111 protein-coding genes and 1 riboswitch (2 of these 112 cut by a window edge) are annotated in these 112,329 nt (G+C 65.6%); of the genes, 53 read left to right on the forward strand and 58 right to left on the reverse strand.

The window, feature by feature from the left end; all coding sequences use genetic code 11:
* On the reverse strand, positions 1–1,378 hold the 5' portion of the coding sequence (locus tag BRO63_RS30665) for a lytic transglycosylase domain-containing protein (protein WP_088143346.1). The gene continues 773 nt to the left of window position 1, outside the view; the window shows 1,378 of its 2,151 coding nt (coding positions 1–1,378); it begins with the start codon at positions 1,376–1,378; its stop codon lies off the left edge, out of view.
* A gap of 106 nt (positions 1,379–1,484) precedes the next feature.
* On the opposite strand from BRO63_RS30665, the gene BRO63_RS30670 reads away from it, so the two are divergent.
* The 11 genes from BRO63_RS30670 (at position 1,485) to BRO63_RS30720 (ending at position 12,571) form a co-directional block, all read left to right on the forward strand.
* Positions 1,485–2,159, forward strand: coding sequence for a 5-formyltetrahydrofolate cyclo-ligase (locus BRO63_RS30670; protein WP_088143347.1), 675 nt, complete (start codon positions 1,485–1,487; stop codon positions 2,157–2,159).
* Positions 2,160–2,584: 425 nt separating this feature from the next.
* The gene (locus tag BRO63_RS30675) at positions 2,585–4,018 is read left to right on the forward strand and encodes a circularly permuted type 2 ATP-grasp protein (RefSeq protein WP_088143348.1); all 1,434 of its coding nucleotides are present in this window, start codon (positions 2,585–2,587) and stop codon (positions 4,016–4,018) included.
* A 2-nt stretch (positions 4,019–4,020) separates the two neighbouring features.
* Positions 4,021–4,992 (forward strand): alpha-E domain-containing protein, encoded by a 972-nt coding sequence (locus BRO63_RS30680; protein ID WP_088143349.1) that lies wholly within the window; start codon positions 4,021–4,023, stop codon positions 4,990–4,992.
* 13 nt (positions 4,993–5,005) lie between these two features.
* On the forward strand, positions 5,006–5,809 hold the full coding sequence (locus BRO63_RS30685; protein WP_088143350.1) for a transglutaminase family protein: 804 nt from the start codon (positions 5,006–5,008) through the stop codon (positions 5,807–5,809).
* 55 nt (positions 5,810–5,864) lie between these two features.
* A complete protein-coding gene (locus tag BRO63_RS30690; RefSeq protein ID WP_088143351.1) occupies positions 5,865–6,728 on the forward strand; it encodes a proteasome-type protease in 864 nt (287 codons plus the stop codon).
* Positions 6,729–6,946: 218 nt separating this feature from the next.
* A complete protein-coding gene (locus BRO63_RS30695) occupies positions 6,947–7,945 on the forward strand; it encodes a tripartite tricarboxylate transporter substrate-binding protein (protein ID WP_088143352.1) in 999 nt (332 codons plus the stop codon).
* A gap of 57 nt (positions 7,946–8,002) precedes the next feature.
* Complete coding sequence (locus BRO63_RS30700; RefSeq protein WP_088143353.1) at positions 8,003–8,770, forward strand: IclR family transcriptional regulator; 768 nt, start codon at positions 8,003–8,005, stop codon at positions 8,768–8,770.
* 303 nt (positions 8,771–9,073) lie between these two features.
* Positions 9,074–9,526 (forward strand): MaoC family dehydratase, encoded by a 453-nt coding sequence (locus BRO63_RS30705; RefSeq protein WP_088143354.1) that lies wholly within the window; start codon positions 9,074–9,076, stop codon positions 9,524–9,526.
* A gap of 26 nt (positions 9,527–9,552) precedes the next feature.
* Positions 9,553–10,407 carry an HpcH/HpaI aldolase/citrate lyase family protein gene (locus BRO63_RS30710; RefSeq protein WP_088143355.1) on the forward strand — a complete coding sequence of 285 codons (855 nt, stop codon included), beginning with the start codon at positions 9,553–9,555 and terminating at the stop codon, positions 10,405–10,407.
* Between the two features lie 2 nt (positions 10,408–10,409).
* Positions 10,410–11,567, forward strand: a complete 1,158-nt coding sequence (locus BRO63_RS30715; RefSeq protein ID WP_088143356.1) for a CaiB/BaiF CoA transferase family protein — start codon at positions 10,410–10,412, stop codon at positions 11,565–11,567.
* 29 nt (positions 11,568–11,596) lie between these two features.
* Positions 11,597–12,571, forward strand: coding sequence for a Bug family tripartite tricarboxylate transporter substrate binding protein (locus tag BRO63_RS30720; RefSeq protein WP_088143357.1), 975 nt, complete (start codon positions 11,597–11,599; stop codon positions 12,569–12,571).
* Between the two features lie 69 nt (positions 12,572–12,640).
* Here the strand turns inward: BRO63_RS30720 and metF are convergent, their stop codons facing one another.
* The 9 genes from metF to BRO63_RS30765 form a co-directional block, all read right to left on the reverse strand.
* Positions 12,641–13,489 (reverse strand): methylenetetrahydrofolate reductase [NAD(P)H], encoded by an 849-nt coding sequence (gene metF / locus BRO63_RS30725; RefSeq protein WP_059374132.1) that lies wholly within the window; start codon positions 13,487–13,489, stop codon positions 12,641–12,643.
* On the reverse strand, positions 13,489–13,824 hold the full coding sequence (locus tag BRO63_RS30730) for a phage holin family protein (RefSeq protein ID WP_006389784.1): 336 nt from the start codon (positions 13,822–13,824) through the stop codon (positions 13,489–13,491). The genes metF and BRO63_RS30730 overlap by 1 nt, the downstream gene beginning before the upstream one ends.
* 120 nt (positions 13,825–13,944) lie before the next feature.
* Positions 13,945–15,363: an adenosylhomocysteinase gene (gene ahcY / locus BRO63_RS30735; RefSeq protein ID WP_088143358.1), complete on the reverse strand. Its 1,419-nt coding sequence runs from the start codon at positions 15,361–15,363 to the stop codon at positions 13,945–13,947.
* Between the two features lie 100 nt (positions 15,364–15,463).
* A riboswitch (S-adenosyl-L-homocysteine riboswitch) is annotated at positions 15,464–15,598 on the reverse strand.
* Positions 15,599–15,633: 35 nt separating this feature from the next.
* Positions 15,634–16,731 carry a glycosyltransferase family 4 protein gene (locus tag BRO63_RS30740; RefSeq protein WP_088143481.1) on the reverse strand — a complete coding sequence of 366 codons (1,098 nt, stop codon included), beginning with the start codon at positions 16,729–16,731 and terminating at the stop codon, positions 15,634–15,636.
* A 78-nt stretch (positions 16,732–16,809) separates the two neighbouring features.
* Complete coding sequence (locus BRO63_RS30745) at positions 16,810–17,046, reverse strand: DUF1289 domain-containing protein (RefSeq protein WP_088143359.1); 237 nt, start codon at positions 17,044–17,046, stop codon at positions 16,810–16,812.
* 109 nt (positions 17,047–17,155) lie between these two features.
* Positions 17,156–18,043, reverse strand: a complete 888-nt coding sequence (locus BRO63_RS30750; protein WP_088143360.1) for an alpha/beta fold hydrolase — start codon at positions 18,041–18,043, stop codon at positions 17,156–17,158.
* Positions 18,040–18,687 (reverse strand): 3-isopropylmalate dehydratase small subunit, encoded by a 648-nt coding sequence (gene leuD / locus BRO63_RS30755; protein ID WP_088143361.1) that lies wholly within the window; start codon positions 18,685–18,687, stop codon positions 18,040–18,042. The genes BRO63_RS30750 and leuD overlap by 4 nt, the downstream gene beginning before the upstream one ends.
* Complete coding sequence (gene leuC, locus BRO63_RS30760; RefSeq protein WP_088143362.1) at positions 18,684–20,105, reverse strand: 3-isopropylmalate dehydratase large subunit; 1,422 nt, start codon at positions 20,103–20,105, stop codon at positions 18,684–18,686. Before leuC ends, leuD begins: the two co-directional genes overlap by 4 nt.
* A 36-nt stretch (positions 20,106–20,141) precedes the next feature.
* The gene (locus tag BRO63_RS30765) at positions 20,142–21,119 is read right to left on the reverse strand and encodes a tripartite tricarboxylate transporter substrate binding protein (RefSeq protein WP_088143363.1); all 978 of its coding nucleotides are present in this window, start codon (positions 21,117–21,119) and stop codon (positions 20,142–20,144) included.
* Between the two features lie 126 nt (positions 21,120–21,245).
* On the opposite strand from BRO63_RS30765, the gene BRO63_RS30770 reads away from it, so the two are divergent.
* Entirely contained in the window at positions 21,246–22,169 is a 924-nt protein-coding gene (locus BRO63_RS30770; protein WP_088143364.1) for a LysR family transcriptional regulator, read from the forward strand.
* Between the two features lie 37 nt (positions 22,170–22,206).
* On the opposite strand, the gene BRO63_RS30775 is transcribed toward BRO63_RS30770, so the two are convergent.
* Positions 22,207–23,211, reverse strand: a complete 1,005-nt coding sequence (locus BRO63_RS30775; RefSeq protein WP_088143365.1) for an Lrp/AsnC family transcriptional regulator — start codon at positions 23,209–23,211, stop codon at positions 22,207–22,209.
* A gap of 81 nt (positions 23,212–23,292) precedes the next feature.
* Between BRO63_RS30775 and BRO63_RS30780 the strand changes: the two genes are divergently transcribed.
* A complete protein-coding gene (locus BRO63_RS30780) occupies positions 23,293–24,609 on the forward strand; it encodes an MFS transporter (protein ID WP_088143366.1) in 1,317 nt (438 codons plus the stop codon).
* Between the two features lie 76 nt (positions 24,610–24,685).
* Entirely contained in the window at positions 24,686–26,113 is a 1,428-nt protein-coding gene (locus BRO63_RS30785) for an amidase (protein ID WP_088143367.1), read from the forward strand.
* Positions 26,114–26,186: 73 nt separating this feature from the next.
* On the opposite strand, the gene metK is transcribed toward BRO63_RS30785, so the two are convergent.
* Entirely contained in the window at positions 26,187–27,350 is a 1,164-nt protein-coding gene (gene metK / locus BRO63_RS30790) for a methionine adenosyltransferase (protein WP_088143368.1), read from the reverse strand.
* A gap of 279 nt (positions 27,351–27,629) precedes the next feature.
* Here metK and BRO63_RS30795 point away from each other — a divergent pair, with 279 nt between their 5' ends.
* From BRO63_RS30795 to xerC, 5 genes are read left to right on the forward strand one after another with little or no spacing between them, the layout of a single operon-like run.
* Entirely contained in the window at positions 27,630–28,496 is an 867-nt protein-coding gene (locus BRO63_RS30795; RefSeq protein WP_088143369.1) for a lysophospholipid acyltransferase family protein, read from the forward strand.
* 36 nt (positions 28,497–28,532) lie between these two features.
* The gene (locus BRO63_RS30800; RefSeq protein ID WP_088143370.1) at positions 28,533–29,423 is read left to right on the forward strand and encodes a lysophospholipid acyltransferase family protein; all 891 of its coding nucleotides are present in this window, start codon (positions 28,533–28,535) and stop codon (positions 29,421–29,423) included.
* A 21-nt stretch (positions 29,424–29,444) separates the two neighbouring features.
* Positions 29,445–30,356: a diaminopimelate epimerase gene (gene dapF / locus BRO63_RS30805; RefSeq protein ID WP_088143371.1), complete on the forward strand. Its 912-nt coding sequence runs from the start codon at positions 29,445–29,447 to the stop codon at positions 30,354–30,356.
* A gap of 3 nt (positions 30,357–30,359) precedes the next feature.
* Positions 30,360–31,037: a DUF484 family protein gene (locus tag BRO63_RS30810; RefSeq protein WP_088143372.1), complete on the forward strand. Its 678-nt coding sequence runs from the start codon at positions 30,360–30,362 to the stop codon at positions 31,035–31,037.
* A gap of 18 nt (positions 31,038–31,055) precedes the next feature.
* On the forward strand, positions 31,056–32,051 hold the full coding sequence (gene xerC, locus BRO63_RS30815; RefSeq protein WP_088143373.1) for a tyrosine recombinase XerC: 996 nt from the start codon (positions 31,056–31,058) through the stop codon (positions 32,049–32,051).
* Positions 32,052–32,109: 58 nt separating this feature from the next.
* Here xerC and BRO63_RS30820 read toward each other — a convergent pair whose 3' ends face one another.
* The 5 genes from BRO63_RS30820 to BRO63_RS30840 are packed head-to-tail and all read right to left on the reverse strand — an operon-like array spanning position 32,110 to position 36,379.
* Positions 32,110–33,171, reverse strand: coding sequence for a nickel/cobalt transporter (locus tag BRO63_RS30820; RefSeq protein WP_444978607.1), 1,062 nt, complete (start codon positions 33,169–33,171; stop codon positions 32,110–32,112).
* Positions 33,162–33,845 carry a DUF1007 family protein gene (locus tag BRO63_RS30825; RefSeq protein ID WP_088143375.1) on the reverse strand — a complete coding sequence of 228 codons (684 nt, stop codon included), beginning with the start codon at positions 33,843–33,845 and terminating at the stop codon, positions 33,162–33,164. The genes BRO63_RS30820 and BRO63_RS30825 overlap by 10 nt, the downstream gene beginning before the upstream one ends.
* Positions 33,806–34,774 (reverse strand): metal ABC transporter substrate-binding protein, encoded by a 969-nt coding sequence (locus BRO63_RS30830; RefSeq protein ID WP_088143376.1) that lies wholly within the window; start codon positions 34,772–34,774, stop codon positions 33,806–33,808. Before BRO63_RS30830 ends, BRO63_RS30825 begins: the two co-directional genes overlap by 40 nt.
* 22 nt (positions 34,775–34,796) lie before the next feature.
* Entirely contained in the window at positions 34,797–35,663 is an 867-nt protein-coding gene (locus tag BRO63_RS30835; protein WP_088143377.1) for a metal ABC transporter permease, read from the reverse strand.
* A complete protein-coding gene (locus BRO63_RS30840) occupies positions 35,660–36,379 on the reverse strand; it encodes a metal ABC transporter ATP-binding protein (protein WP_088143378.1) in 720 nt (239 codons plus the stop codon). The genes BRO63_RS30835 and BRO63_RS30840 overlap by 4 nt, the downstream gene beginning before the upstream one ends.
* Before the next feature lie 330 nt (positions 36,380–36,709).
* On the opposite strand from BRO63_RS30840, the gene BRO63_RS30845 reads away from it, so the two are divergent.
* The 5 genes from BRO63_RS30845 to hslU all read left to right on the forward strand — a co-directional run bounded on the left by BRO63_RS30845 (position 36,710) and on the right by hslU (position 41,412).
* Complete coding sequence (locus BRO63_RS30845) at positions 36,710–37,216, forward strand: Fur family transcriptional regulator (RefSeq protein WP_088143379.1); 507 nt, start codon at positions 36,710–36,712, stop codon at positions 37,214–37,216.
* A 389-nt stretch (positions 37,217–37,605) separates the two neighbouring features.
* A complete protein-coding gene (locus tag BRO63_RS30850) occupies positions 37,606–38,724 on the forward strand; it encodes a CobW family GTP-binding protein (RefSeq protein WP_088143380.1) in 1,119 nt (372 codons plus the stop codon).
* Positions 38,725–38,850: 126 nt separating this feature from the next.
* Entirely contained in the window at positions 38,851–39,315 is a 465-nt protein-coding gene (gene dksA, locus BRO63_RS30855; protein WP_006389752.1) for an RNA polymerase-binding protein DksA, read from the forward strand.
* A 149-nt stretch (positions 39,316–39,464) separates the two neighbouring features.
* A complete protein-coding gene (hslV, locus tag BRO63_RS30860; protein WP_013396837.1) occupies positions 39,465–40,004 on the forward strand; it encodes an ATP-dependent protease subunit HslV in 540 nt (179 codons plus the stop codon).
* Between the two features lie 73 nt (positions 40,005–40,077).
* Positions 40,078–41,412, forward strand: coding sequence for an ATP-dependent protease ATPase subunit HslU (hslU, locus tag BRO63_RS30865; RefSeq protein ID WP_013396838.1), 1,335 nt, complete (start codon positions 40,078–40,080; stop codon positions 41,410–41,412).
* Between the two features lie 129 nt (positions 41,413–41,541).
* Here the strand turns inward: hslU and BRO63_RS30870 are convergent, their stop codons facing one another.
* The gene (locus tag BRO63_RS30870) at positions 41,542–41,847 is read right to left on the reverse strand and encodes a copper-binding protein (RefSeq protein ID WP_088143381.1); all 306 of its coding nucleotides are present in this window, start codon (positions 41,845–41,847) and stop codon (positions 41,542–41,544) included.
* A 200-nt stretch (positions 41,848–42,047) separates the two neighbouring features.
* Between BRO63_RS30870 and BRO63_RS30875 the strand changes: the two genes are divergently transcribed.
* From BRO63_RS30875 to rfbC, 3 genes are all read left to right on the forward strand, one after another.
* Positions 42,048–42,602, forward strand: coding sequence for a cob(I)yrinic acid a,c-diamide adenosyltransferase (locus BRO63_RS30875; protein WP_088143382.1), 555 nt, complete (start codon positions 42,048–42,050; stop codon positions 42,600–42,602).
* An 80-nt stretch (positions 42,603–42,682) separates the two neighbouring features.
* On the forward strand, positions 42,683–43,570 hold the full coding sequence (gene rfbD / locus BRO63_RS30880; protein WP_373557805.1) for a dTDP-4-dehydrorhamnose reductase: 888 nt from the start codon (positions 42,683–42,685) through the stop codon (positions 43,568–43,570).
* Entirely contained in the window at positions 43,570–44,112 is a 543-nt protein-coding gene (gene rfbC / locus BRO63_RS30885; RefSeq protein WP_088143384.1) for a dTDP-4-dehydrorhamnose 3,5-epimerase, read from the forward strand. Before rfbD ends, rfbC begins: the two co-directional genes overlap by 1 nt.
* A 1-nt stretch (position 44,113) precedes the next feature.
* Here the strand turns inward: rfbC and lipA are convergent, their stop codons facing one another.
* Positions 44,114–45,118 carry a lipoyl synthase gene (lipA, locus tag BRO63_RS30890; protein ID WP_088143385.1) on the reverse strand — a complete coding sequence of 335 codons (1,005 nt, stop codon included), beginning with the start codon at positions 45,116–45,118 and terminating at the stop codon, positions 44,114–44,116.
* 170 nt (positions 45,119–45,288) lie between these two features.
* On the opposite strand from lipA, the gene BRO63_RS30895 reads away from it, so the two are divergent.
* Positions 45,289–46,101: a LacI family DNA-binding transcriptional regulator gene (locus BRO63_RS30895; RefSeq protein WP_088143386.1), complete on the forward strand. Its 813-nt coding sequence runs from the start codon at positions 45,289–45,291 to the stop codon at positions 46,099–46,101.
* A 15-nt stretch (positions 46,102–46,116) separates the two neighbouring features.
* Here the strand turns inward: BRO63_RS30895 and BRO63_RS30900 are convergent, their stop codons facing one another.
* From BRO63_RS30900 to BRO63_RS30925, 6 genes are all read right to left on the reverse strand, one after another.
* The gene (locus tag BRO63_RS30900) at positions 46,117–46,839 is read right to left on the reverse strand and encodes a tetratricopeptide repeat protein (protein WP_088143387.1); all 723 of its coding nucleotides are present in this window, start codon (positions 46,837–46,839) and stop codon (positions 46,117–46,119) included.
* Positions 46,836–47,474, reverse strand: a complete 639-nt coding sequence (gene lipB, locus BRO63_RS30905; RefSeq protein ID WP_088143388.1) for a lipoyl(octanoyl) transferase LipB — start codon at positions 47,472–47,474, stop codon at positions 46,836–46,838. The genes BRO63_RS30900 and lipB overlap by 4 nt, the downstream gene beginning before the upstream one ends.
* A gap of 18 nt (positions 47,475–47,492) precedes the next feature.
* Complete coding sequence (locus BRO63_RS30910; protein WP_054457066.1) at positions 47,493–47,768, reverse strand: YbeD family protein; 276 nt, start codon at positions 47,766–47,768, stop codon at positions 47,493–47,495.
* A gap of 162 nt (positions 47,769–47,930) precedes the next feature.
* Positions 47,931–48,797 carry a D-amino acid aminotransferase gene (locus tag BRO63_RS30915; protein ID WP_179215261.1) on the reverse strand — a complete coding sequence of 289 codons (867 nt, stop codon included), beginning with the start codon at positions 48,795–48,797 and terminating at the stop codon, positions 47,931–47,933.
* A gap of 129 nt (positions 48,798–48,926) precedes the next feature.
* On the reverse strand, positions 48,927–50,192 hold the full coding sequence (locus BRO63_RS30920; protein WP_088143390.1) for a D-alanyl-D-alanine carboxypeptidase family protein: 1,266 nt from the start codon (positions 50,190–50,192) through the stop codon (positions 48,927–48,929).
* 155 nt (positions 50,193–50,347) lie between these two features.
* Positions 50,348–51,313: a GlxA family transcriptional regulator gene (locus BRO63_RS30925; protein ID WP_088143391.1), complete on the reverse strand. Its 966-nt coding sequence runs from the start codon at positions 51,311–51,313 to the stop codon at positions 50,348–50,350.
* A 134-nt stretch (positions 51,314–51,447) separates the two neighbouring features.
* Here BRO63_RS30925 and BRO63_RS30930 point away from each other — a divergent pair, with 134 nt between their 5' ends.
* A complete protein-coding gene (locus tag BRO63_RS30930) occupies positions 51,448–52,089 on the forward strand; it encodes an HD domain-containing protein (protein ID WP_088143392.1) in 642 nt (213 codons plus the stop codon).
* Between the two features lie 33 nt (positions 52,090–52,122).
* Here the strand turns inward: BRO63_RS30930 and BRO63_RS30935 are convergent, their stop codons facing one another.
* From BRO63_RS30935 to BRO63_RS30955, 5 genes are read right to left on the reverse strand one after another with little or no spacing between them, the layout of a single operon-like run.
* Positions 52,123–52,776, reverse strand: a complete 654-nt coding sequence (locus BRO63_RS30935) for an alpha/beta hydrolase (protein WP_088143393.1) — start codon at positions 52,774–52,776, stop codon at positions 52,123–52,125.
* Positions 52,777–52,809: 33 nt separating this feature from the next.
* The gene (locus BRO63_RS30940; RefSeq protein ID WP_088143482.1) at positions 52,810–53,409 is read right to left on the reverse strand and encodes an ABC-type transport auxiliary lipoprotein family protein; all 600 of its coding nucleotides are present in this window, start codon (positions 53,407–53,409) and stop codon (positions 52,810–52,812) included.
* Positions 53,409–54,365, reverse strand: a complete 957-nt coding sequence (locus BRO63_RS30945) for an MlaD family protein (RefSeq protein WP_179215262.1) — start codon at positions 54,363–54,365, stop codon at positions 53,409–53,411. The genes BRO63_RS30940 and BRO63_RS30945 overlap by 1 nt, the downstream gene beginning before the upstream one ends.
* The gene (locus tag BRO63_RS30950) at positions 54,352–55,191 is read right to left on the reverse strand and encodes an ABC transporter ATP-binding protein (RefSeq protein ID WP_088143395.1); all 840 of its coding nucleotides are present in this window, start codon (positions 55,189–55,191) and stop codon (positions 54,352–54,354) included. The genes BRO63_RS30945 and BRO63_RS30950 overlap by 14 nt, the downstream gene beginning before the upstream one ends.
* Entirely contained in the window at positions 55,191–56,321 is a 1,131-nt protein-coding gene (locus BRO63_RS30955) for an MlaE family ABC transporter permease (RefSeq protein ID WP_088143483.1), read from the reverse strand. The genes BRO63_RS30950 and BRO63_RS30955 overlap by 1 nt, the downstream gene beginning before the upstream one ends.
* A 91-nt stretch (positions 56,322–56,412) precedes the next feature.
* On the opposite strand from BRO63_RS30955, the gene BRO63_RS30960 reads away from it, so the two are divergent.
* Genes BRO63_RS30960 through BRO63_RS30970 form a run of 3 tightly spaced genes read left to right on the forward strand, consistent with a single transcriptional unit; the run spans position 56,413 to position 58,260 of the window.
* Positions 56,413–57,261, forward strand: a complete 849-nt coding sequence (locus BRO63_RS30960) for a biotin--[acetyl-CoA-carboxylase] ligase (protein ID WP_088143396.1) — start codon at positions 56,413–56,415, stop codon at positions 57,259–57,261.
* A complete protein-coding gene (locus tag BRO63_RS30965) occupies positions 57,258–58,064 on the forward strand; it encodes a type III pantothenate kinase (protein WP_088143397.1) in 807 nt (268 codons plus the stop codon). The genes BRO63_RS30960 and BRO63_RS30965 overlap by 4 nt, the downstream gene beginning before the upstream one ends.
* A 16-nt stretch (positions 58,065–58,080) precedes the next feature.
* Positions 58,081–58,260 carry a hypothetical protein gene (locus BRO63_RS30970; RefSeq protein ID WP_088143398.1) on the forward strand — a complete coding sequence of 60 codons (180 nt, stop codon included), beginning with the start codon at positions 58,081–58,083 and terminating at the stop codon, positions 58,258–58,260.
* Between the two features lie 36 nt (positions 58,261–58,296).
* Here the strand turns inward: BRO63_RS30970 and BRO63_RS30975 are convergent, their stop codons facing one another.
* The 3 genes from BRO63_RS30975 to BRO63_RS30985 all read right to left on the reverse strand — a co-directional run bounded on the left by BRO63_RS30975 (position 58,297) and on the right by BRO63_RS30985 (position 61,754).
* Positions 58,297–59,601 carry a 3-deoxy-D-manno-octulosonic acid transferase gene (locus BRO63_RS30975; RefSeq protein WP_088143399.1) on the reverse strand — a complete coding sequence of 435 codons (1,305 nt, stop codon included), beginning with the start codon at positions 59,599–59,601 and terminating at the stop codon, positions 58,297–58,299.
* A gap of 1 nt (position 59,602) precedes the next feature.
* Complete coding sequence (gene waaC / locus BRO63_RS30980; RefSeq protein ID WP_088143400.1) at positions 59,603–60,643, reverse strand: lipopolysaccharide heptosyltransferase I; 1,041 nt, start codon at positions 60,641–60,643, stop codon at positions 59,603–59,605.
* Positions 60,644–60,836: 193 nt separating this feature from the next.
* Positions 60,837–61,754, reverse strand: a complete 918-nt coding sequence (locus BRO63_RS30985; protein WP_088143401.1) for an NAD-dependent epimerase/dehydratase family protein — start codon at positions 61,752–61,754, stop codon at positions 60,837–60,839.
* A 305-nt stretch (positions 61,755–62,059) separates the two neighbouring features.
* Here BRO63_RS30985 and BRO63_RS30990 point away from each other — a divergent pair, with 305 nt between their 5' ends.
* The 10 genes from BRO63_RS30990 (at position 62,060) to BRO63_RS31035 (ending at position 75,146) form a co-directional block, all read left to right on the forward strand.
* On the forward strand, positions 62,060–63,943 hold the full coding sequence (locus BRO63_RS30990; protein WP_306425695.1) for a polysaccharide biosynthesis protein: 1,884 nt from the start codon (positions 62,060–62,062) through the stop codon (positions 63,941–63,943).
* Positions 63,944–63,987: 44 nt separating this feature from the next.
* A complete protein-coding gene (locus BRO63_RS30995) occupies positions 63,988–65,034 on the forward strand; it encodes a polysaccharide biosynthesis protein (RefSeq protein ID WP_088143402.1) in 1,047 nt (348 codons plus the stop codon).
* Positions 65,035–66,141: a UDP-2-acetamido-2,6-beta-L-arabino-hexul-4-ose reductase gene (gene wbjC / locus BRO63_RS31000; protein WP_088143403.1), complete on the forward strand. Its 1,107-nt coding sequence runs from the start codon at positions 65,035–65,037 to the stop codon at positions 66,139–66,141.
* Between the two features lie 9 nt (positions 66,142–66,150).
* Positions 66,151–67,284 (forward strand): non-hydrolyzing UDP-N-acetylglucosamine 2-epimerase, encoded by a 1,134-nt coding sequence (gene wecB, locus BRO63_RS31005; protein ID WP_088143404.1) that lies wholly within the window; start codon positions 66,151–66,153, stop codon positions 67,282–67,284.
* Between the two features lie 122 nt (positions 67,285–67,406).
* Positions 67,407–68,711, forward strand: coding sequence for an O-antigen ligase family protein (locus BRO63_RS31010; RefSeq protein ID WP_088143405.1), 1,305 nt, complete (start codon positions 67,407–67,409; stop codon positions 68,709–68,711).
* 24 nt (positions 68,712–68,735) lie between these two features.
* A complete protein-coding gene (locus BRO63_RS31015) occupies positions 68,736–70,001 on the forward strand; it encodes a glycosyltransferase (RefSeq protein WP_143219528.1) in 1,266 nt (421 codons plus the stop codon).
* A gap of 108 nt (positions 70,002–70,109) precedes the next feature.
* Positions 70,110–71,492, forward strand: a complete 1,383-nt coding sequence (locus BRO63_RS31020) for a hypothetical protein (RefSeq protein WP_143219529.1) — start codon at positions 70,110–70,112, stop codon at positions 71,490–71,492.
* 323 nt (positions 71,493–71,815) lie between these two features.
* Complete coding sequence (locus tag BRO63_RS31025) at positions 71,816–72,781, forward strand: hypothetical protein (protein WP_088143408.1); 966 nt, start codon at positions 71,816–71,818, stop codon at positions 72,779–72,781.
* Between the two features lie 68 nt (positions 72,782–72,849).
* Positions 72,850–73,332 carry a hypothetical protein gene (locus BRO63_RS31030; protein WP_143219530.1) on the forward strand — a complete coding sequence of 161 codons (483 nt, stop codon included), beginning with the start codon at positions 72,850–72,852 and terminating at the stop codon, positions 73,330–73,332.
* Positions 73,333–73,736: 404 nt separating this feature from the next.
* On the forward strand, positions 73,737–75,146 hold the full coding sequence (locus tag BRO63_RS31035; RefSeq protein ID WP_143219531.1) for a hypothetical protein: 1,410 nt from the start codon (positions 73,737–73,739) through the stop codon (positions 75,144–75,146).
* Here BRO63_RS31035 and BRO63_RS31040 read toward each other — a convergent pair.
* Positions 75,138–75,698 carry a sugar transferase gene (locus tag BRO63_RS31040; protein ID WP_088143411.1) on the reverse strand — a complete coding sequence of 187 codons (561 nt, stop codon included), beginning with the start codon at positions 75,696–75,698 and terminating at the stop codon, positions 75,138–75,140. The genes BRO63_RS31035 and BRO63_RS31040 overlap by 9 nt on opposite strands.
* Before the next feature lie 125 nt (positions 75,699–75,823).
* Positions 75,824–77,053, reverse strand: coding sequence for a glycosyltransferase family 4 protein (locus BRO63_RS31045; protein WP_088143412.1), 1,230 nt, complete (start codon positions 77,051–77,053; stop codon positions 75,824–75,826).
* A gap of 204 nt (positions 77,054–77,257) precedes the next feature.
* On the opposite strand from BRO63_RS31045, the gene BRO63_RS31050 reads away from it, so the two are divergent.
* Entirely contained in the window at positions 77,258–78,940 is a 1,683-nt protein-coding gene (locus BRO63_RS31050; protein WP_088143413.1) for a hypothetical protein, read from the forward strand.
* 62 nt (positions 78,941–79,002) lie between these two features.
* Here the strand turns inward: BRO63_RS31050 and rfbB are convergent, their stop codons facing one another.
* Positions 79,003–80,067 (reverse strand): dTDP-glucose 4,6-dehydratase, encoded by a 1,065-nt coding sequence (gene rfbB, locus BRO63_RS31055; RefSeq protein WP_088143414.1) that lies wholly within the window; start codon positions 80,065–80,067, stop codon positions 79,003–79,005.
* Positions 80,068–80,240: 173 nt separating this feature from the next.
* Here rfbB and BRO63_RS31060 point away from each other — a divergent pair, with 173 nt between their 5' ends.
* From BRO63_RS31060 to BRO63_RS31070, 3 genes are all read left to right on the forward strand, one after another.
* A complete protein-coding gene (locus tag BRO63_RS31060) occupies positions 80,241–80,810 on the forward strand; it encodes a CoxG family protein (protein ID WP_088143415.1) in 570 nt (189 codons plus the stop codon).
* Positions 80,811–80,903: 93 nt separating this feature from the next.
* Complete coding sequence (locus BRO63_RS31065) at positions 80,904–82,256, forward strand: MFS transporter (RefSeq protein ID WP_256943445.1); 1,353 nt, start codon at positions 80,904–80,906, stop codon at positions 82,254–82,256.
* 19 nt (positions 82,257–82,275) lie between these two features.
* Positions 82,276–83,154 carry a DMT family transporter gene (locus tag BRO63_RS31070; protein WP_088143417.1) on the forward strand — a complete coding sequence of 293 codons (879 nt, stop codon included), beginning with the start codon at positions 82,276–82,278 and terminating at the stop codon, positions 83,152–83,154.
* Here BRO63_RS31070 and rffA read toward each other — a convergent pair.
* From rffA to BRO63_RS31145, 15 genes are all read right to left on the reverse strand, one after another.
* Positions 83,151–84,299 (reverse strand): dTDP-4-amino-4,6-dideoxygalactose transaminase, encoded by a 1,149-nt coding sequence (rffA, locus tag BRO63_RS31075; protein WP_088143418.1) that lies wholly within the window; start codon positions 84,297–84,299, stop codon positions 83,151–83,153. The two genes, BRO63_RS31070 and rffA, sit on opposite strands and share 4 nt — an antisense overlap.
* Positions 84,296–85,180 carry a glucose-1-phosphate thymidylyltransferase RfbA gene (gene rfbA / locus BRO63_RS31080; protein ID WP_088143419.1) on the reverse strand — a complete coding sequence of 295 codons (885 nt, stop codon included), beginning with the start codon at positions 85,178–85,180 and terminating at the stop codon, positions 84,296–84,298. Before rfbA ends, rffA begins: the two co-directional genes overlap by 4 nt.
* Positions 85,177–86,055, reverse strand: a complete 879-nt coding sequence (locus BRO63_RS31085) for a class I SAM-dependent methyltransferase (protein WP_088143420.1) — start codon at positions 86,053–86,055, stop codon at positions 85,177–85,179. The genes rfbA and BRO63_RS31085 overlap by 4 nt, the downstream gene beginning before the upstream one ends.
* 5 nt (positions 86,056–86,060) lie before the next feature.
* Entirely contained in the window at positions 86,061–86,477 is a 417-nt protein-coding gene (locus BRO63_RS31090; protein ID WP_218824128.1) for a GtrA family protein, read from the reverse strand.
* Positions 86,471–87,172 (reverse strand): phosphoribosylglycinamide formyltransferase, encoded by a 702-nt coding sequence (gene purN, locus BRO63_RS31095; RefSeq protein WP_088143422.1) that lies wholly within the window; start codon positions 87,170–87,172, stop codon positions 86,471–86,473. Before purN ends, BRO63_RS31090 begins: the two co-directional genes overlap by 7 nt.
* Positions 87,169–88,098, reverse strand: coding sequence for a glycosyltransferase family 2 protein (locus BRO63_RS31100; protein ID WP_088143423.1), 930 nt, complete (start codon positions 88,096–88,098; stop codon positions 87,169–87,171). Before BRO63_RS31100 ends, purN begins: the two co-directional genes overlap by 4 nt.
* Positions 88,095–88,781 carry a WbqC family protein gene (locus BRO63_RS31105; protein WP_088143485.1) on the reverse strand — a complete coding sequence of 229 codons (687 nt, stop codon included), beginning with the start codon at positions 88,779–88,781 and terminating at the stop codon, positions 88,095–88,097. The genes BRO63_RS31100 and BRO63_RS31105 overlap by 4 nt, the downstream gene beginning before the upstream one ends.
* A gap of 89 nt (positions 88,782–88,870) precedes the next feature.
* Positions 88,871–90,082: a cardiolipin synthase ClsB gene (gene clsB / locus BRO63_RS31110; RefSeq protein WP_088143424.1), complete on the reverse strand. Its 1,212-nt coding sequence runs from the start codon at positions 90,080–90,082 to the stop codon at positions 88,871–88,873.
* Complete coding sequence (locus BRO63_RS31115; protein ID WP_013396896.1) at positions 90,079–90,945, reverse strand: endonuclease/exonuclease/phosphatase family protein; 867 nt, start codon at positions 90,943–90,945, stop codon at positions 90,079–90,081. Before BRO63_RS31115 ends, clsB begins: the two co-directional genes overlap by 4 nt.
* A 283-nt stretch (positions 90,946–91,228) precedes the next feature.
* Positions 91,229–93,016, reverse strand: a complete 1,788-nt coding sequence (gene aspS / locus BRO63_RS31120) for an aspartate--tRNA ligase (protein ID WP_088143425.1) — start codon at positions 93,014–93,016, stop codon at positions 91,229–91,231.
* A 41-nt stretch (positions 93,017–93,057) separates the two neighbouring features.
* Positions 93,058–93,723, reverse strand: a complete 666-nt coding sequence (locus tag BRO63_RS31125; RefSeq protein WP_373557806.1) for a DUF502 domain-containing protein — start codon at positions 93,721–93,723, stop codon at positions 93,058–93,060.
* A gap of 16 nt (positions 93,724–93,739) precedes the next feature.
* Complete coding sequence (locus tag BRO63_RS31130) at positions 93,740–94,054, reverse strand: FmdB family zinc ribbon protein (RefSeq protein ID WP_088143427.1); 315 nt, start codon at positions 94,052–94,054, stop codon at positions 93,740–93,742.
* Between the two features lie 242 nt (positions 94,055–94,296).
* Entirely contained in the window at positions 94,297–95,580 is a 1,284-nt protein-coding gene (locus BRO63_RS31135; RefSeq protein WP_088143428.1) for a putative Na+/H+ antiporter, read from the reverse strand.
* A gap of 160 nt (positions 95,581–95,740) precedes the next feature.
* Entirely contained in the window at positions 95,741–97,225 is a 1,485-nt protein-coding gene (locus BRO63_RS31140) for a M81 family metallopeptidase (protein ID WP_256943440.1), read from the reverse strand.
* 24 nt (positions 97,226–97,249) lie between these two features.
* The gene (locus BRO63_RS31145) at positions 97,250–98,230 is read right to left on the reverse strand and encodes a Bug family tripartite tricarboxylate transporter substrate binding protein (RefSeq protein WP_088143430.1); all 981 of its coding nucleotides are present in this window, start codon (positions 98,228–98,230) and stop codon (positions 97,250–97,252) included.
* 126 nt (positions 98,231–98,356) lie between these two features.
* Between BRO63_RS31145 and BRO63_RS31150 the strand changes: the two genes are divergently transcribed.
* Both BRO63_RS31150 and BRO63_RS31155 read left to right on the forward strand, forming a co-directional pair.
* Complete coding sequence (locus BRO63_RS31150) at positions 98,357–99,688, forward strand: aspartate aminotransferase family protein (RefSeq protein WP_088143431.1); 1,332 nt, start codon at positions 98,357–98,359, stop codon at positions 99,686–99,688.
* 26 nt (positions 99,689–99,714) lie between these two features.
* Complete coding sequence (locus BRO63_RS31155; protein WP_088143432.1) at positions 99,715–100,587, forward strand: MurR/RpiR family transcriptional regulator; 873 nt, start codon at positions 99,715–99,717, stop codon at positions 100,585–100,587.
* Positions 100,588–100,591: 4 nt separating this feature from the next.
* Here BRO63_RS31155 and BRO63_RS31160 read toward each other — a convergent pair whose 3' ends face one another.
* From BRO63_RS31160 to BRO63_RS31185, 6 genes are all read right to left on the reverse strand, one after another.
* Positions 100,592–101,488, reverse strand: coding sequence for a DUF6999 family protein (locus tag BRO63_RS31160; RefSeq protein WP_088143433.1), 897 nt, complete (start codon positions 101,486–101,488; stop codon positions 100,592–100,594).
* Positions 101,488–103,410, reverse strand: coding sequence for a StlD/DarB family beta-ketosynthase (locus tag BRO63_RS31165; protein WP_088143434.1), 1,923 nt, complete (start codon positions 103,408–103,410; stop codon positions 101,488–101,490). The genes BRO63_RS31160 and BRO63_RS31165 overlap by 1 nt, the downstream gene beginning before the upstream one ends.
* A gap of 33 nt (positions 103,411–103,443) precedes the next feature.
* Positions 103,444–104,376 carry a fatty acid desaturase gene (locus tag BRO63_RS31170; RefSeq protein ID WP_256943441.1) on the reverse strand — a complete coding sequence of 311 codons (933 nt, stop codon included), beginning with the start codon at positions 104,374–104,376 and terminating at the stop codon, positions 103,444–103,446.
* Complete coding sequence (locus tag BRO63_RS31175; RefSeq protein WP_088143436.1) at positions 104,336–105,112, reverse strand: sterol desaturase family protein; 777 nt, start codon at positions 105,110–105,112, stop codon at positions 104,336–104,338. The genes BRO63_RS31170 and BRO63_RS31175 overlap by 41 nt, the downstream gene beginning before the upstream one ends.
* Before the next feature lie 123 nt (positions 105,113–105,235).
* Positions 105,236–106,132: a 4-hydroxy-tetrahydrodipicolinate synthase gene (dapA, locus tag BRO63_RS31180; protein WP_088143437.1), complete on the reverse strand. Its 897-nt coding sequence runs from the start codon at positions 106,130–106,132 to the stop codon at positions 105,236–105,238.
* A 318-nt stretch (positions 106,133–106,450) separates the two neighbouring features.
* On the reverse strand, positions 106,451–106,936 hold the full coding sequence (locus BRO63_RS31185) for a GAF domain-containing protein (RefSeq protein WP_088143438.1): 486 nt from the start codon (positions 106,934–106,936) through the stop codon (positions 106,451–106,453).
* Between the two features lie 178 nt (positions 106,937–107,114).
* On the opposite strand from BRO63_RS31185, the gene BRO63_RS31190 reads away from it, so the two are divergent.
* From BRO63_RS31190 to BRO63_RS31210, 5 genes are all read left to right on the forward strand, one after another.
* The gene (locus BRO63_RS31190; protein WP_088143486.1) at positions 107,115–108,311 is read left to right on the forward strand and encodes an aminotransferase-like domain-containing protein; all 1,197 of its coding nucleotides are present in this window, start codon (positions 107,115–107,117) and stop codon (positions 108,309–108,311) included.
* A gap of 108 nt (positions 108,312–108,419) precedes the next feature.
* Positions 108,420–109,346 (forward strand): 4-hydroxybenzoate octaprenyltransferase, encoded by a 927-nt coding sequence (gene ubiA / locus BRO63_RS31195; protein ID WP_088143487.1) that lies wholly within the window; start codon positions 108,420–108,422, stop codon positions 109,344–109,346.
* Positions 109,347–109,462: 116 nt separating this feature from the next.
* Positions 109,463–109,867 carry a DUF1090 domain-containing protein gene (locus BRO63_RS31200; RefSeq protein WP_088143439.1) on the forward strand — a complete coding sequence of 135 codons (405 nt, stop codon included), beginning with the start codon at positions 109,463–109,465 and terminating at the stop codon, positions 109,865–109,867.
* Positions 109,868–110,175: 308 nt separating this feature from the next.
* Positions 110,176–110,568, forward strand: a complete 393-nt coding sequence (locus tag BRO63_RS31205; protein ID WP_088143440.1) for a DUF4148 domain-containing protein — start codon at positions 110,176–110,178, stop codon at positions 110,566–110,568.
* Between the two features lie 202 nt (positions 110,569–110,770).
* Positions 110,771–111,895 carry a saccharopine dehydrogenase family protein gene (locus tag BRO63_RS31210; RefSeq protein ID WP_088143441.1) on the forward strand — a complete coding sequence of 375 codons (1,125 nt, stop codon included), beginning with the start codon at positions 110,771–110,773 and terminating at the stop codon, positions 111,893–111,895.
* Between the two features lie 44 nt (positions 111,896–111,939).
* On the opposite strand, the gene glcC is transcribed toward BRO63_RS31210, so the two are convergent.
* Positions 111,940–112,329 carry the 3' portion of a transcriptional regulator GlcC gene (gene glcC / locus BRO63_RS31215; RefSeq protein WP_013396917.1) on the reverse strand. The gene runs 375 nt beyond the window's last position, so only the last 390 of its 765 coding nucleotides appear in the window; its start codon lies beyond the right edge, outside the window — the gene reads right to left on this strand; it ends in the stop codon at positions 111,940–111,942.

The following is a 112,329-nucleotide window of genomic DNA, read 5'->3' on the forward strand; positions in this document are numbered from 1 at the left end:
GCGCGGGGCGCGGCGGCACGGTGATGCGGCGGCCCAATTCCTCGGCGGCCAGCTGGCCGTAGAAGTCAAAGCGGTCGGCAATGCTGGCGTAGGCGGTGGCGGCCTGTTCCTTGTTGCCGCGCGCGGCCTGGCCGCGCGCCTTCCAGTAGATCCAGGACGAATCGGCCTGCTGCGAGGCAGGCATCTGGTCGATGGATTCGATGACCCACTTCCAGTCGATCTTGGGCTGGCGCAAGGCGGCGCGCACCTTCCAGGCGGCGTTGTACTCCGTCATGCGGATGTGGCCGGCTTCGTGGTACCAGTCGTCGGCACGGCTGTCGAGATTCAGCGCGGCGACCAGCGCGTATTGGCCGCGGACCCAGGCCAGGTTCGACTTGGCCATGGACTTGGACCAGTCCCCGGACTTGCCCCATTCGCGGCGCAGGTAGGAATCCGCCACGCTGACGTCGGAACGCGCCAGGCGCGCCAAGGCGATGGTCACAAGTTCCTTCTCGTTGCGGCCCACTGGCTGACGGCTCTGGCGCGTCAGCCACTTCATGGGATCCTTCATGAGCAGGTCATAGGTTTTCAGGTCGCCCGGCTCGAACATGTACTGCGCGAACTTGCGCGCATCGGCCGTCTTGTTGGCCTCGATGGCGTCGCGCAGCTGGGGCTCCAGCTGTTCCCAGCTCATGATGCCGTCAGCGACCAGCTGGTCGTACAGCGCCCAGCAGGCGCCGCCGGGCGCGAACACGGCGGCGGCCTGCGCCGCCGTGGCGCGCTGCCCCGTCATGTGCTTGGCATCGAGGATGGCGCACTCGATCTGCGCATTGCTGTTCTTCACCGGCGCAAGCTTGCGCACGGTTTCGAAATCCCCGCTGCGGGCCGCGGCCAGCAGCCAGTCGCCGCGCAGGCGGTCGGCCAGATAGGCGTCGGAATTGCCGCTGACGAACTTCTGCAGGTCCGCGGTGGGCCGGCCCGTGGCGGGCGGGGTCCACAACTGGTAGCGCAGCAGCCAGTATTCGGGATACATGCCCAGCGGATCCGGCTTGGCCTGCGGCACCAGCGCGCCCAGCACGGACCACTGCTTGCGGTTCATGGCTTCGCGCGCCGCGACCACGGCGGCCAGCGCGGGTGTCTGGGAAGTCGGCGGCAGGCCGGCCAGCACCGCCGGCGGCACGGAAATGGCGGGCTGCGCAGCCTGAACGGCCGGCTGGGGCTGGGGCTGGGTGTTGACCGATGCGCTGCGCTGCTGCGCGTCCACCGGCGCACAGGCCGCGGTGAACAGCGCCAGCAGCGGCAGCCAGCGACGCAGGCCGGGCGTGGCCTCGGTGGCCGTGGCGGACCCGGATTTCCGCGTGGATTTCTGATACCGTCCGGGTTGCAGAGTCTGTGTCATGCCCTGTCCCTCATACACTGGCCCAGCATGGCGGCAATCCGCAAGTTCGTCCGCGTTTTCGTCCGCGTTTTCGCCATCATTTGTCCATCCCTCTTACAGCCACCGCATGACTACGCAAAATACTCCAGAGGATACCGCAGTACCGCTACGCGCGCGATTGCGGAAACTGCGCGCCGAACTGCCGGAGGACCAGCGTAGCCGTGGCGGCCTGCTCATGCGTGCACGCCTGTTCACCTGGCTGAATGTGGCGCGCGACGAAGCCTTGCGCGCGGGCCGCCCCGCGCCCGCCACCGTGGCCGCCTTCTGGCCCATGGCCGACGAGCCCGACCTGCGCCCGCTGCTCGAGCAATGGGTCGAGAACGGCGTGGCCGTGGCGCTGCCCGTGGTGCGCGAACGCAACGCTCCGCTGGCCTTCCTGCCCTGGACGCCCGACGCGGAATTGCGCGCCGGCCCCTATGGCATCCAGGAACCGGTCGCTGGCGCCGAACTGCTGCCCGACGTGGTGCTGGTCCCGACCCTGGGCTATACCGAACAGGGCGACCGCCTGGGCTATGGCGGCGGCTATTACGACCGCACCCTGACCGCGCTGCGCGAGCGCGGCCACCCCTTCATCGCCATCGGCATCGCCTGGAGCTGCGGCGAACTGGACGCCGGCTATGAACCCGCCGCCCACGACTTCCCGCTGGACGCGGTGCTGACCCAGGACGGCTGGGTGCCCCAGGCGCCGCTGGAACAAGGCGGCACCGGCGGCACCACGCTGCACAGCTTCCGCATGAACTGACGCACCAGCTTTGCCCCGCCAGTTTGCACCAAAACGGTGCACGGCCTAACATAGACAGCTAAGCCGGGTTCCATCCCGGCCCCATCGCGCAGCACCCGCGCACCGTTGCGCGGCCCGCCTCGGCAGCGGCGCCCCCGCTCAGCCTATCCCTTCCCCCTGGCCACGCTTTTCCGCGCCAGCCCGACTGACCCCGTTCTACCCGCCAGCCCCGGCCAGTCCGCGCCTGGCGCCCACGCCATCCCCAGGCCTCAGCCGCCGCGGCGATGGCGTCGCAACGCCCTTCGGAGGATATTGGTCCCCAGGGGCGCCCCCACGCGCGCCGGCCAAGCTGGCACGCGGGTTGCTTAATCCATTGCAACCGGCCGGACATCGGCCGGACGGCGGCCGCGCGCAAGCCGGCTGCCGGCACCTGTACCGGAGGAGCCATGAAGGACAGATCACCCCGTCCCGCCGCCTATGACGAAATGCGCGACAGCGCTGGCGGCATACGCTCCCACTACCAGGCTTTCGAGCGCTGGCATGACGAGCAGTCCGCCCAGGCCATGGCCGCGCGCCGCCTGGAAGCGGACTTGAGCTTTCGCCGGGTCGGCATCACGTTTTCGGTGGCGGGCGACGCGGCCGGCACCGAACGCCTGATCCCCTTCGACCTGATCCCGCGCGTCATCCCCGCCGCCGAATGGCGCCTGCTGGAAGCCGGCCTGAAGCAGCGGGTGCGCGCGCTCAACATGTTCATCCACGACATCTATCACGGGCACGACATCGTGCGCGCGAACATCGTGCCGGCCGAACAGGTGTTCCTCAACGCCCAGTACCGCCCCGAGATGCAGGACGTGGACGTGGCCGAGGACATCTACTGCCATATCGCCGGGGTGGACATCGTGCGCGCCGGCGCGGGCGAGTTCTACGTGCTGGAAGACAATTTGCGCGTGCCGTCCGGCGTGTCCTACATGTTGGAGAACCGCAAGATGTCGATGCGCTTGATGCCCGACGCCTTCAGCCGCATCAAGGTGGAACCGGTGGCGCACTACCCCGACCTGCTGCTGGACAACCTGCGCGAAGTGGCGCCGCACGGCGGCGACGATCCCACCGTGGTGGTGCTGACGCCGGGCATGTACAACTCGGCCTACTTCGAGCACGCCTTCCTGGCGCAGCAGATGGGCGTGGAACTGGTGGAAGGCCAGGACCTGTTCGTCGAGCAGAACACCGTCTACATGCGCACCACGCAGGGGCCCCGCAAGGTCGACGTGATCTACCGCCGCCTGGACGACGACTTCCTCGATCCGCTGTCGTTCCGCGCCGACTCCGCGCTGGGCGTGCCCGGCCTGCTATCGGTGTACCGCGCCGGCCGCGTGACGCTGGCCAACGCCATCGGCACCGGCATCGCCGACGACAAGTCCACCTATCTGTACGTGCCAGACATGATCCGCTTCTATCTGGGCGAGGAGCCGATACTGTCCAACGTCCCCACCTGGCGCTGCAACCGGCCGGACGAGCTGTCGCATGTGCTGGCCCATATGCACGAACTGGTGGTGAAGGAAGTCCACGGCTCGGGCGGCTACGGCATGCTGGTGGGGCCGTCGGCCTCGCGCGCCGAGGTCGATGCGTTCAAGGACCGGGTGCGCGCCAACCCCGCCAACTACATCGCCCAGCCCACGCTGGCGCTGTCCACCGTGCCGACCTACGTGGAATCGGGCGTGGCGCCGCGCCACGTGGACCTGCGCCCCTACGTGCTGTGCGGCAAGGACATCCGCACCGTGCCGGGCGGCCTGTGCCGCGTGGCGCTGACCGAGGGCTCGCTGGTGGTCAACAGCAGCCAGGGCGGCGGCACCAAGGACACCTGGGTGCTGGAGGAGAACTGAACATGCTGAGCCGAACCGCCGACAACCTGTTCTGGATGTGCCGCTACACCGAACGCGCCGAGAACACCGCCCGCATGCTGGACGTGAACCTGCAGATGTCGCTGCTACCGCAGGACGCGCAGCGGCGCGAAGGCTCGTGGCTGGGCGTGCTGCGCATCTCCGAGCTGCAGGGCCTGTACCAGAGCAAGTACGCCTCCATCTCGCCGCACGACGTGCTGCAGTACATGGTGCGCGATCCCGAGAATCCCTCGTCCATCTACTCCTGCATGCGAGCCGCGCGCGAGAACGCGCGCGCCGTGCGCGGCAGCCTCACCACCGAGGTCTGGGAAACCTACAACACCACCTGGCTGGAACTGCTCAAGCACCTGCATACGGGCTTGCTGGAACGCAACCCGGGCGAGTTCTTCGAATGGGTCAAGTTCCGTTCGCACCTGGCGCGCGGCGTCACCATCGGCACCATGCTGGAGGACGAGGCCCTGTACTTCCTCCGCATCGGCATGCATCTGGAACGCGCCGACAACACCGCGCGCATGCTGGATGTGAAGTTCCACGAGCGCGGCGCCAACGGCCACGACGGCCGCGCCGAGCCCGCTGGCGCGGCCGCGCTGCAAAGCGAGTTCTACCGCTGGTCGGCGCTGCTCAGCTCGGTATCGGGCCTGGAGATCTACCGCAAGGTGTACCGCGACGTCATCACCCCCGACCGCGTGGCCGAGCTGCTGATCCTGCACGGCGACATGCCGCGCTCGCTGCTGGCCTCGATGCGCGCGGTGGCCGACGACCTGGCGCGCATCTCCAACCAGCGTTCGACCGAAACCGAAAGACGCGCCGGCATGCTGTGCGCGGAACTGCAATACGGTCGCGTCGAGGACATCCTGGACAGCGGCCTGCACCAATACCTGGAGCACTTCCTCGACCGCATCAACGATCTGGGCAACCGGATCAGCCAGGACTTCCTGGTGCCGTTGTCGGCCTAGCACGGAGACCAGAATGAAACAGATCATCACCCACGTCACTCACTACCGCTACACCGCCCCGGTCACCTACAGCATCCAGACCTTGCGCCTGACCCCGCGCGACGACGAGCACCAGCGCGTGCTGCGCTGGCACATCGAAGCGCCCGGCGAACTGGACAAGCAGGTGGACGCCTACGGCAACATCACGCACACGCTGACGCTCAACCAGCCGCATACCGACATCGAGCTGCGCGTGGTCGGGCAGGTGCTGGTGGCGCCGCTGGAACGCGGCCTGCTGGGCAGCGAGGACAGTCGCCTGCCGGTGCACGCCTATTGCGTGCAGACGCCGCTGACCCAGGCCGACGACACCGTCATGGCCTTCGTGCGCGAGGCGCTGCCCGGCGGCCTGCGCACGCCGGACGACATCCTGGCCCTGGCCACCGCGGTCAGCGACCGCGTCGCCTACGAGCCCGGCACCACCGATGTCACCACTGCGGCCAACCAGGTGCTGGCCATGGGCCACGGCGTCTGCCAGGACCACGCCCACCTCTTCCTGGCCTGCGTGCGCGGCCTGGGCGTGCCCGCGCGCTACGTCAGCGGCTACCTGTACACCACCGCCGAACACGCCGCCAGCCACGCCTGGGCCGACGTCTGGCTGCCCGACGTGGGCTGGACCAGCGTGGACATCACCAACCGCCAGTTCGCCTCGGACTGCCACTGCCGGCTGGCGGTGGCGCGGGACTATGACTCGGCCTCGCCGGTGCGCGGCGTGCGCAGCGGCGGCGGCCAGGAATCCATGGAGGTCAGCGTGCAGGTCCAGACCAGCGCCCAGCAGTAACATCCCGCCGGCCGCGCCGCAATACAATGCGGCGTGGTTTTCCCTATTTCTGATCATGACCTACTGCGTCGCAGCCCGCCTTGATTCCGGCCTGGTGTTCCTGGCCGACTCCCGCACCAATGCCGGAGTCGACCAGATCAGCGTCTTCCGCAAAATGACCGTGTTCGAGCGCCCGGGCGACCGCGTCATGGTGCTGATGAGTTCGGGCAACCTGGCGGTCAGCCAGGCGGTGCTCAACGCGCTGGCGCGCCAGCACGACGAAGGCGGCGAGACCGTCTGGAACGCGCCCGACATGTTCGAGGCCACCCGCCGCGTCGGCGCGGCGGTGCGCAGCGTCTATCACCACGAAGCCCCGGCCCTGCGCGAGCAGGGCGTGGACTTCAACGTCAACCTGATCTTCGGCGGCCAGATCGGCACCGAGCGCTGCCGCCTGTTCCAGGTGTATTCGGCCGGCAACTTCATCGAAGCCGGCCAGGAATGCCCGTACTTCCAGATCGGCGAGGCCAAGTACGGCAAGCCCATCCTGGACCGCGTGCTGCGGCCCGACACCTCGCTGGATGAGGCCGCCAAGTGCGCCCTGATCTCCATGGATTCCACCCTGCGCTCCAATATCTCGGTGGGCTTGCCACTGGACCTGCTGGTCTACGACACGCACTCGCTGCGCGTCACGCACTTCGCCAGCATCGACGAGCACAACGAGTACTTCCGCATGATCCGCGGCACCTGGGGCGAACGCCTGCGCCAAGTCTTCGCCGAGATCCCGGACCCGCTGTGGACCAATCCGGACTCGCCGGAATCCCTGGTGCCGCTCAGCCGCGTGCACCAGCCGCTGCGCGCGGAGCCGGTGGATGCGCCCTTGTCGAACTATCCGGCGCCGCAGGTGTTGGCGGAGGATCCGGGGAAGGATCAGGCGAACTAGGGGCGGCTTTCATCTACAGCTCTCCAAGGCCCGTGCGCAATCTGTTGCCACGGGCCTTTACACATCAACTGCCGTACTTCCGCGTAAACCCTCCTTTCCAGCAACCGAAACCCGGCTTGCGGAACCGCGAATTCTCATCCGTGCGCTGCCGCGCCACACTGGTGTCCGGCCGTCATGCTTTGCCTTGGGGGCCCCGACAACACCACAAGGAGCGAGACATGCCCCCTATCTACGCGCGCGCGCTCAAGCGCGCAGCATGGCCCGTGCTGGCCCTGTCCTGCCTGGTCTCTGGCGCCGCCGGCGCGCAAGGCGCCTATCCCAACCATCCCATTTCGCTGGTCGTGCCGTTCGCGGCGGGCGGGCCGACCGACGTGGTGGCGCGCAGCCTGGGCGCGTCCATGTCCAAGACGCTGGGCCAGAGCATCATCATCGAAAACCGCACCGGCGCGGGCGGCACGCTGGCGTCGCAGCACGTGGCGCGCGCCGCGCCCGACGGCTACACCTTCCTGATCCACCACAACGGCATGGCGACCGCGCCGGCGCTGTACCGCAAGCTGTCATTCAACCCGCTGACGGACTTCGCCTATGTCGGCCAGGTGGCCGACGTGCCCATGACCTTGCTGGGCCGCAAGGACCTGCCCGCGGACGGCATGAAGGACTTCATCAAGTACGCCAAGGAAAACGGCAACAAGATCAACCTGGCCAACGCCGGCCTGGGCGCGGTGTCGCAGCTCTGCGGCATGCTGCTGCAGGAATCGCTGGGCGTGCAGTTCACCACCGTGCCCTATGCCGGCACGGCGCCGGCCATGACCGCGCTGCTGGGCGGCCAGGTGGACGTGCTGTGCGACCAGACCACCCAGACCATTCCGCAGATCAAGGCCGACCGCGTGAAGCTGTATGGCGTTACGACGCTGGACCGCATCAAGACCCTGCCCGATGCGCCAACCCTGCAGGAAAACGGCCTGAAGGGCTTCGAGGTCAAGGTGTGGCACGGCGTCTACGCGCCCAAGGGCACGCCGCCTGAGGCCATCGCCAAGTTCAACGAAGCGCTGCGCGCCGCCCTGAAGGATCCCGCCTTCACGCAGAAGATGGCGGAACTGGGCGCCGAGATCGTGCCGGAATCCAAGCAGACGCCGCAGGGCCTGCAGACCTGGCTGCAGGCCGAGGTCGACAAATGGGGCGGCATCATCCGCAAGGCGGGGGTGTACGCGGACTGACGGCACGGCGGGCGGCGGCGGTTGCCGCTGCCCGTTCATGAATATATATTCCCGTGCATGAGTACGAACGACGTAAAAAGCGCCAGGCGTGTCCTGGACATCCTGCAGTTCTTCGCCGCGACGCGGGCGCCGGCCACGCTGTCGCAACTTTCGGCCGGACTGGGCATCCCCAAGTCCAGCTGCCTGGCCTTGCTGGACACCCTGGAAGGCGATGGCTACGCCCACCAGACCGCGGGCCGTTATTACCTGACCCGCCGCTGGCTGAACGAAGCCCGCACGGTCGCCGAACATGATCAGTTGACCACGCGCATCCGGCCCACGCTGGAGGCGCTGCGCGACGAGCTGGGCGAGACCCTGATCCTGGCGCAACGCTCGGGCGACCAGGTGGTCTACCTGGACGTGGCCGAACCCGAGCGCATCGTGCGCTTCACGGCCAGGGTCGGCCAGTTAAAGCCGCTGCATGCGTCCGCCTCCGGGCGCGCGCTGCTGGGCGCCATGCCGCCCGCCGACCGGGAAGCGCTGGCCGCGCGCCTGACCCTGGACAGCTACACCAGCAAGACCGTCAAGACGCACAAGCAGCTCTTGCAGCTGATCGAAGCCGAAGCCGGCCGCGGCTGGCACGTCAATCTGGCGGAACACCAGGCCGACACGCTGTCGGTCGCCGCGCCGCTGGTCCTGCACGGCGCCGTGCTGGCGCTGGTCGTGGGCGCCCCGCTGGACCGTTCCGCCGCCCGTGCCGACCTCATCGGCCAGACCCTGCTCGCGGCCAGCCGCGAACTCGCGCAGCGCATCGATAGCCCGACGCCCGCCGTGCCGGCGTACTGAACCCGTACACGTGGGGCCGCGCGGCCCCACGCCATCACCCGGCAGCCCGCCCCGCCACCGCGCTTCTCCTGCCTTCGCTCCCCTTTTTTTCCGCCACGCCGCATCTCCGGCACTGGCGGCGCGCGGCCGCGCTTACGCCGCCGGCCTGGATTCCTGCGGGTTTACGACTAGCAAAAGCCATTGCCCGATATCGTTCATATCTATAAACTTTTGTTCAAGAGTAAGAACGCAGACCGGATTTCCCGGCAGCGACCGCTAAGAATCCGGGTGATCGCCCGGCGCTCTCTTCTTGAAGGAAGGAACATGGCTGGCCTTTTTTACGAACAGTTTTCGCCCGGGCAGGCGTTCGAACATGCCTGGACTCGCACCCTGACCGAAATGGACAACGTGCTGTTCAGCTCCCTGACGATGAACGTGCAGCCGCTGCACCTGGACGCGCATTTCGCGGCGCAGACCGAGTTCGGCAAACCCCTGGTCAACAGCCTGTTCACGCTGGGCCTGTTGATCGGCATGACGGTCAATGACACCACCCTGGGCACCACCGTGGCCAATTTGGGCATGACCGACGTCAACTTCCCCAAGCCGGTTTTCGCGGGCGACACCCTGCACGTGCGCACCCGCGTGCTGTCGGTGCGCGAGAGCAAATCACGGCCCAACGCCGGCATCGTCGAGTTCGAGCACACCGCGCTGAACCACCGCGATGAAGTGGTCGCCACGTGCAAGCGTTCGGCCCTGATGCGCAAGCGCCCGGCCTGAGCCCGCCGCCGTCCAGGAGGACCACGATGACCCGCTCCCTGCTGTTCGTGCCCGGCGATTCCGGGCGCAAGTTCGATCACGCGGCCGCCAGCGCCGCCGATGCCCTGATCCTGGATCTGGAAGACTCCGTCGCCCCGGACCAGAAGCCTGCTGCACGCAAGGAAGTCCGCGCCATGCTGGAACGCGGCGCGGCAGGCAAACAACTATGGGTGCGCATCAACGCGCTGGAGGGCGGCGACGCCCTGGCCGATCTGGCCGCCGTGATGCCCGCCGCCCCCTACGGCATCGTGCTGCCCAAATGCGCCAGCCGCGATGGTCTCCTGCACCTGTCGCACTATCTGGACGCCTTCGAGGCCACGGCCGGCACGGCCCCGGGCGTCACACGCATCCTCGCCATCGTCACCGAGACCGCGCAGTCGCTATTCGGCCTGCACGACTACCGCGACGCCACGCCGCGCCTGTGGGGGTTGTCCTGGGGCGGGGAAGATCTAGCCGCCGACGTCGGCGCGCTGCGCAACCGCGAGGCGGGCCGCTACACGGAGCCCTTCCGCCTAGCGCGCTCGCTGTGCCTGATGTCGGCCGCCGCGGCCGGCGTGCGCGCCATCGACACGGTCTGCGTCGACCTGGACGCGCCCGAAATCCTGGCGGCCGAGGCCGGTGAAGCCTTCCGCGACGGCTTCGTCGGCAAGATGGCGATCCATCCGCGCCACGTAGCCGCCGTCAACGCGGCGCTGAGTCCGGACGACGGCCAATTGCAATGGGCCCGCGCGGTCATCGCGGCATTCGCCGCCAACCCGGGCGCGGGCACCTTGCGGCTGGACGGCAAGATGATCGACCGCCCGCACCTGCGGTTGGCGCGCCGCCTGCTGGGGGAGGACTGACCATGCCCGGACCATTGCACGGCATACGCGTCATCGACATGACCAGCGTCGGCATGGGGCCCATGGCCACCCAGATGCTGGGCGACATGGGCGCCGACGTGATCAAGGTGGAGTCCGCCGAGGGCGACGTGTTCCGCCACGTCACGCCGCAGCGCCACGCCGCCATGAGCCACACCCATCTGAACCTGAACCGCAACAAGCGCAGCGCGGTGATCGACGCCAAGACCGCCGAGGGCCGCGCGCAGCTGGAAGCGCTGATCGGCGGCGCCGACGTCTTCATCTCCAACATGCGCGCGCCGGCCATGCGCCGCCTGGGACTGGACTACGCCACGCTGCAGGCGCGTTTTCCGGAGCTGGTCTATTGCGCCTGCTACGGCTATTCGGAGCAAGGCCCCTACGCGGGACGCGCCGCCATCGACGACACCATCCAGGCCGCGTCCGGCATGGCCTGGCTGCAGGGCGGCGCGGGCGCCGAGGCGCCGCGCTACGTCAATTCCGTGGTCGCCGACAAGGTGGTGGCGCTGTACGTGGCGAACGCCGTGACCAGCGCCCTGCTGGCGCGCGAACGCGGCGCGGGCGGCCAGGCCGTGGAAGTGCCGATGTTCGAATGCATGGTGGCCTTCCTGGCGCCGGAGCATCTGGCCGGGCTGACCTTCGTGCCGCCCGAAGGGCCGGCGGGCTACACGCGCCTGCTCAACGAGTACCGCCGCCCCTTCCGCACGCGCGACGGGTTCATGAGCGTGGTGCCCTACACCACCCCGCAATGGCAGCGCTTCTTCGCGCTGTCCGGCAATCCCGAGATGGCGCAGGACCCGCGTTACCTGACGCTCAACAGCCGCAGCCAGCATTTCCCCGAGCTGTACCGCTACGTCGAAAGCGTATTGGGTGAGCGCACCACGGCGCAATGGACCGAGCTGCTGGCGACCGCCGACATTCCCTACGCGCCGGTCAACGGTTTCGAGGAATTGCTGGCCGACCCGCATCTGCGCGCCACCGGCTTCTGGCATGAATCCGAGCACCCCACCGAAGGGCGCCTGATCCAAGCGGGTCTGCCCGTCAGGTTCAGCCGCACGCCGGCCGAGATCCGGCGGCACCCGCCCGGACTGGGCGAACACACGGCCGAGATCCTGGCTGAAGCCCAGGCCGGCCAGGCGTCCTGAGTCCAGGCCCCAAGCACGAGGAGACAAACATGAAAAACACCATACGAACCACCCTGATCGCCGCCGCGCTGTGCCTGCCCTCGCTGTCGGGCGCGGCCTCCAGCTACCCGCAGGCCGACAAGCCCATCCATTTCGTGGTCGGCTTTCCCGCCGGCAGCACCATCGACAACGTTTCGCGCGTGGTGGTCGACGATATCCGCGCCCGCAGCGGCGCGCAGATCATCGTCGAGAACAAGCCCGGCGCGCTGGGCGTGCTGGGCGTGGACACGGTGGCGCGGGCCGCGCCCGACGGCTACACCATGATGCCGAGTTCCAGCGCCACCAGTTCGTCCGGCCCCTACCTGTCCAAGGCCTTCCAGCGCTATGACGCCATGAAGGACTTCACCCAGGTCGGCCGCGTGGTGCGCTTTGACGTGGTCATCGTCACGCGCGCCGCCGGCCAGCATGGCGACGCGCGCCAACTGGTCGCGACAGCCAAGGAAAAGCCAAATTCGGTGACCAGCGGCTATGGCTCGGGCACGGGCCAGGTGGTGGCGGCGGCGTTCAGCCGCGCAGCCGGCGCCGAGGTACTGGCAGTGCCCTACAAGGGCCAACCGGCGGCCATCACCGACCTGCTGGGCGGACGCATCGATTTCGTGGCGGCCGACCTGGGGGCCGTGCTGCCGCAGATCCGCGCCAAGAACCTGAACGCCGTGGCCCTGGTTTCCAATAAGCGTTCGACCATCCTGCCATCCGTGCCCACCGCCCAGGAACTGGGCATGGGTAGCCTGGACCTGACCGGCTGGATCGGCGTGGCCGGCCCCGCCGGCCTGGCGCCCGAGGCCGCGAAGTGGTGGTCCGAGCAACTGACGGCCACGATGCGCGAGCCCGCGGTCCAGGAAAAACTGCGCGCCATGGGCATGGAGCCCGACCTGGCCACGGGTGATCCCCTGCAACAGTTCGTGCGGTCCCAATACGACGCCTGGGGTCAGCAGATCCGGCAAGCAGGCATCCAGCCGGAGTAAGCAGCAGGCAGGCCAAAAGAAAAGCCCACCCTTGCGGGTGGGCTTGGCCTTCACGGCGGGTGCAGCGTGTTACGCCTGCACCGCTAGTTCCTTCCACACCGCCAGCGGCGCTTCCGCGTGGTTCAAGGTGTAGAAATGCAAGCCCGGCGCGCCGTTGTCCAGCAGCGTCTGGCACAGCTCGGTGACCACGTCCACGCCGAAGGCGCGGATGGAGGCCTTGTCGTCGCCGAACTCGGCCAGGCGCAGGCGAATCCAGCGCGGCACTTCCGCACCGCACATTTCCGAGAAGCGCAGCAGCTGCGTGTGGTTCGTGATGGGCATGATGCCCGGCACGATAGGCACGTTCACGCCCTTGGCCTGGGCCCGGTCGACGAAGTCGAAGTAGGCGTCGGCGTTGAAGAAGTATTGCGTGATGGCTGCGTCGGCGCCGGCTTTGACCTTGTTCACGAAATGGTCCAGGTCGGCCGAGGGATTGGCCGCCTGGGGGTGCATTTCGGGATAGGCCGCGACTTCGATGTGGAACCAGTCGCCCGTTTCCTCGCGGATGAACGACACCAGCTCGTTGGCGTAGCGCAGTTCGCCCGCATCGCCGCCCATGCCCGAGGGCAGGTCGCCGCGCAGGGCCACCACGCGCCGCACGCCGTCGTTCTTGTAGGCCTGGAGGATGTCCCGCAGATCCTGGCGCGTGGCGCCGACGCACGAGAGGTGCGGCGCCGCCTCGCAGCCCAGGTTGCGCAGCGTGCGCACGGCGTCCGCCGTGCCGGCGCGGGTGGAACCGCCCGCGCCGAAGGTCACGCTGACGTACTTGGGCTGGATGGCCAGCATCTGCTTGGCCGCGCGCACCATCCGTTCCTGGCCGGCCAGGTCGCGCGGCGGGAAGAATTCCAGACTGAAGGCGGGAGTAGTCGAGTCAGACATTAGGGGATCAGCTTGGTAAGCAGGCCAGAGATGATGCTGTACAGGATCGCACCGCCCACGGCCCACCAGAACCCGTTGACCTGGAAGCCCTTCAGCACGGAGCCGACGAACCAGAACAACAAGGCGTTGATGACGATGAGGAAGAGACCGAGAGTGACGATCGTGATGGGCAGCGTCAGCAGCACCAGCACCGGCTTGACCAGCATGTTGACCAGGCCCAGCACCAGCGCGGCGATGAGCGCCGATCCGAAGCTGGCCACGGTGATGCCGGGCAGCAGGTAGGCAACGGCCAGCAAGGCCACCGCGTTCAGGATCCAGACGAGTATCAATGCCATGTTCGACCTCCTGTTGTGAGCCCGCGGGCCCCGTCGCCGCAATGCGATCGCGGCAGGGGTCCTGCAGACCGGAAAGCCCGCGCCGACATGGCGCGGCACTTCCCTATTTTGCTACAACCATCAATAGCGGTAGTGCTCGGGCTTGTAGGGGCCTTGCACCGGCACGTTGATGTAGTCGGCCTGGTCCTGGCGCAGGGTCGTGAGCTTCACGCCCAGCTTCTTCAGGTGCAGGCGGGCGACCTTTTCGTCCAGGTGCTTGGGCAGCACGTAGACCTGGCCCGAGGTGTAGGCTTCGTTGCGCGTGTACAGCTCGATCTGGGCGATGGTCTGGTTGGCGAACGAGGACGACATCACGAACGAGGGGTGGCCGGTGGCGCAACCCAGGTTCACCAGGCGGCCCTGGGCCAGCAGGATGATGCGCTTGCCGTCCGGGAAGATGACGTGGTCGACTTGCGGCTTGATCTCTTCCCACTTGCAGTCGGCCAGGCTGGCAACGTCGATTTCGTTGTCGAAGTGGCCGATGTTGCACACGATGGCCTGGTCCTTCATGGCGTTCATGTGCTCACGCGTGATGACGTGGTAGTTGCCGGTGGCGGTGACGAAGATGTCGCCGTGGGCGGCGGCTTCTTCCATGGTCACGACCTTGAAGCCTTCCATGGCGGCCTGCAGCGCGCAGATCGGATCGACTTCGGTGACCCAGACCTGGGCGCGCAGCGCGACCAGCGCCTGGGCGCAGCCCTTGCCCACGTCGCCGTAGCCGGCCACGACCGCAACCTTGCCGGCGACCATCACGTCGGTGGCGCGCTTGATGCCGTCGACCAGCGATTCGCGGCAGCCGTACAGGTTGTCGAACTTGGACTTGGTGACCGAGTCGTTGACGTTGATGGCGGCGAAGGCCAGCTCACCCTTTTGCGACATCTGGTACAGGCGATGCACGCCGGTGGTGGTTTCTTCCGTCACGCCCTTGATCAGGGCCAGGCGGGTCGAATACCACTTGGGATCGCGCTTGAGGGTTTCCTTGATGGCGGCGAACAGGATGCGCTCTTCGTCGCTGCCCGGGTTGGCCAGCACCGAGATGTCCTTCTCGGCCTTGGTGCCCAGGTGCAGCATCAAGGTGGCGTCGCCGCCGTCGTCGAGGATCATGTTGGCGTTTTCGCCATTGGGCCATTCAAAGATCTTGTGGGTGTACTGCCAGTACTCTTCCAGCGTTTCGCCCTTGACGGCGAAGACCGGCGTGCCCGACGCGGCGATGGCGGCGGCGGCGTGGTCCTGCGTGGAGAAGATATTGCACGAGGCCCAGCGCACTTCGGCGCCCAGGGCCACCAGCGTTTCGATCAGCACGCCGGTCTGGATGGTCATGTGCAGGCTGCCGGCGATGCGCGCGCCCTTGAGCGGCTGCTTGGCGGCGAATTCCTCGCGGATGGCCATCAGGCCGGGCATTTCGGTTTCGGCGATGGCGAGTTCGCGACGGCCCCAGCCGGCCAGCGACATGTCGGCAACGAGGTAATCGGAGAAGGATTTATCGGTCACAGCGTTCATGGTGTGTAGGCTCCACGTGAAATACGAACGGCGCACGATATGGCCGGACAACGCGAAGACACCACGAAGGTCGAGTGCTCGCCTTTCCCGCCATATGCGACAAAGGTGAGCGCCGTTGCTGTAGCGCCGCGCAAGGCGCGCCGCTTGAACAAGGATTCCTGAGCCTGGCGAGCCTGGTTCCACCGCCGTATTGGCTGGAGGGAACCGCAGGGTCGTCGCAACGCTCCTCAGGATTGCCGGGGATTGTACCCGGGAACCGTCCCGCCAGGATCAAACCCCTGGCTCCCTGGCGGGCATTTCACCGCCGGGCCGCCGGGCTGGCGCCGTCTCTTCGGACATGCCGGACATCTCCGCGCCGCGCGCGCTCCCGTCCAGCGGCACCAGTGCAGCCAGCAGGGTCGAAGCGACCGAGTCCCAGCTGCGCGTCAGCGCGTGTTCGCGCACCGCATGACGGTCCAATGCCTGGGCCGCGCGGCAGGCGTGGCCCAGGTCTTCATCCAGGAAACCGGTGACGCCCTGGGCCACCACCGCCAGCGGCGCCTCGCTGCGGAAGGCGGCCACCGGCGTGCCGCAGGCCATGGCCTCCAGCATGACCAGGCCGAAGGTGTCCGTCAGGCTGGGAAACACGAAGACGTCGGCCGATCCGTAGAGCGCAGGCAGCGCTTCGTCTTGCCGCATGCCCATGAAAATGGCGCCGGGAAAGCGCTTCTTCAGCCGCGCCTCATCCGGCCCCGCGCCCACCACCACCTTGCTGCCCGGCAGGTCCAGCGACAGGAAGGCGTCCAGGTTCTTCTCGCGCGCCACGCGGCCGACGCTCAGGAATACGGGACGGGGCAGATCGGGGAACGCCTGGCCGGCGCCCGGCCGGAACTTGCGCGGGTCCACGCCGCGCGACCAGATCTGCAAGTTCGCCAGGCCGCGCCGCGCCAGCACGTCGCGCACCGTGGGCGTGGGCACCAGCACCCGCTGCGAGGGCCGGTGGAACCAGCGCAGATAGCGCCACGGCAAGGCCGCCGGGATGCCCATGCGCGCCTGCAGATAGTCCGGGAACATGGTGTGGAACGAGGTCGTGAAGCGCCAGCCCCGCGCCAGCGCCATGCGGCGCGCGGCCAGGCCCAGCGGGCCTTCGGTCGCGATATGCAGGGCGTCGGGCACGGTGTCGCCCAGGATGCGGCGCAATTGCCGGCCGGGCTGCAGACACAGCCGCAGGTCGGGTTCGGAAGGCGCCGGAACGGTGCGGCTGCCCTGCGGGTTCACCACGATCAGCTCGTGGCCCCATTCTCCAAGGATCTGCTGCATGGTCGTCCAGGTGCGGACGACGCCGTTGACTTGCGGATGCCAGGCATCCGTGACCAGGACGATGCGCATGATGGAGCCGGAAGTGGGCAATAGCGCGATTTAGCCCGCGCCATGTGACATGCCCAAGACGGCCTGCGCGGCCGCCGGCTAGTTGTTGCGGCGGGGATACCCTTGCGCGGTGATGCGCACCCAGACTTCGCGCTTTTCCTCTTCCGTCATGAAGACCCAGTTGGCGACTTCCATGGCGGTGCGGCCGCAGCCGCGGCAGATGTCGTCAAACAGCGTGGAGCAGACGGCCACGCAGGGCGAATCCGTGGCCTTGAAGGCGCGTTGCGCGTCTTCGGGCTCTGGCAATTTGGAGAGGTCGACGTGGTGCTGATTCATCGGGCGTAGGTTAACACCGGCAGTGCGTCCCCTTTTGGAAGGCCCTATGCCCCGCCCGGACTTGAATACCCGTCCGCGCGCGGGGTGCTACATGCATGCCAAGCCGCCGCTAGCGCCAGCCGAAAAACTCCCCGGCCTGGACCAGCAGCGCATCCGGACACTCTTCCGCCAGATAGTGCGCGCCCGGCAACGGACCGCCGGACACCTCGTCCGCGATCGCGCGCCACAGCGCCAGCACGTCGAAGTTCCGGCCCACGGCGCCGCGCTCGCCCCACAGCGCACGCAGCGGCATGCGCAGGCGTTCGCCGGCCTCCCGGCCGGCGCGGTCATGCTCCAGGTCCAGCGTGGCGGAAGCGCGGTAGTCCTCGCAGATGCCCGTGGCCCAGCCGGGCAGTTGCGCGGCGCGTTCGTACTCGGCCATGGCCTCGGCGGAAAAGTGCGCCAACCCGCCGGGCCGCCCGCCCATCACGGAACGCAGATAGAACACCGGGTCGCGCTCGATCATGGTTTCGGGCAGCGGCGCCGGCTGGATCAGCCAGAACCAGTGGAAATAGGCCTGGGCGAAGGCGCGCGTGGTGCCTTCGTACATGTCCAGCGTGGGCGCGATGTCCAGCAGCATCATGCGGCTGACGGCGGCGGGATGGTCCAGCGCCAGGCGGTGCGCCACGCGCGCGCCGCGGTCGTGCGCCAGCACCTCGAAGCGCTCGTGGCCCAGGGCGCGCATCAACCCGACCATGTCGGCCGCCATCTCGCGCTTGGAATGGGCTGAGTGGTCCGGCGACGCGGCGGGCTTGTCGCTGTCCCCATAGCCGCGCAGATCCGCCGCCACACAAGTGCGGTGGCGCGTCAGTTCCGGCCAGACGCGGTGCCAGATGGCGTGGGTCTGGGGATGTCCGTGCAACAACAGCAGCGGCGGGCCCGCGCCATCCACGCGCGCGGCGATCTCGATGCCGTTGGCCGCGATGCGGCGCACGGGCAGGTCGAAGAATGCGGTCATACGGCCTCTCGGTCCAGGCGGTCGCGCACGCGGCGCGCCAGGTCTTTCATCCAGGGATGCCGCGCCCAATGGCGGGCTTCGAAACGTTCCACCTCGTCCAGCTGCTGCAGTGATGCGCCCACCATGTCCTGCCCTTGCACGTACATGCGGCGGTGCCGCTCGGGCAGCGTGAACGCCGCGGTCCAGCCATCCGCGGCTGTGACGCGCCCAGCCGCCACGTCGATGCTGACGCGGTGGGTGGCCGTATTGGACACCCTGGCGAGCAAGGCGTCGATCTGGGCCGGCGCCAGGCTGATCAACAGCAGGCCGTTGTTCACGGCATTGAAATAGAAGATCTCGCCGAAGCTGGGCGCGATCACAGCGCGTATGCCGAACTGCTGCAAGCCCCACACCGCATGCTCGCGGCTGGAACCGCAGCCGAAGTTCGGCCCCGCCACCACGATGGACGCGCCGGCATAGGCGGGTTGGTTCAGCACGAAATCGGGCCTGGGCGCGCCGTCCGCGTCAAAGCGCAGGTCATGCAGCAGCCCCCGGTCCAGCCCTGTCTTGTCGATGATGCGCAGGAACTGCTTGGGCATGATCTGGTCGGTATCCAGATTGGAGAAAGGCAGCGGCGCGGCGACGCCCTCGATGGTTGCGGTCATGCTTGTTGCTCCCAGACGCGGACGTCGACGATGCGGCCGGCCAGCGCGGCAGCCGCAGCCATGGCCGGAGACATCAGGTGCGTGCGGCCCGCGCGCCCCTGGCGTCCTTCGAAATTGCGGTTGGTGGTGGAGGCGCAGCGCTCGCCCGGACTGAGCACATCGTCATTCATGGCCAGGCACATGGAACAGCCGGGCTGGCGCCACTCGAAACCGGCCTCGATCAGTTGCGCCGCGATGCCCTCGGCCTCGGCCTGCGCGCGCACCGCGCCCGATCCGGGCACCACCATGGCCCGCACGCCGGCGGCCACCTTGCGGCCGCGCACGATGGCCGCCGCTGCGCGCAGGTCCTCGATGCGCCCGTTGGTGCAGGAGCCGATGAACACGCGGTCTATCGGCACGCCGGCTATCGGGATGCCCGGCGCCAGGCCGATGTAATCCATGGCTTTCTCCAGCGCCAGGCGGGCCAGCGCGTCCGGCTCGGCCCGCGGGTCCGGCACCACGCCGTCCACCGGCATGGCCTGGTCCGGGCTGGTGCCCCAGGTGACGAAGGGCGCGATCGCGGCGGCATCCAGCACGTGTTCGGCGTCGAATACGGCGCCCTCGTCCGAGCGCAGCGTGGCCCAATAGGCGCGGGCCTGGGCCAGCGTCTCGCCTTGCAATTCCGGCGCATGCGCGGCGACGTAGGCCTCGGTGGTGGCGTCCGGCGCGATCAGCGCGGCACGGGCGCCGGCTTCCACCGTCATGTTGCACAAGGTCATGCGGGCCTCGGCGGACATCGCGGCGATGGCCTCGCCACAGAACTCCACGGCATGCCCGCGCGCGCCCTGCGCGCCGATGCGGTGCACGATGCAGATCACCAGGTCCTTGGCCGTGACGCCAGCCGGCAGCGCGCCATCGACGCGGATGCGCATGTTGCGCGCCACCCGGTACGCCAGCGTCTGCGTGGCCAATATGTGTTCGACCTCGGACGTGCCGATGCCAAAGCCCAGCGCCCCCAAGGCGCCATAGGTGGTGGTGTGGCTGTCGCCGCACAGCACCACCATGCCCGGCAGCACCATGCCATGCTCGGGCGCGATCACGTGTTCGATGCCTTGCAGCGGATCGGTGGTGTCGAACAGCGCGATGCCCTGCTCGTCGCAATTGCGCTTGAGGTTGAGCGCCTGGCGCGACGAGGCATCATCAGGGATCACGCGCAGCGCCGCCGGCACCGGATGCGTGGGGATGATGTGGTCCACCACCGCCATCTGCTGCCCGGGACGCAGCACCCCGCGCCCGCGCGCGGCCAGGCCGCTGAAAGCCTGCGGGCTGGTGTATTCGTTCATGATGTGCAGATCGACGTAAAGCAGGATGTGCTCGTCGTCGATCCGGGCCACCTCATGGCTGGCCACCAGTTTGTCGTACAGCGTCATGCCGGGCATGTCTTGCGTCCTTCGTAGTTGGGTCTTGCGGCCCGGTCAGTTGGCCTGGATGCCGGCGTCCTTGACGATGCCGGCCCAGCGCGTCATCTCGGCGGCCACCATGGCGTCGGTCTTGGCGGGCGAGGAAATCAGCGGATCGAAGCCTTCGCGGCCCATGCGCTGCGCCAGCTCCGGCGAGCGCAGGGCCTGTTCAAGCTTGGCGTTCAGCGTGTCGATCACGGCTTGCGGCGTGCCGGCGGGCGCGCTGATGACGAACCAGGTGTTGAACTCGTAGCCCGGCAGGCCGGACTCGGCGATGGTGGGCACGTCAGGCAATAGCGGCGAACGCGTGATGCCGGTCACGCCCAGCGCCTTGAGCTTCTTGCCGTCGACCTGCGGCTTGGCCGCGGACAGCACCGGAAAGCTCATCTGCACCTGGCCGCTGATGGTGTCCACCATGGCCGGGCCGCCGCCCTTGTAGGGCACGTGCAGGATCTGGGTCTTGGACACCGACTTGAACAGTTCCGCGGCCATGTGGAAGGTGCTGCCCGTGCCCGCCGAGCCGAAGCTCAGGTCATTGGCGGGGCGCTCGCGCACATAGGCCAGCAGCTCGCTCACATTGGCCACCGGTAGCTGGTTGGTCACCGTCAGCACGTGCTGCGACGTCCCTATCGTGCCAACGGAACGCAGGTCCTTGGCCGTGTCGAACGGCATGTTCTGGAACAGCGCCGGGTTGATCGCCAGCGACATGGTGTTGACGGCCAGCGTGTAGCCGTTGGGCTCGGCGCGCGCCACGGCGGCCATGCCGATGTTGCCGGAGGCGCCTGCGCGGTTCTCCACCACCACGCTCTGCCCCAGCGCACGGCCCCAGGCATCCGAAATCAGGCGCGCGGCGATGTCCACGCTGCCGCCGGGCGCGAACGGCACGATGAGCGTCACGGCGCGCTGGGGAAAGGCGTCGGCGGCGGCCGGTTGGGTCCAACAGGATGCGGCAATGGCCGCGCATAGAACGCCGGCAACTTTGTTGATCTTCATTCCTGGTCTCCTCGGTTGGCCGCGCCAGGCGGCTCTTTAGTGGTGAGGCCAGTGTATAAGCCGGTCCGGTTCTTATAATTACTTATCCAGATAAAGCTTTATTAAATTCAGTTTATAAATAAGCGCATGGACGCCCTCTCCGATCTCGCCTTCTTCTCGCTGGTGGTGAAGCACGGCAATCTGTCCGCCACCGCCCGCGAACTAGGCCTGACGCCGCCCGCGGTCAGCACGCGCCTGGCCAAGCTGGAGCAGCGCCTGGGCGTGCGGCTGCTGAACCGCACCACCCGCCGGGTCAGCGTCACGCAGGAAGGCGAGTTGTATCTGGCCGAGGGCGCACGCATCCTGACGGATCTGGAGGCGCTGGAACGCTCCGTATCGAGCGCCCGCGCCCGTCCCCAGGGGCTGCTGCGGCTGAACGCCACATTCGGCTTCGGCCGCGCCCACATCGTGCCCGCCGTGTCGGACTTCGCCCGCCAGTACCCGGAAGTGGAAGTGCAGATGCGGCTGACCGACAGGCCGCTGAACCTGATCGAAGAAGGCTTCGACGTGGCGGTGCGCTTTGGCGACCTGCCCGATGCGCGCCTGACCGCGCGCAAGATCGCGTCCAACCGGCGGCTGCTGTGCGCGTCGCCGCGCTACCTGGAAATCCATGGCGAGCCGCGCGCGCCGGGCGACCTGCAACGTCACCGTTGCATCGTGGTGCGCGAGAACGACGTGGCCTACGGCACCTGGCGGCTGGAATCGGGCCAGCGTGCGGAGACCGTGAAGGTGCGCGGCCCGCTCAGTTCCAACGATGGGCAAAGCGCCCTGGAATGGGCGCTGGACGGCCACGGCATCGTCATGCGTTCGGAATGGGAAACGGCCGAGCACCTGCGCGCCGGCCGCCTGCGGGCAGTGCTGGCCGACTGGCGCACGCCGCCCGCCGACATCCACGCGCTCTACCCCGAACGCCTGAACCTGCCGGCCAAGACGATCGCCTTCGTGGAGTTCCTGTCGCAGCGCTTTGCCCGGCATCTGCGGGCGCCGGGCTCGGACGGCGCGGTCTGGTGAACGGGCGCTTGCGTCCCGTCCCGCCGCGGAGGGAACGTCAGGCGTCCGCCCCCAGCCGCGCGCCGGCGCGCACGATGCCGCAGCGCTTGTGCGCCCGCATCACCACGCCGACTTCGCTGTTCAGCACGCCGTCCAGCTCGCCCAGGCGGCGCGTCACCACGTCCCACAGATGCAGGCTGTCGCGGCACAGCACGTGCCAGAACAACTGGGACGCGCCGCTGGTGCCGAACAGGCAGCGGGTGTTGGGATCCAGCGCCAGGTGCGCGGCCAACGCGTCCACGGCTTGCGGGCGCACCTGCACCGAAATCACCGCCTCCACCGGAAAGCCGACCAGCGCCGGCTCCACTTCCACGCGGAAGCTCAGCGCGCGGCGCTCCACCATGTTGTGCAGCAAGCGCTGCGCGGTGGGTTCGCTGACGCCGGCCTGCTCGGCCAACTCGGCCAGGCTGGCACGGCCGTCGCGCATCAGGTAGGCCACCATGCGCTGCTCGGCCTCCGTCAACGCGGCGGGCGGCTGCGCCGCAGCGGCCTCGGCCGCGGCCCCGCCTGTTTCGGCCTGGATGCGCCACTGGCCCGCGCGCCGGAACGGCCGCAGCACCAGCCGCGCCTCAACGTGTTCCACCCCGTCGATGGAAGGCAGCACCCGCGTCACCACGTCCGGCATGTCGGCCGCGTCCGCCAGCGTCAGCTCGGCCATCAGGTCGGCCGAACCGGCCAAGGTGACCACGAGCTGGCTGATGTCCAGCCGCGCCAGCTGGTCCGCCACCTCCGGCACCCGGCCCGAACGGCAGCGCACCCAGGCGTGCAGCACCACGCCGCGGCCGGCGGCCAGCGGATCAAGTTCGGCGATGACACGCAAGGCATCGGCATCCATCAGGCGCTTGATGCGGCGCGCGACGGTGCGCTCGGCGATGCCGGTGGCCGCGCCCAGCTCGCGCCAGGACGCGCGCGGGTCCGCCTGCAGCGCGATCAGGCAGGCGATATCGGTGTCGTCCAGCCCCGGAGCTAGGGGCTTACCCTTACTTGACGTGTCCATATTCATTAAATTAACGTTCGCGCATTGATAAAAACACAAAATTAAACGGTCTTTTTGACCAAAAATAAATTCTTATTTGAGGTTTTCATGAGCAGCACATCAGCATCCCTGCGCAAGCCGCAGGGGGCAGCCGCCTCGGCCGGCACTGCGCCCGTCTCCCGCGCGCGCACCATCCTGGCCGGTAGTGTAGGCAATGCGGTCGAATGGTTCGACTGGACCATCTACGCGTCCTTCGCCATCTTCTTCTCCAGCCAGTTCTTTCCCGAAGGCAACGAAACCACGGCCCTGCTGGCGACCTTCGGCATTTTCGCCGTGGGCTTCTTCATGCGCCCGGTGGGCGGCTGGCTGCTGGGCATCTTCTCCGACCGCTACGGCCGCAAGGCCGCGCTGGGCCTGACCATCCTGATGATGGCCGGCGGCTCGCTGATCATTGCCGTCACCCCCACCTACGCCTCCATCGGCCTGGCCGCTCCGCTGCTGCTGACCGCCGCGCGCCTCTTGCAAGGCCTGTCGCTGGGCGGAGAGTATGCCTCGGCCACGACCTTCCTGGCGGAAATGGCGCCGCCCAACAAACGCGGCTTCTATTCCAGCTTCGTGTTCTTCAGCGCGGCCGTGGGCATCCTGGCTGCCTCGGCCATCGGCTGGGTGCTGACCTCGACCTTGACCAAGGCCGACATGGCGGCCTGGGGCTGGCGCATTCCGTTCTTCCTGGGCGCGCTGGGCGGCCTGGCCGGCATGTGGATCCGCCGCTCGATCCCGGAAACCGAAGCGTTCTCGCACGCCAAGAAGGCCGGCGTCGAAAAGCAGCCGCTGCGCACCCTGCTGCGCGACCATCCGCGTGAAGTGCTGCGCATCGTGGGCTTCTCCATCCTGACCACGTTCGCGTTCTACATCTTCGTGGCCTACGTCCCCACCTATGCCATCCGCCAGGTGCATGCCGATCCTAAGACCGCCTTCGCCGCCAACACCGTCGCGCTGATCGTGTTCATGCTGGTGCAGCCGCTGTTCGGCATCCTGTCCGACCGCATCGGCCGCAAGCCGCAGCTGATCTTCTTCGCCGCCGGCTACCTGGTGTTCTTCTATCCGCTGATGACCACGCTGGGCCCCTCGTTCGGTTCGATCCTGGCGGTGGAACTGTTCGGCCTGGTGCTGTACGCCATGTACACCTCGATCGCGCCGGCCATCATGTCCGAGCAGTTCCCCACCAGCGTGCGCGCCGTCGGCATCGGCACGCCGTACAACCTGGTCGTGGCGCTGCTGGGCGGCACCACGCCCTATCTGCTGACCTGGCTGCAAAGCAAGGGCATGGAGCGCTGGTTCTTCTACTACGTGCTGGCGGGCGCCGTGATCACGCTGATCACCTTCATCCGCATGCCGGAAACCAAGGGCCAGACCCTGAAATAAACAACCACGAGCGTCACGTCCAAACGCTTTCCGGCCCCCTAAGGACCGGAAAGCTTTTTCATTTCCGATGAGACCCATGCCAGCACTAGACACCGCCCTGCACTTCCAAGACGCCCAGGCCCTGGCCGGCGCCATCCGCCGGCGCGAACTGAGTTCGCGCCAGGTCGCCACCCACTTCCTGGACCGCATCGAGCGCGCCCCTGCGCTGGCCGCCTACAGCGAAGTCACGGCCGAGCGCGCGCTGGCCCAGGCCGACGCCGCCGACCGCCTGCTGGCCGCGGGCATTGTGCTGGGTCCCCTGCACGGCGTGCCCGTGGCGGTGAAGGACAGCGTGCAATGGGCGGGCGTCAGCGCCTGTCTGGGTTCGCTCGCCTTGCAGGGCCGGATCAGCGACGTCACGGCGGTCCCGCTGCAACAGTTGGCTGCGCAAGGCATGGTGGTGCTGGGCAAGACCCGCATGACCGAATTCGCCTTCGGCCTGTCGGGCCAGAATCCCACCCAAGGCACGGCGCGCAACCCCTGGGACGCGCAGACCGCGCGCGCGCCGGGCGGCTCGTCCAGCGGCGCGGGCGTGGCCGTGGCCGCCGGTTTGGCGCCGCTGGCGCTGGGCGGCGACACCGGCGGCTCGGTGCGCGCGCCGGCGGCATTGAACGGCCTGGTCGGCTACAAGCCGTCCACCGGCGTCATCAGCCGCGGCGGCTGCCTGCCCCTGTCTGACACGCTGGACGTGCTGGGTCCGATCACGCGCAATGTGGCCGACGCCCGCCTGCTGACGCAACTGCTGGCCGGTCCCGACATCAACGACGCCACCACGCTGGATTTCCCCGCAAGCGGCATCGCGGCCTTGCGTCAGCCCGTTGCGCGCCGCCCGGGTCCGGTAGCGGTGCTGACGCCCGAAGCCTGGCCTGCCTCCTTGGCCGACGCCGGCCAGCAGGCCTGGCGCGAGGCCGAGGAAAACCTGGCGCGGGCCGGCTACACGCCCACGCCCTGGCATCCGCCCGCGGCCCTGTCGTTCGCCCGCATGGCGGACGACAACTCCGTGGTGCTGGCCTACGAGGCCTACCGCTATTACGGCACGCTGGCCGAAGACCCGGCCACGCCGCTGTGGGAAGTGGTGCGCAAGCGCATCGCGGCGGGCGGGCGCATCGCCCAGGCCGATTACGAAGCCGCGCTGCAACGCCGCGCCGCCGACATGGCCGCATTCGCGCAAGCCATGCAAGGCCTGGACGCCCTGCTGATGCCCGCCTGCGACCAGGCCGCGCAAGCGCTGGATGGCGACGACACCCACCACGCCGGCCTGGGCAAGCTGCTGCGCCCCGCCAACTTCCTGGGCGCGGCCGCCATCTCGCTGCCCGTGGGATTCGATGCCGAAGGCATGCCCATGGCGGTGCAGCTGCTGGCGCCCGCAGGCGGCGACGCTGCCATGCTGGATTGCGCCGCGGCGCTGGAGCCGGTACTGGCGCCGGCGCCGCGCCGGCCGGATTTGTCGGCCTGGGGACTGTAGGTCCCCCGCCGCAATGAAAAAGCCCCCGCATTATCTATGCAGGGGCTTTTTTTTGATCAAGCGCCAGGCGGGCTTACGCGCCCTTCTTCAGCGCCTGCACCTTGTCCGTGGCTTCCCACGAGAACTCCGGCTCGGAACGGCCGAAGTGGCCATAGGCCGCGGTCTTGGCGTAGATCGGGCGCAGCAGATCCAGCATGTTGACGATGCCCTTCGGACGCAGGTCGAAGTGCTCGCGCACCAGCTTGGCGATCTGGTCGTCGGGGATGACGCCCGTGCCTTCCGTGTAGACGGTGATGTTGATGGGCTCGGCCACGCCGATGGCGTAGCTGACCTGCACCTGGCACTGGCGCGCCAGGCCGGCGGCCACGATGTTCTTGGCTACGTAACGGGCCGCGTAGGCGGCCGAACGGTCGACCTTGGACGGATCCTTGCCCGAGAACGCGCCGCCGCCGTGCGGGCAAGCGCCGCCGTAGGTGTCGACGATGATCTTGCGGCCGGTCAGGCCGCAATCGCCTTGCGGGCCGCCGATGACGAAGCGGCCGGTCGGGTTGACCAGGAACTTCGTTTGCGGCGTGATCAGGCCTTCGGGGAAGCTGGGCTTGATGATGTCTTCGATCACCGCTTCGCGGATGGTCTCTTGCGAGACTTCGGGCGCGTGCTGGGTCGACAGCACCACCGTGTCGACTTCCGCCGGGCGGCCGTCGATGTAGCGGAACGTCACTTGCGACTTGGCGTCGGGACGCAGCCACGGCAGGCGGCCGTCCTTGCGCAGTTCGCTCTGGCGCTGCACCAGGCGGTGCGCGTACCAGATCGGAGCCGGCATCAGATCAGGAGTTTCGTCGCAGGCATAGCCGAACATCAGGCCTTGGTCGCCCGCGCCCTGGTTCAGGTAGTCCTCGGAGCTGCGGTCCACGCCCTGGGCGATGTCCGGCGATTGCTTGTCGTAGGCGACCAGCACCGCGCAACCCTTGTAGTCGATGCCGTATTCGGTGTTGTCGTAGCCGATGCGGCGGATCGTGTCGCGCGCGACCTGGATGTAGTCGACGTTGGCGGTGGTGGTGATTTCGCCAGCCAGCACTACCAGGCCGGTGTTGCACAGCGTCTCGGCTGCGACGCGCGCATTCGGGTCCTGGGTAAAGATTGCGTCCAGGATCGAGTCGGAGATCTGGTCGGCAACCTTGTCGGGGTGCCCTTCGGAGACGGATTCGGAAGTAAAGAGAAAGTCGTTGTTGGCCACAGATGCGTCCTTGGTGGCCGGCTGAGCCGGCGCATAGGTTCACGAGGCGCGTTGCACCCCTGACCGCATGACGATAAGCAAATCTGGGCGCGACGCTTTAGCGGATTTGGCAAAAGGCGCGCAAAGCGCTACACCCTTGCCGTCGCCCCGCAAGTTGTCGGTTAACTCGGCGACTGACTTATTTTAAGCGAAAATGCGGTTCTGCCGCCAAAGCCGGGGGACGTATGCATATTCCTTCTGGCCCAGACGCACTTCCAGCCCGTCCCACTTTCCTGCCGCATGCTGCTCTTCCTGTTCAGACTATTCGCCGCCCTGCCCCTCTCCGCCGCCCACGCCGCGGGGCGCCTCGCCGGGCGCGCGATCTACGCCTGGCCCGGCAAATACCGGCGGCGGCTGCAGGCCAACGCGGCCCAGGCCGGCTATCCCGACCCCGCCTTTGCGCGCCGCGCAGCGGGCGAAATCGGCGCCATGATCCTGGAGAGCCCGCGCGTCTGGTTCCGCAATGAACAAAGCCTGGCCCAGGTGATTTCGGACGACAACGAGGTGGTCAGCGCGGCCCGCGCCGAGAACCGCGGCATCCTGTTCCTGACGCCGCACCTGGGCTGCTTCGAGATCACCGCGCGCTATCTGGCGCGCCAGATGCCCATGACCGTGATGTTCCGGCCCCCGCGCAAGGACATCCTCGCCCCGCTGCTGGAAACCGCGCGCAACACCTCGGCCGTCAACGCCGTGCCGGCCACCATGCAGGGGGTGCGTGAATTCGTCCGTGCCCTGCGCCGCGGCGAATCCGTGGGCATGCTGCCCGACCAGGCGCCCAGCGTGGGCGACGGCGTCTGGGCGCCGTTCTTCGGGCGCATGGCCTACACCATGACGCTGCCCGGCAAGCTCGCCACGCAGACGGACGTGCCCATCATCCTGACCGCGGGCGAACGGCTGCCAGGGGGCCGGGGCTGGCGCATCCACTACGTGCGCGTGCCCGAGCCGCTGCCCGCCGATGCCCAAGCGCAGGCCGCGCTGCTCAACGCCGCCATGGAAACGCTGATCCGCCGCTGCCCGGAGCAATACCTCTGGAGCTACAACCGCTACAAGACGCCGCGCGGCGCGCCGCCGGCACCTGCCGCCGACACCGCATCCCCGGCCAACTGAAGCGCCGCGCCCCTGTCCGCTCCACTTTCCTTACCTATGACTAATTTCAAAACGCGCGCGCTGGTATCCCTGTTGAAATGGTTCGCCCGCATCAAGCCGTCGACGCGGCTGCGCATCGGCGCGGGCCTGGGCTGGCTGGCGCCACGGCTGGTCAAATCGCGCGCACGCATAGTGCGCCGCAATCTCGAACTGTGCTTTCCCGAGCAACCGGAACACGTCCGCGAACAGTGGGTCGCAGACCACTTCCGCGCGCTGGCGCAATCCATCGTCGACCGTGGCGTGCTCTGGTACGGCACGCCCGAGGCTGTCAGGGAGATGGTGACGCTCAGCGGCGTGGACGAAGTCAACGCGCTGATCGCCCAAGGCCGGCCGGTGATCCTGCTGGCGCCCCATTTCATCGGCATGGACGCCGGCGGCACCCGGCTGACGATGGACATTCCCAGCGCCGCCACGATGTATACCCCGCAAAGCGACCCCAACATCGACGCCGTCATGGCCGCGGGACGGGCTCGTTTCAACGAGGCTTTCCTGGTCAGCCGCAAGGACGGCGTGCGCGAACTGATCCGCCACCTGCGCGCACCCCGTCCTGTCTATTACCTGCCCGATATGGATTTCGGTCGCCAGGGCGCGGTGTTCGTGCCCTTCTTCGGGATCCCGGCGGCCACCCTGCTCGCCACTGCCCAGCTGGCCAGGAAATGGAATGCGGTGGTCATGCCGGTCCTGGATTTCTGGAATCCGGATACCGGCCGGTATCACGTCGAAGTGCTGCCGCCGCTGGCCGACTTCCCGGGGACCGACTCGCTGGAGGACGCCACGGCGCGCCTGAACCGCGAGCTGGAATCCTGGGTCCGCCGCTGCCCCAGCCAGTACTACTGGGTCCACCGCCGCTTCAAGACCCGTCCGCCGGGCGAACCGAAACTCTACTGAGTCCGCGGCTCGCGCCCCAATATGGGCGATAATCCAGGGATGAACTGGAACTTCACCAAAATGCATGGCGCGGGCAACGATTTCGTCGTGCTCGACGGGGTCCGCCAGACCATCGAAATGACGCCCGAGCGCGCCCGCGCCCTGGGCGACCGACATTTCGGCATCGGCGCCGACCAGATCCTCCTGGTCGAGCCCTCGACCCGGCCCGACGCCGATTTCCGCTACCGCATTTTCAATTCCGACGGCAGCGAGGTCGAGCACTGCGGCAACGGCGCGCGCTGCTTCGTGCGCTTCGTGCATGAGCAGGGCCTGTCCGACCGCAACCCGCTGCGCGCCGAAATCGCCACCGGCATCCTGGTGCTGGACCAAGGCGATGACGAACAGGTCACCGTCGACATGGGCAGCACGCGCTTCGAGCCCGCCGCGCTTCCATTCGACACCGCTGGCCTCCCCTCGCGCGTCGAAGGCCAGGACACGCTGTGGGAACTGGAGCTGGACTCGCCCGCCGGCCTGCCGCGCACGGTCGCGCTATCCGCCGTGGCGATTTCCAATCCGCACGCCGTGCAGGTGGTGGACGACGTCGACACCGCGCCCGTGGCCGTCCTGGGCCCGTTGATCGAAACCCATCCGCGCTTCCCGCGCCGCGTCAACGCCGGCTTCATGCAGATCGTGGACCGCAACAACATCCGCCTGCGCGTGTTCGAACGCGGCGCCGGCGAAACCCTGGCTTGCGGCACGGGCGCCTGCGCCGCCGTCGCGGCCGGCATCCGCCGCGGCCTGCTGGACTCGCCGGTGCGCGTGCAAGCGCGCGGCGGCGTGCTGACCGTCGCCTGGAACGGCGAGCAATTGCGCATGACCGGCCCTGCCGAGTCCGTCTTTACGGGGCAGGTCGATATCGACAAGCTCGTCTTCTCCATGGGGCTGAACCGATAAGCCATGACTGATACCGCCATTACCGCTCAGGACGTCGCCGATTTCCTGCAAGAGAACCCCGGCTTCTTCGACGATCACGCTGACGTCTTCGCCACGTTGCAAGTGCCGCATCCGCACGGCTCGCGCGCCATTTCACTGGGCGAACGCCAGATCCTGACGCTGCGCGAACGCAACCGCGAACTCGAATGGCGCCTGAACGAACTCGTGCGCAACGCCACCGCCAATGAAAGCATCGGCACGCACGTGGCCAAATGGTGCAGCCGCCTGTTGTCCGAGTGCGATCCGCAGCATGTGCCGGGCGAGATCGCCTTGGGGCTGGCTGAACAGTTCGAGCTGAACCACGTGGCGCTGCGCTTGTGGGACCTGTCGGAACTGCCGGCGACCGGCTACGGCGAACCCGTCACGCAGGACGTGCGCACCTTCACCGACAGCCTGAAGACGCCGTACTGCGGCGCCGACACCGAATTCGAAGCGGCCGGCTGGCTGGAAGCCAAGCCCAAGTCGCTGGCGCTGGTGCCGCTGCGCCTGGAAGCGGACGGCCCCGCCGTCGGCCTGCTGGTGCTGGGTTCCGACGACGCCGAACGCTTCACGCCCGAAATGGGCACCACCTTCCTGGACTCCATCGGCCAACTGGCGTCGGCGGCGCTGCATCGCCTGAATCCGGCCTCGCCCAAGGCCTAGCCGAATCGGGCGGACGCCATGCCGAAAGCCACGCAAGCGCAAGACGCGGCCCCGCCCGAAGCTCCCCTGCCGGATGCGATGAGCGCCTGGCTGCGCCATCTGGAAACCAACCGGCGCTATTCGCCCCACACGTTGGACGGCTACCGCCGCGAGCTGCATTTCCTGCGCGAGCTGGCCGCGAACGCCAAGCTGCCGCTGGACAAGATCGGCAACGGCCACATCCGCCAGTTCGTGGCGCGCCTGCACGCCCAGGGCCGCGGGCCGCGCAGCCTGGCGCGCACGCTGGCGGCATGGCGCGGCTTCTATCAATGGTGGGCGCCGGCGATCGAGCTGGCTGGCAATCCCGTGGCCGGCGTGCGCGCCCCCAAGGCGCCGCGCGGGCTGCCGAAAGCCCTGTCCGTGGAGCAGACCCAGGCCCTGCTGGACCGCGCGCCCGCGCAAGTGGCAACCGAACCCGCCGCGCTGCGCGACCAGGCCATGCTCGAACTGCTCTATTCCAGCGGCCTGCGGCTGTCGGAGCTGGTCGGGCTGGACCTGCGCTACGAACGTTCCGGCAATTACGAATCGCGCGGCTGGCTGAGCCTGGAAGAGGCCGAGGTCACCGTGCTGGGCAAGGGCGGCAAGCGCCGCTCGGTGCCCGTGGGCCAGGCCGCGCTGGAAGCCCTGCGCAAATGGATCGCGGTGCGGCCGCAGCTGGCGCCCTTCACGGCGCAGCCCGAGGACGCGGCCGCGCTGTTCCTGGGCGCGCGCGGGGGCCGCATCTCGCCACGCGTGGTGCAGCTGCAGCTGGCGCGCATCGCGCAACAGGCCGGCGTGCCCACGCACGTGCATCCGCACGTGCTGCGCCACAGCTTCGCCAGCCACGTGCTGCAATCGGCGCAGGATCTACGCGCCGTGCAGGAAATGCTGGGCCACGCCAATATCTCCACCACCCAGATCTACACGCGGCTGGACTTCCAGCACCTGGCCCGCGCCTACGATCAGGCGCATCCTCGGGCCGGACGCAAATCCTGAACGCGCCGGGTCCGCCGCATTCAGCGAAGACGCATACTCAAGCCCGCGCGACCGGCCCCTAGCCGCCTCCCGCGATTACGCCGCCCAACAACATCACACCCAGCAACAGCACGGCCAATGCCGCCAGCGCTTCCACGCCGTAACGCAGGCGCGCAGCGCCGACGCTGGACAGGCGGCTGCCGACGCGCGTGGCCGCGCCGCCGGCCGCGACCGCCAGGCAGGCCAGCGCCGCCACCGTCAGGCCGGTACCCAGGCCCATCGCCAGGGCCGAGGCCACGCCCGCCAGGAAGAAGCCCTGCGCCAGCGCGAACACCAGCACGATCAGCGCGCCGCTGCAGGGGCGCAGGCCCACGGCCAGGATCGCCGTGCCCGCGCGGCGCCAATTCAGCGGACCCGAGACCTGCTCGGGCGCGGGCGCATGGACGTGGCCGCAGCCGCAATCGTGGTCGTGATGGCGACCGTGGTGGTGATGGGCCTGCGCCTGAACATGCTGCGACTCGTGTGACCGGCTGCGCGCGTGGCCGCTGCCGTGCTCATGTCCCTGATGAAGCATGGCTCCCTCGGCCGCACGTCCTGCCCAGGCCCGCCACAGCGGGCGGACCGCCTTGACCCACACCAGCCACACGCCCAGCAAGGTCACCAGGGCATAGGAGCCGAGTTCCAGCCAGCGCGTGGCGTTGTTCATCGTTGCCGCAGTGGCGTTGAAGACCAGCGCCAGCACGGCCACCAGCGCGATCGCCACCAGCGCCTGGATCAGCGCGGACGCCAGCGCCAGCAGCGCGCCGTTGCGCGCGGTCTGGCGGTTGGCCAGCACGTAGGAAGAGATCACCGCCTTGCCATGCCCGGGCCCCAGCGCGTGGAACACGCCGTAGGCGAAAGACAGCCCGATCAAGGCCCAGGCCGCGCCGCCATCGGCCTGCCAGGCGCGGACCGCGCCCGTCAGTTGGCGATAAAAATGGCTTTGCCAGGCCGACACCTGGCCGAAGAAGCCGGCCAGCCAGCCCGGCCCGCCCATGCCCGCGCCGCTCTCCGGCACGCCGAAGGGATGCGCGCCCTGGGCCGCGGCCGCGCCCGCGCCGCCCAGCAGCAGCACGGCCAGCAGCGCAAGCGCTACGGGCAGCGCACCTCGATGCGGTGCGTCAGCCCCTTGGTAATCGCGAAAAGCTCGTCCGGCAAGGCCTCCGGGTCGGCCGGGATCGCGGCCAGTTGCTGCATGGTTTTCCAATCCAGTTCCTTGGGCTTGCGGTAGGCGGACGTGCAGGTCTTGGCGCCCTGCCCGCTCAGCGATACCGCGCCGCTTTGATCGAAGGCGTAGGCCACGAAATAGGTGGGATCGTAGATATCCACCTGCGCGCCGCCTGCGCCCGGCGCCACTGGCGTGGCCAGCGGCAAGGTGAAGGACAGCGTCAGCCGCGTGGTCTTTGGGTTCCAGTCGACGCGCGCATCTTGCGGGGCCGCGAAAGCCGAGGTCTTGCCGTCCACGGTGACGCGGGTGAAGTAGTGCGAGATCGGTTCGCCCAGCGCCCGCATCCAGTCCCGCGCCATGCCCTGCAGGATCTCGGGCGACAGCGAACCGTCCTTGCCCTTCTTCAGTCCCTGCGTGGCGTAGGCGCCGAACATCTCGTCAAACAGCCAGACCTGCCGCACCGCCGCGATGCGCTGCTGTCCATCGATATCGATGGCCGCGCGGGCATCGATCCACATGTGCGGATGCGCGCTGGCGGCGCCCGCCGCCAGCAGCATCGCCGCCGCGGTCAGGGCTGCATGGCCGCGGCAAGCTGACGTGCGTTCCATTCAAACATTTCCAGATAGGTGGCGCCGGGCTGTCCGGGCTTGGACAGGGCATCGGAATAGAGCGTACCACCCACCTTGGCGCCGGTTTCGCGGGAGATCTGCTGGACCAGTTTGGGGCTGCTGATGTTCTCCACGAACACCGCCGGCACGCGCTCGCGCCTGACCTGTTCGATGATGCGCGCCACCTCGCCGGCCGCGGGCTCGGCATCGGTGGACACCCCCATCGCGGGAATGAACGCCACGCCGTAGGCGTCGCCGAAATAACCGAAGGCATCGTGCGAAGTCACGATCTTGCGGCGCTCGGCCGGAATCGCGGCGAAGGTCTTGCGGACCTGAGCGTCCAGCGCCTGCAGGCGCGCAACGTAGGCTTGCGCGCGCTGGCGGTAGGCGTCGGCATGCGCGGGATCGGCAGCGGCCAGGCCTTCGGCCACATTGCGGGCGTAGATGACGCCGTTGGCCAGGTTCTGCCAGGCATGCGGATCGGCGCCGCTGTGATGATGGCCATGCCCATGGTCGTGTTCGTGGTCATGGTCGTGGTCGTGGCCATCATCATGCCCGCCGCCCGCGAACGTGCGCGGCTTCACGCCCTGGGACGCGACCACGGTGGCGCCGGCAAAGCCCGACGCCTTCGCCAGGCGCGGCATCCAGGTCTCGAAATCCAGGCCGTTGACGAACAGCACGCGCGCGGCGGCCAGCTTCTTGGCGTCGCCCGGCGTCGGTTCGTACTCATGCGCGTCGCCATCGGGCCCCACCAGCGTGGCCACGCTGACGTCGGCGCCGCCGACTTCCCGCACGATGTCGCCCAGGATGGAAAAGCTGGCCACGGCCTTCAGCGGCTCGGCGGCTTGCGCGGTTCCGAACAACGCCAACAGGCACAGGCCTGCCAGGGCGAGCAGCGCGCGGCGGCGCGCCAGGGGATCGAAACGCATGGCGTATCTCCTATAGGATGAGTCAGGCCCGGCGCAGGCGGCGCCTCGCCGGCAGCAGCCCGCCTTGCGGGCCGCCCACGATGGAAAACAGGTAGCAGGCGCCCGCCGCCAGGATGATGGCGGGCGAAGCCGGCACGTTGAAGTGATACGAAATGAGCAGACCGGCCGTGGACGCCGCCGCGCCCAGTCCCGCGGCCAGCGGGATCTGGCGGGCGGCCGAGCGGACCCAGAAGCGCGCGGCGGCGGCGGGCAGCATCATGATGCCGACCACCATCAAGGTGCCCAGCACCTGGAAACCCGCCACCAGGTTCACCACCACCAGCACCAGGAAACCCATATGGACCCAGCCTCCGCCGCCGCCGCAGGCGCGCAGGAAACCCGGATCCAGGCATTCGGCCACCAGCAGCCGGTAGATCGCGGACAGCGCCACGAGGGTCACGCTGGCCGTGGCCGTAACCAGCAGCAGCGCCGCGTCGTCCAGCCCCAGCACCGTGCCGAACAGCATGTGCAGCAGGTCCATGTTGGAGCCGCGCAGCGACACCAGCAGCACGCCCAGCCCCAGCGATATCAGATAGAACGCGGCAAAGCTGGCGTCCTCGCGCAGCGGCGTCATGCGCGCCACCAGCCCCGCCAGCAGGGCCACGGCCAGCCCGGTGGCGATGCCGCCCAGCATCATCGCGCCCAGCGACAGGCCGGCCAGCAGAAAGCCCGCCGCCACGCCGGGCAGGATGGCGTGCGACATGGCATCGCCCATCAGGCTCATGCGCCGCAGCACCAGGAACACGCCCAGCGGCGCCGCACCCAGCGACAGGGCGCAGGCGCCGGCCAGCGCGCGCCGCATGAAGCCGTAGTCCAGGAACGGCGACAGCACCCATTGCGCCAGGCTCATGCGCGACTCTCCGCGTGCCATTGCCGCGCCCGCTTCAGGTGCGCGTCGTTCAGGGTCTGATCGGTGTCGCCCCAAGCCACTACCGAACCGGACAGCAGCAGGCATTCGGGAAAATGGTCACGCACCAAGTCCAGGTCGTGCAGCACCGCGATTACGGTGCGGCCCTGGCCGTGCAGACCGCAAAGCAGGGCCATCAGGTCGTCCGCCGTGTGGCTGTCCACCGCGGCGAACGGTTCATCCAGCAGCAGCACGGGCGCGTCCTGCACCAGCATCCGCGCAAACAACGCACGCTGCATCTGCCCGCCCGACAGCGCATCCACGCCGCGCCCGGCCGCGTCGGCCATGCCCACGGTCTCCAGCGCGTCCATGCAGCGGTCGAGTTCCGCGTTCGCATACCGGCGCCATCCCCCCACGCGGCGCCAGGCGCCCATGGCCACCAGATCCAGCACCGACACCGGAAACGAACGGTCGAGCTCGGCGGCCTGGGGCAGCCAGGCCAGCTCCGAACGGCCCGCGCCGCCGATGCGCACGCTGCCGGCCATCGGCCGCAGCACGCCCATGATGCCCTTGATCAAGGTGGACTTGCCCGCGCCATTGGGCCCGACCACGGCGGTCATGCCGCCTGCGGCAAAACGCCCCGAGACCGATTTGAGCGCTGCGTGCCCGTGCCAGCCGAAGGACGCGTCGGCCAGTTCGATGGTGACTGGCGCGTTCATCGCGGCCACCAGTCCAGCGCCCAGCCGGTCAGGGCCCACAAGGCGGCTGCTGCGGCCAGGGCGGCGGCCATGCGGCGCCAGGCGGAGACCAGGAAGGCGGAACGCGGCGGGAGGTCTTGCCGGGGCGCGGCATCAGGCCGCCGGGGCAAAAGCGTGAAATGGGACATGGAAGAAATGCGGAGGCGGAAAGCGGCGTAATCAAGTTTTATTATGTTATATCATAACTAAAAGGCTTGATTCCACGGCGTTCGCCCGCATCTGGATGTTTTCTGCTACCTTCCAGGCATCTCGCGCGCATCGCGCGCGTTTTCCATAGAGATAAAGCCAGCCATGTCCGCACCGCAACGCCCCCCTCGCAGCGATACCGTCGGCGCCCAGCTCAGCGTCGCCGAAGCGCTGTGCGAGCAGCGCGGGCGCCGCCTCACCCCCATCCGCCGCAAGGTGCTGGAGCTGCTGCTGCGCCACGGCCGCAGCCTGAAGGCCTACGAACTGCTGGACGCGATGCGCGCCGTGCATCCGGGCGCCGCGCCCCCGACCGTGTACCGTGCCCTGGACTTCCTGATGGACGAAGGCCTGATCCACCGCCTGGACGCCGTCAACGCCTGGAGCGCCTGCCACGACGCGGGTGGCGCGCCCCATGACCTGCTGGTCGTCTGTACGGGCTGCGGCGCGGTCGCGGAAGTGTCCGACCCCGCCATGAGCCGCCAACTGGCCGAACGCGTCGCCCAAACCGGCTATGCCCTGGCCACCCACGAAACCGAAATCCGCGCGCTGTGCCCCCAGTGCCAGCAGAAACAGCCCGCCGCGGACGCCGGCCACGGCCACCACCATCATTAAGATCTAGTGCCGGCGGGCTGCCCGCGCGGCGGGCTCTCCGCCATCTGACGCAAACCCGCACACGGGCTGCCATCCGGATGTGCGCATCGCGCTCTTGAAATCCGGCAAACCGCCCCCAAATAGTGGTATCGCCCGATACTTGACGGCGTACGGACGCCATCTGGATGGCTACGGCCCCAGGGTTGACCCTGGGTTTGCCCCCTGCCCCCGACTGTGCTGTAATCCTGCGTCCGGCCGCTGCAGGCGGCCCACGCAGCCTGCGGCAAACACCCTCCGGCAAAGACTGGGAAACCCCGTCCAAACGTCGCAAGACGGCGTTGCAAGACAGGGTTGCGATCCCCGCCGAGAGTTCCTGTTTAACGCCTTGACTTCACGCTAGCAGCTTCGCCATGAACACCCCGCGCAGTTTGGACAAAATGGTTCCCGTCACCATCCTCACCGGCTTTCTCGGTGCGGGCAAGACCACCCTGCTCAAACGCATCCTGACCGAATACCATGGCCGCCGCGTCGCGGTCATCGAAAACGAGTTCGGGCCGGAAAGCATCGACAACGACCTGCTGGTGCAGGACCGCGACGAAGAAATCATCGAACTGTCCAACGGCTGCGTCTGCTGCACGGTGCGCGGCGACCTGATGCGCACCCTGTCCGAGCTGCGCGCCAAGCGCGAAGCCGGCGAACTGAATTTCGAACGCGTCATCCTCGAGACGACCGGCATGGCCAACCCCGGCCCCGTCTGCCAGACGTTCTTCATGGATGACGACATCGCCGAGTACTACCGCCTGGACGCGGTGGTAACCGTGGTCGACGCCAAGCACGGCATGGCCACCCTCGACGCCCAGCCCGAAGCCCAGAAGCAAGTCGGTTTCGCCGACCGCATCCTGATCTCCAAGCGCGACCTGGTCAACGAAGTCGACTACGAAGCGCTGCGCCACCGCCTGGTTCACATGAACCCGCGCGCGCCGATCACGCCGGTCAACTTCGGCGAAGTCGACCTGAAGTCCATCATCGACATCAGCGGCTTCAACCTGAATTCCATTCTGGACATCGACCCGGATTTCCTGGCCGATGAGCACCCCGACGCCGCCCATGACCACGGCCACGATCACGACCATGGGCACGACCATGGCCACGATCATGACCATGATCACGAAGGCGACTGCGGGGCGCATTGCAATCATGCCCACCATCATCACCACCACCAGCACGACGACGAAATCGGCGCGTTCGTGTTCCGTTCCAACAAGCCGTTCGATCCCGCGCGCCTTGAGGAATTCCTGGGCGGCGTGGTGCAGGTCTATGGTCCCGACCTGATGCGCTACAAGGGCATCCTGTACATGAAGGGCATCAACCGCCGCATGTTGTTCCAGGGTGTGCACATGATGATGGGCGCCGAACCCGGCAAGCCGTGGACCGCAGCCGAAAAACCGTCCACCAAGATGGTTTTCATCGGCCGTAAGCTGCCCCAGGAGATTTTCACCCGGGGCTTGGAGCAGTGCCTGGCGGGGTAATCCCCCTTCCTGACGTGACGTGATGCGACGAAGGCAGTACTGTGAGGTACGAATAGCGTAGGCAACAAGTAATACGGACCGGGAAACAACGCCCGCGCCAGGATCGATTCATAGTGGAGTGTTTTCATGGCTACCAAGGCAGCAACCAAGAAATCAAGCAAGTCGACGAGCGATACGGCGATTGATCTGCCCAGCGAGAAGGAATTGCTGGCCATGCCCGAGTCCGACTATATGAACGAACGCCAATTGGCGTTCTTCAAGGAACGGCTCAAACAACTCGAGCAGGACATCCTGGCCAACGCCGGCGAAACCACCGAGCACCTGCGCGAAACCCAGTTCGTGCCTGATCCCGCCGACCGCGCCACGATCGAGGAAGAACACGCCCTGGAGCTGCGCACCCGCGACCGCGAGCGCAAGCTGCTCAAGAAGGTGCAACAGTCCATCGCCCGCATCGACAGCGGCGAATACGGCTGGTGTGAGGAAACCGGTGAACCCATCGGCATCCCGCGCCTGCTGGCCCGCCCCACGGCCACCCTGTCGCTCGAAGCGCAGGAACGCCGCGAGATGCGCCAGAAGCTCTACGGCGACTGATCCGTCCCGTATTCAAGCCCTACGCTGAAAGGCTATGCTGGTTTCCAGCATGGCCTTTTTTCTTTGGCCAGTCCTCAAAGGGGACGCAAGCGTCCTGCCTTGATTTCCCCGGAACCGCCCCCAGCTAATCCCTTCATAGGAAGGAACGCATGGAACAATTTCACGCCACCACCATCGTGTGCGTGCGCCGCGGCAACCGCGTCGCACTGGGCGGCGATGGCCAGGTCACCCTGGGCAACATCGTCATCAAGGGCACTGCCCGCAAGATCCGCCGCCTGTACCACGACAAGATCCTGGCCGGCTTTGCCGGCGCCACCGCCGACGCGTTCACCCTGCAGGAGCGCTTCGAGGCCAAGCTGGAAAAGCACCAGGGCAACCTGATGCGCGCCGCGGTCGAACTGACCCGCGACTGGCGCACCGACCGCGTCCTGCGCCGTCTGGAAGCCATGCTGATCGTGGCCGACGCCGAGCACACGCTGGTGCTGACCGGCAACGGCGACGTGCTCGAACCGGAACACGGGCTGGCCGCCATCGGCTCCGGCGGCGCCTATGCCCAGTCGGCGGCGCTGGCGCTGCTGCGCAACACCGAGCTGTCGCCCGAGGCCGTCGTCAAGCAATCGCTGGAAATCGCCGGCGACCTCTGCATCTACACCAACCAGAACCACGTCATCGAAACGCTGGGCGACTGACGCCCGCCGCGCGGCGCGCCTGTCGCGCCGCGGCCGCCACCCCAGCCCGCCCTAGCTTCAAGGATCCGCCCTCATGTCCGCATCCAACATGACGCCCGGAGAGATCGTCTCCGAACTCGACAAGTACATCGTCGGCCAGAACCGCGCCAAGCGCGCCGTGGCCGTGGCGCTGCGCAACCGCTGGCGCCGCCAGCAGGTCGCCGAACCCCTGCGCCACGAGATCCACCCCAAGAACATTCTCATGATCGGCCCCACCGGCGTGGGCAAGACCGAGATCGCGCGTCGCCTGGCCAAGCTGGCCAACGCGCCTTTCATCAAGATTGAAGCCACCAAGTTCACCGAAGTGGGCTACGTGGGCCGCGACGTCGATACCATCATCCGCGACCTGACCGAATACTCGATCAAGCAGACGCGCGAACTGGAAATGCGCCGCGTGCGCACCCAGGCGGAAGACGCCGCCGAAGACCGCATCCTGGACGCCCTGGTGCCGCCCCCGCGCGGCGCGTCCGGCGAGCCGGAACGCGGCGAGGACAACAGCGCCCGCCAGACCTTCCGCAAGCGCCTGCGCGAAGGCAAGATCGATGACCTCGAGATCGAAATCGAAGTCGCCCAGGCCGCGCCGCAGATGGACGTCATGACGCCCCCCGGCATGGAAGAAATGGCCGAACAGCTGCGCGGCATGTTCGCCGGCATGGCCCGCGACAAGAAAAAACCCAAGAAGATGAAGGTGCGCGAAGCCTTCAAGCTGATCGTCGACGAAGAAGCCGCCAAGCGCGTCAACGAAGAAGACCTGCGCACCGTGGCGATCAACAACGTCGAGCAGAACGGCATCGTCTTCCTGGACGAGATCGACAAGATCGCGGCCCGCCAGGAATCCGGCGGCGCGGACGTCTCGCGCCAGGGCGTGCAGCGCGACCTGCTGCCGCTGGTCGAAGGCACCACCGTCAACACGCGCTACGGCATGGTCCGCACCGACCACATCCTGTTCATCGCGTCCGGCGCCTTCCATCTGTCGCGCCCCTCGGACCTGATCCCTGAACTGCAGGGCCGTTTCCCGATCCGCGTCGAACTCGAATCGCTGACCGCCGAGGACTTCGTGCGCATCCTGTCTGACACGGACGCCTCGCTGACCAAGCAGTACACGGCGCTGATGGCCACCGAGGACCTGCAGCTGGAGTTCACGGAAGAAGGCGTGCGCCGCCTGGCGGAGCTGGCCTTCGAAGTCAACGAAACCACCGAGAACATCGGCGCGCGCCGCCTGTACACGGTGATGGAGAAACTGCTGGACGAGCTGTCCTTCGACGCCACCGCCAGCAGCGACAAGAACGTGAAGATCGACGCCGCCTACGTCAACGCGCAATTGGCGGAAGCCGCCAGCAGCCAGGACCTGGCGCGCTACGTGCTGTAACCCCCCGCGGGCGCGCCATGTGCGCGCCCAGCAAAACGCCGTCCGCAGCCACCAGGCCGCGGACGGCGTTTTCTTTTGGCCGGTAGCCCGCTGCGCCGCCTGGCGTACGCGCGGAGCCTTGCCGGGACGCTAGTTGCTGATGGCGGTCACGATGTATTTGCCGTCCTTGCGGACCGCCGTGAAGCGCACCTTGTCGCCCGCCTTGATCTTGGCCAGCAACGCCGGATCCGCTTCATAGACCAGCGTCATCGCGGGCAGGTCCAGCGGCTTGATGGCGTCATGCTTGATCGTGACCTTGCCGCCGGCCGGATCCACCCGCCGCACTTCCCCGCTGGCCTCGGCCTGCTGCGCGAACGCCAGCGGCGCGGCCAGCGTGACGACGGCCACCGCCGCGGCTGCGGCCATGGGCATTGCATACTTGCGGTCAAAAATCATGCAGATATCCTCCGATTGCAGGAAAGCGCGGAACCAACGTCCCCGCTTTCCATAGTGCTAGGATACCGCCCTTGTGCAACAGTTCCCCCGCCCTGACGCAACAATTCTGACAGTTGATTGCGGAATCCGCGGGCCGCGCCGCCGCAATTCATGGCTGGACGCAAAACCCCTACCTTTCGTCACTCATTCCAGGAGTTTCCATGGCCAACCGCTTATCCGTCATCGCCACCCGCACCGGAGACGACGGCACCACGGGTCTTGGGGACGGATCCCGCACGCCCAAGGATGCGCCGCGCATCGCGGCGATCGGCGACGTCGACGAATTGAACAGCGTGATCGGCGTGCTGCTGACCGAGGACCTGCCCGCCGACATATCCGCGGACCTGCTGGCCATCCAGCACGACCTGTTCGATATGGGCGCCGAGCTTTGCATCCCCGGCCACTCCGCGCTCACGGACGACCACATCGCCCGCCTGGACGCGCGCCTGGCTCACTACAACGCGGCCTTGCCGCCTCTGCGCGAATTCATTCTGCCCGGCGGTTCGCGCGGTTCGGCGCAAGCGCACGTGGCGCGCACCGTCTGCCGCCGGGCCGAGCGCGCCGTGGTGGCGCTGGCCCGGGTCGACCCGGTAAACCCGCCCGTGCGGCAATACCTGAACCGGCTGTCGGACCTGATGTTCGTGCTGGCGCGTTGTATAAACCAGCATGCGGGACAGAAAGACACGTTCTGGGCGGGCGCCCAGGCGCGCAAGTAGTCTCGCGGCCAGCCGCAGGCGGCGCGGTTGGACATGAGAACGCTACGAAACCGGGCAAGGGCTGCGTGAAGATCTTATTGCTGGGCAAGAACGGCCAGGTCGGCCGCGAACTTTGCCACTCCCTGCTCCCCCTTGGAGAGGTCGTGGCGCTGGGGCGCGACGGCGCCGATCTGCGCGACCAGGATACCCTGCTCGCGGTCCTCTCGTCGTGCCGGCCGGATGTGATCGTCAACGCGGCCGCCTACACGGCGGTGGATGCGGCCGAAACCGATTGCGACGCCGCCGCCCAGGTCAACACCGTGGCGCTCGCCCTGCTGGCCCGCCATGCCCGGGCGACCCGCGCCTTGCTGGTCCATTTTTCGACCGACTACGTGTTCGACGGCACACAGCAGCGGCCTTATCTGGAAACCGATAGCCCCAACCCCCTCAACGTTTACGGCAGGACCAAGCTGGCGGGCGAGCAGGCCATCCTGGCCGCCGGCTGCGACGCGCTGGTGTTCAGAATCGGCTGGGTGTATTCGACGCATGGCCGGAATTTCCTGAAAACCATGCTGCGTTTGGCGCTTGAACGGGAAGACCTGGACGTGGTTTGCGACCAGCGCGGCACGCCCACGTCGGCCGAGCTGGTCGCCGACGTTACCGCCTTGGCGATCCGGCAACATCGGGCCGGGCGGTTGCCTGCGGGCACTTACCACCTGGCCGCCAGCGGTTCGACCGACTGGCATGCCTACGCAAAGTACATTGTTGCCGGTGCCGCCGCGCGCGGCGCCAAACTGGCGTTGACCCCGCAGCGGATACACGCGATTGCCGCGCAGGACTATCCCGCTGCCGCGCGACGGCCGTGCAACGCCGCGCTGGATACGGCCAAGCTGTCGCGTGCGCTGGAACTGCGCATGCCATCATGGACCGCACACGTCGACCGCACCCTGGATCAACTCATTCAACCTGGCAATCCGCCTGCATTCTGATGAAAGCCACTCCACTCGCCATTCCCGACGTGTTGCTTCTGGAACCCAAGGTACTGGGTGACGAACGCGGCTTTTTCTTCGAAAGCTTCAATCAGGCCGTATTCGAAACGGCGACGGGACTTCAGCGCCGCTTCGTGCAAGACAACCATTCACGCTCGATCCAGGGCGTGTTGCGCGGACTGCATTACCAGGTGGAACAACCCCAGGGCAAGCTCATGCGGGTATGCGCGGGCGAGATCTACGACGTGGCGGTGGACATGCGGCGCGGCTCGCCGACCTATGGGCAATGGGTGGGCACGCTGCTCAGCGCCGAAAACAAGCACCAGGTGTGGATCCCCGAAGGCTTTGCCCACGGTTTCCTGACGCTGTCCGATCATGCCGAGGTCCTGTACAAGACCACGGACTACTACGCGCCGCAGCACGAGCGCTGCGTACGCTGGGACGATCCGCAGCTGGCGATAGCCTGGCCCTGCCTGCAGCCGCCCCTGCTGTCCGAAAAGGACCGCAACGGCGCGCCGTTCGCCGACGCGCCGGCCTGCTGACTCAGTTCACGCCGGCGGCGTGGGCCTGCTCGTCGGCGTGGTACGAGGAACGCACCATCGCCCCCACGGCCGCATGCGAGAAGCCCATCGCATAGGCCTCGCGCTCGAACATCGCGAAGGTATCCGGATGCACGTAGCGCAGCACGGGCAAGTGATGCTCCGAGGGCTGCAGGTACTGGCCGATGGTCAGCATGTCCACGTTGTGCTCGCGCATGTCGCGCATCACCTGCAGGATTTCCTCGTCGGTCTCGCCCAGGCCCAGCATCAGGCCGGACTTGGTCGGGACCTCGGGATGCAGCTGCTTGAACTCGGCCAGCAACTTCAGCGAGTGCATGTAGTCCGAGCCCGGACGCGCCTGCTTGTACAGGCGCGGCACGGTTTCCAGGTTGTGGTTCATGACGTCCGGGGGACCGGCGTTCAGGATCGTCAGCGCGCGGTCCAGGCGGCCGCGGAAGTCGGGCACCAGCACCTCGATGCGGGTGGTGGGCGACAGTTCGCGGATGTGCGTGATGCAATCGACGAAGTGGCCGGCGCCGCCGTCGCGCAGATCGTCGCGGTCCACCGAGGTGATCACGACATAGGACAGCTTCATCGCGGCGATCGTGCGCGCCAGGTTCAGGGGCTCGTTGGTGTCCAGCGGATCCGGACGGCCGTGGCCCACATCACAGAAGGGGCAGCGGCGGGTGCACTTGTCGCCCATGATCATGAAGGTGGCCGTGCCCTTGCCGAAGCATTCGCCGATGTTCGGGCAGGACGCTTCCTCGCACACCGTGTGCAGGTTGTGCTCGCGCAGGATGCGCTTGATGTCGTAGAAGCGCGAGCCGGGCGCGGCGGCCTTCACGCGGATCCACTCAGGCTTTTTCAGGCGCTCGGCCGGAACGATCTTGATGGGAATGCGCGCGGTCTTGGCCTGCGATTTCTGCTTTTGCGTCGGATCGTAGACCGCTTCCGCGGGCGCGGCGGCGGATTCGTTCGAGGGAACAGGAGACTCGGCGAGCGTGGACATGGAGCACCTTCATGACCGGCGCGCGGACACGCCGGGTCTGAGACAAAAACGGCATTTTACCCTTCGCCGCCCGGATCCGCCCGACGGGGGCCCGTCCCCGGGCGGCGCGTGTCCTCGGCCGGGGCTCGCCTGGGTTATCGTCACGCCTGACGAATCCGCCGGTTTTGCCCATGTCTTCCCTGCCCCCGCCCCGCCCCATCGCCCTGATCGCACCCCGACTGGACTGGGCGCCCGCGGCCCGCGCCATCCAGGCCTGCGCCGAATTGCTGCTGCCCGCCGGCTACTACCTGGCCGCCGGCCCCTGGCATGAAGCCCAGTCCCTGCCTCTGCTCGGCAACCTGCGCCCCGCCGCCGCCCTCGCCATCGGTCCGCTGGACGATGCCGCCCTGCGAACCGCCCTGGCGGCGCTGGAGATCCCCGTGGTGGAAACCTGGAGCGCGTCCCCCCAACCGCTGGACGGCGCGGTGGTGGTCGACAACGCGGAAGCCGGCCGCATGGCGGCACGGCACCTGGCCGCCAAGCGCCATGCGCAGGTCGCCTGCATCAGCGCCGACAATGCCTGGGAGCGCGCCCGGCGCGAAGGCTTCATCAGCAGCGCGGCCGCGCTCGGACTGGACCTGGTGGCGGACATCGTGCAGCCCGAGGTCCAGCACATGACCGACGGCCGCATGGCCTTCCTGCGCCTCTTGGCCACCAACACGATCTTCGACGCGGTGTTCTGCACCACCGACCTGCTGGCCGCGGCCTCGGTCTCGGAAGCCCATAACCGCGACCTGCATGTGCCGCAGGATCTGGCCGTGCTGGGCTACTCGGACGACGGCAGCGCCGCGCAATGGGCGCAAGGGCTCACCACGCTGGGCGCCGACGCCGCCACCCTGGGCCGGCGCGCCGGCCAGCTGCTGCTGGACCGCCTGGACGGCGAACGCGGCACGGGCGAGCAGGTAACGGTGGAAGTGGTTTTTGAGGAAAGGCTGAGCACGTAGGCCGGGAAACCCCGCCTACGCCTCATACAGCGCCGGAAAGCCGCTGTCCTGCAGCATGGCGTTGGCTTCCCGCAGGAAGGCAGGCGTGGCGGTTTCCGGCACGCGCGCGAGCCATTGCACGGCGTCCTGCTTCTGCCCGCGCAGCAGCAACAGCCGGCCCAGGTGGAACATGCCGCGGAAATCGCCGCCTTCGGCGCAGCGCCGGTAGCAGTCGAAGGCGCGCTCCATGTCCTGCCCGACCACCTCGCCGGCTTCGTAAAAGCGGCCGACGACGCCGATGGACTTCACGTGGCCGGCGTCTGCCGCCTTTTGGTACAGGGCCAGCGCCGCCGCGGGGTTCTGCGCCACGGCGCCGCGGCCGCTGCGCAGCATGTGGGCGTAGTTGTACATGCCCCAGTCCAGACCCTTGTCCGCGGCCAGGCGGAACCAATAGGCCGCGACCGTGTCGTCCCGCGGCACGCCCCAGCCGTTCTCGTAGCAGCGGCCCACCATGTTGATGGCCATGGGGTGATCGGCATGGGCGGCGCGCTTGAACCACGTCAGTCCCTGTTCCGGATCGCGCTCCACGCCCGCGCCGTCCAGCAGCATCTGGCCGTAGATGGTCTGGGCTTCGATCAGTCCCAGCTCGGCGGCCGCGCGGATCCAGGCCGCGTAGTCCTCGGCCGGCCCTTGTTCACGCAGGCGGGCCAGTTCTTCCGGCGTGGTCGCGGCCACGTCGGCCGCGCTAAAGGTCTTCATGTCTTGTTCCTTGCGCGGTCCCAGGCCTGCGCCAGATTGCGCGCCAGCGTCTCGCCCGTCTCGGTGGGCTCGCGGCGCACGCCACAGGCCGCCATGTCCACGGTGCGCAGCCCCGCATAGCCGCAGGGATTGATGCCCAGGAACGGCGTCAGGTCCATCTGCACGTTCAGCGATACGCCATGGTAGGCCCGGCCGTTGCGGATCTTGATGCCCAGCGCGGCGATCTTGGCCAGCTCGCCCCCGTCCGGGTCGGGCACGTAGACCCCCGGCGCGCCGGGCTTGCGGCAGGCGTCGGCCACGCCCATCTGGGCCAGCGTGTCGATGACCGCGCCTTCCAGCAGATTGACGTATTCCTTGACGTAGATGTCGGCGCGGCGGAGGTCGAACAGCGCGTAGGCCATGACCTGGCCGGGGCCGTGGTAGGTCACCTGCCCGCCGCGGTCGCAATGGACGATGGGGATGCCGCCGGGGTTGAGCACGTGCTGGGGCAGGCCGGCCTGCCCCAGTGTGTAGACGGGTGCGTGTTCGCAGAGCCAGATCTCGTCGGGCGTATCGGCGCCGCGCAGATTGGTGTACGCCTGCATGTCGTGCCAGACCGACAGGTAGTCGGCCGGCCGCGCGAGCCACTTGATCACGGCAGTCCTGCTTATGCGCTAGAGGACGATGGACACCATCGGATGGCCGTGCAGGGCGCGGTAAAGCGCGTCCAGCTGCTCGCGCGAGGTCGCGCGCACCGTGAAGGTCAGGCCCATGTAGTTGCCGCCCTTGCTGGGCCGCATTTCCACCGTGGCGGCGTCGAACTCGGGGTCGAACTGCAGCACGACTTCGGTCAGCGTCTGCGCGAATTCGGGATGCTGCTTGCCCATGACCTTGATGGGAAAGTCGCTGGGGTATTCGATGAGGGAGTCTTCGGGCGGGATATGTTGCATGATGTGCCTATAAGGTATTGCCCCCCAGGGCGCGGCCACTGCTCGATATTGCACCCGAGGGTGTCTGCCACGGGGCGGCCAGATCCTAGGTATATGGGGGCAAACCGCCAGCCGGCAAGGCCGCCGGGGCGGCCCCGCGGGAGCCGCCCGGTGACGCCAGGCTTAGAGCGCGGCGATGCGGGCATCATAACCCGCCCGCAATTGCGCAAAAACGGGGCCGGGCTTGCCCGTGCCCACCGGCTTGCCGTCCAGCGAGACGATGGCCAGCACTTCCTTGGTGGCCGAGGACAGCATCAGCTCGTCGGCCTGTTCCACCTCTTGCCGCGAGATCGGACGCGACTCGAAGGGAATGCCGGCCTCGGCGGCCAGTTCACCCATCAGGCCGTAGCGGATGCCTTCCAGGATCAGGTTGTTCTTGGGCGGGGCCAGCAGCTTGCCGCCGGAGACCACCCAAATGTTGGTGGACGAGCCTTCGGTCAGGTTGCCATCGCGGAACTGCACCACTTCGTCGACCTGCGCATCGACCGCCTGCTGCTTGGCCAGCACGTTGCCCAGCAGCGAAACCGACTTGATCTCGCAATGCAGCCAGCGTTCGTCCGGAATGCTGATGGCGCTCAAGCCGCGTTCGCGCTGCGCCGCGGGCGGCGGCGCCCAGGCCGAGATCATGCCGAAGACCGTCGGCGCCACGGGCGTCGAGGGGAACTGGTGGTCGCGCTTGGCCACGCCGCGCGTCACCTGCAGGTAGACGATGCAGGTTTCAAGGTTGGTGCGCGCCAGCAGCTGCTGGATCAGGTCGATCCAGCCTGCGCGGTCGAAGGGCTGCGCGATCCGCAAGGCGGCCAGGCTGCGGTCCAGGCGGTTGAGGTGTTCGGCCATGCGGAACGCATTGCCTTGGTACACGGGGACGACTTCGTAGATGCCGTCGCCGAAAATGAAGCCGCGGTCCAGGACGGAGACCTTGGCCTCGTCCACGCGCAGAAACTCACCGTTGAGATACACCTGGCTTTCGCCCGGCACGCCCGGAATCATGAGGCACTCCTGAGTATGAAATGGAGAGGGACGAACCGTCCGGTCCGTCCCGTGAATAGAGCACGGGCGTTTCATGCGAAACGCCCGTTGCTAGCTTACACCTGCTTGCCGCGCCTGCGGCGCAGGAGATTATTCGAACCAGCGCTTGACGGTATCGACCATGCGGCCGAAGAAGCCGGCGCGTTCGACCGCGTCCTGCACCACCAGCGGTTCGGTGCGCAGCACCTTGCCGTCCAGCGTGAATTGCAGGGTGCCGACCTGCTGGCCCTTGGCCAGCGGGGCGATCAGCGGATCCGTGCGCTGCGCCACCGGCTTCAGATCGCCGGCCTTGCCGCGCGGCACCGCGATCGACACGGGGTTGGGCGGACCCAGCTTGACGTTTTCAGCCGTGCCTTCCCAGACGCGCGCATCGATGCCGGGCTGGCTCTTGTCGAACAGCTTCACGGTGTCGAAGTTCTGGAAGCTCCAGTTCAGGAGCTTCAGGCTTTCCTCGGCGCGCGTGGCTTCGCTGTCCGTGCCCACCACCACCACCAGGATGCGGCGGTCGCCGCGCACCGCGGTCGACACCAGGCAATAGCCGGCAGAATCGGTGTGGCCGGTCTTCATGCCGTCCACCGACGGGTCGGCCCACAGCAGGCGGTTGCGGTTGGGCTGGGTGATCTTGTTGTAGGTGTAGCTCTTCTGCTTGTAGTAGTGGAAGTGATCCGGGTGATCGGTGATCAGGTGCGACGACAGGATCGCCAGGTCGCGCGTGGACGTCATGTGCTGCGGATCGGGCAGGCCCGTGGCGTTCATGAAGTGCGTGTTGCGCATGCCCAGGCGCTCGGCTTCCTGGTTCATCAGCGAAGCGAACGAGGCCTCGCTGCCACCCACGGCCTCGGCCAGGGCCACGGAGGCGTCGTTGCCGGACTGCACGATCATGCCCTGGTTCAGCTCGTCGACAGTCACCGGCTTGCGCGGTTCGATGAACATGCGCGAACCGCCCGTGCGCCAGGCGCGCTCGGACACCGGCACGGTCTGCTCCAGCGTCAGGCGCTTTTCATCCAGCGCGTTGAACACGACGTAGGCCGTCATGATCTTGGTGAGCGAGGCCGGCTCCACCTTCATGTCCGGGTTGGAGGCGGCCAGGGTCTGGCCGCTGTTCACGTCCATCACGATCCAGGCCTTGGCCGCGATCGTGGGGGCCGGCACGGCCGAGACGTCGCCCACCGGCACCACCGCCGAAGCATTCGGCGCCGGAGCCGCGGCGCCGGCGGCTGCGGCGGGCGCCGCAGCGGGAGCCTGCTGCGCCCAGACCGGCATCGAGGCTGCCAGCATGGCTGACAGCACCGCGCCTGACAGCAGGCGGCGGGTAAAGACAACGGGGGAGTGAGCGGAGTAAGGCAAATTCTTCATCGGCAACGTGGGTCCAGTAATGACGCCCGCCGGCGCGGGGCAAGTGGCTGACAATTATAGGCAGTCGATCAGACCCGTCCGGCCCGCCTGGGGTTCCCGTGCGTTTAAAACATGCAACTTGATGCAACCTGCCGGCTTCGGGGCGGGGCCACGGCTCAATCAGGACCGTCGCCGTGATGCCGGCGGTACACCGCCGGCGAAACCCCCACGTGCTTGACGAAGGCGCGCCGCAAGGTGTCGACGTTGGCAAAGCCGCATTGCGCGGCCACCTGCTTGGGCGTGGCCGCGCCGGCCTCCAGCAGCGCGCGGGCCGCCGCGATGCGCGTCATCTCCACCCATGCGGCCGGCGTGACGCCGACCTCGGCATGGAACAACCTCGCGAAATGCCGGGGGCTCAACCCCGCGTGTTCGGCCAGCGCATCCACCGACAGCGGCAGCCCGGGATTGCCGGCGACCCAGCGCTGGACCTCCTGCAGCGCCGAGCGTCCGACCGGGCCGGCTTGGCCCTTGCGGCTGAACTGCAGTTGTCCGCCTGGCCGCTTGAAGAACATCACCAACTGGGCAGCGACGTTGGCGGCCACCTCCCGGCCCAGGTCCTCCTCGACCAGCGACAGCGCCAGATCCAGGCCGGCCGTGACGCCGGCGGAGGTGCGCACCTTGCCGTCGCGCACATGCAGGGCATCCGCTTCGACGGTCACCTTGGGATAGGCCAGGCGCAGTTGCGCAGCCGCATTCCAATGGGTCGTCACGCGCCGCCCGTCCAGCAGGCCGGCCGCGGCCAGCATGAAGGCGCCAGTGCAAACGGAGCCATAGCGCCGGGCGCCCCGCGCCGTCGCGCGCAGCCATCGCAAGGCCGAGCTGCTGAGCATTGCACTGGCGGCCTGCGGCGTGCCGGCGACCAGCAACGTGTCCAGGCGCGGCGCCGGGTCGCCAAGCGTCAGGTCGGGCAGCAGGCGCGCGCCCGACGAGCTGCGGATGGGCCCCGCCTCGTAGCCCACCACGCGCAGCGCGTAAAGCTCGCGCCCCAGTTCGGCATTGGCCTGGGCGAACACGTCCAGGGGCCCGGATACGTCGAGCATCTGGACGCCGGGCAGCGCAAGAATGGCGATGGTCTTGGTCATGGAATCGCGCCTTGCCGCCAGGCGTCGGGAAATCGCGTGTTTTGGCGGAATTTGGCGTATTACGGCAATTGAAGCCATTCTAGTGCGGCGGGAGAATTTCTCGAACCCCTCCCCCACCTGCAAGGACTCCCGCCATGAACCCTGTCATCGACGGCATTCAGATCCCCGACAGCAAGCTCGCCCGTGAAATCACGGAGCTGGTGCGCGACACCGCCACGCCGCTGCTGTTCCACCACTCCAGCCGGGTCTACTACTTCGGTGCGCTCGCCGGCAAGCAGCGCGGACTGAAGTTCGACCCGGAGCTGCTCTATTGCGGCTGCATGTTCCACGACATGGGCCTGACGCATCAGCACAGCAGCGACTGCTGCCGCTTCGAAGTGGACGGCGCCAACGCGGCGCGCGATTTCCTGAAAAGCCGCGGAATTTCGCAGCAGGATATCGATTTGGTGTGGACCGCCATCGCGCTGCATACGACGCCCGGCATTCCGGAGTTCATGCATCCGGTGGTCGCGCTGGTGACGGCGGGCGTGGAAATGGACGTGCTGGGCCTGACCTATGGCGACTACGGCGACGCGCAGCGCGAAGCCGTGGTGGCGGCGCATCCACGCGGGCCAGGCTTCAAGGAAGAAATCATCCAGGCGTTCTACGACGGCATCAAGCACAAGCCGCAGACGACCTTCGGCAACGTCAAGGCCGATGTCATCGCCGACAAGGAGCCGGCCTTCAGGCCCGGCAACTTCTGCAGCGTGATCCGCGGCTCGCGCTGGCCGGGCTGAAGCCGCTGGCGCCGCGCAAGCGGCGCCCCCGTTTCAATCCAACGCAACCTTCAGCCGCGCCTGCACCAGCTGGCGCAGCACCAGCAGCTTGCCGTGGAAGAAGTGCGATGCGCCCGGCACCACCACCACGGGAATGGAACGCGGGCGCGCCCAGTCCATGGCCTCGGACAGCGGCACGACTTCGTCTTCCTCGCCGTGCACCAGCAGGGTGTCGTCCGGCACCTGCACTTCGTGCGACTGGAAGCGGTTCACGGCCGGGCCCATCAGCATCAGCGCGGACGGCAGCACCGCGTCGCTCTGCTCCGCCAACGCCGCATAGGTCTGCGCCGCGACCGCAGTGCCGAAGGAAAAGCCGGCCAGCACCCACGGCGCCTGGGCCAGTTCAGGATGCAATTCGCGCATCTGCGCGACGACTGCCAGCATGTCCTGGGTTTCACCCACGGATTTGTCGAACGTGCCCTCGGACTGCCCGACGCCGCGGAAATTCGGCCGCACCGCGACCAGGCCGTGCTGCACGCAGGCCCGCGACAGGGTCGTGACCACCTTGTTCTCGCGCGCGCCGCCCTGCAGCGGATGCGGATGCAGGACCAGCGCCCAGCCTCGCGGCGTGCCCGCCGGCCAGTCCACGGCGCAGTCGATGCGGCCGGCGGCTCCGGTGAATGCGTGGGTTTCAGTGCGTGCGGACATGGCGGAACTCAGGATGCGGGAAAAACAGCGATGTTAACCGCGCGGCCTGGGCGCGGGCTTGAGCGTCGTGGCGAGCCACTGCGCCAGTTGGTCGGCGGCATCGTCGGTGGCCTGGCGCAACGCCGTCACCCCGCCTTGCGCGTCCTGCGTGGGCGCGGGCGCGCGCGCCTCGATGCGGGTCTGGCCCAGCACGCTGCGGCCGCTGAGCAGCACCGCCTGCAGCAGCACGCGGCCTTCGCTCGATTGGCCGTCGGCCGCGAATACCTGCTCGAACTGGGACAGGGACACCTGCAGTTGCGGCGTCTGCAGCGTGACGCGCTCGTCCAGCACCGGCCCCTGGCGCGACAAGCGGTCAGTCAGGCGCTGACGCACCAGGTCGGCCGGCGGCGAGGCCCAGCGGTAGCTGGCATAGGCCTTGGGCGCGGCGCTGTCGCCCACGCGCCAGATCACGCCGGTATCGGACAGGCTGGGCACGGCTTGAAAGACCAGCGCGATCGTCTCGCGCGCGGGCAAGGCCGGCGCCGCACGGGAGTCCAGGCCCAGGTCGAACACCGAGGGCGGGGCGGCCACGCGGCCGATGCCGCAGCCGGCCAGGGCCAGCGTCAGGATTAGAACGGCGCTACGCATCTTCATCATTTGGGCGATCTCCCGAAGCCTGCAAAGCCGGCCTCGCCGGGCCCGGGCTCGCGGGGCGCCGGGCCGAACAGGAACGATTGCGGCGTGTTGTCGACACGGCGCAGGGTAACGGTGGCGCCGCGCGCGGCCGCGCTGACGTTGGTGGCCATGCTGGTGATGGCGGGCAGGGTCTCGCCATCCAGCCGCGCGGCAGCCAAGGCGATGTCGTTGAGGCTGCTGGTGGCGGCGGACAGGGGACCGTCCGGCGCGTTCAGGCGCGCCAGCGACTGGCGGGCCTGTGCAGCCAGGTCGCCGACTTCCCGCGCGGCGCGGTCGGCCTGGCGCGAGGTCTTGTCCAGCGAATCAATCAGGGGACCGAGCTTGGCCAGGGTGGGTGCCAGATCCTGGCTGGCGCCCCTGAGCGACTGGGTGATATCGGTGGCGTTCTGCAAGGTGGCGGTAAGCGCCTGCACGTTCTGCTCGCTCAGCACGCGCCGCAGTTGCTCGGTGACTTCCTCGACATTCGAGATCAGCTTGCCGCCGCGCTGTTCGATGCGGTCGAGAAAACCGGGGCGCAGCGGAATCGCGGCCGGATGCGCGGCCGACGACGCCAGCCGCTTCATCGACGTGCCGTCGTCGCGCAATTCCACGTTGGAAATGCCGGTCACCCCCTGCACGCCCAGTTCGGCCCAGGTGGACTCGGTGATCGGCGTGTTCGGCGCCACGCCGATGCGGATGCGCACCTGCCCGGGCTTGTCCGGGTTCAGGGCCAGCGACTGCACCTTGCCCACCGGCACGCCCTGGTAGCGCACCGTGGACTGCGGGTTCAGGCCGCTGACAGCGGTCGCGGAGATGATTTCGTATGGCTGCAACTGCGTCCGGTCGCGTCCGATCCAGATGGCCACCAAGGCGGCTGCGGCCAGCAAGGCCAGCGTGAAGATGCCGGCCATGAGCGCATGACTACGGTTTTCCATGATGCAATCCCTTCGGCGCCAGATCCCCCAGCGCGCGCAAACCGCGCTCGCCCAGGAAGAATGTGTGAATGAACGGGTGATCGACCTTCAGTACTTCCGGCACCGTGTCGCACACGATCACCCGTTTGTCCGCCAGCACGGCAACGCGCGTGGCCAACGCCAGCAGCGTGTCCAGGTCGTGCGTCACCATGACGACGGTAAATCCCAATTGCCGGTGCAGGCTGCGCACCAGGTCCACGAATTCGTCGGAGCGCAGCGGGTCCAGGCCCGCCGTCGGCTCGTCCAGGAACAGCAGCTCCGGGTCCAGCGACAGCGCGCGCGCCAGCGCCACGCGCTTGACCATGCCGCCGGACAGGTCCGAGGGCCGTTTATCGGCGTCGCGCGCCGACAGGCCCACCATCGCCAGCCGGCACATGACGACGTCGCGCACCAGGTCTTCCGGCACCGTGCGCAGTTCGCGCAGCGGCAAGGCCACATTGTCGAACACCGACAGCGCGGAAAACAACGCCCCCGCCTGGAACAGCATGCCCCAGCGGTAGGACAGCCGGCGGCGTTCGGCCGCCGTCAGTTCGAACAACGAATGGCCCAGCACCCGCACCGTGCCCGCGGCCGGCCGGTCCAGCCCGATGATCTGCCGCAACAGCACCGTCTTGCCCGTGCCCGAGCCGCCCACCAGCACCAGGATCTCGCCTGGGAAGACGGTCAGGTCCAGATTGTCGTGCACCACGTGGTCGCCAAATGCCGTGCGCAGCCCGCGCACCGTGATGACCGGCTCTACCGTGACGCCGTCCTCGGCGAACAGCTTGTGCTGGGTGGCGCTGTTCATCAGATGCCCACCGAGCTGAAGATCACGGCGTAGAGCGCGTCCAGCAGGATCACGCCGGTGATGGAAGTGACCACCGACGTGGTGGTGCCGCGCCCCAGGCTTTCCGTGTTGGGCTGGATGCGCAGGCCAAAATGGCAGGCGATCAGCGCGATCAGCATGCCGAAGGTCACGCCCTTCAGAATGCCGATCCAGTAATTGGTCAGCGAAATCGCGTCCGGCAGCGACTGCAGGAACCATTGCGCCGACACGCCCAGCTGCATCTGCGCGGCCAGCATGCCACCCAGGAGCGCCATGGCGTCCGTCCACAGCACCAGCAAGGGCATGGTCACGGCCAGCGCCACCACCCGCGGCAGGATCAGGCGTTGCCCATGCGAAATGCCCATGACCAGCATCGCATCCAGCTCCTGCGTCACCCGCATCACGCCGATCTGCGCCGTGATGGCCGAACCCGAGCGGCCCGCCACCAGGATGGCGGCCAGCACCGGCCCCAGTTCGCGCACGATGGATACGCCCAGCAGACGCACGATGAAACGGTCGGCGCCGAACATCTGCAGCTGTTGCGCCGACAGGTAGGACAGCACCACGCCGATCAGGAACCCGACCAGCGCCGTGATGCCCAGCGCCTGCGCGCCGGTGCGGTACACCTGCGCCGAAATTTCGCGCCACGGCCCGAGCCGCGGGCGCCGCAGCATGCCGCCCAGGTCCAGGACCAGTTGCCCCAACATGACGAGCAAGGCGCGGCCATTGTCGATCGCCTGGAAGATCGCCTCGCCCATCGCGCGCAGCCAGCTCAATGGATCGCGCTTGGGCGCGGCGGCGGGGGTCTCGCCCTTGTTCAGGGCCAGCGCGTTGAAAACGTCCTGCTGGCCGGCGGACCAGCGCACGCGTTCGGGCAGCTTATGGCCCCAGGCTTCCCAGATCAGCAGTGCGCCTATCGTGTCCAGCCGGCCGATGCCGTGTAGGTCCCAACGCGCGCCGCCATCGGTGGCGCAGGCCAGCGCCTCGCGGCGGCGCTGCACCTCGCCGGGCTCCGCCAGCGCCAACACGCTCCAGTCGCCGGCCACATGGCATACGCCTCCTTCGAAGCGGAAAGGCGCGGCGGCAGTTGCGGATGAAGCGGAAAGCGGCATGAAGGCGATACCGATGCAAAATGTATCGCCAATCATAAACGCTGGCGCCGGCCGACCGCGAGCCCGGGCCGCGTGCCCTACAATCGCCGCCATGCCCGCTCAAGCCAGCCCCATCGACCTGCCCGCGCCGGAAACCCTGGCCGGTACGCTCAGCACGCGCCTGCCCGCCTTCCAGGACGTCTCCTGGATCGGCAGCACCGGATCGACCAATGCCGACCTCCTGGCCCGCGCGCGCGCAGGCGCCGGCGGCAAGCCCTGGCTGCTGGGCACGCACCTGCAGGAAACCGGCCGCGGCCGCGCCGGCCGCCCCTGGCAGAACCGCACGGGCTCCACGCTGATGTTCTCCTGTGCGTTCGACGTGCACCTGCCGCCCGCGCAACTGCCAGCGCTGTCGCCGCTGGCCGGCATCGCCGCCTGCGAGGCGCTGCGCACCGTCGCCGGCCCGCAAGCCACCGGGCTCTGCATGAAGTGGCCCAACGACGTGCAATGGCACGACGCCAAGCTGGCGGGCGTGCTGGTCGAGACCACCCGCAATCCCGGCGGCAGCGAAGCCGGCCACACGGTCGTCATCGGCATGGGCGTGAACCTGACCGACGCCGTCCGGCTGTCGCTCGCGCTGGAGCGCGACGTCGCCGACTGGAGCCAGGTGCAGGCGGGCGCCGCCCGCCAGGCCAGCGCCGCCGACCTGGTCTGCGCCAGCGCGATGGCCTGGCTGGAAGCGGTCCGGGCTTTGGAACGCGAAGGCTTTGGCGCCTTCAGGCAGCGTTTCGATCAGGTGGACGCTTTGGCCGGCCGCAAGGTCAACGTGCTGGACAAGGGCGCTATTCTTCTAGAAGGCACCGCCAGCGGCGTGGACGAACAAGGCCGCCTGCTGGTGCAAACGCCCGACGGCATCCAACCGATCCTGGTCGGTGAAATCTCGATTCGACGCCAAGCATGATTATTCTCATCGACTCAGGCAACAGCCGTCTCAAGGTGGGTTGGCTGGATGCCAGCAACCCCGACACGCCGCGCGAGCCCGCGGCGGTCGCCTTCGACGGCCTGGACCTGGACGCCCTGGACCGCTGGCTGGCCGCCCTGCCGCGCCGCGCCCTGCGCGCGCTGGGCGTCAATGTGGCCGGCGAGGCCCGCGGCGCGGCCATCGCCGCCATCCTGCAAAAGCACGGCTGCGCAGTGACCTGGTCGCCATCGCAGGCGGCCACGCTGGGATTGGTCAACAGCTACAAAACGCCCACCCAACTGGGCGCCGACCGCTGGGCTTCGCTGCTGGGCGTGCTGTCGCGCCTGCCCGGGGCGCACCCGCCTTTCGTGCTGGCCAGCTTCGGCACCGCCACCACCATCGACACCGTCGGCCCCGACAATGTCTTCGCCGGCGGCCTGATCCTGCCGGGCCCGGCCATGATGCGCAGCGCCCTGGCCCACGGCACCGCCAATCTCCCCATCGCCAACGGCCAGGTCGTGGCCTATCCCACGGACACGCACGAAGCCATCGCCTCCGGCATCGCCGCCGCGCAGGCCGGCGCCGTCGTGCGCCAATGGCTGGCCGGACGCCAGCGCTACGGCCAGACGCCGCAGATCTATGCGGCGGGCGGCGGCTGGCCCGAAGTGCACCAGGAAATCGAACGCCTGCTGGCGGACGCGGGCGGCACCTTCGGTGCGGCGCCCGTGCCCATCTATCTGGATCACCCCGTCCTGGACGGCCTGGCCGCGGTCGCGCGCGCCACCCTGGACGCCGAAGCCTGAACGGGAGACCCCGGCCATGCGCGTGCTCTTCATCCTCATCCTGCTGGCGAATCTGGGGGTCTATGCGCTGGGCCAGGGCTGGCTGGGCACACGCCCCGAGGACGAAGGGCGCGATCCGCGCCGCTTCAACCAGGAACTCAATCCAGACGCGGTGACCTTGGTCCCCAAGACGGCGCCTCCCCGCGCCGCGCCCTGAAGGCCCGTCCGGCGCACACGCCTGCGGAAACGGGCGCTAGCCCGCCTTTCCTGCTCCCAGCCAAGGTTCCAGCGCGTCCAGCGTGCGCCCAGTGGCGCCGGAATGCATGCGGAACCACGCCAGCGCCGCCTCTGCCGCGCGCTGGCGGCGCGGCTCGTCGGCCAGTAGCGCCATCGCCGCATCCACTGCCTGGCCGGCATCGGCCGCGCGCAAGGCAGCGCCCGCCGCGACCGCGTCTTCCGCCGCCTGCTTGAAATTGAAGGTATGCGGGCCGACGATGACCGGCACACCCGCCGCGCAGGCCTCGATCAGGTTCTGCCCGCCCAGCGGCGCGAAACTGCCCGCCACGATCGCCACATCCGAAGCGGCATAGTGGAACGCCATCTCGCCCAGCGTGTCGCCCAGCAGCACCGCCGTCTGCGACCCGGGTTCCAGGCCCTCGGAGCGTCGGACATAGGGCAGCCCGGCCTCCGACAGCAGGCGCGCGGCCTCGTCAAAGCGCTGCGGATGGCGCGGGATCAGCAGGAACAGCGGCGCGCCGGGCATGGCGGCATGGCGCTTGATGGCCTCGATGAAACCGCTGTCCTCGCCCTCGCGCGTGCTGGCCACCGCCACCACGCGCCGGCCCAGCCGTTCGCGCCAAGCCTGCCCCGCGGCAACCTGGGCCGCTGGCAGAACCAGATCGAATTTCAGATTGCCCGTCACGACGGGCTGCGGCGCCCCTGCCTGCACGAGCCTGTCGGCGTCCTCGGCGGTCTGCGCCAGCACCGAGTCCAGTCCGCCCAGCGCTTCGCGCATCACGCCGCCCATCCTGCCCGCCTGCCGCAGCGACGACGCCGAAAACCGCGCGCTGACCAGCGCCATGGGCACGCCCGCGCCGCGCGCGGCCGCCAGCAGGTTCGGCCAGATCTCGCGTTCGATGAGCAAGCCGCAGCGCGGCCGCCAGGCCGCCATGAAACGGCGGGTGGCCCCGGGAAAATCGTAGGGCAGCCATGCCTGGCGCAACTGCCCGCGGGCAATGGCCTCCGCGTATTGGCGCGCGCCCTCGGCCCGGCCGGTGGCCGTCATGTGCGTCAGCAGCACCGGCAGCCCCCGGTCCAGCAAGGCCTGCAGCAGAGGCTGCGCGGCGCGCGTCTCGCCCAGGCTGACGGCATGCACCCAGACCGGAGCCGTCCAGGCCGCGGCAATCGCATCAGCAGCAACGACAGGCGCGGCGTGGCCGAAGCGTTCAGCAGAGAAGATCTCCCATTGACCGCCCGCGCGCCGGGCGCGGTGGCCCATCCAGAGCCAGACCAGCGGTGACAGAGCCCTGAGCGCCAGAGAGTAGACGCCGCGGTTCATGTCACTGGGCGGCCAAGGCCTGCTCCACCGCCGCCATCACGGCCTCGCGCGACGGCGAAGCCCCGCGATCGCCCAGGCTGGCGGTGTAGCTGGAACCGACCAGCGGCGTGCGCACCGGCGTGGAGGCACGGTATATGCCGATGGTGGGCCGGCCCAGGGCGGCCGACAGATGGGTCAGGCCGCTATCCAGCCCCACCATCAGGCGGGACCCGGCCAGCAGGCGCGCCACCGCGCTCAGGTCCATGCGGGGCATCACCTCGGCGCCGTCCATGCCGGCAATCAGCAACCGGGCGCGCTCGGCTTCCTGCTCGTTCCCCGCCAGCAATTTCAGGGTGCAGCCGGCCTCGCGCAGGCGGCGGAACACGACGCGCCAGTCTTCTTCCGGCCAGAGTTTGTCGTCGCGGCTGGCCGACGGCATGATCACGGCGTAGCCGCGGTCCGTATCCAAATGGTGCAGACGCGGCAGGTCGCTGACGTTCAGGCCCTCGCTGCCGACTTCCAGCACGGGATCCGCCGCGGCCTGCGTCGCCTGGCGCGCAAAGGCCTGCAAGCCGAAATCGGGCGCGCCGGCGTATTGGTAGCCGAACGTCAACGCGGCAAGCTTGCGCTGGCGGATCACCGCCGGCTGCCAGAACTCCACCCGGTGCCGCACGTTGTAGAACAGCGACGCCAGTGGTTCGCGCGCCGAACGCCAGTCCAGTCCATGCCGCACGCCACGGGTCTGGCGCACCAGCCAGGCGGATTTCAGCAAGGCCTGCATGTCGAGCACGATGTCGTACTGCTTGGACCGCAGGCGCTCTTTCAGCGCGCGGCGCTCGGCCCGGACTTGCGCCGACCACCAGGCCTTGCGCCAGCGCCGATGGGCCACCTTGATGACTTCATTGATTGCGGGATGCCATGCCGGGATGTCCGCAAAAGCTTCTTCTGCAATCCAGTCGATCTCAGCGTCCGGCACATGCCGGGCGATATCGGATATGGCGGGCAGCATGTGCACCAGATCGCCTAGCGAAGAAGTGCGGACAATGAGGATGCGTGTTGGCATTGACAAAAGCACAAAAGACCGCATGACGCGGAGTCGAAATCATCCGCTGATGCAGGATGGCATCCGCAGCGAAGAATTTCGGCAATTTACAACAAACTGCACCCGTCATGCGGCCGCGTTTCATCTGGCCAAGAGCCGCCCTTCAGGCCGGAACGCCTCGGAAAAAACGCCGAAAATCTATTTCCATACCGGCTCAGACAACTTCGAACGGCAAGGATCTGGGCATGAATTGCAGCGTTTTGCGGATGGAAGCGTCGTCGACCTGCAAGGTGCCCGTGAGCTGCTCATATGCGCCACGCTGGCCCGCAGCCTGCGCCAACATGCGCAACATGAAAGACGGGAAAGGAACCAAACGCACAGGCCGACCGACATCCTTGGCCACGCCACGCAAAATATCGGGTGTCGAATAGTCCTGCAGGTCCCGTACATGGAATACATGGCCAGGCGCATCAGGATGCTGCAAGCAAGCCAATAGCGCGGCCGACAGGTTATCCACATGCACCAAGCTGCGTTGGTTGCGCACGTTGCGCAAGGGCAGCGGCACGCCGGCCCGAACCCAACGGGCCATCCGCGCCATATTGCCCGGCGCGCCCTTGCCGTAAACCAGCGGAGGCCGGACGATCACCAGTTCGGCACCATGGCGCTGCGCCAGCTCGGCCAGCTTCTGCTCCGCCTTCAATTTGGACTTGCCGTAAGGCGTAGTCGGGCGGCATTCCGTCTGCTCGGTCAACGGAGCCCCCGCCTCGCTGGACGTTCCCACCGCGCCGATGGAACTGACGAACACGAAGCGCTTCACTCCGGAACGAAAGGCGGTGTCGGCCAGTCTGCAAGTCCATTCCACGTTCACTTGCTCAAACAGAAGTTCGTGGTCGGCAGGCGGGGCGCCCAGCACGTGGGCTCGGCCCGCAAGATGGCAGACCGCCTCCATCCCCGACATGGCCTCCAGCAGCGCCGCTTCATCCTCCATATCCGGAATATTGCGCACTTCGACCCGCTCGTCGTCCAGAGGCCGGCGTGTCAACAGGCGCAACGAGTGCCCTTGCGCCAACAGATCCCGCACCACCCGCTGCCCGACAAATCCCGTGCCGCCGGTAACTAGTATTTTGCTCATCGCATTTTCGTAAATTGTTGTTCAAAAAAAGGCACGCCTCGCCCATTGCCAACAGGACATTCGAACGTGCAGGACCGTCTCGCCGAATCTCCGCCTGCCTGCAAGCCCAGAAACGAGTAATGCGACCCCCATTAGTTTTCGCATCCTACACCCCTTGAGCGCCGCATATTGCAGCACCCTTGGATGCCCACATCGCGCAAGCCGCTCTCGGCACCCACGCCCGCCTGTGGCGCGGGCGCGGTTACTCCACCCCGACGGCGTGTTGATACAATCACGCACCCCCCAAACTCTCTTTATCAGTCGGTGTGACTTTGCGTACCTCAATCGGTGCAGTTCGGCAAGCCCTCGTTGACCTGCCGAGATCGGCCAAAAGAGCCCTTGCCATTTCGCTGGACGCGCTGATTCTGTTTGGCGCATTCCAGTTGGCATTATGGCTTCGTTTCGAGCTGTTTTTTACGACACCCGACTATCTTTTGCTGTCATTTGCCGCCTGCGCCAGCGGCATCTTCGCACTCGTCGTATTCGGCACGTATCAATATGTGCTGCGATACATGACGGACCGCGTAGCCCTTGTCATTGTAGGGGGCGTCCTGGTTTCAATCATGACGGTCACCGCCTGCAGCCTCTTTCTGCAGATGTCCTCCGGGCTTTCGCGCGGCGTGTTGACCATTTACGGCGTCGTGTCCCTGGTGCTGCTGCTGGGCGTACGGTTGGCGGCCATCAAGATCTTGTTTCCGCGCCACCGGCTTGGCGATGTCCCGCGGGACAGCGTCGTGCGCGTGCTTATTTATGGCGCAGGCCCGGCTGGCAGCCAATTGGCGCTCGCCTTGCGCAACAGTTCGCACTACCGCCCGATCGCGCTGGTCGACGACGACCGGGATAAAACCGGTCTGATGGCCGCTGGCCTGCGCACCTACCCGACGAGCGACGTGGGCGAACTTGTGGAAAGCCACAATATCGGTCAAATCTTGATTGCCAAGCCTACGGCTTCGCGCGAACAAATCAACAACATGGTGGAGATCGGTTCGCAGCACAGCATCCGGGTCCGGATTGTGCCGAATCTGCACGAAATGGTCGACCAGGCTGGCGGCCTGAAAGCTCGCGACCTCCAGATCGAAGACCTCCTGGGCCGCGATGCCGTGGCGCCGCTGCCTGCACTGCTGGGTCGATATGTAACTGGGCATGTGGTCATGGTGTCCGGCGCAGGCGGTTCCATCGGCTCCGAACTGTGCCGCCAGATCCTGGCGCTGCAGCCCCGCCGCCTGGTCTTGCTGGAAATCTCTGAACCCGCCCTGTACACCATCGGCCAGGACCTCGCCGGGATCAACGCGCAGAACGTGGAGATCGTGCTGCTGCTGGGTTCCACGGGCGATCAGCGGAATTGCGCGGAACATATGCGCAAGTATGGCGTCGAGACCATCTATCACGCAGCAGCCTACAAGCATGTTCCCCTGGTCGAGCACAACATCCGCGAGGGCATACGCACCAATGCCTTCGGCACCCTGTCCTTCGCCCGCGCCGCCATCGAATCCGGCGTCAAGGATTTCGTGCTGATTTCCACCGATAAGGCTGTCCGGCCCACCAATGTCATGGGCGCAACCAAGCGCCTGGCCGAATTGGTGCTGCAGGCACTGGCGGACATCCAGACCGGCACCCGTTTCTCGATGGTGCGGTTCGGCAATGTGCTGGGCAGCTCGGGCAGCGTCGTCCCCCTGTTCAATCGGCAGATCCAGAACGGCGGGCCGGTGACCTTGACACATTCGGACATTACCCGCTACTTCATGACCATCCCGGAAGCAGCACAATTGGTGCTGCAGGCAGGAGCCATGGGCGCCTCGGGCTCGGTCTTCGTCCTGGACATGGGGGAGCCGGTCCGGATATACGACCTGGCCAAACGCATGATTCAACTGCATGGCCTGACCGTCCGTACGCCGGAATTCCCCGACGGCGACATCGAAATCCGGATCACGGGCCTACGCCCCGGAGAGAAACTCTACGAAGAACTCCTGATCGGTGGAGATGTCTCGCCTACGCAACACCCTCGCATCATGCAGTCGAAGGAACATAGCATTCCTTATGACGAATTGATGAAAGAACTCGAAAGCATGGAACATTCTTTCACTACGGGCGACGAGATGGCCCCCAAGGCGATGCTCAAGAAGCTCGTGATTGAATATACTCCGTCCTGAATTCAATTAGATAAACCCGCTGCCATAATTAGTATATATAAGCCATGAGCAATAAAACTTTCTGCGACAAGACCTTGCTAATAACCGGAGGCACGGGTTCTTTCGGCAATGCCGTTCTGAAGCAATTCATTAATTCCGATATCGGCGAAATCCGCATTTTCAGCCGCGATGAAAAGAAGCAGGACGACATGCGGAAGCGCTTCAACAATCCGAAGTTGAAGTTCTACATCGGCGATGTGCGCGACTACACAAGCATCCTGAACGCTACCCGCGGCGTCGATTTCATTTTTCATGCGGCAGCGCTCAAGCAAGTCCCTTCGTGCGAATTCCACCCGATGGAGGCTGTGCGGACCAACGTCCTGGGCACCGAGAACGTACTCGAAGCAGCCATTGTCAATAATGTAAGCCGCGTCGTGTGCCTGAGCACCGACAAGGCCGTTTATCCGATCAACGCCATGGGCATCTCCAAGGCAATGATGGAAAAAGTGATGGTTGCCAAGTCGCGCAACCTCGACGGCAAGGGCACCGTGATCTGTGGGACCCGCTATGGCAACGTCATGGCGTCGCGCGGATCGGTCATCCCCCTCTTCTTCGACCAGTTCCGCGCCGGCACGCCGTTCACGATCACCGATCCCGGCATGACCCGCTTCATGATGACGCTGGAAGATGCGGTGGATCTGGTGCTGTATGCGTTTGAGCATGGCACGAACGGCGATATCTTTGTGCAGAAGGCCCCCGCCGCCACGATCGAAACCCTGGCCGAAGCCCTGCTCGCCATCCTCAAGAAGCCAGAGCATCCGATCAACGTCATCGGTACGCGGCATGGCGAAAAACTCTATGAAACGCTGTTGAGCCGCGAAGAAATGGCTGCCGCCGAGGACCTGGGCGGTTACTACCGCGTGCCGCCCGATCTGCGCGATCTCAATTACGGCAAGTTCGTCGAACAAGGCGAACCGAAGATTTCGCAATACGAGGACTACAACTCGCACAATACCGAACGCCTGGACGTGGCCGGCATGGTGGCCTTGCTGCGCAAGCTCGATTTCATCCAGGCCATCGAGCGCAACGACATCCCCGAAGCCGAGGGTTAAATGAAGCTGCTTATCACCGGCGCCAACGGATTTGTCGGCAAGAACCTGCGTGTATTGCTGGGCGAACGCAAGGATTTCGAAGTGCTCGCATTCACGCGCGAGCATACGCTGGCGCAGCTGGAAGCCATGGTCCAGGAAGCGGATTATGTCTTTCATCTGGCCGGTTCGAACCGTCCCAAGGATCCGGCCGAGTTCAAGGAAATCAACCTGGGATTGACGCAGTCGCTGATCGATTTCGCCGCCAAGCGTCAGCGCCCCTTGCCGATCGCCTACACCTCATCGATCCAGGCAGAGCTGGAAAATCCCTACGGCGCCAGCAAGCTGGCGGCCGAAGAAGCGCTGCTGGCCTATGGGCGCCAGACTGGCTCGTCGGTGCGCCTGTTCCGGCTTCCCAATGTGTTCGGCAAATGGTGCCGCCCGAACTACAACTCCGCGGTGGCAACCTTCTGCCATAACATCGCGCACGATCTGCCGATCACCATCAATGATCCTGCGGCCAAGGTGCGCCTGGTGTACGTGGACGATGTCTGTAAGGCACTGATCGCCTTGCTCGCCGAAGAACCCGGTCTTAACGGGTACGTGGAAGTCGAACCGGTCTATTCCACCACCGTCGGCGACATGGCCGACGAGATCCGCGGTTTCAAGGAAAGCCGTCAGACGCTCATCACGCCTCGCGTGGGTACTGGGTTCACGCGTGCCCTGTATTCGACCTACATGAGCTATCTGGAGCCGGCGCAATTCGCGTACACCGTACCCAAGTACGGTGACCAGCGCGGCGTTTTCGTCGAGATGCTGAAGACGCCCGACGCTGGCCAGTTTTCGTTTTTCACCGCGCTCCCCGGCATCACACGCGGCGGCCACTATCACCACACCAAGACCGAGAAGTTTCTGGTCATCAAGGGCTCGGCTCGTTTCGGTTTCCGCCATATCGTCACCGACGAGACGTTCGAAATCCTCACCAACGGCGACGAGCCCACCATCGTCGAGACCATTCCGGGCTGGGCGCACGACATCACCAATATCGGCGAGGGCGACATGGTCGTCATGCTATGGGCGAACGAGATCTTCGACCGGCAGAATCCCGACACCATCGGCCACAAAGTTTAATTATCCAAGATGACCAAGAAACTCAAAGTCGTTACCGTCCTTGGTACGCGCCCCGAAATCATCCGCTTGTCGCGCGTCATGGCCAAGCTGGACGAATACTGTGACCACATCATCGTCCATACCGGCCAGAACTACGACTACGAACTGAACGAGATCTTCTTCAGTGATCTCGGCGTCCGCCGCCCGGACCATTTCCTCAACGCAGCGGGAGGCACCGCCGCCGAGACGATCGGCAACGTCATCATTGCCGTCGACAAGGTTCTGGCCGAAACGCAGCCCGAAGCCGTCCTGATCTTGGGTGACACCAATAGCTGCTTGGCCGCCATTCCTGCCAAGCGCCGCAAGATTCCCATTTTCCACATGGAAGCCGGAAACCGCTGTTTCGATCAGCGTGTGCCGGAAGAAACAAACCGGCGTATCGTCGACCATACTTCCGACATCAACCTCACTTACAGCAGCATTGCCCGCGAATATCTGCTGGCCGAAGGTTGCCCTCCGGACCGCGTCATCAAGACCGGCAGCCCGATGTTCGAGGTGCTGACGCACTACGCACCGTCGATCGACGCCTCGGACGCTGTCTCGCGGCTGGGTCTGACCGAAGGCGAGTACTTTGTCATCAGCGCTCACCGCGAAGAGAACGTCGATTCCGAGATCAATCTGCGCAAGCTCGCGGACATCTTCAATGGCCTGGCCACGACTTACGGCAAGCCCGTGATCGTTTCCACGCATCCGCGCACGCAAAAGCGTATTGACGCGCAACAGCTACAGTTTGATCCGCTGGTGCGTCTGCTCAAGCCTCTTGGCTTCCACGATTATGTCAAACTGCAGAAAGACGCCCGCGCGGTGCTTTCCGACAGCGGCACCATCACGGAAGAATCTTCCATTCTCAATTTTCCCGCACTTAATATTCGCGAAGCCCACGAACGCCCTGAAGGCTTCGAGGAAGCTTCCGTCATGATGGTCGGCCTGGAGCTGGACCGTGTGCTGCAAGGACTCTCCATCCTGGAGAAGCAGGGCCGGGGAGCCGAGCGCAGCCTGCGTCAGGTGGCCGACTACAGCATGCCTAACGTGGCGGAAAAAGTGGTGCGGATCATCCATAGCTATACGGACTACGTGAATCGTACCGTGTGGAAAAAATACTGATCGAACCGCTGGCGAGCAAACGGCATCGGGGCAACCTGCCCCCGAATGCCCCGGCACCTGGTTAGTTTGTCCTTCCAAGCACGACGCCACTACCAATCAGTATTTGCCCCAGGATTGTTTCCATGGACGTCGCCACGCCTCCTCAGTCCCCCCGGGCAGTCAAGAACGCATGCGATGTAGCCCTGCTGCTTTGTATCGGCTTGCTGCCGGTCCTGACTGTCAGCACTAGCCGCGGGGGCAGCGTTGCGTTCTACGCGGCCTGCGTCTTCAGCCTGGTCGGCCTGTGCCTGGCGGCGCGCCAATCCAAACCATCTTGCACTCCGTACTGGCATAGCTACTGGCCGCTGGTTGCGTTGCTGGCATTGGTTCCGCTGACGCCGCTCCTCAGTTCTGCCTTGTTGGATTCCAGATTGCATGGGTCGGATCTTGAACGCGGCCTCCGGTTCTGGGCGATAGCATTGATCGTCGCCAGCCTGGCGCAAATCGACCGCGAAAGGCTCAAACTCACTTTGTGGGGCCTCGCGGCAGCCGCCTGGGTCGCCAGCATCACCATCATCCATCTAGCCTGGATCACTGGCGAGCGGCCAGAGCCCGAGGAGTACAACGCTGTCTCCTACGGCAACCTGACCTTGCTTCTGGGCGTGCTCATGCTGTTCGCGCTCGGATTGCGCACAACACGCTGGCCCAGGCTTGAAGCCGCCGCAAAACTTGTCACGGGCGGTGTGGCGATCTATGCCTTCGCGCTGACGTTGACCCGCGGCGGTTGGCTGGCGGTCCCCGTCTTTTCCCTGGTGGCGCTCGCGCTGGCCGGGCAACGACGCTGGGTCTTGAAGGCGGGCATATTCGTCGCGGTCATTGCTGGCTGCGCGGCTGTCCTCTACGCCAATCACGATTTGCGCAGCCGCGTAGAACTGGCGGCCAACGAAGTCGTTCAATGCCGCAACGACAAATTGGCTGATACCTCCATATGCACGCGGCTTCAGTTATGGTCCGCGGCCTGGAGAATGTTCCGCGCCGCTCCGCTTACCGGCAATGGCAGCGGCAGCCTGTTCCCTGAAAAATTGCAGGAACAGGCCGCGCACGGCAAGGTTTCGCCGACGGTTGCGGCAAACTTTGGCGAGCCTCACAACGACCTGCTGTATGCCATGGCCAACTACGGCCTGCCAGGGCTTGCAGCGTTGCTTGCCATATATCTTGCGCCTGGCGCCTATTTCCTCAGGCGCATGCGCCAACGCAGCCCGGACGGCAAATCCGCAGCCGCCATGGGGCTCGTCGTCTGCCTGGGGTTTGCAGCATTCGGCCTCACCGAACTGATGTTCCGGGGCATGCGCACCATAGGCCTCTATGCGACATTGACCGCGTTATTCCTGGCCATGTCTGCGCCAAGTGGTTTCTCCGCGCATTCCGCGCACAAATCCATACCCTGAATGCGATAACGGGAAAAAAAAATCGTGTCTGAAAAAAAGCGATTGCTGCACCTGGGTTTCTTTTGCCCCCAGGCGTATTTCGACCTGCACGACAAGGCGGAGAAGAACCATCAGTACGCCGCGCGCAAGCTCGAATCACGGATCGTAGACGGTCTGCGGCAAAACGACGTCGAGGTCGAAACGATCGGCCTGTACCCCGCGCGGATCTTTCCGCGCAACCGTACCGTCTTGCTGAAGGCATTCAAAGGCGTCGACGCCCACGGACAGCAAGCCCAGGCTGTCGGCTACATCAACATGCCCTTTCTCAGCCACATGTCACGCACCATCTCCATCCTGAGGGCTGGCTGGCGGTGCCTGCGCCAAAAGCGTGAGCGTCCCTCGGCCATCCTGGTGTACTCACTGCACACTCCTCTGGTGCTTTCTGCGGCGATCCTCTCCAAGTGGTTCCGGATCCCCTTCTATATCTATGTCCCCGACCTGCCGCAGTACATGAATGTCGGCGTCAAACGCAGCCGCCTATTCAATTTCCTGAAGCGGATCGACACATCGCTGGTGTTGAGCCTGAGCGACCGGGCGACGGGCATCATAGGAATCACCTCCGAACTGGTCCAATCGCGCCCCTCCTGGAGCGGCAAACGAACGGCAGTCCTGGAGGGCGTGGCGGAAGCCAGCGATGCGCCTGATGAAGCACAGAACCAGCAAGATGCCGAGATTCTGAACAAATACGGGCTGACCAAGGGCTTTGTCTTCTACGCTGGCGGCCTGGCTGAGCCCTATGGCGTAGGCATTCTCATCGAGGCCGTCAAGCAACTGGGCGGCGAGGTCCATCTGGTCCTATGCGGGGCGGGCTCCATGAACGCAGCCGTGCGCCGGGCCGCGAGCGAACACCCCCACATACACTACCTGGGCAGCATTCCGCCCGAAGACGTCAAGGCGCTGTCGCGCAACGCCAGCTTTCTGGTCAATGCGCGCATCCCGGGCGACGCCTATCTGCAATATTCCTTTCCATCCAAGCTGCTGGAATACATGGCCACGGGCGTTCCCGTGGTCTCTTCCCGCCTGCCTGGCATCCCACAGGAGTACTATGCACACCTGCTCGTTCTGGATGACGTCACTGCGGAAGGCTTGGCCGAATGCCTGCGAAGCAACGCAGGCGTGAATTACAGTGCCGCCCAGCTATCCGCGCAGGGCGCAGCCGCCTTCTGTCGGCAGCACAAGACCGCCCTGCAACAAGGAAAAAAACTGGTCCGAACTATTTTTCAGGATTCGGAGCAGCAGGAGCGCCCGTGAGATGCGGGAGCCGCGACAACCATCGACCCTTCTTTTTTACTGAATAGTTTTGGCATGATACGGGGCCTCTTCCTATACCTCGCAGTGAAAGTTTTCCCGGCTCTGTCCATGATCGTGTACATGGTCGCCATGTACATGAACTTTCCGCCCAACGATTATGTAACCTATTCCGCCGCGATTGCCGCGGGCGTGATCGGCGCGCAGATAGCTTCAAGCTGGATTGCCAGCGCGATCATCTTTTACTTCCCCTTGCGCAAAGGGAAAGCGGCATTCGTCACACAGGTGTTGCGGATAGCCATTGTTTCGGCCTCGCTGACGGCCCTGATCACCTCAGGCATCTTTCTATCGCTGTTTCATGATCGGGCCCTAAGCGCGAGCGTCTTGTTCCTGACTGCTGCGCAAGGGCTCTTCTACGTAGCCGTCGCCCTATTCCAACCCGAGCGGCGGATGCGCAGTCAGGTCATCAGCGCGATCACCCTCAGCATTACCCAATTGCTGTTCGCCGCCTACGCGATTCTGTCCAACACCCATTCACTCGCGGTGTCCGTCGCAGGTTATGGCGCGGGGTTCCTGGCCGGCCTCATTACCCTGCTTCTGTATATTCACTGGACCTGGTTTACCAGCGTATTGCGCAAGCGCCAGCGCCGCCTGGCGGCGAAGGAACCTGCGCTTGAGAATTCCAAGCTGCTGGCCTATGGCGGCCCCATGTTCATCTGGTTTTCGCTGATGCTGGTCAATAGCTACACCGACCGCTTCTTCCTTGGCCGCGTGGAAGGGCCGGGCGTGGCGGGCTATGCGTTCACGAAAGACCTCTTGATCGGCATTTCAGGATTCATTTCCATGCCGATCATGCTGATCGCCCATTCCATGATTTTCCGGCTGTTCCGTGAAAAAAAGGAAGAGGAGCTTTCCCAGCTGATCAGGTTCTCGACCACGCTTCTGGTCGTGCTGTTTCTGTTCGCGATATTCGTCTATGCGTCATTCGCAAAAATACAATTGACGCACTTTTCGCCTGACCTGCAGCACGTATCATTTTTCCGGGCGGTTCTCATTGGCCTGGGTATCATGTTAAGTACCCTTGCGCTCTATTCGCAGAAGAAATTCGAGGTACTCGGGCACCTGAAGCAATTGGTCGTGCTGGCAGCCATCAGCAATAGCGTCGCGTTTCTCTCTTACATGTACTCGTCCAGCAGCCATTCGCTCGACTATTTCGCCATTTCATATGCGGCGAGCACGCTCCTGTACTTCTGCCTGACTCTCTGGACCGGGTCGAACGCAATCCGGTTCACTATCAACTTGAAAATGATCGCCTTTGTCCTTGCCGTGCTGATCGCCATGCATTTCCTCGCACCACCATCCATCTACAACGGGCAGATGGACTGGGCAGCCGCTGGATGGGCCGTGGCCTGGCTTGGGGCCTTGGCGGCAGTCCTGATGACCTGCTTGGTCAGACTGTATCGATCATTAGGATCCGGCCTCATCCAAGGTTGATCGGCCCAGTCTCCAGTATCCGGAACAGCATCGTATTTGTTGCTGTGGCGCACAACAGACCCGCTTGATGAGCGGTCAGCTTGTAAAAGTCTGATTTTTCAGGCCCAAATAAGTTACGTGGTTCTACAATACGCGTCACAATTTCGCGTGATACTTCTGCTTACTGTCAACTCTCCCCTTTCTTAGTTCACAGTCCTGAGGGAAGGTAGTAGGGGAGCACGCCCGCAACGCTATATAATGTAATATTTAGAAGTATTTAGTAGGAATATAGAGCTTCGCGTGGTGCTCATATATTCCAAAACTTAATGGAAAGGCATCAACAGATGTTAGGCAATTTCTGGAAGCACGGAAACTTGGCGTTCGAGAGAAAAATAACCATCTCGATGCCAACGGTTCTATATTTGTTCTCGTACTTCGTTACCACGGTTTTGGCTGCCACCGTCTATTTGATGCCTGGCGGGGCGGAATATATTACGAACCGATGGGGGCCGATGGCAACGAAGGCATACGAGTCGATCGGTTCACCTACCTATCTTGCCCTTCTTTATCTGCCCCTCATTGTCGTTCCGATTGCGGCTTGGTTGACGGTCAAATTCTTAAAGCGCCCGTTCCCGCTCTTGAATAAAGTGGCCTCATACGATCTGAGAATTAATACCTCGGTGCTGTGGCTAATCGCGCTCACGAGCGCTGCTTATTGCCTTTTCACGCTGAACGCGGCAGGCGCCTTGGATCTTGGCTTGCTATCTAGCGGCGACTACATTGCAAAAACCACCCGCCGCCTGAACCTTCTGGAAAATACTGGTTTCGTCTTTTTTGCGTTCGCTTACGGAATCAATCTTATTATTCCGATATTGGCGTTCATCGCATACGTAAAGCAGGGTGGCAAGGCGCAAGACTTGATCCTCTTCGTGGCGACCTTCGTTTTCTTCCTGTTCATCATCACTGCCACCTACTCGAAGGCTCAAATACTCATTTACCTGATCATGATGGTCGTTGCGTTCATTTTGACGCGGGCCAAATTGAAATACATGATTATCGTCACCGTAGTTTCGGTTCTCGCGTTTGTCCTCACCGGCTACGCAATGTACCCAGCCCCACCAGAACCGATGGAGGTAGAGCTGGCCAGCGCTCTGCAGCAACCGGAATCTACGTCAAAAATAGAAGAACTCCCTCAGGCGATGGCGCCGATTGATATCCCGGAAACGCCCTCGGACGCGCCCGAAGACAGCCCCCCCCTCCGACGACCGCCCCTCCTGCGCCTACGCTCGTTCAGCCGGCCGTCAAGCTAGATACGAACCTGCTTGCGTCCTACATAAAGCGGCTGTCCGGCGACGCACTGCATCGCATGGCGGCAGCCATGCCCTTTTACGTAGCGATTTTCGACGATGAATCGGAGCGTTGCGGCATCCAGGGAAATCTGGTCCGCAAGCTCCTGCATATGCCGGAGGCACATTGCGTGTTACCCATCAAGGTCTTCAACGCGATGTATCCTGAAGTAGATTGGGCACAGGGCCAGCAGCCGGCACCGGCGACGTTATCTGCATACGGTGAATTGGGAATGTTCTGGTCAATTTGCGTGATGATCCTGAGCGGCGTGTTCCTTGGGGTCCTCGGCACGGTCGGCGCCGCCAGCAGGAGTCCGCTGTTCCTTGGTTTCACGGTAGCCGCTTGCTCGTTTTCCTACTACCTTACCCAAGTGCCGTTGATTGCAAGCTTCACCTATCCTCACGGCATTTTCGCCTTCATGATTCCTATTGCGATCCTGCTCTTCGTCTCCATCGGGCAGCACCGCAAACCGGAACAAGGCGTCGACCACCATATGGCGAAGCTGGATGCCTGACTAGGCACTTCACGCCTCGCACCGGGTATCAACTCTGGCAAAACGAAGGGGTCATCTCGCCAATGCGAGATGACCCCTTCGTTTTGCGTATGCGGTGCAGGGTTGTAAGTAACGGGCTCGATAGATCCTGCGGCGTACGCCTGAAGGTCAAGTACTTCCATCTGGGCCTATGCACCAAACTGGGGCTCCTCGAAACAAGGCCCGGATGACGTCAGGATCTGACTACACACTTCGGATGGCAAGTCGGGGGCTGGCGGGGTAGGCAAACGGAATACTTGCGTCTGATAGCGGATCAGCTTATCTTGACCTTCACACTTCGCTACAGTTTAGGACTTATGGACAGTACGCGGCGCGACAGCATTTGCCTATACTCCTGCAAGACTTGGCAATCCATGGACTATAGATTGAAGAACGACACGCTACGACCCTGGATTATCAGGAACATGTCGCCGGTTATTTTTCTGGCGGCGTTCTTCCTCACTGTTGTTCTTGGAAATTTACTTTTTGCCACTCCATTCGGCCGAGCACAACTACAAAAAATCCCCAGCTACGCCATCATATACAACTTCCCTACAATATTTACCCCACTATATTGGTTATTGCTTTTTTTGCCATTCCTGATGACCCCCATTATGGTGATTCTGGTGCGGCGCTACCTGGAAAAACCGGTACATCGGCTTTGCGCGCGCGTTCCGGAAATCCGACGCATTGATTATTTGGTAATAGCTGGCCTCGCATTGGGCCACGTGGGATATCATTTGTGGAAGGCCAACGCATTTTCACTCTATGGCACGGGCACCGACGCGGTCTCGTCGGTCGAAATACGGTTTCAAATACTTAGCGGACTGCGCTTCTGGACCATGGCTGTCCTGATGTCCATCCTGCCGTTCCTGGCGGTATATGCGCAAATCCGATGGATCCGCTCCTCGGCTCTGTTCTGGAAGGTGACCACCGTAGTTGTGGCCAGCTTGGTGGCTCTCTATATGGTCCTGTTGAACATGAAATGGCCGTTCCTGGTCTTTGCCGCCGCTCTGATTCTGACCGTTTTCGCACACAGCCAGAGGCGCCCATATATCAAAGCTGGAATCGGTACCGTCGCACTGTTCGCAACCTATCTGGTGATTTCCAGCCATGTATTCCGCTACGCGGACAGTTCCAGCAACGCGCCTCCTCCCGAACTCGCTGCCCCCTCGGTAATCGCGCCAGAAGCATCGGCACCCGGAACACCGCCGCACACATTGCCAGAAGTCCGCCCCAACAAAGGGGTATTGAGCGAGGCTCTGGATACTCCCAAACTGGCATTCACCCGGGCTCCGGAAACGCTATTTTCCGGCCTGACCCGCATGGCGATCCTGTACCCGTTCTACTATCAGGTGTTCACTGAAGAAGGCTATGTATGCGGCGGCATCCTGGCTCAGGCCCGTGTGGGACCGGCTTGTCGCCCCAGCACCTACATCTATACCCGGGTCTTCGGCCGCGACGGCTTCGAAGGGCGTGGCACAGCTCCCGCAGCCGTCCACATCTCGGGTTACTCGCTTGGAGGGTGGCCGATTGCACTCTTCGCCATGGTTTGTGCGTCCATAGTCATGGCGCTGATCACGTGCCTGCCGATTACCGCAAGCGCAACCGTGGGCGCCTTTGGCATCATGGGCGCCGTTGCCGGATATCATTTTTCTCAGGTTCCCGGCGAGGGCCCCATTTTTTATGACCACGGGTTGATCTGGACCTTGATTCCCGTGGTTATCTACTCAATCTTGCGATGGATATTCAGGGACAAACGCTCTGAAAAAAGAGGCTTGCCCGAATCAATGTGAAACGCCGTCCCGGCGCAGCACCTTGACGAAAGTCATCCAGAGAATGCGGATATCGAACCATACGGACTGCCTTTCCATGTATTCGATATCCAGGCGGACCTTGTCGGGGATCGGCAATTCATCGCGGCCATTGACCTGGGCCCATCCCGTCAATCCCGGCGTGAGCGCATCCACGCCGGCCTCGGTCCGCAGAGCAATCAGATCATCCTGATTGAACAGCGCGGGGCGCGGTCCGACAAAACTCATGTCGCCGACGATAATGCTCCACAGCTGCGGCAGTTCGTCCAGGCTGCTTTTGCGCAAGAAGCCTCCGACAGGCGTCAGACATGCTGCGGGATCGGGCAGCAAATGTGTCGCAACGGCCGGCGTATCCACTTTCATGCTGCGGAATTTGGGCATCTTGAAAATGCGGTTGTTGCGGCCCACCCGGTCGCTCCAGTACAGCACAGGGCCGGGCGAAGTCAGCCTGACCATGAGCGCAACGATAATCACCGGTATCAGCAGCACAAGTGCGGCAAACAGGCTGAGCAACAGATCAAATACTCTCTTCACAATTTTCTCTAGCAGATTCGATATTGCCCGGGTGCGGTCGTACCCGAGCGCCTTTGTCATTCAAGTTTCGGCGCCACAGAGGCGTGGCCGTCGCGTCCCTTGCCTGACTGCATCAGGCGGCGGGTTCACGCCGATTTTGACTTTTCACGCGATACCGTTTCCAGCACCTCGACCAATTGATCCACCAGCCGATCATGGTTGAAATGCTCTTCGTAGTAGCGCCGCCCATTTTCACCCATGCGTGCCCGCGCCTCTTGCGGCATGTCGGCAAGGCGTCTGATGGCCGCAGCCAAGGCCTGCGCATCCTCGGCAGGTACTGCGATGCCTGCCTGCGCCTTTTCCACCAGCCGCCCGCCTTCGCCATTGAGGGACGCCAGGATAGGCTTGCCCGACGCCATATAGGCCTGCACCCTGTTGGGAACGGTGGCTGCGAAGATTTCCTGGTCAGCCAGCGTGACCAGCAATGCCGACGCACGCTGCATGAATGCAGGCATGGTTTCCACCGGAAAGCGGCCCGGCAAGTGCAAGTTTTTCAGGCCCAGCGCCGCCACCTGTTGCTGCATCCACTCCCTACGGCTGCCGCCCCCCAGAACAACGAACTGGATGCCTTGATGCTCGCGTAACAGCGCGGCGGCAGCGACTATCACTTCCACAGCCTGCGCAGCGCCGATATTACCCGCGAACATGACGACAAACTCGCCGTCCAGCCCCGGCACCTCGGGTGGCGCTTCCGTGGGCACCTGCGAAAAACTGTCGTCGACCGAGTTGGGATAGTACTCAATGGGTTTGCCCGGCGCGAGCTTGCGTATCGGCTCGACAAACGCTTCCGACTGGACAAGTATCAAGTCGGCTCGGCTATAAATGAACCGCACGATCCTCTCGACCACGCCCAACACAAAGCGGTTTTTGACATGGCCCGTCGCCGACAGGCTCTGCGGCCAAAGATCCAATACCCAGATCACCACCGGCGCGCGTTTGATCTTCGCCAGCAGCAGGCCAGGTATGGCCAGCAACAACGGCGACAGGGCACAGATGAAAACCGCGTCGTAGGACTTGCGGCGCATGAGCCACGGCCCGAACAACACCCCCGAGAAAATGAACGACAGGTAATTCAGCGTCAGGCGGACCGCCCCCTTGCCGCGGGGAATCAAGGGCACCCGTGTGATATTCACGTTGTGGAACTGCTCACGCTGCACGCCAAACATCCGGTAACCTGAATAGATCTTTCCTTCCGGATAGTTCGGCTTCCCCGTCAGAACATCGATTTCCATCCCGCGCTCGGCCAAGGTGCTGCTGATCTCATTGATCCGGAAACCCTCCGGCCAGAAATACTGACTGACAATCAACGTGCGCAAACTGCACCTCCCGCGAGGGAAATGGGGCAATCGGGTCGTCCAATATTCATGTCGATGTTCATCAAGGATACAAAATTCAGGGCATTCCAGCTTCTGCGCTGCGGACGCATCGTACTGCGAAAGCCGCCACGCATGCAGGCGTGGTGCGCCCTCGCCTCGCCCGTATAATCGCGCCAGGCCAGTGACTCCATCCCCTCCGCGCATATGATAGCCAATAACAGTACGGCGCCCCGGCCTGCAGACCGCCTGGTCGCGGCGGGAGATCTGCTTTCCCTCCTGGTTCTTGGCGTCTTCGCCACACTTCTGATCGCGGGTTCGGGCCTGCCGCTGTACTCGGATGAAGTTGTCACCAAGTGGGGCCAAGCCAGGTTCTTCGAACCTGATGGCATACTGGTCTCCTTCTTTCCTCAATGCCGGGCGGTGTTCAATTCCCCCCTGCCTTGGCCGTTCTACCCGGGCGCCGCGTTTTTTTCCGTTCTGTACGGCAACCTTTCCCCCCTGGGCCTACGGCTGGCGGGAGTCGCCACGGCGCTGGCGATAGTGGCTTGCTTCGGCCTTTGGGCGCGGCGCAGCGCTCACAACGCGCGCGCCACATTGAGTCGGCTGTCCGCGCTCATGGTGTTGCCCGCCCTGGGCGCACTTCCCTTTCTCTGGGTGATGGCCCGGCCCGAACAATGGATCACCCTGGGCCTGATGTTCTTCTGCATGACGGCCACGGCGAACCAGCAGAACGATGGAAAAATCTCATGGGTATGGCCCATGCTGTACTTTCCCGTAGCCTCGGCCTTCTTTTTTGTACATCCGAAGAGCATCTTCTTCGCTCCTGCGGTGCTGCTCGCGACGTGGTTCGTGACCCGACACCGTTCTTCGGCTATCCGCTGGCTGCTCATCACCTTCGTAGTGTGGACCGCCTACACCACATACCGCTGGGGATCGACGCTATCCAGTTGCCCGGAAGCGCCGGGAGTACAAGCCACCCTGGCCGGCAACTTCCTGAATCCCTCGCTGCTGTTCCACGCCCCGGCGGCCTTCCTGCTTGAGGGAGTCGGCAATCTGTTGAGCGCGCCCGGCAAGATCGCGGAACATGTCATGTTTGCCGCGACCTACCAATCGGGTTGGCTGCCTCCCATGGTTGTGCCACCCATGGCGACTTGGATGAACCCTATCATCCGACTCCTGATCGAGGTCGCCATTTTTGGCACTTTGGCCGCCAGTTTGCTATGGCTGCCGGTAACCTGGCTGCGCCAAAAAGTGGCAACACCGCGGGCGCTGCTCGCCGCTGCCTTGGCCGTGGGACTTTGCGCCAACCTGTTTTTCTACAAATATTGGTTTTTCTACGGCGCCGCACAGGTTTTGCCTCTGGTCCTCATGATGCTGCTGCTCGCATTGCCTGCGCACACGCCCAGATGGTTGGTGCGGCCCAGCCTGCAATTTGCACGCTGCGCATGCTTGTTGTTCGCGCTGGCCAGCATGTCGATCTTCGCCGCGTACCTCGCCCCGGAGGTGTGGAAGCGTTCCGACCCTCCCGACGCCACAGTGCCCGACCAATGGCTGTCGGTTCCTGCGCTGGACTTCGACAAGCGGCGCGAAACCATCCGGGAACTGACGAACCAATGCGGCATACGCGGCGACGGCGCGGCGCATCTGGTCGTGGACCATTTGACCTACTACGCGTTCAGCCACCTGCGTCGGCCGATACACGCGCTCTATGTATCAGAACTGGCGTATGGCGGCGATCTGCCTGGCGACAAGCTCGTACGCTTTCTGCAAGCGCTCGAATCGCCAGGCGCGATCACTCAGTGCAATTACCTGCCGGCAGCGCTTTCCGGCCTTAACGTCCTCCGCAAGGGCGGGTACTGCTGCGTTGCGCTACCGCCCGCAAACTGATCCTGCCCCCCCGAAGGCCTGCCCGATGAACAGCACGTCGGGCCGGACAGTCCGCAGGAAAGCTACTCGGAGTAATGCGCGTCAACCCAGTTTCGGTGGTAGGCGCCGTTGACGATGTCCTCCACCCACTGAGCATTGTCGAGATACCACCGCACGGTCTTGCTCAGACCCGTGGCGAATGTTTCCACTGGGCGCCAGTCCAGCTCATCGCTGATCTTCGATGCATCGATGGCATAACGACGGTCATGGCCGGGCCGATCCTTGACGAACGCGATCTGTTGCTTATATGAAACGCCGTCCGCCCGAGGCCGTAACTCGTCCAGCGAGGTGCAGATTGCCTGGACCACTTCCAGGTTCTGACGCTCGTTCCAACCGCCGATGTTGTAGGTTTCACCCACGCGGCCTGCCTCCAGCACCCGGCGCAAGCCACTGCAATGGTCCTTCACGTACAACCAGTCCCTCACTTGCCGGCCATCGCCATACAACGGCAAAGGCTTGCCGGCCAGCGCGTTGGCGATCACCAGGGGAATCAGCTTCTCCGGAAACTGGAAGGGACCATAGTTGTTGGAGCAATTCGTCGTCAGTAACGGCAAGCCATAGGTGTGGTGATATGCACGCACAAGATGGTCGCTGGCAGCCTTGCTCGCCGAGTATGGGCTGTTGGGTTCATACCGGTGCGTTTCAGTAAACGCATCGCCATCCACGGGCAATGAGCCATAGACCTCGTCCGTCGACACGTGCAGAAAACGAAAACTGGCGCGCGCCGCAGGATCCAGTTCGCCCCAATAGGCCTTTACCGACTCCAGCAATCGAAACGTGCCAACGATATTGGTCTGGATGAACGCTTCCGGCCCATATATGGAACGGTCCACGTGTGATTCCGCCGCCAGGTTGATAACCGCCCGCGGCCGATGGCGCTTCAACAAATCGTTGACGAGCAAGGCATCGCCTATGTCGCCAACAACCAGTTCATGCCGCTTGTCCCCATCCAGCTCCCGAAGGCTCTGCGGGTTACCCGCATAGGTAAGCTTGTCCAGGTTGATGACGGACTCGTCGCTGCGCGCCAGCCAATCGAGCACGAAATTGGCTCCGATGAAACCGGCACCTCCGGTAACGAGGATAGTCATAGGCAATATGCGTAAAAAAAGGAGCACCGGCCGAGGACGGTGGAGAGGCCATGATTTTACTCCGCGCATCCTGCCTGTTCGATGGGGCTACTGATCCGATCAGGCGGATATTGGCGTTTTGCGCGGATTGGGTCCACAATGAAGACGGGACTGTACCAAGCAAGGAGACAGCCATGCGCATTGCAGATGCCCAGTGGATTCCTTCGACCCAGCACCAGACTTGGGATGCTCTGACCGACCCCGCCGTATTGCAGCGATGTATTCCGGGCTGCGTGGAGGTCGCCCGACTCAGTCCGACCGAGTACGCCGTCAAGCTGCACGCCAAGGTTGCCGGCATCGACACGGACTACGATGGCGAAATCCTGATGTCCGACGTCGACCCGCACAACAGCTGCACGCTGGTCTTCGAAGGCAAGGGCCGCGCCGCCTGCCTGGCCATCGGAACCGCGCAAATCAATCTCAGCACCAAGGACCAAGGCACGCGGGTCGCCTATACCGTCGCCTGCATGACCGGCGGCAAGCTGGCGGAATATGGTGAGGGGATGTTGCTCAAGGCCGGCGACAAGATCATCCAGAAGTTCTTCGCCACCTTCATCGACTACATGGCCGCCCAGCCCCGTCTTGCACCGCCGCCCCCGCCCCCCGAACCCGAACCGCGCGGGCTATCCAACTCGCGCTGGTCCTGGATCATGGTGGTGCTGGTCATCGCGGTTTTCTGGGGCTATCACACCTTCTATAAGTGAAATCCCTGACGCGCCGGTGATATGCTTTGCGGCATGACGCCGCCACCCGCCTCACCCACGCCCCCACCCGCCCATACAAGACGCGACCTGCTAATGGGCATGGCGGGGGTTTCGGCGACAGTCGTCCTGGCCGCGCTGGATTCCACCATCATCAGCACCACCCTGCCGCGCGTGGCCGAAGCGCTGAACGGCATGGCGCTATACGCCTGGGTCGGAACGGGCTACCTGCTGGCCACCGCCGCATCCATCATGATTTTCGGTCGCCTGGGCGACATGTTCGGCCGCAAGCCCCTGATGCTGCTATCGGTGCTGATCGTGGCGCTCGGCTCCATCGCCTGTGGCCTGTCGCAGACCATGACCCAGCTGATCATTTTCCGGTCGCTGCAGGGCATAGGCGGCGGGATGATGATCGCAACCGCGTTCGCCGCGCCGGCGGACCTGTTCCCCGATGCCAAGCAGCGAGTGCGGTGGATGGCGCTGGTATCAGCGGCGTTCGCCATGGCCAGCGGCATCGGCCCGGTCCTGGGCGGGGCGGCGACGCAGGCGCTGGGCTGGCGCGCGGCCTTCTTCATCGCGCCGATCGCGGCCGCGGGCGCGTTTTTCCTGCTGGCCCGCTACTTTCCCCGTATCCGCCCGATCCACGACGGCAGCCGCAAGATCGACTGGCTGGGCGCCATCCTGCTGGTCCTGGCGGTGGGCGCGCCGCTGGCCGCGCTGGAGCTGGCGTTTGCCAGCGGCGACCATGCCCATCCCATGCTGGGATTGGCCCTGGCCGTGGTGGGCGTGGCGGCCATCGCCATCCTGATTCCCACGGAACGGCGCGTAAGCTCACCCATCTTTCCGCTGCGCGTGCTGGGCGGAGCCGAATCGCGGCTGCTGAACCTGGCGGCGATGATGGTGGGCGCGGTCATGTTCGTGCTGATCTTCTACAGCCCGCTGCTGCTGCAGCAGGTGCTGAACTACACCCCCAGCGAGGCCGGGCTGCTGCTCACGCCCCTGGTTGCCGCGATTTCGGTCGGCAGCATCATCAACGGCCGGCTGTTCCCCAAGCAGACCGAACCGCAGCGCCTGATGGTGTTCGGGGGCTGTCTGCTGGCGGCCGGTTCGCTGATGGTGCTGCTGATCTCGCCGGGCACCTCCGCCTGGTGGATCCTGGCCGCCTTTTTCGTCAACGGCTGTGCGCTGGGCTTCCTGCTGCCGAACCTGACCTTGTTCATGCAGATGCTGAGCGAGCGGCGGGACGTGGGCGTGGCTTCCGCCCTGGTCCAGACCACGCGCGCCATCGGCAGCGCTCTGGGGACGGCCGTGGTCGGCATCATCATTTCCCATAGCACGGTACTAAACGGAGTGCGCGCGGGCCTGGTGCTGTGTATCGTCCTGTCGCTGACCTGCGCCCTGCTGGCCTACCGGGTCAAGATGAAGAACCTGGCCACGAACCGCAAATGAGCCCCACGCGGGACTGAACATGCGTCAACGCAACTTGCTGGATCTACTGCTCCTGGCCGCCGTCTGGGGCGGCTCCTTTCTGTTCATGCGCCTGGCCGTCCCGGAATTCGGACCGATCGCGCTGATCGAGCTGCGCGTGGGCCTGGCCGCGCTGGTCCTGCTGCCCGCCGCGCTGTGGCGCGGCAAGCTGCCCATCATCGCTCAGCACTGGAAGGCGCTGCTGACGGTGGGTGTGCTGAACGCGGCCGTACCGTTCCTGTTGTTCGCCTACGCGGCCCAAGCCCTGGGCGCCGGCTTCCTGTCGGTGGCCAATGCGGTGACGCCGGTATGGGGCGCGGTCATCGGCTGGCTGTGGCTCAAGGACAAGCTGCCCTGGATGCGATCCCTGGGTCTGATGATAGGCGTGGTCGGTATCGTGGTGCTGGTGTGGGACAAACTGAACTTCAGCGACGGCGGCACCGGGCCGGCGGTCCTGGCGGCCGTGTCCGCGCCGATGTTCTACGGCATCGCGGCCAACTGGACCAAGCGCTTCCTGACCGGCGTGGATGCCCTGGCCAACGCCACCGGCAGCATGATAGGCGCGACGCTGGTGCTGCTGCCCCTGGCGGTCACCCACTGGCCCGAAGCACCGGCATCGATGCAGGCCTGGATCGCCACCATCCTGCTGGCCGTGGTGTGCACGGGCGCGGCCTACATCATCTTCTTCCGCCTGATCGCCAATGTCGGCCCGACGGGCGCCGTCAGCGTCACTTTCCTGGTGCCGATCTTCGGCGTGCTTTGGGGGTCATGGTTTCTGGATGAGAGCATCACGCCCTCGATCGCGGTGGGTGCCGCCATCATCCTGGTCGGCACCGCACTCGCACTGGGATTGCTGCGATTTCGCCGCCCTGCCGGCTAAGCCCGCTTGTGCAAAGCGGCCTCAAGCACCTCGGCCACCGTATCCTGTTGCGCGGGTGTCAGGCCCACCCAGAACGGCAGGCGCAGCAGCCGCTCGGAATACTGATCGGTGACCGCCATGCTGCCTGCCACGCGCCCATAGCGCAGGCCCGCCGGCGCGGAATGCAATGGCACGTAATGCGATACAGGGTAGATCTGGCGTGACCGGAACTCTTCGATCACCTGCCGGCGGTCGACTGATGCCGGCAGCAAGACGTAGTACATGTGCGCGTTATGCTCGCAACCGTCGGGCACGATGGGCCGCCGCAGCAGTTCCCGGGCTTCCAGCGGCCCCAGAGCGTCGTGATATCGATCCCAGATGGCCAAGCGCTGTTCGGTGATGTCGCGCGCCGATTCCAGCTGAGCCCAGAGAAATGCAGCAATCAATTCGCTCGGCAGATAGGACGATCCCGCTTCCTGCCAGGTGTACTTGTCCACTTCGCCGCGGAAAAAGCGGCTTCTGTCCGTCCCTTTTTCACGAATGATCTCGGCCCGCATCGCCAGTTCGGGGTGATTGACCAGCAACGCCCCCCCTTCCCCTGAGATCACGTTCTTGGTTTCGTGGAAACTGAAGGTTCCCAGATCTCCAAGGCTGCCCAGCGGACGGCCTTTGTAGTTCGCCATGATGCCCTGCGCCGCGTCTTCGACTACCCGGATTCCATGCTGCCGCGCGATAGCCAAGATCGCGTCCATCTCGCAGGCGACGCCTGCGTAGTGAACCGGCACGATCACCTTGGTTCGCGGCGTGATAGCCTGCTCCAGCAGCGCTTCATCGAGATTCATCGTGTCCTTGCGCACATCGACGAACACCGGCACCGCGCCGCGCAAGGCAAATGCGTTGGCCGTGGACGCAAAGGTGTACGAGGGCATGATCACCTCGTCGCCAGGTCTCACGTCGCAGAGCATGGCCGACATTTCCAGGCTGGCGGTACAGGAATGCGTCAGCAACCCGCGCGCGCACCCCACGTGCCGCTCAAACCAATCGTGGCACAACTTGGTGAAGGCGCCATCCCCCGCCAGCTTCTGGCTGGCCAGCGCCTGGGCTATGTATTGCGTTTCCTTGCCCGTCAGATAGGGCTTGTTGAAATCGAGCCGCTGCTCGCTCATTGTGCGCCTCCAAACCGTTTGGTTTCGTCCGCAACGCTGCGGAGGTAGTCCCGATACTGGCAATTGGGCAATTCGCTCACCAACGTTTCGAATGCGCCCAGACTCAGGAATCCGCGCACGAGCGCGGCCTCTTCCGGACAGCCGATCTTGACGCCCTGGCGGCGCTCCACGGCTTCGATATAGGCGGACGCCTCCTGCAACGCGGAGCTGGTGCCGGCATCCAGCCACGCGAAACCGCGGCTGAGCCTGTTTACCTTGAGCTTGCCCCGGCGCAGGTATTCGATGTTGACGTCGGTGATCTCGAGTTCGCCGCGGGCCGATGGCTTCAGGCCTCGCGCGATATCCACGACATCCTTGTCATAGATATACACGCCGGGCACTGCATAGCTGCTGCGGGGCTTTGCCGGTTTCTCTTCAAGCGAGAGCGCGTTGCCCTTGGCGTCGAATTCGACCACGCCATAGCGTTCGGGATCCCTCACGTGATAGGCGAAAATCGCCGCTCCGTCGCGGAATTCCGCCATCGCCCGCGGAAAATCGCCGCCGCCCGAAAAGATGTTGTCCCCCAACATCAGCACAACATCTTCGCCGGCGATGAAATCCTCGGCGATAAGAAATGCCTGCGCGATGCCTTCCGGCTTGGCCTGCTCCCGGTATTCGATGCTGATTCCCCAGTGGCGGCCATCTCCCAGGAGATTCTCGAACTTGGGCAAATCATGCGGCGTGGAGATCAGGCAGAACTCGCGCACCCCCGCTGCGATCAGAACGGTCAGGGGGTAGTAGATCATCGGCTTGTCGAAGACCGCCTGCAATTGCTTGCTGGTTACCTGGGTCAGCGGATACAGCCTGGAGCCGGTGCCGCCCGCAAGAATAATTGCCTTCATTGCTTTTCAATCCGTTGAGCAATCACAAAGCGGGACCCGCCCGCCGCAAAATCGACGCCCGCCTTGATCAGCGAGGCCTCACCCTTCATCACGCGGTACAGGATGGAGTTCAACTTGGGCGAAAGCTTGAACTCGTCGGTCACATCGAATTCACCGCCCTGCTTGCGCTTCTTCAGGCGCGACGCCATCATCAAAGGCAGCAACAGGGACACGAAGGAGGTGCTGCGCACGATATGGAATCCCGCCGCACGCAGCTTGGCATGGCAATCCCGGGCCGAATAGCGCCGAACATGACAAGCATAATCGTCGCTGGGACTCCATAGCCAATCATGCTGAGGCACCGTCAGCAGGAGCATGCCCTTGGGCTTGAGCGCTTGATGAACCTGCCGCAGCACGGCCTCGTCTTCCTGGATATGCTCCAACACATCGAACGCGCCGATGACGTCGAATTCCCCGGAAAACGGAATCTTGCGCGCATCCATCTGGATGAAGCTGGCCTGTGGCACACGCTGCGCCGCGAAATGCAGGCCCTGTGAGAAGATTTCGCTGCCCAGCAGCCTGGCGAATGAAAACCGCCTGGCCATGCCAGACAGCACGAATCCCGTGCCGCATCCGATTTCGAGGAAGCTCTCGCGATCGGCACAGTATTTTTCAATAGCCCAGGCTATCAGTTCGTTCCGCGCCTCGAACCAGAAGTGACCTTCCTCAAGGCTCGCCAGTTCGGAAAAATGGCTTTCCTTGAAGCCTCCTCCCTCGCGGGCAAGCTCCGGCGCGTAGGCTTCGAAGCCATCGACAAGAACGGGTTTCGCGTGGCACGACGGACACCCTGGCTGCTCCCGGGGAAATACGGCGCTGCACGCCAGACATTGCTTCATCCCATCTACCTTTTCGCCGTATCGGCGAACACAAACCAGCGAAGCGCGCAGAACATGAATCCGGCGACGATGAAGACGGCGGCCAGCTGAACCCATTGATGGGGTATGCCGAGGCGATCGGCGAATAGCGCCAACAGGCCAATATTGATCAAGTACCCCACGCCGTGGGCAAGCACATACCGCAATGCCGGCCCGAGCATGCGGCCGCTGCTCTGGAAGGTCAGGCGCCGATTTCCGAAAAATGCCAATGCCGCCGTTACGGCATAGAGCAGCGTAACCGTTATCTTGGGCGCCATGCCCAGGTGCGTGACCAGCAGATAGATCGCATATCCCAGGGCGTTGCTCACCACGCCGACCAGGGCATAGCGCAACAACTGAAAGCGGTAGCCGGATCGTCCGGAGCGCCGGTCCGGATTCAGCACGAGGATGGTTCCGCTGCGGGTTGCGCCTTCACTTCCTGCCAAAACGCCTCGTCCTCCCATTCGATGCCGACGGTACCGAATGGATTGAACATGATGTCCCTGCCACATAGCCGCAGCACCCGCGCACGGGCATGCCCCGCAATATGCAGTTGACCTCTCAAGGTTTCCAGCAATGCCAAGCAACCGGCGCGGAACACCACATCCATGACGAGATCTACACTATCACCCGGCTCCACCGGAATCGCCGCCTGCACCAGCGGCCGGCCCGCATCGACTTCGGCCGAGACCCGATGCGCGGTCACGCCCAGTAGCGTGACGCCGTACTCCAGCGCGCGCTTGACGGGCTCGACTCCGATCACCCCGCCGAACGCCGGCAATAAGGAATAGTGCAGATTGAGCAGGGCATTCTCGTACTCCGTCACGAATTCCGGCGTCAAGATCTTGTGGACGTTCGTCACCACCGCATCGGCGGCAAGGCGTCTCAGTTCAAGCTGCACTTCCGCCTGCCCCGACCGCGAAAAATCCATGGAACGCGTGGGCAAACCCTTGCTGCGGGCAAATTCACTGGCGCCGCATTCGCGGTCGGTCAGCACGCCTGCAAGCCTTGCGCCCGGCAACCACCCGCGCTGCATGGCCGCATACACGAACCTGAGATTGCCTCCGCCGCCCGAGCATAGAAATACGACGCTATTCATGGCGCGCCATTCCGATAGACTTCGCGGACTATCGTGTACGGACGCCCCTTCGCTTCCGTGTAGATTTTGGCTACGTATATGCCGAGGACGCCAAGCGACGACATCAGCAGCCCGCCCAGCAGCCAGATGGAAGCCATGACCGATGTCCAGCCCGCCATGGAGGTGTCCTCCAGCCACCACCGCAACACCAGGAAGACGATATAGCAGCCGGCCACCAGCGATATCAGCAGCCCCAGGTAGAAAATGCTGATCAAGGGTGCATTGCTGAACGCAGTGACCGAATTCACAAGCAGGGACATTTTCTTGCGCAGCGTATAGGTCGACGTCGAATTGCTCAGCTTCTCGACCTCGCAAGCCAACTGCCTGAAGCCCGTGATGAACCAAAGCCCCGCGATGAAAATTTCGCGCTCCTGATGCTGCAACAACGCCTGAACGTAGCGCCGTGACATCAGGCGCGCGGTGGTGACGTTGCCAGGCAAGGGCATGCCGGTCAGCTTCTTCAGCGTATACCAGAACAGCTGGCCCGTGACCCGTTCGAACCATGCGCCCTTGCGCTGCCGCTGTACCCCGTACACCACGTCGCTGTCGCTCTCTGCGCGCAGGGCGGCAAACTCAGCCAGCCATTCGGGGGCTTCTTCAAGGTCGGTATCGATAAGGAAAACCTCGTCGCCGCCCGCATGCGCCAGGCCGGTCATCATGGCCTTGTGATGGCCGAAATTGCGCGACAGGTCCACTACGACGATCCTGGGATCGAGGGAGGCGATCTGCCTGGCGATATCCAGGCTCTCGTCGGGCGAACCGTCGTTGACGAGAATGATCTCGTAGTCATCGCCAGCGTGTTTTCTCGCCGCCTGCCGGACTCGGCGGCAGAACTCGTCGATATAGGGCGCGGACCGATACAGGGTGGCGACAACGGAGAGCTTCATTTCACGTATCTCATGTACTGGGAAGACGCAGCGCCACAGTTGAACAACAGATCCAATACGGAAACCGCATGTTCGAATTTTCCCCACAATTGAGGATATTCCGGATACCCCGCATAGTCGAACCATTCAACGAGTATGCCTGCTGCCGAAAACTCGCTTTCGTCGAGATAAGCCTTGGCGGCCGGACCCGATATATAGCGCTGCGCACCTGCCTGGCGGCAAAGGCCGACCAATCTTCCAGTCTTGCCGGGCGCATGCTCGAAATCCGAGGAATCGCTGATCTTCGTCCCGATGCCCAGATATCCGCAGATGGCCTTGATGAACGCGACGTTCAATTCTGATAGCCGCTGATAACGCCCGTCCAGATACAAGGGTTTCAGCCAGCGCGCGACATCGTCAAAATAAGGGGCGCGTCTGTAATTCGCAGCGAGGGTTTTCCAGTGCTTTTCAGGCCATGGGCCCGCGGGCAATTCCACTTCGCAAATACGCCGCTGGATATCCGCGCCGACAGGAATGGAAAGCCACTGTGTACCTTGCGGTGTCTTGATCTGGTTCCGATTGCGCCAGTCGTTCTTGGTGAACTGAACCTCGTCATAAATGACGAATTCATCCACCGCGGCGATCAGGTCAAAATACCCCTTCCACGGCACGTAATTCGACTGCAGGATTGCCACTGTTTTCATGACCGCGTCGCCATCGTCGGCAATCAACCGTGGTGTAGCTGTTCCCGACTCGTGTAATTTGAGGCGAATTCTACTCCAACGCCCCGCCCTCAGTACTTATCCGAAGTCCCCGTCAACGCCACCCCGATGCGCAGCAGGGTATAGGAAACCGCGTCGACCCAGCGCCGTACCCACCCCCGGCGCTGGTACTCCAGCGGCCGGATGAAGCGCCCTCCTTCGCGGATGGCCGTCTCCAGCCGTTCCTGCAGGTCCCAGGAGAAGGGCTGGTCGTCCACGACCACGTTGGCTTCGCGCGCCAGCAGCAGGCTGAAGGGGTCCAGGTTGGACGAGCCCACCGTCGCCACATTGTCGATGACCGCCACCTTGGCGTGCAGGTAGCTCGGCATGTATTCGTAGATTTCAATTCCGTCGCGCAACAGTTGGTCGTACAGCGAGCGCGTGGCGTGGTACTGCATGCGGTATTCGACCTTGCCCTGCAGCAAGAGGCGCACGCGCACGCCGCGCGCGGCGGCCTTGGCCAGCGCCCGGCGGAACTGACGGCCGGGAAAGAAATAGGCATTGGCGATCAGGATGTCGCGGCGCGCGTGCGCGATGCCGTACAGATAGGCGCGCTCGAAGGTCTGGCGAAAGCGCAGGTTGTCGCGCAGCACCAGCGCGGCGCGCAGGTCGCCACAGGGCGCGACGGCGGCGTGGCGCGGCTTGAGCAAGCGCATGCGGTTCCAGTCGCGCGGATGGCGGCGCAGGCGCGCCCAGTTCAGCCGCACCCATAGCAGTTCCTGGGCATAGGCGGCCTCGGTGACCAGCGGTCCCTGCACCTGCACCGCGAAATCGAAGCGCGGGCCGGTAATGCCGTCCGTCGGGTCCTGGTCGTCGTAGTCGTCAAGGATGTTGATGCCGCCGATGAAGGCGACGCGTCCATCCACCACCGTGACCTTGCGGTGCAGCCGTCGCAGGCGGCTGCGCGACGGAATGTAGCGCGCGAACCAGCGCGGCTCGGGACGGAAGATGCGGCATTGCGCGCCGGCGTTGGTCAAGCGCGTGCGCACGGGATCGACGAACTCGGCGCTGCCGAAGCCGTCCAGCACGACGCGCACCTTGACCCCGCGCCGCACGGCCGCCTCCAGGCAGTCCAGCACCTGGGAGCCGGTGCGGTCCGGCGTGAAGATGTAGGTTTCCAGGTGCACGCTGACCTGGGCGGCGTCGATGGCCGCACACAGCGCGGGAAAAAAGTCGGCGCCGTTCTGGAGCAACCGGATGTCGTTGCCCTGCGTCCAGTCCAGCTTGGACTGCTCTGCCCTCACGGCAGTTCCAGCTCGGCCAGCAAGGGAGAGTGATCGGAAAGCCTGGCCCATTCGCGGCCGCGCAGCACGCGGGCGCTGCGCACGGCGAAGCCGCGCTGGTAGATGCGGTCCAGGCGGAACCACGGGAACACCGCGGGAAAGGTGCGCGGCGGCGGCAACAGCAGGCGTGAACTGTCGCCCATGCCCAGCTGGTTGGTGCGCTCCATGACGGACACGCCGCCATTGGGCAATCCACGCAACGCGTTGCTCAGGCGCTTGACCGAATCGCGCAGGCGCGGCAGTTCGCCGCCATGGCTGCGCGGGGCATGCGAGAACACTTCGTACAAGCCGAGCTGCTGCACGAACAGGGGCGCCAGGCGGTCGCCCCAATCGTTGAAATCACCCGCGATCAGAATGGGTTCGCCATCCGGCACCATGCGCCGGATGCGCTCGGTCAGCGCCAGGATCTGGCGGCTGCGGCTGCCGGCGAACAAGCCCAGGTGCACGACGAAGCAATGCACCGCGCGCCCGCCCAGTTCTATGCGGGCGTGCAACAACCCGCGCTGCTCCAGCCGGTGGTCGGAGATGTCCAGGTTTTCGTGGTCGAGAATGGGAAAGCGCGACAACAGCGCATTGCCGTGGTCCGTCTCATGGCGGATGGCATTGCGGCCATAGGCCACATCCAGCCGCAAGGCGGCGGCAAGCGATTCGTGCTGGGCGTCGAGCAGGGACTTCTGCTCATTGCGGCCCTGGACCTCCTGCAGGAAGACCAGATCCGGACGCAGGCCATAAAGGCCCAGGCGCAATTCGTTCAGGGAGTCGCGCCGGCCCAATGCCGAGCGGCCCTTATGTATGTTGTAGCTGACGACGCGGATGAGCGACATGGAAAATGGCGCCTTTCAAAACTGGAAAACCGCCGGCCGCAGAAAAAAGCCCGGCCAGCACCGCCAGGTCAGGCGGCGTTTGCCAGATTACTCCAATTCAGAAGACCGTTCCCACCGCCGCGGCGCACACGCCGCGTTCGAACGGCAACGGTCCCATCATCCATTCGAGCACCCCACGCCGCAAGCAAACAACGCCCCCCAAGCCGGGCCGCACGGATCCGGGCTCCGCCGGTCCGTAGCGGCGCCCCCCTGGGGGGGAAGCGCCTACGGCGCTTCGGGGGGGTCACTTCGTCTCTACGTTGCGCAGGCGGATGTGCAGCTCGCGCAATTGCTTCTCGTCGACCTCGGACGGCGCTTGCGTCAGCAGACACTGGGCGCGCTGGGTCTTCGGGAAAGCGATCACGTCGCGGATCGATTCGGCGCCGGTCATCATCGTGACGATGCGGTCCAGGCCGAAAGCGATGCCGCCATGCGGAGGCGCGCCGTATTGCAGCGCGTCCAGCAGGAAGCCGAACTTCTCGCGGGCTTCCTCGGCGCCGATCTTGAGCGCGCGGAACACCTTGCTCTGCACTTCCTCGCGATGGATACGGACCGAGCCGCCGCCGATTTCCCAACCGTTCAGCACCATGTCGTAGGCCTTGGCGATAGCCTTGCTGGGATCGGTTTCCAGGAAGTCCTCGTGGCCGTCCTTCGGGCTGGTGAAGGGGTGGTGGGCGGCGGTGTAGCGGCCGTCTTCCTCGTCGTACTCGAACATCGGGAAGTCGACGACCCACAGCGGCTTCCAGCCAGCGGTCGACAGGCCGACCTTCTTGCCGAACTCGCTGTGGCCGATCTTCACGCGCAGCGCGCCGATGGCGTCGTTGACGACCTTTTCACGGTCGGCGCCGAAGAAAATGATGTCGCCATCCTGCGCGCCGGTGCGCTTGACCAGTTCGGCCAGGGCAGCGTCGTGCAGGTTCTTGACGATGGGCGATTGCAGGCCGTCGCGGCCCTTGGCCACTTCGTTGACCTTGATGTAGGCCAGGCCCTTGGCGCCGTATATGCCGACGAACTGGGTGTAGCCGTCGATCTCGCTGCGCGACATCTCGGCGCCACCGGGCACGCGCAAGGCGACCACGCGGCTGCCGGGCGCCGTGGCGGCGGCGGCGAACACCTTGAAGTCCACGTCGCGCATGACGTCGGTCATGTCGGTGAACTCCAGGTTCACGCGCAGGTCCGGCTTGTCCGAACCATAGCGGCGCATGGCTTCGGTCCAGGTCATGATCGGGAACGGCGTCGGCAGATCGACGTCCTGCACCACCTTGAACACGTGGCGGATCATGTTTTCGAAGATTTCACGGATCTCGAATTCGTTCAGGAACGAGGTTTCGCAGTCGATCTGGGTGAATTCGGGCTGGCGGTCGGCGCGCAGGTCTTCGTCGCGGAAGCACTTGGTGATCTGGTAGTAGCGGTCGAAACCGGACACCATCAGCATCTGCTTGAACAGCTGCGGCGATTGCGGCAGCGCGAAGAAGTGGCCGGCGTTCACGCGCGAGGGCACCAGGTAGTCGCGCGCGCCCTCGGGCGTGCTCTTGGTCAGCATCGGGGTTTCGATGTCGATGAAGCCCAGCTGGTCCAGGAACTTGCGCACTTCGATGGACACGCGGTAGCGCAGCATCAGGTTGCGCTGCATCTGCGGACGGCGCAGGTCCAGCACGCGGTGCGTGAGGCGCGTCGTTTCCGAGAGGTTGTCGTCGTCCAGCTGGAACGGCGGCGTGACCGACGCGTTCAGGATCTCGACTTCCTTGCAGAGCACTTCGATTTCACCCGAAGCCAGCTCGGCGTTGGCGGTGCCCGCCGGACGCTCGCGCACCAGGCCGGTGACGCGGATGCAGAACTCGTTGCGCAGGCGCTCCGCGGTGGCGAAGGCGGCGTTGTCCGGATCGAACACGATCTGCGCCAGGCCCGCGCGGTCGCGCAGGTCGATGAAGATGACCCCGCCGTGGTCACGGCGGCGGTTCACCCAGCCGTACAGGGTGACGGTCTGGCCGAGATGGTCACGGCAAACCTGGCCGGTGTAGCAGGTACGCATGCGGGATGACTCCGTTTATGTGCTTGGTTGTAGCGTAAGGGTTACGAATCGGCGCGAGGCGCGTCTTGCGCGCCGGGAGCCGGGACGGGAGCGGCCGGCCGGTCCACGGGCGTCGCCGCCTGGACCGGGGCGACCACGCCCATGGAAACGATGTACTTCAATGCCGCGTCCACGCTCATCTGAAGGTCCAGGGCGTCAGCGCGCGGAACCATCAGGAAGAAGCCGGACGTGGGATTCGGCGTGGTCGGCACGTACACGCTGATGTGGTCGCCGGGAAGCCGGTCGGCCACTTCGCCGCTGGGCGTGCCGGTAACGAAAGCAATGGTCCAGCTGCCGGCGCGCGGATACTGCACCAGCACCGCGCGGCGAAACGCCTGACCGTTGGGGGCAAGCACGGTATCGCTGACCTGCTTGACCGAGTTGTAGATCGAGCGCACCAAGGGTATGCGGCCCAGCAGGTTTTCCCACTGGTCCACCATGGTGCGGCCGATCAGGTTGGCCGCGAATATGCCCGTCAAAAGCACCACCACCACGACCAGGACGAAGCGGAAACCGGGGATGTCGATGCCGAACAGCGATTGGGACGACAGAAAGCCGGGCACGAACCCTTCAAGGGTCGCGACCAGCAAGCCCAGCACCCACACCGTGATGACCAGGGGAACCCAGATCAGCAGGCCGGTGATGAAGTACTTCTTGATGACGCGCATACGCATCGCGTGTGCTCTAGGAAGCGGCGCTACCGGCAGCGGGCGCGGCAGGGGCGGCCGGAGCTGCCGCGGGCGCGGCGGCGGGCGCGGCACTTTCAGCAGACGCCGGCGCGGTGGCCGGAGCGGCGCCTTGGCTGCCGCCGTTGCCGTTGCCACGGAAATCCGTGACATACCAGCCGGAACCCTTGAGCTGGAATCCAGCCGCGGTCACCTGCTTGGAGAACGTGCTCTGGCCGCATTCGGGGCAAACCGAAAGCGGCGCATCGGAAATCTTCTGCAAGACGTCTTTGGCATGGCCGCAGGCGCTGCACTTGTAAGCGTAAATGGGCATCTAGGGCTCCCAGGCGCGGGCCCGGCATATCAAGAGTCGCTGTCGCCGGACGCAATGTCCGGGGCCGGATCGGGTCGCTAGACCTGGTCCGAACGGAAGCGGCGGGTGGGCGAGGCCGGAAAAAAATACGGGAAAGTCTTGAATTTTAGCGGTTTTTCGTGAACGGCCGGTGTCCGCCCAAGGCGGCCCGCCTTGGGCGGCGCCTCAGGGGCGCCGCCAGCGGCTCCGCCGGCCCCGCAGCCCTATACGGGAAGCAGGAACATGACCGCCGCCACCAGGGTCGGCGCCAGGGCGGACAGGAACAGCCGCCCCGACGAAATGCTGCCGTCCGGGAAGTGGTTCTTCAGGATGGCGAAGCCGGCCGGATTGGGCGCATTGGCGATCACCGTCAGCCCCCCGCCCGTGACAGCCCCGGCCACCAGCATGTAGCGCCAGGCCTCGTTGGTGCCTTCGACCAGCGATCCCAGGTAGGTCAGCGCGGCGTTGTCGGTGATGGCGGTGAGCGCGGTCGCGCCCCAGAACAGCACGAAGGGTTCGAGCCCGCCCAGCAGGTCCTGCAGCCACCACTTCTGCAGGCCGCCCAGCACCACCAGCCCGGCCAGGAAGAAGCCGACCATCAGGCCTTCCTTGATCATCAGGCGGCTCTGGTGGCGCTTGTAGGCTTCGGCGAAGCCGATGAACATCATCAACAGGCCCAGGAAGATGGCCGGATGATGCGCGCTGAGCACCACGGCGACCAGGAACACCAGGTGCACCAGCATGACCACCAGCGGCACCGGCCCGCGCGCATCGCCGCCTTCGGGCGCGTCCACGCCGCCGCCCGTGCCCACCGAGCGCTCCAGCAGCGCCTTGCGGCAGATGAAGGTCAAGAGGGCCGCGTTCAGGCAGACCGCGATCGCGGCGCGCCAGCCGAAGTGCTGCACCATGAAGGTCGAGTCCCAGCCAAAGGTGGAGGCGACCATCAGCACCGGCGGCGCGGCGTAGGAGGTCAGCACGCCGCCGATGGAGACGTTGACGAACAACACGCCGAGCGTCAGGTATTTGAAGCCCGCGCGCCCGCTGCTGCGGAAGTAGGCGTCGCGCAGCAGGATGGCGGCCAGCGTCATCGCGGCGGGTTCGGTGATGAAGGAGCCGCCCAGCGGCACCAGCGACATCACGACGAAGAAGGTGGCCAATTCGCGCGGCAGCGGCAGCACGCGGGCCACCAGCCGCACCAGCATGCCGACCAGTTCCAGTATGGGCCGGCTGGCGGCCACCACCATGATCACGAAGACGAAGAGCGGCTCGGTGAAGTTGCGCGTGTCCATGTATTCGATGGCATGCGACGGGCCGGCCAGCGCGGCCATCGCCACGATCAGCACGAAGGCCCAGACGCCGAACACGGCCTCGACCTCGGAGAACAGATGCCAGATGCCCGCATGCGGTCCGCCACGATGCGCGAGCCGCGCGAAGAAGGGAACCGAGAAGGTATGAAGAACCGCCACGGCGAACAGAAGGGTGGCGATGACTTCAAGTGTCTGGGGCATGTAAACGACTTCCGGAATAGGGATTCGACAGCGCGGACGCCGCCCGGCGGGCCTGCGGGGCAAGGGTCGCAATATAGCGCAAGGCCCTTGCCGTGTAACGCAGGGTCAACACCAAGGCGCGCGGGTCCGCGCCGCTATTTCCGCAGGTCTTGCGCCCCGGTCAATGCGCCCTGCGCGCATGCCGGAACGGCAGCAGCCGCAGGTCCAGCGCTGCCGGTCCGGGCGCGTCGACGTCGATGATCGCGGCGCACAGCGGCAGGAAGGCCGCGCGGAAGTGGTTCTTGGCCTTCACGCACAGCAGCCGCACCTGATCGAGGTCGATGCCATGCAAGGTGAAAAAGCCCGGATCGTTGGCCGGCGCCACTAGTTCGGTGATGATGACCCGCACATTGGGCTGGTCGCGCAGCGACAGCAGCGCGGTGCGTCCGCAGCTCGTGCGCACGCCCGTTTCCATCGGGCCGGTGTTGCTGAACTCGCCATCGGTGTAGCGTTCGACGCGGAACGCAGCAAGCACTGGCGCACCGAAGTCGCGGCTCACGCGGCCGCCCAGGGCCAGTTCGCAATCGCCGCCCAAACCCGCCTCATAGGCGCGCCTGACCGCGTCCGGGTCCGCGAAGCTGGCGAACACGCACGGCACATCGACACGCGCATCCAGCAAGGCGCGGAACAGCGCCGGCGTGTCGCACACGCCGCCCGATAACGGGTTGTCGCCCGGATCGGTGACGGCCACCAGGCCGCCCGCGCGCGCCGCTTGCACGGCTTGCGTCAGGCCCTCTTGCGGCGTCGGCAAGGTGACCGCAAACGCAGGCTCCAGGCGCCGCATCGCCGCCTTCATGGTTTCGGCCACGGCCTGCGCCCGCGCGCCCGCGGCATCGCGGGCCATGTCGGCCACCACCAGCACCGATGCGCCGGTATCGGCGGTATCCGCATACGGAAAGCCGCCGAACACCGAGACTTCGGCCACGCCTTCGCCCAACTGCGCCGCGGCGAGATCCTGCAATTCGCGCATGGGCCCGGCATCGGTGCGCATGTTGAAGCTGGACAACAGCAGATCCGGCTTGGCCACCAGCACCCACGGCGACAGCGTGCCGGCCTGCGTGCGCAACAGCATGTCGAGCACGCGCTGCGCTGCTTCCCGCATGTCGATGTGGGGATAGGTCTTGTAGCCGCTGGCGCAATCCAGCAAGCCGCCCAGCTCAGGGGCCAGGTTGGCATGCAGGTCGAAGCTCGCGCCCAGCGGCACGTCGGGCAGCAAGGCCCGCACGGCCCGCACGAAATCCAGATCGGGCGTCTGCCGCAGGTCGGTGATGGCGGCGCCATGCAACGACAGGTAGACGGCATCCCAGCCGGCCTCGTCCGCGGCCAGCCCGGCCAGCACCTCTTCGGTAAAGGCGCGGTGCACGGCGTCCTCTATCGGCCCGCCAGGCAAGGCGGACGCGCAGCGCAAGGCCACGACCTCCCAGTCCGGATGCGCGCGGGCGAACTCGGCCACTTCGCCCAGTTCGGTGGCCGTGCCCGCGGCGGCGGCCAAGGCGTCGCCGCCCTTGCGCCACTCGCGCCGTTCGAAATCCGCCATGGTGCAGGGCACCGGGCAGAAGGCGTTGCCTTCGTACCAGAAGCGCGCCACCGCCAGCCTTTTCTTCATGCCCTTGCCCATGCGCTTCCCCGTTTATTCCGGACGGATGTCGGTGCCTTCGATCAGGACGCGGTACTTCTCGCGCTCCGCCTGCAGATGCTGCGCCAAGGCTTGCGGCGTGCCGCCGATGGGCTGCGCGGCCAAGGCGGCCAAGCGTTCGCGCGTGGCGGGCGCATCCAGCACCCGTTGGGCGGCGGCGTTGAGTTTGTCGATAACCGGCTGTGGCGTGCCGGCGGGCGCCATCACCACGAACCAGGAGGTCAGTTCGAAGCCTGGCACGGACTGCGCGATGGCGGCCACGCCCGGCGCGGCGGCCACCGGCTGGGCCGAGGTCACGCCCAGCGCCACCAGCTTGCCTGCCTTGATCAGCGGCAAGGCGGTGGGCAGGTTGTCGGCCGACAGGTCGATCTGACCGCCCAGCAGGTCATTGTTGGCCTGGCTGGCACCCTTGTACGGCACGTGGCGGATGTCCACCTTGCCCATGCGCTTGATCATCTCCAGCGCCAGATGGCCCGAGCTGCCCACGCCGGGCGAACCCCAGTTCAGGCGTCCGGGCTCGGCGCGCGCGGTGCGCAGCAGGTCGTCCATGGTCTTCAGGCCGGAACCGGGATGCGTCAGCACCACGTTGGGCACCTGCGCCACATAGGCGACCGGCGCGAAGTCCTTGGCCGGGTCGTAGCCGATCTTCTTGTAGACGTAGGCGTTGATGATCTGCGTGCCGGGCGTGCCCAGCAGCAGGGTGTAGCCGTCCGGCTGCGCGTGGGCCACCTCGGACGCGCCCAGGCTGCCGCCCGCGCCAGCCTTGTTGACCACCACCACGGACTGGCCGAGTTCGGCGCCCAGGCCTTCGGCCATCAGGCGGCCCAGCAGATCGGTGGTGCCGCCGGCGGCGAATGGCACCACCAGCCGCAGCGGCTGCTCCGGCCAGGCGGCGCTGGCCTGCCCGGCCGCGCCCAACGCGGCAGCCGCCGCAATCCCGCAGGTCCAACCACGCAACAGATGGGAAAACTTCATGACGCCCCCTTGAGCGAATGATGACGCAACGGCCAACGCGACGATAAAACCGTTTGGTTTATTTTTACAATAAATATACCATGTGTTTTATTTTATAAACCAGACCGCGAACCGCCGCCCCACACCATGAGCCGCATCATCCATCGCAACTCCAGCCCCCTGCCCGTCGCCATCAAGGGCGAAGGCTGCTTCATCGTCGACCAGGAAGGCCGGCGCTACTTCGACGCCTCGGGCGGCGCGGCGGTCTCGTGCCTGGGACATGCGCACCCCGAAGTGCGCGCCGGGGCCGTCGCGCAGCTGGACGCGTTGGAATACGCGCACACCAGCTTCTTCACCACGCCGGCCGCCGAAGAGCTGGCCGAACTGCTGGCGGCCAACAGTCCGGCGGGCCTGGGCAACGCCTACTTCGTTTCGGGCGGTTCGGAAGCGGTGGAGACCGCCCTGAAGATGGCGCGCCAGTATCACGTGGAGCGCGGCGAGCCAGAGCGCTACCGCTACATCGCGCGGCGCCAGAGCTATCACGGCAACACGCTGGCGGCCTTGTCGGTGGGCGGCAACGCCGGCCGCCGCGCGCTGTACCAGCCCGTGCTGATCGAAAGCCATCACGTCTCGCCCTGCTTTGCCCTGCACTACCGCGAGGCCGGCGAAACGGACGAGCAATACACCGACCGCCTGGCGGCGGAACTGGACGCCGAGATCCAGCGCCTGGGCCCGGGCACCGTGTCCGCCTTCATCGCTGAAACCGTGGTCGGCGCCACTGCGGGCACGGTCGCGCCCGTGCCGGGCTACTTCCGCAAGATCCGCCAGGTGTGCGACCGCCACGGCGTGCTGCTGATCCTGGACGAGGTCATGTGCGGCCTGGGACGCACCGGCAGCTATCACGCCTTCGAACAGGAAGGCGTGGTGCCGGACCTGCTGACGCTGGCCAAGGGCTTGGGCGGGGGCTATCTGCCTATCGGCGCGGTGCTGGCGCACGACCGTGTCATCGGCGCCATCAATGCGGGCTCGGGCGCGTTCCAGCATGGCTACACCTATGTCGGCCATCCGGTGGCCTGCGCGGCGGCGCTGGCGGTGCAGCGCATCGTGCTGCGCGACAAGCTGGTGGCGCGCGTGGCGGACATGGGCGCGCAGTTCGGCGCCATGCTGGCGGCGCGGCTGGCAAAGCATCCGCACGTCGCCGACATCCGCGGCAGGGGCATGTTCTGGAGCGTGGAGCTGGCCGAGGACCCCGGCAGCCTGCGCGCATTCGCGCCGCAGCGCCGCTTGCATGCGCGCATCAAAACGCAGGCGCGCGAACTGGGCCTGCTGTGCTACCCGGGGGGTGGAACCATAGACGGCAAGCACGGCGACCACGTGCTGCTGGCGCCGCCCTACCTCAGCACGGCCGACGAACTGGCCTTCGTGGCGGACGCGCTGGCCCGCGCCATCGACCTGGCGCTGGCGGACGATACGCCATAATACGCGGCACCTTACCCGGAGCGCAGATGGATAAAGCCGCCATCGACAAACTGATCGAAGCCCAGTTTTCCGCCCTGCCGCCCAAGCTGCGGCAGGCAGCCCGCTATGCGATCGATCATCCCAAGGACATCGCCCTGGAGTCGATGCGCGCCGCGGCAGGCCATGCCGGCGTGCAGGCCGGCGTCATGCTGCGCCTGGCGCGCCAACTGGGCTTTGACACCTACGAGGCGTTCCGCCAGCCCTACCGCGACTGGCTGGCCGAAGGCGGGTCCAGCTTCGCGGGCCGCGCCACCGCGCTGCGCAAGCGTCCTCAGCACGACGCCGACGCCGGGCTGGTCGCCGACATCCTCGACGCCGAAGTGCGCAACCTGGGCAGCAGCCTCGGTCCCGCCGCCCTGCCCGCGCTGAAGGCCGCGCATGGCCTGTTGGCCGACGCGCGCCGCATCTATGTCATCGGCCTGCGCAGCCTGTATCCGGCGGCCTATCACTTCAGCTATGCCTGCGGCATGTTCCTGGACAAGGTGACGCTGCTCAGCAGCGTGGGCGGCACCTTGGCCGACGAGTTGCGGCGCATCGGGCCAGACGACGCGTTGGTCGCCTTCAGCCAGGCGCCCTATGCGCAGGCGGCGGTCACGGCGGTCGAATTCGCCCGCGAGCGCGGCGCCGGCGTCATTGCGGTCACCGACAGCGCGGTATCACCCATCGCCCCGGGTGCAAAGGCGTTGCTGCTGGTGGCCAACGATACGCCTTCGCTGTTTCCGTCGGTGGTGCCTGCGCTATCCATCGCGCAGACGCTGGCCGCCCTGCTGGTGGCGCACAGCGGCGAGGAAAGCCTGCGCGAAATCGCCAACAGCGAAGCGCAGCTGCAGCGCTTCGGCGTGTACGCGGAAAAGCGCTGAAGCTTCAGGCGATCGGCGCGGGCGCCTCGCCGCCTTGCTGCGCCTCTTTCATTTCCATCAGCAGGCTGTGCAGCATCTCGGTGGACAGCCCATGCAGCACCAGCCGGTAGCCCGCGCGCAGGGTCGACATCGGCACCAGCGGATGGTTGTTGTTGACCAGGATCAGGTGCTGCGGCGCGCCCAGCAGCTTGGCCGCATAGATGCCGATGGTCTCGTCCAGCTGCAGCGAATTGGCCGCGCGCCAGAAGTCGTTGTCGGTCAGCATCAGCTGGTACAACGGCGTGAACAGTTCGATGGCGCTTTGCAGGTCCAGGAAGTTCAGCTTGCCCTGCGGCATGTCTGCAAGCAGCAGGTCCGGATCGCGGATCATCGAGAAATCGACCCGCTGCGGCGCATGCATCTCCACGCCCGCATCACGCAACGCCTGGTTCAAACGGATGACGAAGTTGAACAGGTTCAGGTCGTGTTTGACGAACAGTTCGTCCTTCAGGTCATCGATGTTGCGCGGCTCCAGCGGCGTGGTGGTAATGCGCACCGGCGAGTTGGCGGCGATGAAGGACAGGATCTGCGCGCCCAGGTGGAAGTGGCGCAGGATCAGCCAATTGGCCTCGGGCGACACGAAGCGCTTCAGGCCCCAGGCCAGAATGCGGTGCAGCAGCTTCGAATGCGACCAGCGGCGCGGCAGGAAGGTCTTGATGACCTGGATCAGGATGATGAAGGCGCGCGCCAGCGGCCGCAGGAAAGGCAGCAGGTACTGGCGCGAGGCGCAACTGGAATCCGTCAGCCAGGCCTTCTTCACCTTGTCGGGCAAGGGCGTGCTGCGGTCCAGGTAGAGCGCCAGCCAGGGGCTGGGATCGGCGGGATCGTGCGGCTTGGCAAGGAATTCGGGTTCTTTGCTCATCACGCGTCGCCTTCCATCACGTGGTGGAACTGCATCAGGTACAGCGCGGCCGTGCGGCGCGCCGTGTCGACGATGCGCTGCTCGGCGCGGCCATCCTCGTCGCAGTCCAGCGCCAGCTCCACCGCCGACAGCCAGCGCGCCAGGTGATGCTCGTCGTTATGGCCGTGGTATTCCAGGAAGCGGAAAGCGTCCGGCGGCAGCGTCAGGCTGGCCTTGAGCAGCGGCAGCAGCGCCGGCACGATGCGCTGGCCCGTGCCTTCGATGATGTAGATGGCGCCCAGCAGGCCGATGGGGTCGCGCGTGGCGGCCAGGCCGTGCAGATAGGCGTTGAGCGCTTCGCCGCCGGGATTGCGGCGCAGGGCGTCGATGTCGGCGACCGCGCCGCCCGCGGTGCGATAGTCCTGGAACAGGATCTGGAAGTCGTTCTGCTCTTCGCCCGCATGCGTGTCGATCAGCGCCGCGAGCGGCGCGTATTGCTCCGTCAGCGAGGCCGCGCCTTCGCGCATCCACTTGCTGCCCTCGCGCACCTGAGGAATCCAGTTCTCCATCCAGTTCAGGTAGTCGGCCGTCTGGAATTGGCGATTGCGCAGGCGCCGCACCACGGGCGTGCGCCACACGCGCGAGCGGTAGTCGTGCCAGATCGCGGCCAGTTCGGTCAACAGCTGGCCCAGGCCCTGGGGCGCCATGTCGGGATCGTGCGGCGGCGCGATCGCGGCGGCGTCATCGCTGTTGGCATCCTCGCGCGGCGCGGCGGCGGCAGATGCGCCCACGGCGATCTGCGGCGCGTGCACGGCTTCGGCCTCCAGCAGCATGTAGGCGGCCATGAAGCGGCCCGATTCCGGGATGTAGCAAAAGATCTGCTCGCCCGGCTTCACTTCGCGTGTTTCCAGGAACTCGGCCAGCATGATCAGGATGGACGCCGCGCCGGTGTTGCCGCGCCACGCCAGATTGCTGAACCAGCGTTCGCGCGGGATCACCAGGCCAGCCTTCTCCATCAGGTCTTCCACCACCGGAATGAACTTCTCCGACGAGTAGTGGCACAGGAAGTGGTCGACCTGGTCCGGGTCCAGCCAGCCGTCGCGCACCAGCTTGGCGTACTCATGGATGCCGATGTCGAACAGGTGCGGCAACAGGCGGATATCCTGGCGCAAGGACAGCGCGCCGTCGGCCTCGGCCTCGTTCCACGAGGGATAGTCCAGATGCCCCTTGGAGCGGTCGGCCGACAGGCCCAGCTGCATGCAGACCGGATAGTCGCCCGAGAACGAGCGCTGGTGCACCCACTTCAGGCGCAGGCGCACACCTTGCGAGGCGCCCGGCAGGGGCCGTCCGCTGTTGCCCAGCAGCACCGCCCCCGCGCCGTCCGACAGCATCCAGCGCAGGAAATGCGCGTCGAAGTCGGCGTCGTAGCCGCGCGCCGCAAAGCGCGAGCGCTTGAACAGCCGCGACGGCAGCTCGCTGGCCACGGCCAGGGCGCTGGCATGTCCGCCCAGTTCCACGCCCTGCGCGGCCGTCTGGATGGCCGATACGCCTGCGGCGCAGATGCCGTGCACCGACAGGGTTTCCATCGGATGCGCGGCCAGCTCGCCCTGGATCATGTTGGAGAAGCCCGGCATCAACGCGTCCCCGCCCGACGAGCCGCTGGCCAGCAGCGACACGGCGGACAGGTCGCTGTCGTTGCGCCGCAGGCAATCGCGGATGGCGTTGGCCGCCAACTGCGCGTTGGAGAACACCGTGGCGCCTTCCGGGTCGATCGCGTAGTAGCGCTGCTTGATGCCGTTCTCGGCCAGGATGCGGCTCTTGATGCGGCTGGACATGCGGTTCAGCGGCGCGATGTAGCTGTCCATGGCATCGTTGGACACGGGTTCGCCCGGCATGAAATAGCCGGCGCTTTCCAGGTAGACACGATGAAACGCGATGGGCATGAGTGGCCTCTGGTGGATGTAGGGAGTGCGGCGCTAGCGGATGTGCTCGGGCGCCATGCATGAACGGCTGCGAAAGCGCGGCATGACGGCGCCCAGCACGAACACGCGGAACATGTAGGGCGTAAGGCCGGACTCGTTCAAGGCCGGATTCACGCGGCTGCGGTATTGCTCGCGGTGCAGACGCACCAGTTCGGACCAATGCGCCCGCGGATGCTCGTGGTGCGCGGTGTGCAGGCCGATGTTGAAGAGCAGCGGATTGACCAGCCCTTCGAAATTGCGCGCATAGTTCAGGCCCGCGACGGACCGGGGCCCGCCATCGGCATGGGCATGCTGCAGATAGTTGGTGGCCAGCAGCCAGTGCAGGCCGTGCAGCTGCGGCACGATGACGAACACCAGCGCCTTCATGGGATTCACGGCCAGCAGCCCGCCCCATAACCCCAGCCACACGCCGTACTGCGCCATGCAATAGCGCCAGGCGCCCGGCCAATGCCGGCGCAGGCGGCCCAGCCAGGCGAAGAACAAGGGATACAGCACCCAGCCGGCCTGCAAGGGATGGATCAGGTAGCCCCACAGATGATTGGTGTCGCCGCCGAAGCGATAGGTACGCGCCACGTCGCGCGCGCCGTGCTTGTAGCGGTGATGATTGGCCACGTGCGCCGGATAGAACACGAAGGTCGGGTGGCCTTGCAGCAGCGTGATCCAGAAGTCGGTGGCGCGATTGGTCCAGCGCCCCCGCCACATGCGGATGTGCGTGTGGTTGTGGTGGATGACGCCCACGCCCAGGGTCAGGAACAGCATCAGGCCGTACAGCGGCCACCAGAATCCGTGCACCCATTGCCAGGCCGCCAGCGCGGGCAACGCGGCCAGATAGGCCAGGCTTTGCCAGTCGCGCCGGTTGCGCAGCGACGGCAGCCTGTGCTGTCGCTTAAGCGCGCCCGCCAAGCGATTCTCGCTGCCGGAAAGCATTCAGCTGGGACTGCGCCGCCTCGGCCTTGAGGCGGGTGCGGAACAGGCGGTCCATAAAGGTGAACTGAAAGCCGTAATTGCCGTTGTAGCAGGCGTGGTGCAGATGATGGCGGCGGCTGGCGGCGAACCAATGCGCGTAGGACACATTGGGGAAGAAGTCGTAGTTGGCGTGGCCGATGCAATTGAAGAACAGGCTGAACAGCGGCACCGACGCCAGCGACCAGAAGCTGAAGTCGTGCAGCGCCATGGGCAGCATGATCACATTGCCCAGCATCAGCGCTTCGATGGGATGGAAGCTGTAGGTCGAGAACGGCGTGGTCACGACCGAGCGGTGATGCGGCAGGTGGAAGCGGCGCAGCAGCTTGGTGTGCAGCAGGCGGTGATTGATCCAGAAGTGCACGTCGTTCCAGGCCACCAGCACCAGGATCTCGAGCGTGATCTTTTGCCAGCTGGCGTCCGGATCCAGGTGCGCCCAGCCCAGCTGCAACAGGCCCCAAGGGAAAATCATGCCCGTGCCGAACAGCAGGATGGACAGGCCCGATTGCGCGAACTCGCGCCGCAGCTGGCCCGGCGCCAACGGACGCGGATCCAGCGGGCGGCCAATGCCCAGCGCGGGCAGGATGTGCTGGGTCAGCAGCCAGGTGGCCGCGCCGAAGACCAGATAGATGCCGCCGAAGAACAGCAGGCCCGCCAGCATGACTTGCCAGGCGGACAAGGCTACAAAAGCTTGGGCCATGAACGTTCTGTTTCACCCTGAGAATGGGCGCATGATAAGCAATCCGTCAGCTTCCAGGTAGGACATTTATTACAAAATGAATCCGAAGGCCACAAAGCTGGCGGACTGCTCACCAAGTTCGGCCTACTGGCAGGGATACTGCCGGTTCAGCCCCGCCACGGCGGCGTCCATGCGCGCGGCCAGGCCCGCGGTGGCTGCCGGCATGGGCATGCGCAGCTCCTCGCTCAGCAGGCCCTGGCGTCCCAGTTGCGCCTTCAGGGGGCCGGGATTGGGCTCGGCGAACGTCAGCTGGATGATGGGGACCAGCGCGTGGAACAGCTTCCTGGCCAGGTCCAGCTGCTGCGCCTTCACCGCCTGGTGCATGGCCACGAACAGATCCGGGCGGATGTGCGCGGCCGCCGCGATCATGCCCGCGCCTCCCATACTCATCACGGACAGCGCCTGCAGGTCCTCGCCTGCCAGCACATGCATGTTGCCGTCGGCGATCAGCGCGATGGTCTTTTCCAGCGAGCCGCCGCAGTCCTTGATCGCCGCGATGTTCGGGTGCGCGGCCAGCGCCAGCAGTGTCGCTGTATCCAGCGTCGTGCCGGTGCGGTAGGGAATGTCGTAGAGCACCAGGGGAAAGCGCGAGGCATCGGCCAGGCAGCGGAAATACGTGGCGGCGCCTTCCTGGCCGGGGCGCACGTAATACGGCGCGGGGGCCAGGATGCCGGCCAGCGGGCGCGTGCCGAAGGCGGCCAGGCGCTGCATCACGTGTCCGTGGTGGTTGCCCGCCAGGCCCATGATGACGGGCAGCCGGCCCGCCTCGTTCAGCACGGCGTCCAGCACCGCCAATTGCTCGGCGTCGTCCAGCGACGCGGCCTCGCCGGTGCTGCCGCACACGACCAGGCCGTCCACGCCCGCGGCGGCGTAGTGGCGCACCAGCCGGCGCAAGGCCCCACCGTCGACGGCGCCGCCGGAAAACGGCGTGACCAGAGGCACCCAGACGCCCTGGATCGGAGATTGGTGATGAGATTGCATGAGAACACTCCTTCGGTGTAGCGGACCGTGGTTAAGGACCGTACAGAAGTGCTCGGGATACCAGGGGGATGCGCGGACGGCGCCAAGCGCCGCCAGGAGGCCGCTGTTCCGTCGCCCATCTGACGGAACAGCATGCTCCGGTCAGATGAGCGGCTGTTTTTTGGATTTCAGGCCGACGCAAGCCAGCACCACGCCCAGGGCGCGGAACAGGAAAGCGGATTGGTTGGCCTGATGAATCATGAATGAATGGGATGCAGTGGTCTGCAAGCGCAGTTGCGGGAATCTACCGGGAGCCCGCAACGCTGTCAACGCCGCGCCTTAGCCCAGGCTGGCCAGGAACACCGCGCACAGGGCCTCCATGCCCTGCCGGTCGTCTTCGTCGAAGCGGTCCGGCAGCGGGCTGTCCACGTCCCATACGCCGATCAATTGGCCCTGGTGCACCAGCGGCACCACGACCTCGGAACGCGAGGCCGCATCGCAGGCGATGTGTCCGGGAAAGGCGTGCACGTCGGGCACCAACTGGGTCTGGCGCTGGCTGGCGGCCGCGCCGCACACGCCGCGGTTCAGCGGGATGCGCACGCAGGCCGGCTTGCCCTGGAAGGGGCCCAGCACCAGTTCCGTGCCGTCGTAGAAATAAAAGCCCGCCCAGTTCAGTTCGGGCAGGGCTTGATAGGCCAGCGCGCTCAGGTTGGCGGCATTGGCGATGCGGTCATGCTCGCCTTCGAGCAGGGCGCGGGCCTGGGCAACCAGCCCGGCATACAGGGCGGCCTTGGAATCGGCGACGATGGGAGCGGCTTCGAACATGGCAAATGTAACTGTACAGGCGGTTATCGATGCAGGTGATTTTAGGGCTTGGCGCCGTTAAGGGGGCCGGGCCGCTGCCGTGTGGGACAATAGTTTTTTGCCGAATGTTTTTTCCGCCGGGCCACCCAAGGGATCAACCGCCCGTATTTTCCTACCCTTCTTGATCAAGAAGCACTCCATGGACAAGCCTCTCGAACCTGCGTTTTCCTTTTCGGAACGCGCCCAGCAACTCACCAGCTCCGCCATCCGCGAGATCCTCAAGGTCACCGAGCGCCCCGAAGTCATCTCGTTCGCCGGCGGCCTGCCGGCGCCCGGCGGCTTCCCGGTAGAGGTAGTTCGCGCGGCATTCGACAAGGTACTGTCCACCAACGGCCGCGCCGCCCTGCAATACGGCCCCACGGAAGGCTTTGCGCCGCTGCGCCAATGGGTTGCCGACGACCTGAACAAGGCTGGCGCCAGCGTCGCCGCCGACCAGATCCTGATCGTGTCGGGTTCGCAGCAAGCACTGGACCTGTTGGGCAAGGTGCTGATCGACAAGGACAGCAAGGTGCTGGTCGAAGACCCCAGCTACCTGGGCGCGCTGCAGTCGTTCAGCCTGTACCAGCCCAACTTCGTGCCGGTGCCCACCGACGAAGGCGGCCTGATCCCGGAAGCCATCACGCCTGAACTGGCCGAAGGCGCCCGCTTCCTGTACGCCCTGCCCAACTTCCAGAATCCCACCGGCCGCACGCTCAACCTGGAACGCCGCATCGCGCTGGTCAAGCGCGCCGCGGAACTGAACCTGACCATCGTCGAAGACGATCCCTACGGCGAACTGCGCTACGCGGGCGAACCGCAGCCGGGCCTGATCGCGCTGGCCGCCGAGTACGGCGCCAACGTCGTGCGCCTGGGCACGTTCTCCAAGGTGCTGGCCCCCGGCCTGCGCCTGGGCTACATCGCCGCCGCGCGCCCGCTCATCAACAAGCTGGTGCAAGCCAAGCAGGCCACCGACCTGCACACGCCCACGCTGACCCAGATGGCCGTGTACGAGATCGTCAAGGAAGGCTTCCTGGAAGAGCACCTGCCCAACGTGCGTGAAATCTACCGCGCCCAGGGCAGCTGCATGCTGGAAGCCATCAAGCAGGAATTCCCGGACACCGTCACCTGGACCAAGCCGGAAGGCGGCATGTTCATCTGGCTGACGCTGCCCGAGCACATCGACAGCACCAAGCTGCTGGAAAAGGCCATCGCGCAAAACGTGGCGTTCGTGCCCGGCGCGCCGTTCTATTGCGGCGCCGGCAAGACCAACACGCTGCGCCTGAGCTTCGCCACCGTGCCGGAAGACAAGATCCGCCGCGGCATCGCGATCCTCGGCAAGCTGCTAAAAGCCGAATAAGGGATCCCTCCCCGAAGCGCCTCTGGCGCATCGAAACGGCGGCCGGGCGCGATGCCCGGCCGCCGTTGTTTTATGCTCTTGGTTTTCCCATTCCGTTTCGCCGTGACAGTGAGCGCCCCCCAACAATCCCCCGCCGACCTCAGCGACATCGTCTTCACCGACTGGGTCGAACGCTGGCTGCCCAAGTCCTGGCGGCCCTATGCCCGCCTGTGCCGCCTGGACCGCCCCATCGGCACCTGGCTGACCCTGCTGCCGGCCATCGCCGCGCTGGTCCAGGCTGCGGGCGGCCTGCCAGACCTGCAACGGCTGATCGTGTTCTCGCTGGGCGCGCTGCTGATGCGCGGCATCGGCTGCACCGTCAACGACATGTGCGACCGCAACTTCGACAAGCACGTCGAGCGCACGCGCTTCCGGCCCCTGACCAGCGGCCAGCTGACGATGAAGAACGCGGTCTGGTTCCTGCTCGGGCAGTTGCTGGTCTGCGGCTCGCTACTGTTCTTCCTGAACGAAATGAGCCGCTGGCTGGCGCTGGCCGTGCTGCCTTTCGTCTTCGTCTATCCGCTATGCAAGCGCGTCACGTACTGGCCGCAGGTGGTGCTGGGCATCTGCTTCAACTGGGGCATGCTGATGGCCTGGTCGGACACGCAGAACCACGTGCCGCTGGCCGCCGTCGCCATGTGGATGGGCGCGGTACTGTGGCAGGTTGGCTACGACAGCATCTACGCCTACGTGGACGTGCGCGACGACCGCAGCCTGGGCCTGCATTCCACCGCCATGCGCTTTGGCGACCAGGGCAAGCTGTGGATCGGCGGCTTCTATCTGGCCACCATCGTGCTGTGGGCCTGGGGCGGTTACGCCATCGGCCTGTCGTGGGCTTATCAGGTCGGCATGGTGGCCGTGGCCGCGCACCTGGCGTGGCAGTTGAAGGTCTTCGACATCCAGCGCCCGGACCGCAACTTCATGCTGTTCCGCGCCAACCTCTGGCTGGGCGCCCTGCTGGTCGCCGCCGCGCTGGCGGGTACGCTGATCCGCTGAAAGCCGCATCGGCGCCGCGCTAGCGGCCGCGCCGATGCCCCGTTGACGCCGCGCATTGCCCGCGGCGCCGACTGGGACCATGATGTAGCCTCCGCAACGCATTCCGGAGACCACGCATGCCCTCATTGTTCAAATCCCTGGCCTTGACGGCCGCCGCAGCCGCCGCGTTCGTGGCCATTCCGGCTCAGGCCGCCAGCAATTGCTCGGCCCAGCGCGGCTGCGCCGCCAAGTTCTGCGCAATCGAAAACGACATCGCCGCCGCCAAGGCGCAGAACAATACCCGCCGCGAAGCCGGGCTGCGCAAAGCGCTGGCCGAAGCCAAAGCGAACTGCACCGACAGCCGCCTGCAATCGCAGCGCGAAGCCGATGTGCGCGAGAAGCAAAACAAGGTCGCCGAGCGCGAAAGCGAACTCAAGCAGGCCCGCGCCAAGGGCAAGCAGGACAAGATCGACAAAGCCCAGCGCAAGCTGGACGAAGCCCAGGCGGAATACAACGCCGCGCTGGTTGAACTGAACCGCTGATTTCCTCCTCCCTGCCGGTCCCGGGGCTACCCCGGGGCTGCGCCCCCAATCCCCCCGCCGCCAGACCTCCGCCCTCCCGGGTGGACTACCTCCTATGGTGTCATCAAATCGAAATTCCACCACCCATGGTGCTATTTGGTGAAATGGAAACCTATTAGTCTTCTTTTTGGAAAGATGTTTTCAGGGAATCAGGGTTTATCCGGAGATGATTTGCGCCCAGAATGCATCTCATCGGGACACAGCAAGCGAACCCCCAGGCAATCAGGCCGGCGGTTCGGCTCCCAAGCTCAAGACACTGGAGGTCTGCTATGAAAACCCTTGCTACCGCTTTGATGCTGTCCATGTCCGTTCTGGCTGCCGGCGCCCAAGCCGCCGAGGCTGATCAGGGCCCGACCCGCGCTCAAGTCCAAGCCGAACTGCAACAGGCCAAGATTTCGGGCCAATACACCTTCGGCGAAGAAGGCTACCCCGCCGCCATCGCCCCGAAGTCGACCCTGACCTCGCAGCAAGTGCAAGCTGAACTGCAACAAGCCAAGAACGCCGGCGAAGTGACCTTCGGCAATCTGGACTACCCGCCCGTCGCCGCCGCTGAACAAGCGACCTCGCTGACCCGCGCCCAGGTCCGCACCGAACTGGCCCAGGCCAAGTCGGAAGGCCTGGTCACCTTCGGCAACCTGGACTACCCGCCCCTGGGCAGCTGATCCCCCCCTGGCCTCCCCGGCCAGGCAGCGCCCCAAAGCCCTTCGGCCCCAAACCGGAGGGCTTTGTTTTTGACGTTTCGATATTTAATTAAGTCGAATTGACGTTACCTATGGCCGATTCGACTATTTAGTCTCTACACATCGACAGCTCCCGCGCATAGGATGAGCTCACCCTCTCCCCCATCCATGCAGGAGCCGCACCATGACCACCGCCTCTCCCCGGCCCGTCCTACTCCTGGGCGCCGGAAAAATCGGTTTCGCCATTGCCCTGATGCTGGAACGCAGCGGCGGCTATTCGGTGCTGGTTGCCGACCAGGATCCCGAGCGCCTGCGCATCGTGGCCGAGCTGGGCTGCGGAACCCGCCAGATTTCCGATGACGACAGCGTGGCGCAATGCATCGAAGGACGCTACGCGGTGATCAACGCGCTGCCCTTTCACCGCGCCGCCGCCGTGGCCGGCCTGTGCGCCAAGGCTGGCGTGCACTATTTCGACCTGACCGAAGACGTGGCCAGCACGCACGCCATCCAGGCGCTGGCGGAAAGTGCCCGCAGCGTGCTGATGCCGCAATGCGGCCTGGCCCCGGGCTTCATCGGCGTGGTCGGCAACGCGCTGGCGCGCCGCTTCGATACCCTGCTGGACCTGCGCATGCGCGTGGGCGCCCTGCCGCGCTATCCCTCCAACAGCCTGCGCTACAACCTGACCTGGAGCACCGAGGGGCTGATCAACGAGTACTGCAACCCCTGCGAGGCCATCGTCGACGGTCAGCTGACCAGCGTGCCCGCGCTGGAAGGCTACGAAACCTTCGCGCTGGATGGCGTGGAATACGAAGCCTTCAATACCTCGGGCGGCCTGGGCACCCTGCCCGCCACCTTGCGTGGACGCGCCCGCAACGTGGACTACAAATCGGTGCGCTACCCGGGCCACTGCAGCATCATGAAACTGCTGCTCAATGACCTGCGCCTACGCGACCGCCGCGACCTGCTCAAGGAAATCTTCGAAGCCGCCATTCCCACGACCGAGCAGGACGTGATCGTGATCCAGGCTTCGGCATCGGGCCACCGGCATGGGCGCCTGGAAGAAGAGTCCTACCCCATCCGCATCTTCGGCGCGGAAGTCGACGGCCATCGCCTGAGCGCCATCCAGCTATCCACGGCCGCGGGCATCTGCGCCGCGCTGGATCTTGTGGCGCAAGGCGCCTTGCCGCAACGCGGGTTCGTCGGGCAGGAAGCCATCGATCTGGATGCGTTCGTCAACAACCGCTTTGGCCGGGTGTACGCGGGCAAGCCGCTGGCGCTGGCGGGCAGCGGCGCCATGGCCGACCGCTGAACCAGGACGCTCGCTGGCGTCCTGCCCCGCAAGAGCGCGGGACGCTAGCTCCAGCCTTCCAGCCGCAGCGTCGCGCGCACCAGGCGCTGCTCTTCCTGCTCGATATCGGCCAGGCTCTGGCGCACGCTGTCGACGTGGTCCGCGGCCGCCTTGCGCGCCTGCTCGGGCTGACGCGCCGTCACGGCGTTGAACAGCCGCGTGTGCTGCCGGTCGATCTGACGTTTCTCGGGCTGGCGGTGGTACAGGTTATTGACACAGGCGAAGACCGAACCCAGCAGCAGGTCCGTCAGCGATTGCAGCGTGTGCACCAGCACCGGATTGTGCGAAGCCTCGCAAATCGCCAGGTGGAAGGCGTGGTCCAGGTGCGCATGCGTCGCCGTGTCGGTGGCCGTGCCCTGCGCCGCCACCATTTCGTCATAGCGGCGGCGGATCAT

It is taken from the genome of Achromobacter xylosoxidans, assembly GCF_002192695.1.
Classification (GTDB): domain Bacteria; phylum Pseudomonadota; class Gammaproteobacteria; order Burkholderiales; family Burkholderiaceae_B; genus Achromobacter; species Achromobacter xylosoxidans_C.

Bases quoted from the DNA above. Each gene is read 5' to 3' on its own strand.
- BRO63_RS30670 (WP_088143347.1), top strand. From the start codon at position 1,485: ATGACTACGCAAAATACTCCAGAGGATACCGCAGTACCGCTACGCGCG.
- BRO63_RS30675 (WP_088143348.1), top strand. From the start codon at position 2,585: ATGAAGGACAGATCACCCCGTCCCGCCGCCTATGACGAAATGCGCGAC.
- BRO63_RS30680 (WP_088143349.1), top strand. From the start codon at position 4,021: ATGCTGAGCCGAACCGCCGACAACCTGTTCTGGATGTGCCGCTACACC.
- BRO63_RS30685 (WP_088143350.1), top strand. From the start codon at position 5,006: ATGAAACAGATCATCACCCACGTCACTCACTACCGCTACACCGCCCCG.
- BRO63_RS30690 (WP_088143351.1), top strand. From the start codon at position 5,865: ATGACCTACTGCGTCGCAGCCCGCCTTGATTCCGGCCTGGTGTTCCTG.
- BRO63_RS30695 (WP_088143352.1), top strand. From the start codon at position 6,947: ATGCCCCCTATCTACGCGCGCGCGCTCAAGCGCGCAGCATGGCCCGTG.
- BRO63_RS30700 (WP_088143353.1), top strand. From the start codon at position 8,003: ATGAGTACGAACGACGTAAAAAGCGCCAGGCGTGTCCTGGACATCCTG.
- BRO63_RS30705 (WP_088143354.1), top strand. From the start codon at position 9,074: ATGGCTGGCCTTTTTTACGAACAGTTTTCGCCCGGGCAGGCGTTCGAA.
- BRO63_RS30710 (WP_088143355.1), top strand. From the start codon at position 9,553: ATGACCCGCTCCCTGCTGTTCGTGCCCGGCGATTCCGGGCGCAAGTTC.
- BRO63_RS30715 (WP_088143356.1), top strand. From the start codon at position 10,410: ATGCCCGGACCATTGCACGGCATACGCGTCATCGACATGACCAGCGTC.
- BRO63_RS30720 (WP_088143357.1), top strand. From the start codon at position 11,597: ATGAAAAACACCATACGAACCACCCTGATCGCCGCCGCGCTGTGCCTG.
- metF (WP_059374132.1), bottom strand. From the start codon at position 13,489: ATGTCTGACTCGACTACTCCCGCCTTCAGTCTGGAATTCTTCCCGCCG.
- BRO63_RS30730 (WP_006389784.1), bottom strand. From the start codon at position 13,824: ATGGCATTGATACTCGTCTGGATCCTGAACGCGGTGGCCTTGCTGGCC.
- ahcY (WP_088143358.1), bottom strand. From the start codon at position 15,363: ATGAACGCTGTGACCGATAAATCCTTCTCCGATTACCTCGTTGCCGAC.
- BRO63_RS30740 (WP_088143481.1), bottom strand. From the start codon at position 16,731: ATGCGCATCGTCCTGGTCACGGATGCCTGGCATCCGCAAGTCAACGGC.
- BRO63_RS30745 (WP_088143359.1), bottom strand. From the start codon at position 17,046: ATGAATCAGCACCACGTCGACCTCTCCAAATTGCCAGAGCCCGAAGAC.
- BRO63_RS30750 (WP_088143360.1), bottom strand. From the start codon at position 18,043: ATGACCGCATTCTTCGACCTGCCCGTGCGCCGCATCGCGGCCAACGGC.
- leuD (WP_088143361.1), bottom strand. From the start codon at position 18,687: ATGACCGCAACCATCGAGGGCGTCGCCGCGCCGCTGCCTTTCTCCAAT.
- leuC (WP_088143362.1), bottom strand. From the start codon at position 20,105: ATGCCCGGCATGACGCTGTACGACAAACTGGTGGCCAGCCATGAGGTG.
- BRO63_RS30765 (WP_088143363.1), bottom strand. From the start codon at position 21,119: ATGAAGATCAACAAAGTTGCCGGCGTTCTATGCGCGGCCATTGCCGCA.
- BRO63_RS30770 (WP_088143364.1), top strand. From the start codon at position 21,246: ATGGACGCCCTCTCCGATCTCGCCTTCTTCTCGCTGGTGGTGAAGCAC.
- BRO63_RS30775 (WP_088143365.1), bottom strand. From the start codon at position 23,211: ATGAATATGGACACGTCAAGTAAGGGTAAGCCCCTAGCTCCGGGGCTG.
- BRO63_RS30780 (WP_088143366.1), top strand. From the start codon at position 23,293: ATGAGCAGCACATCAGCATCCCTGCGCAAGCCGCAGGGGGCAGCCGCC.
- BRO63_RS30785 (WP_088143367.1), top strand. From the start codon at position 24,686: ATGCCAGCACTAGACACCGCCCTGCACTTCCAAGACGCCCAGGCCCTG.
- BRO63_RS30795 (WP_088143369.1), top strand. From the start codon at position 27,630: ATGCTGCTCTTCCTGTTCAGACTATTCGCCGCCCTGCCCCTCTCCGCC.
- BRO63_RS30800 (WP_088143370.1), top strand. From the start codon at position 28,533: ATGACTAATTTCAAAACGCGCGCGCTGGTATCCCTGTTGAAATGGTTC.
- dapF (WP_088143371.1), top strand. From the start codon at position 29,445: ATGGGCGATAATCCAGGGATGAACTGGAACTTCACCAAAATGCATGGC.
- BRO63_RS30810 (WP_088143372.1), top strand. From the start codon at position 30,360: ATGACTGATACCGCCATTACCGCTCAGGACGTCGCCGATTTCCTGCAA.
- xerC (WP_088143373.1), top strand. From the start codon at position 31,056: ATGCCGAAAGCCACGCAAGCGCAAGACGCGGCCCCGCCCGAAGCTCCC.
- BRO63_RS30825 (WP_088143375.1), bottom strand. From the start codon at position 33,845: ATGGAACGCACGTCAGCTTGCCGCGGCCATGCAGCCCTGACCGCGGCG.
- BRO63_RS30830 (WP_088143376.1), bottom strand. From the start codon at position 34,774: ATGCGTTTCGATCCCCTGGCGCGCCGCCGCGCGCTGCTCGCCCTGGCA.
- BRO63_RS30835 (WP_088143377.1), bottom strand. From the start codon at position 35,663: ATGAGCCTGGCGCAATGGGTGCTGTCGCCGTTCCTGGACTACGGCTTC.
- BRO63_RS30840 (WP_088143378.1), bottom strand. From the start codon at position 36,379: ATGAACGCGCCAGTCACCATCGAACTGGCCGACGCGTCCTTCGGCTGG.
- BRO63_RS30845 (WP_088143379.1), top strand. From the start codon at position 36,710: ATGTCCGCACCGCAACGCCCCCCTCGCAGCGATACCGTCGGCGCCCAG.
- BRO63_RS30850 (WP_088143380.1), top strand. From the start codon at position 37,606: ATGAACACCCCGCGCAGTTTGGACAAAATGGTTCCCGTCACCATCCTC.
- dksA (WP_006389752.1), top strand. From the start codon at position 38,851: ATGGCTACCAAGGCAGCAACCAAGAAATCAAGCAAGTCGACGAGCGAT.
- hslV (WP_013396837.1), top strand. From the start codon at position 39,465: ATGGAACAATTTCACGCCACCACCATCGTGTGCGTGCGCCGCGGCAAC.
- hslU (WP_013396838.1), top strand. From the start codon at position 40,078: ATGTCCGCATCCAACATGACGCCCGGAGAGATCGTCTCCGAACTCGAC.
- BRO63_RS30870 (WP_088143381.1), bottom strand. From the start codon at position 41,847: ATGATTTTTGACCGCAAGTATGCAATGCCCATGGCCGCAGCCGCGGCG.
- BRO63_RS30875 (WP_088143382.1), top strand. From the start codon at position 42,048: ATGGCCAACCGCTTATCCGTCATCGCCACCCGCACCGGAGACGACGGC.
- rfbC (WP_088143384.1), top strand. From the start codon at position 43,570: ATGAAAGCCACTCCACTCGCCATTCCCGACGTGTTGCTTCTGGAACCC.
- lipA (WP_088143385.1), bottom strand. From the start codon at position 45,118: ATGTCCACGCTCGCCGAGTCTCCTGTTCCCTCGAACGAATCCGCCGCC.
- BRO63_RS30895 (WP_088143386.1), top strand. From the start codon at position 45,289: ATGTCTTCCCTGCCCCCGCCCCGCCCCATCGCCCTGATCGCACCCCGA.
- BRO63_RS30900 (WP_088143387.1), bottom strand. From the start codon at position 46,839: ATGAAGACCTTTAGCGCGGCCGACGTGGCCGCGACCACGCCGGAAGAA.
- BRO63_RS30910 (WP_054457066.1), bottom strand. From the start codon at position 47,768: ATGCAACATATCCCGCCCGAAGACTCCCTCATCGAATACCCCAGCGAC.
- BRO63_RS30915 (WP_179215261.1), bottom strand. From the start codon at position 48,797: ATGATTCCGGGCGTGCCGGGCGAAAGCCAGGTGTATCTCAACGGTGAG.
- BRO63_RS30920 (WP_088143390.1), bottom strand. From the start codon at position 50,192: ATGAAGAATTTGCCTTACTCCGCTCACTCCCCCGTTGTCTTTACCCGC.
- BRO63_RS30925 (WP_088143391.1), bottom strand. From the start codon at position 51,313: ATGACCAAGACCATCGCCATTCTTGCGCTGCCCGGCGTCCAGATGCTC.
- BRO63_RS30930 (WP_088143392.1), top strand. From the start codon at position 51,448: ATGAACCCTGTCATCGACGGCATTCAGATCCCCGACAGCAAGCTCGCC.
- BRO63_RS30935 (WP_088143393.1), bottom strand. From the start codon at position 52,776: ATGTCCGCACGCACTGAAACCCACGCATTCACCGGAGCCGCCGGCCGC.
- BRO63_RS30940 (WP_088143482.1), bottom strand. From the start codon at position 53,409: ATGAAGATGCGTAGCGCCGTTCTAATCCTGACGCTGGCCCTGGCCGGC.
- BRO63_RS30945 (WP_179215262.1), bottom strand. From the start codon at position 54,365: ATGGAAAACCGTAGTCATGCGCTCATGGCCGGCATCTTCACGCTGGCC.
- BRO63_RS30950 (WP_088143395.1), bottom strand. From the start codon at position 55,191: ATGAACAGCGCCACCCAGCACAAGCTGTTCGCCGAGGACGGCGTCACG.
- BRO63_RS30955 (WP_088143483.1), bottom strand. From the start codon at position 56,321: ATGCCGCTTTCCGCTTCATCCGCAACTGCCGCCGCGCCTTTCCGCTTC.
- BRO63_RS30960 (WP_088143396.1), top strand. From the start codon at position 56,413: ATGCCCGCTCAAGCCAGCCCCATCGACCTGCCCGCGCCGGAAACCCTG.
- BRO63_RS30965 (WP_088143397.1), top strand. From the start codon at position 57,258: ATGATTATTCTCATCGACTCAGGCAACAGCCGTCTCAAGGTGGGTTGG.
- BRO63_RS30970 (WP_088143398.1), top strand. From the start codon at position 58,081: ATGCGCGTGCTCTTCATCCTCATCCTGCTGGCGAATCTGGGGGTCTAT.
- BRO63_RS30975 (WP_088143399.1), bottom strand. From the start codon at position 59,601: ATGAACCGCGGCGTCTACTCTCTGGCGCTCAGGGCTCTGTCACCGCTG.
- waaC (WP_088143400.1), bottom strand. From the start codon at position 60,643: ATGCCAACACGCATCCTCATTGTCCGCACTTCTTCGCTAGGCGATCTG.
- BRO63_RS30985 (WP_088143401.1), bottom strand. From the start codon at position 61,754: ATGAGCAAAATACTAGTTACCGGCGGCACGGGATTTGTCGGGCAGCGG.
- BRO63_RS30995 (WP_088143402.1), top strand. From the start codon at position 63,988: ATGAGCAATAAAACTTTCTGCGACAAGACCTTGCTAATAACCGGAGGC.
- wbjC (WP_088143403.1), top strand. From the start codon at position 65,035: ATGAAGCTGCTTATCACCGGCGCCAACGGATTTGTCGGCAAGAACCTG.
- wecB (WP_088143404.1), top strand. From the start codon at position 66,151: ATGACCAAGAAACTCAAAGTCGTTACCGTCCTTGGTACGCGCCCCGAA.
- BRO63_RS31010 (WP_088143405.1), top strand. From the start codon at position 67,407: ATGGACGTCGCCACGCCTCCTCAGTCCCCCCGGGCAGTCAAGAACGCA.
- BRO63_RS31020 (WP_143219529.1), top strand. From the start codon at position 70,110: ATGATCGTGTACATGGTCGCCATGTACATGAACTTTCCGCCCAACGAT.
- BRO63_RS31025 (WP_088143408.1), top strand. From the start codon at position 71,816: ATGTTAGGCAATTTCTGGAAGCACGGAAACTTGGCGTTCGAGAGAAAA.
- BRO63_RS31030 (WP_143219530.1), top strand. From the start codon at position 72,850: ATGCCCTTTTACGTAGCGATTTTCGACGATGAATCGGAGCGTTGCGGC.
- BRO63_RS31050 (WP_088143413.1), top strand. From the start codon at position 77,258: ATGATAGCCAATAACAGTACGGCGCCCCGGCCTGCAGACCGCCTGGTC.
- rfbB (WP_088143414.1), bottom strand. From the start codon at position 80,067: ATGACTATCCTCGTTACCGGAGGTGCCGGTTTCATCGGAGCCAATTTC.
- BRO63_RS31060 (WP_088143415.1), top strand. From the start codon at position 80,241: ATGCGCATTGCAGATGCCCAGTGGATTCCTTCGACCCAGCACCAGACT.
- BRO63_RS31065 (WP_256943445.1), top strand. From the start codon at position 80,904: ATGGGCATGGCGGGGGTTTCGGCGACAGTCGTCCTGGCCGCGCTGGAT.
- BRO63_RS31070 (WP_088143417.1), top strand. From the start codon at position 82,276: ATGCGTCAACGCAACTTGCTGGATCTACTGCTCCTGGCCGCCGTCTGG.
- rffA (WP_088143418.1), bottom strand. From the start codon at position 84,299: ATGAGCGAGCAGCGGCTCGATTTCAACAAGCCCTATCTGACGGGCAAG.
- rfbA (WP_088143419.1), bottom strand. From the start codon at position 85,180: ATGAAGGCAATTATTCTTGCGGGCGGCACCGGCTCCAGGCTGTATCCG.
- BRO63_RS31085 (WP_088143420.1), bottom strand. From the start codon at position 86,055: ATGAAGCAATGTCTGGCGTGCAGCGCCGTATTTCCCCGGGAGCAGCCA.
- purN (WP_088143422.1), bottom strand. From the start codon at position 87,172: ATGAATAGCGTCGTATTTCTATGCTCGGGCGGCGGAGGCAATCTCAGG.
- BRO63_RS31100 (WP_088143423.1), bottom strand. From the start codon at position 88,098: ATGAAGCTCTCCGTTGTCGCCACCCTGTATCGGTCCGCGCCCTATATC.
- BRO63_RS31105 (WP_088143485.1), bottom strand. From the start codon at position 88,781: ATGAAAACAGTGGCAATCCTGCAGTCGAATTACGTGCCGTGGAAGGGG.
- BRO63_RS31115 (WP_013396896.1), bottom strand. From the start codon at position 90,945: ATGTCGCTCATCCGCGTCGTCAGCTACAACATACATAAGGGCCGCTCG.
- aspS (WP_088143425.1), bottom strand. From the start codon at position 93,016: ATGCGTACCTGCTACACCGGCCAGGTTTGCCGTGACCATCTCGGCCAG.
- BRO63_RS31125 (WP_373557806.1), bottom strand. From the start codon at position 93,723: ATGCGCGTCATCAAGAAGTACTTCATCACCGGCCTGCTGATCTGGGTT.
- BRO63_RS31130 (WP_088143427.1), bottom strand. From the start codon at position 94,054: ATGCCCATTTACGCTTACAAGTGCAGCGCCTGCGGCCATGCCAAAGAC.
- BRO63_RS31135 (WP_088143428.1), bottom strand. From the start codon at position 95,580: ATGCCCCAGACACTTGAAGTCATCGCCACCCTTCTGTTCGCCGTGGCG.
- BRO63_RS31140 (WP_256943440.1), bottom strand. From the start codon at position 97,225: ATGAAGAAAAGGCTGGCGGTGGCGCGCTTCTGGTACGAAGGCAACGCC.
- BRO63_RS31145 (WP_088143430.1), bottom strand. From the start codon at position 98,230: ATGAAGTTTTCCCATCTGTTGCGTGGTTGGACCTGCGGGATTGCGGCG.
- BRO63_RS31150 (WP_088143431.1), top strand. From the start codon at position 98,357: ATGAGCCGCATCATCCATCGCAACTCCAGCCCCCTGCCCGTCGCCATC.
- BRO63_RS31155 (WP_088143432.1), top strand. From the start codon at position 99,715: ATGGATAAAGCCGCCATCGACAAACTGATCGAAGCCCAGTTTTCCGCC.
- BRO63_RS31160 (WP_088143433.1), bottom strand. From the start codon at position 101,488: ATGAGCAAAGAACCCGAATTCCTTGCCAAGCCGCACGATCCCGCCGAT.
- BRO63_RS31165 (WP_088143434.1), bottom strand. From the start codon at position 103,410: ATGCCCATCGCGTTTCATCGTGTCTACCTGGAAAGCGCCGGCTATTTC.
- BRO63_RS31170 (WP_256943441.1), bottom strand. From the start codon at position 104,376: ATGCTTTCCGGCAGCGAGAATCGCTTGGCGGGCGCGCTTAAGCGACAG.
- BRO63_RS31175 (WP_088143436.1), bottom strand. From the start codon at position 105,112: ATGGCCCAAGCTTTTGTAGCCTTGTCCGCCTGGCAAGTCATGCTGGCG.
- dapA (WP_088143437.1), bottom strand. From the start codon at position 106,132: ATGCAATCTCATCACCAATCTCCGATCCAGGGCGTCTGGGTGCCTCTG.
- BRO63_RS31185 (WP_088143438.1), bottom strand. From the start codon at position 106,936: ATGTTCGAAGCCGCTCCCATCGTCGCCGATTCCAAGGCCGCCCTGTAT.
- BRO63_RS31190 (WP_088143486.1), top strand. From the start codon at position 107,115: ATGGACAAGCCTCTCGAACCTGCGTTTTCCTTTTCGGAACGCGCCCAG.
- BRO63_RS31200 (WP_088143439.1), top strand. From the start codon at position 109,463: ATGCCCTCATTGTTCAAATCCCTGGCCTTGACGGCCGCCGCAGCCGCC.
- BRO63_RS31205 (WP_088143440.1), top strand. From the start codon at position 110,176: ATGAAAACCCTTGCTACCGCTTTGATGCTGTCCATGTCCGTTCTGGCT.
- BRO63_RS31210 (WP_088143441.1), top strand. From the start codon at position 110,771: ATGACCACCGCCTCTCCCCGGCCCGTCCTACTCCTGGGCGCCGGAAAA.